Here is a 115,343-nt window from a genome sequence, read left to right as displayed (position 1 = left end):
TCAATATACGTTTTATATATATCCTCAGCATCATCAGTAGTCGTTAATAATATTCCATCGAAATAGCAATGATTCCTAATCTTAATTAGTGGCTGAAGCGTGTTGCTTTTCGTTTTAGCAAGAACCAGTGCACTTGGATATCTAAAACTGCATTCATCTTCCACCACAATGCTATCGCGTGCAAACGCCTGAACACTGCCATTGAATGTTTTCCGGAATTTTATAACAGGAGCTACCAGGATGACATTTTCTAAAATTGCCGTTTCCCCTACTTCAATGATGCTGTCTGAAAAAATCATCACCTTGCCTTTAATACTTTGATCTTGCAGGATAATTTCGCCGGAAAAAATCATTAAAACAGTGGAGTCGGAAAAAGATTGCTTCAACGGATCGGAAGGAAGAGCAGTAATACCATCTTCACCATAAGAAGGTTCCTCAACCCAGTTTAGTTGTTTCAATATATGCTGAATATAAATTGCATTAAGCGAGGGCAACCGGTCATCACTTTTTTTTATCTTACCTTCAATTAAATGATCACGATCATAGCCGCGCTGGGCAATATAAGATGGTTTTATTCCTAAGCCAGAAAGATAAGCATCACCTATTAACTTTGTGTTGCCAACAACAGAAATGCTTCTCTTATGATCTGCTATATATAAACAAGCATTCATGTAATCGGGCAAAGCCGATCCATACATAAAACTTCGTTCGTAAGTAAACTGACTTTGAAATGCATTAACGGTAGCTACGCGGAATAATCCCCAAATCTCCCTGGTGATCAAAACAGAATCCTTGCCACCGTCATATAGATCAAGCGTATCACTTTGATTGGCCTTTACAGTCGTATCTGCCAAAACAATATTGATAGCTGATTGAGCATTGGTTGATAGCTTTTCATAAATCAGCGTTTCAGATTGTAAATTTCTGTTGAAATAAGCAAGAAGGACAAGCGACATACAGATGATGGATAATACCAAAGCAATAATTACCGTTAGTACCAATGTGCTTCCCTCTATTCTTTTCATTACATTAATTGTTGGTTGAATCCTGAGATTTATTCTTGGGTATAGCAGGACTTTCAGGTATTATTTTTCCTTCTTTATACAATATTTTACTGGCGAGCGTATCATTTTGATATTCTAATTGATATCCTGATAACAGATCGCGCTTATAAGTATATTGTTTTACTTTTTTCCCTTGCATATCAAAAAAAGTATAATTCCCTTCTTTTTGGCCCTTACTCCACGTCTGTGTACTTTTTATAGTTCCATTGGGGTACCAGGTTTGCCAAACACCATCTTTCATTCCATGATAAAAATTTCCTTTTTCATTCAAATTTTGGTTAGGATAAAATACTGTATAGCTGCCATGCAAAATCCTTCCGTCAAATCCTCCTTTGCTAATTAAAATATTATCTGATTTAAACCAGTAATATTCCTTTTCAATTTCTAAAGGTTTTCCTCTTAATTTTTTGGGGGGCTTAATTGCATAGAACTCATAAATTGTATCGGCTTTTTGCATATAGACCCTGTTAGTAGCCTCTACCGCCATTCCTTTTTGAGCGTAACCTGATAAGGTTCCGGCGATCAATATGACAAGTCCATATATTTTACATTGATGCATTTTCGGAATTTTAATTTTAAAAGTAGAGAATTTTTAAAGCATATTGGCAACTTTATCTTTATATAGCTATATAGGACAAAAGCCAAAACACATGGTTTAAGTGTCAATCTTTGTCATCACATGTGCAAAAATATCATAATAGCCTTTGTATAAACAGGTTTTCCACCCCCGCAGCAATCCTTCTGCCTTTATAATTGCTCCTTTAGATTATTAAACAGAGGCAGAACCATTGCGCCCGGTAAAGTGATAGGGTAATTCAATCCTGTCGTTCAAATTTTATAGGAGTTTTTTTATTCCGGTGAACGCCTGAAATCAATTACAGGATACTTTAAGGATTAAATTTTTATGTAAACAAGTACTACCTCATTTCTTTTCATGAAATTTACTCCATCTATTGCTGTAAAAGCTCCGTCGTACCTGCAGCAAAGATATTGACCTGCCCCGGTCAGGAAAAGGTCTGCGCCACGATGGCTTTGCTCCTGGCTTCAGCTTGCTTCCTGTTTTCAAAAAAATCTCCACTTCAAATTTTGATATGCTGTTGCACACGGAGTTGTATTTTTTTGAAAAACCTTGTCCTTCCTCTGCAGGTCTAATAATAGTTTGTATCAACCGACAAATTTGGCTAAATCTTTTTTTTGCTGTGAAACTACGATTATACTGGTGGAGGCTTCTTATAGTGGTTGTTCCGGAAGTGAAAAAAAGATGGTGTGTACAACACTTAATCAACGCGGTTCCCCTGATGGCAGTTATATGCAATTTGAGAAGGCAAAAACAAAGTATATTTGTAAGGATATGTTATCAGGAGTAAAGTGAAGTCAGGAAGAAAGGGTAAAAGTAGATCATTCGACTAAAAATTCGACTAAAATGAAAAGGTCACTGATTTTCAGCGACCTAATTCAATTTAAGTGATCCCGCTGGAATTGCGAGAAGAAAATACCCAAACTGAGGGGTTTTCTCAAACTTTGAACAATAAAATAAAAACAATATTTTAGATTGCTTCCAACCCCAATTGAATATAATTACAAATCGTAATTATATCGGCTAAGATGTAAAATCTAAGATCATTTTTTTAATTTTAACATCAGAAATTAAAGTGTTCTTTGATTCAGAGGAACTTGCAGTAAAAATATATACCGGTTGTGTAAAAACTGACACTCTTATACGCCTGCTTATCTATGGCAAATTCGTGGCAGCTTCCCTTTTTCAGACTTGTATATTGTTAATATTCAGCTAATTACGGGAGAAGGGTTCGAATCCCTCACTCTCCGCTGGAACACTGTTCAAAAAGTATTAAATCCTTGCAAACTCAATGGTGGCAAGGGTTTTTTATTTTGGGTACTCCCCAAATTATTCAAAAATCCTCAAAGAAAACGGTCTAAATCGAGACCTTTTCTCCTCACTTTTCAAGGTCTCGCCAAATCGCTGAAATCCTTTACCACTTGATATCTCAGAAGATCGGATTAGGGAATTAGGACAGGAAAAAGAACAAACCTACAGGGACTCTCTGCCCGGCTTCCTGTAAAAATCAACTTTTTCAGGTGTAAGCGGTTGATTTCCTGCAATGATATCGGCAGCCTTTTCTGCGATCATCATAATTGGCGCATACAGGTTTCCGTTAGTTATATACGGCATTACACTTCCATCTACTATCCGTAAGCCGTCAAGTCCATGCACCCGGAACGTTAACGGATCTACCACAGACATGTTATCCGTGCCCATGCGGCAGGTGCAGGACGGATGCAAGGCCGTTTCCGCATCACGTTTCACCCAATCCAGTATTTGCACATCGCTATCAACGGCAGGCCCGGGTGAAAGTTCCCCGCCATTGAATGCAGCCATGGCCGGCTGATTCAGGATCTTCCGGGCACAGCGGATGGCCTCCACCCATTCCTTCCGGTCCTGATCTGTAGAAAGATAATTAAACCGGATGGCTGGTTTTTCCTTTGGATCCGATGACCTGATCAGCACAGATCCACGGGCATCAGAATTCATTGGGCCAACATGCACCTGGTATCCATGACCCCCTGATGGAGAACTACCATCATATCGTATAGCCACAGGCAAAAAATGAAACTGAAGGTTAGGATATGCAACCGTTTCGTTGCTTCGGATAAATCCTCCTCCCTCAAAGTGATTGGTTGACGCAGGCCCTTTGCGAAACAGCATCCACTGCAAACCAACCCGGGGTTTATTATACCATTTCAACGCCGGCCAAACGCTTACGGGTTGTTTGCAGGCATATTGGATATACACTTCAAGATGATCCTGCAAATTCTGCCCTACACCAGGAAGGTCGTGTAGCACCTCAACCCCTGCCGATTTCAACGTTTCAGGATCTCCTATTCCTGACAGCTGGAGCACCTGCGGAGAATTAATGGAGCCTCCACAACAGATCACTTCGCCTGCGGTAACCTTGTGCAAACTATTTCCTTTTTCAAATTCTACTCCCACTGCACGCTTCCCGGAGAAAAGGATTTTGGTGACGAGCGCACCACAGATCACTTCAAGATTTTTTCGTTTTCCCAAAACAGGATGCAGATATGCATCTGAGGCAGACCAGCGCCTGCCATTTTTGATGTTACGGTCAAACATTCCAAAACCTTCCTGTTGAAATCCATTCACATCGTCTGTGAGCGGATAGCCTGCCTGTTTAGCCGCATCAAAAAAGGCGCTGAACAAAGGGTTAGTGGCAGGCCCGGTTTCGAGATGCAGCGGCCCGGCACCACCACGCAAAGCATTTGTTCCGGCGGTTCTGTTTTCAGACTTTTTAAAATACGGAAGGCAATGGGCATAATCCCATGTTTCCATTCCCGGATCCTTTGCCCACTTTTCATAGTCCAACGGATTACCACGAATGAAAATCATTCCGTTAATGGAACTGGAGCCACCTAACACTTTTCCGCGGGCATGGTATACCTGCCGGTTATTCATGAAGGGTTCAGGCTCCGACTGGTATTGCCAGTCATAATATTTACTGCCAATCGGATAGGTAAGTGCAGCCGGCATATGAATGAAAATATCCCACCATGCATCTCTTCTTCCTGCTTCAAGCACCAAAACCCTGTGTTCCGGATTTTCACTGAGCCGGTTTGCCAGCACGCAGCCGGCAGACCCGCCTCCAATAATGATTGTGTCAAAAATTTTTTTCATCTTAAAAAGGGGATTCAACGTTTCCTAATTCTACGTACACCGTTTTCAGCTGGGTATACTGTTGAAGAGCAGCAAGGCTATTCTCGCGGCCCAAACCGGATTGTTTATACCCGCCAAACGGAATTTCAATGGGGGTTATGTTATAATTATTGATCCAGCAGGTACCTGCCTGTAATTGATGGATGACGCGGTGACCGCGTTTGATGTCATTGGTAAATACCCCTGCCGCCAGTCCGTAGGCGGTATTATTAGCCCTTTCAATCACTTCTTCTTCCGAGTCAAAACATAGTATGGAGAGCACCGGACCAAAGATCTCTTCTTTGCAAATTTCCATGGCATCATCGCAATCCGTAAAAATGGCAGGAGCCAAAAAGTTGCCTGAAGTAATATCCCGTCCTTTAAAATCTTTTTCAGGCCTGAACCCACCGGTGAGTAAGGTTGCTCCTGCAGCTTTTCCTGCCTCAATAAACCGCATTACTTTTTCCATGTGTGCCTTACTGATCAATGCGCCCAGCTGGGTTTCCGGATCTGCCGGGTCTCCTACCCTGATCTTTTCCGTTCTTTCCTTTAGCTGCCTTAAAAAGATATCAAAAATTTTGCGATGCACAAATACCCTTGTACCATTTGAACAAACTTCCCCCTGTGTATAAAAATTTGCCAGCAGGGCTGCTGATACGGCATTATGAATATCCGCATCTTCGAAAATGATGAGGGGAGATTTTCCACCCAGTTCCAGCGTAACCCTTTTGAGTTGGGATGCAGCACCTGCAAAGATTTTTTTACCGGTAGACACTGAGCCTGTCAATGAGATTTTTGCTATGCCCGGATGCTCCACCAACTTACTTCCAACCCGGCCGTCGCCCTGCACTACATTAAACAAACCATCCGGGGCTCCGGCTTCCATTATTGCCTTCGCCAATTCAAGTGCCGTTGCCGGGGTGAGCTCGGATGGCTTAAAAATCATTGCGTTTCCACAGGCTAGCGCCGGGGCTGCTTTCCATGCAGCGATCTGGATCGGATAGTTCCATGCGCCAATGCCCGCGCAAACGCCTAAAGGTTCGGGACGCGTATAACCAAAGGCGTTTTTCAAATCAAAATACTCCCCGTGTATGCCCGCGGCCATTCCTCCAAAATATTCCAGGGCATCTGCAGCCGAAGTAATATCCACAGCCAGGGATTCTGAAATGGGTTTTCCCACATCCTGCGTTTCTACCAAAGCAATTTGCTCCACCCTGGATCTTAAGATATCAGCTGCCTTTAATAAAACCCTGCCCCGTTCTGCTCCGGTTTTGGTACGCCAAACCCGGAAGGCCTTTTCTGATGATTGTACAGCTGCTTCAATATCCTCATTGGTGGCCTGGTATACTTCTCCCAATGGCTCATTATTGGCCGGGTTAAGGTTTATCCAGGTTTCCCTGTTTGAACCTGTAGTTAAAATGCCATCTATAAATTGAGTGTACTCCATATTTCTTTTAAGAGATGCTTTCTCTTTTATTTTTATGTAATTTATAATAATGAACGAACACACCCAGGCAAATCAACACCGCTGTATAAAGCCACGCTGCATACTGGTTATACCATCCTAAACCATAGGTTGCAGTGCGGGGCCATGATACATTGATGATCATAAAACTACTCCAGATCAGGGCCAGAATATTCACCGGGAATCCCCATTTGCCCAAACTGAATTTGGCGTCGATATCTACTCCTTTCCGGGCTGATGTAAACCTGTTTTTCAGTTGAACTGCCACCACGATCCAGTAGGCCAGGTTAGCCCAAAGCATACCGATAGAAGTTACGAGCTCAAATACTTTTGGAAATTGAATATTCACCACCAGGATAATGATTGCTGCCAATCCACAAAGCAGGGTAGCTAAAACAGGAACCTGGGTTTTGCGGGAAACTTCAGATAAGGACTTACTGAAAGGCAGGCGCCCGTCACGCCCCATGGCGAACATTAATCTTACTGCCCCGGAATGCACAGCAAAGGTACACACAAGGATGGCAAAAATAACGATACAAAGAAAAAGTTTGCCTGCCGTTTCACCGAGGACTGATTTCACCAGCATCGGTAATCCTCCGCTTATATTTCCCAAATCCGGCATGCCCAAATCCGGCACTGCCATCAGGGCAAAAAGTAAGACCAGTAATCCGGAAAATCCAGCAGCAAGAAGCGCCTGGAGGATAGCACGTGGCGCCTTTTTACGGGGATCATGCGTTTCTTCAGCCAAGGTTCCGGCAGTATCGAATCCATACAGCACATAAGAGGCTGTTAACGCTGTAGCGGCCATTAAAACCGTTAGGTCAGGAAAAGAATTGAACCCGGATCCGCCGGCCTGAATGTTGACGACTGCTTCTACAGGAGACCTTACTCTACTCAAAAAAAGCAGCACGATCAATAGGATAATGCCAACCAGTTCGGCAAAGACACCAATATTATTGACCACCGCCAGTAGCTTAATACCCCGGGCATTGATAATGGTACTTATAACAATTAGAATAGAACCCAGTAAAATGGCATTCACCGCAACCGATTTTGGGTCATTTAAGGTTCCAATGATCTGGAAGGAACTTGAAATTTGGGGCAGACTCACCTGGAGTGCCATGGCCACAGCAGCAAGCGTAACAATAAGACAAGCCAGGTAAATCCAGCCTGTCATCCATCCAAAGAAAGAGTTCCCGGTAAACTTGGCCCATTGATAAACCCCGCCAGACAACGGAAACCTTGAAGCGAGTTCTGCAAAACAGAGCGCCACCAGCAATTGACCCGCCAATACAAATGGCCAGGTCCAGAAAAATGCGGGACCGGCAACCCCATAACCCAAATGAAACATCTGAAAAAGACCCGTGAGAATAGAAATGTAAGAAAAGCCTGCAGCAAAACTCGAGAAACTGCCCATCGAACGCTTTAATTCCTGACGATAACCAAAACTGGCCAGATCGCTGTTATCAGTAACCGGAGAATCCTTCATATTTGAGTTACAGGTTTTGGTCTTACTAAATGAATATAGCTATAAAAAAGGGTGCGCCTGTTTTAGATTTTTACAGGTCCACCCTGATTTTTATGGTCTTTACCCTAAGGGAATATTAAATAACAACTTATATTTATGATATAGTTTAGTTTTTGTATCTGACTCCAAATTACAAAAAAAATCATCATGTCCCTTCCCGGAATTGACACAAATTTCACGCTGCCTGCGCGCTTTTATACGAGCACCGAGATTTTCGAGAAGGAGCTTGAACGGATTTTCTACAGTCGCTGGATTTATGTGGCATGTGAAGCGGACCTTCCGAAACCAGGGGATTATATTACTTTAAAAATCGGAACACGGTCGTTTTTTCTGCAGCGTGGCCAAAACGGGGAAGTACGGGGATTTTACAATGTATGCCGGCACCGGGGTCATGAACTGTTGCAGGGAGAAAGAGGCAACCGCAAAGGCATCTCCTGTCCCTATCACAACTGGACCTACGATCTTAGTGGAAAGCTATTGCGAGCACGTGGTATGGATGCCGATTTTTCCAAAGAAAATTTTGGGCTCAACCCTATAAATGTGGCCGTGATCGGCGGGCTTATTTATGTTTGCCTCAACTCACCAGCGCCCGATGATATTGAAACCGTGAAGAACCTGCTTACACCTTATCTCACACCATACCAGGTGGCTACAACTAAAATAGCCTGCCAGAAAGATATCGTTGAGGCCTGCAACTGGAAACTGGTTATAGAAAATAACAGGGAATGCCTGCATTGCGACACCAATCACCCAGAATTGTTGGTGCCGCTTTACAGCTCAGGTTTTGGCAAGGGGCTTGATAAGGATAATGTTCAGCCCTCGGAACAGCGCTTCCAGGAGACGCTGCAGGACAAGGAAAAGGAATGGGAATATCTCGGGCTTCCTTATGAATTGATAGAGTTCCCTGATGGACTGTGGTTTCGCACGGTACGACTACCACTGGCCAACCAATGTATATCCCACACACTCAAGCCTGAACATGCCTGCAAAAAGCTGCTTGGTAATTTCAAACAGCCGGAGGGAAGCGGTCTTTCTTTGTGGACCCACCCAAATTCCTGGAACCACTTTTTGAGCGATCATATCGTCACCTTCGCGGTCTTCCCGCTTTCGGTGAACCAGACGCTTGTGCGAACCAAATGGCTTGTAGCAGCCGATGCGGTGGAAGGTGTTGACTATAATCTTGATGACCTCACAAAAGTGTGGACCCAAACCAATCTACAGGATCAAAGCCTGGCAGAAGGAACTTACCGCGGCATTTGTTCCGGCGGCTACCTGCCGGGGCCAATCGCTGATGAGGAGTACCTTGTTAAGCAGTTTCTTTCCTGGTATACCCATCAACTCACCATAAACCCCGGGCACTGATGCCAAAAATTGTAATAATAGGAGCCGGTATCGTTGGCTGCTCACTTGCCGACGAACTGACCGAACGCGGATATACCGATGTAGTCGTTATTGAAAAAGGTCCCTTGTGGGCGCCCGGTGGCTCCACGTCGCACGCCCCCGGCGTTGTATTCCAGACCAATGGGTCGCGTACCATGGCGCAGTTCGCCCAACAGACCGTTGAAAAATTATATAGTCTTCGCCATAACGGCGAACCCTGTTTTCTTAAGGTAGGCAGCCTGGAGCTTGCCACAACGCCTGAGCGACTGGCGGACCTACACCGAAGGGCGGGGCTGGCCATATCTGTTGGCATTAACGCAAAAGTGATTTCTCCAGAGGAGGCATTGCGGATGCACCCGATGCTGGCTCAAGACAAATTATTGGGTGCTTTGTATGTGCCTGACGATGGCATTGCCCGCGCAAAACTCGCAGACCAATTAATGGGTGAGCGGGCGATCAGCCGCGGAGCAAAATTCATTCAAAACTGTGAAGTAACTGCTATAGATCAGAGCGATGGTCACGTTACAGGGGTTCAAACTACGCAGGGATCATTCCCGGCAGATATCGTTGTTTCCTGCGCCGGCATATGGGGACCGAAGATTGGAGCGATGGTGGGCATGCAGAAAGCGATACAACCATTGGCGCACCAACTCTGCTACACCGCACCCATGACCGAACTGGCCGCATACAAAACTGAAGCGGAACTGCCCGTGCTCCGTCATCAGGGGGCTGATCTGTATTTCAAACAAAGAGGCCACAGTCTCGCGGTTGGCTGGTACGGACACCGCCCGCTTCCGGTAAGGGCTGAGGACATTCTTCCCAACGACCGCGCCGAAATAATGCCGAGCCAGATGCCTTTTACTCCGGAAGAGTGGAAAGGTGCCATGGAAGGTGCAACTGAAGTTATTCCGGCGCTGAAAGATGCGGAGATTGCCGAGTCCATGAACGGTTTATTTTCCTTCACTGTAGATAACTTCCCGCTGATGGGTGAATGGTCGGGGTTGAAAGGATTCTGGGTTGCCGAAGCAGTATGGATCACCCATGGATGTGGTGTGGCTCGTGCCATGGCAGAATGGATCGTCAACGGGCATCCTACGCTTGCTGTACATGAATGCGATGTCAACAGATTTGAGCCCCACCAGTTGGGACCACAACATATTGAAGAACGCGGTGCGCAGAACTATATTGAAGTGTATGATCTGTTACATCCACTGCAACCTATGGCGTCACCACGTCCTATTCGCACCACCGGATTTTACCAGCGCCAGCAGCAGCTCGGTGGCTTCTTTCTCGAAGCTGCCGGCTATGAACGACCGCAATGGTACGAGACCAACGCCAGCCTGGTTGACCGCTACCCCTCTCCGCCCCGCGATGCGTGGAGCGCATCCTTCTGGTCGCCGGTCATCGGCGCCGAGGCTCGTGCCGTAAGGGAAGGCGTGGGACTGTTTGATATCACAACCCTGAAAAGGATCGAGGTCATAGGCAAGGGCGCCCTGGAATTCCTGGAGCGACTGACAACCGGTAACCTGCGCAAAAAAACCGGCTCTATTACCTATTGCCTCTTGTTGAACGAAAGCGGCGGCATAATGAGCGACATCACCATCATGCGCCGTGGCGAGCAGGACTTTTTCATTGGGGTAAACAGTAATATAGATATCAATTACCTGAAACAACTGGCACCCGACACTGTGTTTGTGCGTGATATTACCGCAGGCACCGTGGCGTTAGGGCTCTTCGGACCTAAGTCGCGGGAACTCGCCCAATCTTTAACCAGGGATGACCTAAGCAACGAGGCGCTCGGTTATTTCCGGCTGAAACATACGTATTTTGGTCATGTACCGGTAATGCTGGCCAGGCTTTCTTACGTTGGGGAGCTGGGATATGAGATCTATACCACTGCCGACCTGGCACTAAAAGTCTGGGACACGCTCTGGCAGGCAGGAAAACAATACGGGCTTATAGCAGCCGGTCGTGGCGCATTCAACTCCATGCGCCTGGAAAAGGGATACCGCAGCTACGGTACCGATATGACGAGTGAGCACAATCCTTACGAAGCAGGACTTGGTTTTGCAGTGCGCAAGGGTGGCGGTTTTACAGGCGCTGAGGCTTTGAGCAAAGTGGATCAAAATACATTAAGCAAACGCCTGGTATGCCTGGTGCTCGATAACCCTCAACATGTAGTGCTGGGCAAAGAGCCCGTGCTGCACGAGGGGAAAGTGGCAGGTTATGTTACCAGCGCCTATTTCGGTCATACCATTGGCAAACCACTGGCGTATGCCTGGGTGCCTGCAGCATTGAGCACGTTGGGTACAGCCCTTTCTATACGATATTTCGACAACGATTACCCGGCCACTGTAGGACAGGATCCGCAGTACGATGCTCAAATGACACGATTAAAATCATGACAAGTACGAACGATACATTAGCTCCCGGCACCATCGGCCGGCGACGGGCGGCCACGCTCCCCGAGCAGCCTCCACAGTTGTGGAAATCGGTCAGGCCAAAGAAAGCATACGATGCGGTCATCGTGGGCGGTGGTGGTCATGGACTTTCCACTGCCTATTACCTGGCAAAAAACCATGGACTCACCAATATTGCGGTACTGGAGAAGGGTTGGCTTGCGGGAGGTAATACGGCCCGCAATACCACCATCATCCGTTCCAACTATCTCTGGGATGAATCGGCAGGGATATATGAGCACTCCTTAAAATTATGGGAGACGCTGGAGGAAGATCTCGGCTATGAAATGTTCTTCAGCCAGCGTGGTGTGCTCACGCTTGCACATTCCATTAGTGATGTGCGATCGAAGCGCCGGAATTTCTATGCTAATGCCCTCAACGGTATAGATAGTGAATGGCTTACTCCTGAAGAGGTGAAGAAGCTGGTTCCCATCATCAATATCAGCCCGGATGTACGCTATCCCGTGCATGGCGCCACCTACCAGCCCCGTGGTGGCATTGCCAAACATGACTGGGTGGCCTGGGGTTATGCAAAGGCAGCGAGCGACCTTGGCGTGGATATTATTCAGGGCGCCGAAGTAACAGGTTTTGACATTCAAAATAATAAAGTGCAGGGTGTACAGACCACGCAGGGCAATATTGCTGCCGGCAAGGTGGGTCTCGTAGGCGCAGGGCATTCGTCAATACTGGCCAATCTTGCCGGGTTCTCCATTCCCATACAGAGCCGGCCATTGCAGGCGCTGGTGAGCCCGTTGCTGGAGCAGGTGCTCAATACGGTGGTGATGAGCGGCGCGGTACATGTGTATGTGAGCCAGGCACACAAAGGTGAACTGGTGATGGGAGCAGGCACTGATGCCTTTAACTCCTATGCACAGCGCGGTGGCTTTCATGTAATAGAACACCAATTAGCAGCTGCGCTGGAACTATTCCCGATATTCTCCCGTGCGCAGGTGCTCAGAACATGGGGAGGTATCGTTGATGTTTCTCCGGACGCTTCACCTATCATTGGTCTAACCCCGGTTGAAAACCTGTTTATTAACTGCGGCTGGGGAACAGGTGGTTTCAAGGCCACGCCCGGTTCAGGTTGGGTGATGGCGCATACCATGGCAAACGGAACCCCGCATGAACTGAACCGCCCCTTCGCACTCGACCGCTTTGTAACGGGGCATCTTATTGATGAACATGGAGCAGCAGGTGTTGCCCACTAAAAAATACTTTATGCTTTTAGGGGTGTTTAAATGTAGTAATGAAGATTTTTGTATAAAACCTGAAGACGCCATTATAACTGAACGATGAAGTGATTGCGATGCAACGAAGATGCCATAAAAAACCGCTGCCGGTATCTAAATGAATTATTTTTTGTTACCGGCAATTGTATTTCATAGCATCGTCCCTTGTGTCACACCCTTGTACTGCAGTACCAATGGCATCATGAATACACTAAAACAGGTGCTGCTAACGCAGTAAGTGAGCGGCAGCCTTATAAAATTTATAGTATGCTTTACATTCCTTGTCCCCATTGCGGGCTGCGCAACGAAACTGAGTTCCATTACGGAGCTGAGGCTGGCGTTGCTTACCCTGATCCTAACACACTGGCCGATAGCGAGTGGGCAAAATACCTGCATATCCGCGCCAATCCCAAGGGGTGGCTTGCCGAGCGTTGGGTGCACTTTGCCGGATGTGGCAAATGGTTCAACCTCTGGCGCAACACCGTTACCCATGAAATCGGGCCGGCATATCTTCCCTTTACCAAACAACCAAAAGCGCCCGGTACAACCGTGCAGGAGGGCTCGGGCAAATGAGCGGAATTACTTTCAGTTTTGATGACAAATTATACAATGGACATCACGGTGAGCCCATGGCGGCTGCATTGCTGCGCTGCGGTCTGCTGTCCATCACCAACAGCACCTATCATGGCCGTGCGCGGGGCGTGATCGGATTGGGCGTTGAAGAACCCAATGCACTCGTGCAACTGGTATCAGGCACAAAAGAATCCATGCGCCCGGCTACCGTGATTGAAGTAGTGGAAGGATTGGCGGCACGCAGTTTGACCGGCATCGGCGCACTGCCTGAAGATCCCGAAGAAGCACGTTATGATAAAACCAACCGCTATGTGGACACGCTGGTGATAGGGGCAGGTATTGCGGGACTTACGGCCGCAGATGAGGAGCTTCGTGCAGGCCGTGAAGTGCTGCTGATTGACGACCAGCCAGGACCTGGCGGTCATCTCCGGCACCTTGGGCTGGAATTACCTTCTGCCTTACAGGGTATGCTCGCGCATAAGAACCTTACTTATCTATCCAGGTGCACGGCAGTTGGATTATACGATCAGAATTATGTTGTTGCCATTGAGCGGCGAAGCGATCACCCTGGTAATGCCGCGCCGGCGAACCGCGCCCGCATCCGGGTATGGCATATCCGTGCCGAACGTGTAGTATTGGCGCCAGGTGCATTTCAGCGCCCGTTGATCTTCGCCAATAACGACAGACCCGGCATTATGCTATCTCATGCTGCAGCTACTTATGTGGCGGTGCATGGCGTAAAAATATTTAAGCAGGTTGTAGTAGCTACGGTTGATAACCAGGGCTACCGCGATGCGCTTAGGCTTCATACTGCCGGCGTATCCGTACAGGGTATTTATGATGTACGATCATCCGCCAGGGGAGTTAGTGTAGATGCCGCGAAGGCTGCAGGTATTCCTATACGTGTTCGTTCCACTGTGCTTGATACGTCTTCTAATGCGGAAGGAGTTTTAAACAGCGTCACCATACAGGATCTTGAGACAAAAGAAATATTTCAAACCGCTGCCGATCTGCTCGCTGTATCCGGTGGCTGGACGCCTATTGTTGATCTTGCAACGCATATCGGCATCAAACCAAAATGGAGTGAGGAACACGCCGCCTTCCTGGTAAACCACGCTACCGACCAGCTTCGCACCGCCGGCATGCTGGCGGGCGACTTCGGGGGCGATGACGATCCGGCAGTATACTTTGGGCCGACGCTCGATGCCGAACAGGCACGGCATGCTTACATAGACTTTCAGCGCGATACCACATTGCACGACCTGCGCCGCGCCGTTGGGGCAGGGTTGTTGAGTATAGAGCACATTAAACGATATACTACCATCGGCACGGCACACGACCAGGGTAAAACGAGCGGCATGCTCACCATTGGTGCACTTTGCCAACTGAACGGAAAGGACGGGCTCTCACCTGCCGAGGTAGGTACGCTTTCTTTTCGTCCACCTTATGTGCCCATACCTTTTGCTGCGCTTGCAGGGCGGGAACGCGGAGCATTGTCTGATCCCATCCGCATTACAGCACTCCATCAATGGCATGTGGAAGCCGGGGCGGTATTCGAGGATGTGGGGCAATGGAAACGACCCTGGTATTTCCCGAAAGCGGGTGAAAGCATGGATGAGGCGGTCCGGCGGGAGTGCGTAGCAGCCAGGCAGGGTGTGGCCGTAATGGACGCCTCTACCCTTGGAAAAATTGATATCCGGGGTGCGGACGCCGGGATTTTCCTCGACCGCATCTATACCAATATGTTCTCTACCTTACCGGAAGGGCAGTGCCGTTATGGACTGATGTGTAAGGCTGACGGGATCGTGTTTGATGACGGCGTTACCACCCGGCTGGGTAAAAACCATTTCCTCATGACCACCACAACAGGAGGTGCCGCCCGCGTGCTGGCATGGCTGGAAGAGTGGTTGCAGACAGAGTGGCCTGAGCTGGAGGTTTATTGCACCTCGGTTACCGAGCATATTTCGACCATTGCATTAGTTGGCCCGAAAAGCAGGCAACTCCTCCACGAACTGGTAAAAGATATTGACCTCTCAAAAGATGCATTTCCTTTTATGCACAACCGGGATGCAACGATTGATGGCATTCCGGTGCGGATAGCACGGATCTCCTTTTCAGGAGAGCTGGCATTCGAGATCAACTCAACCTGGGGAGATGCCCGCCATATATGGGAAAGACTATGGACGCTCGGACGTGCTTACGACCTGACTGCCTATGGCACAGAAACCATGCACGTGCTGCGGGCGGAAAAGGGATATGTTATTATCGGGCAGGATACCGATGGCACGCAAACGCCACCTGACCTCAATATGTCGTGGATTGTTTCCAAAAAGAAGGAGTTCATCGGAAAGCGCTCCTTACAGTTGCCTTACCTGAAAGCAGCGGGAAGACAGCAATTGGTTGGATTGATACAGGAGAAGGATGAAGAAGTGATCCCGGAAGGAGCATATATCACAGTATTGAATGCGCAACCGGATCAGTACAACAAAACTCCTCATACCGGTTTCGTAACGAGCGCTTACTATTCACCGGCACTTGGGCGTTCGTTCGCGCTGGCGCTGGTGGCTGATGGACTGAACCGGATGGGTGAAGTGGTGGCTGTGCCTATAGGAAAAAAACTGTTGCATGCTACTATATGCAACAGCGTATTTATTGACAAGGAAAATATCAGAAGAGATTAATCAAGCACATATGATCGCCAAACAAAGTCCGTTGGAAGGAAAACATACAGGAACCGCCGCTACTGTGGCGATCCGTGAATTGCCGGGATTGCATACCATTGATCTCCGTGTTGCACCCGGAAGCGTAGCCCAGCTTGTCGTTACCGGAGCATTGGGTATAGAACTACCGGCAAAGACAGGCCAGATCCAAACCACGTCAGTACCTGGTGGTGGAGGGGAAGCGCATGTCCTCTGTCTTGCTCCTGACTGGTGGCTTATGGTAGGGTTGGAGGAAGCGGAGCAGCAACTCGCACTATTGAAGAACCAATATCATTTCAGCGCGGTTGATGTGAGCGGTCAACGTACTACTATTGAACTGGAAGGGACTCATGCCCGCGAAGTGCTCGCCCACCTTTGGGAACAGGATCTGCGGGAAAAAAGTTTTCCTGTTGCAAGTGTCTCCCAGGGGCTCATGGCGAAAGCCCCGGTGGTCGTGTGCCATATTGCCCCGTTTTGTTACCGTGTCATGGTCCGAAGCTCTTTCGCTTTGCACTTGTGGAAGGCGCTGGCAGACGCAGCGGAGGAGTGGCTTATAGCACGAAAAATTAATGCTGGTTCTCCCTTTTAAATTCAAGCGGACTGAGTTTCATAATTCTCCTGAACTGGTAATAAAAATTAGACAGGCTGTCGAAACCGCAGGAATAGCCTATTTCCTTTATGGAACGCTGATCATATTTTATCATATTACAGGCTTTACTGATCCTGAATGCTGTAAGAAACTCCAGATATGTTTTATTGGTGCTGGTTTTAAAATACCTGCAGAAAGATTCCCTGGTTAGGTTGGCAATTTTTGCCACATCATCAATCCTGATATGCTCATCGTAATTGGCGTAAGTATAATCCAGGATGCTGGTGATTCTTGGGTCTTCTGCATATTTTGCGTGAACCGGCTCCGTTTTGATCAATGTTCTGCAGGTATTCCTTTCCGTAAGGATCTTCAGGATGTTTAATAATATGATTATCCTGTCGAGCGAAACAGCTTCAAAAATTTTTTCAATCATGGGAATGATCCGGGTCCTGGCATGGTCTTCAACAAATAACCCCTGGCAGGCGGTGGAAAGCAACTGTTGTATTTCCCTGAATTCAGGGCGCAGGAGCGTGTCGCTGCCAAGGAAGTTTTCATGAAACTGCAGCACCATGGCCTCCGGCGGATTGTCCTTGTTCTGCAGGAATCTTTCTTCATGCAGGAATGCGTGGGGAAGGTTCTTGCCAATGAGCAGGAGATCATTGTTTTTGAAATTCTCTACACTGGTACCAATGATTCTTGTTCCTTCTGAATTTTTTATCAGTATCAGTTCGATCTCCGGATGGTAATGCCAGGCATTCGACAGGTTTTCCCCGCAATCAATCTTTGCATTGAAGCAACTGTTACCGCTCCAGCTAACATGTTTAAAAGATGGTTTTGCAGTTTTCAACATAAAAAATCAGTTAATTATGGCCAACATAAAATTATAATGGAAACCGGTTTCCTAAATTACGCTATATATTTAACTATTACTCATAATCGGGATTATTTTTTATGATTTAAAGCAAGTAACCAGATGCGCTTCAGGTTGTTGTCGGCTGGTAAGGACTACAGACGGGCAATTAGCCTTAGGCGCTGTTCTTATTCCCCAAAGCATACATACGACAATTTTTAATTTATTGGCAATCGGTTTCCTGAATTAAAAAATAAAAACTACTTTTGGAACGCCCCGAACGGTTTGCACCAACCGGCTATGAAAAATAACAGTATGAAAGGAAAAAGAATAACGATTTATGATATTGCAAAGGAAGTGGGTATTGCGCCTTCTTCCGTTTCAAAAGCGCTGAACAACCTGCCATCTGTGAGTAACAAAATAAAGGCTTTGGTTAAAGCCAAGGCCAATGAGCTCAACTACAAGTACAATTCAAATGCGGCCAACCTGAGAAGTGGCTTTTCAAGAACCATCGGTGTAATTGTTCCTAAGATCAATGTGGCTTTTTTTTCTAACGCAATTGCCGGCATGGAGGAGGTTTGCTTTGAAAACAATCACGGGCTTATTATTTGCCAGTCAGATGAATCTTATGAAAGGGAAGTACAGTGCATCCAAACGCTCATACACCAGAATGTAGACTGCATCCTTATCTCACTCTCGCAGGAAACCAGGGCAACACAGCATTTGCTGGAAATAAAAAACAATCAGATGGGGTTAGTTCAGTTTGATCGTGTAGATGAAAGTTTTGCAAGCCATCGTGTGGTAAATGATAACAGTCATGCTGCTTATGAAGCCGTGAAACATTTAATAGAGCAGGGGTATAAAAAGATCGCTTTTTTAGGCGGCTCTGATCATCTTACCGTTTACAACGACCGGAAACAGGGTTACCTGCAGGCAATAAAAGAAGCCGATCTTAATATTCCGTATAATTATATCCTGGATAATGAATTTAAAACGGAAACAGCGCTGAAAGCTGCCACCGAGCTGTTGCAGTATAAGGATCCGCCCGATGCTTTTTTTACTGTTACCGATCATGCGGCGCTTGGCGTTCTTAAAGCGGCATGGTCACTGGGGCTGCGTGTTCCTGACGAGGTGGGTATTATCGGCTTTTCTAATGAAACATTCACGGAAGTTACCTTTCCAACCCTTTCCTCTGTTGACCAGCAGAGCAGAAATCTTGGCAAAGCCGCCGCCAACATGTATTTCAATCATATGCTTGCGGCAGCGCCGGTTAATACTGTTGCGCAAAATTTTGAGATGCAGGTCATTGAAAGTTCGCTTATTGTTCGCGAATCATCGGAGAGAGTGCGCGCCATGTAACATGGAGCAATAGCCTGGTGAATGCGTTGTTTATGCCGCTTCTTTATTGATGCCATTTTCAGCGTATTCGTGAAGCGCATCATCTTTTTTAAGCGGGCCCAGTACAAACAATATAATACATACCGCTATTAACGCCATTATTCCATATCCCACAAAAACAGCATGGTAAGCAAAAGTATAATTGTATGCTTTTGAAATATTTTCAATAGTAAAGCCCGATAAGGCCTGGAATATGGCGCCGCCCAACCCGGCGCCTACGCTGGCTACACCCCAAACGGAAGCTGTTGCGCTCAATGGCACTACGTCTGCCGGAAAAGCCATGGTATTGGATGTATAGGCCGCATAACCAAAGCCGGCAATGCTTAGCACCACAAGCGCGGTTGCAGGACTGGTAATAATAAATGGCCCCAGCATAAGGGAAAGCGCCAGCAACGATCCAAAAAGGCCTGTTGCTATCTTCCTTGCTTTACCCACCGGTGTTCCGCGTTTAATAATAAACTGGGTAAAGAGCCCTCCCAGTATGTTGCCGATATCTGCAACAATGAAAGGAAACATGGCAAACCATCCAATTTTATCCAACCCCCAGCCATGAACATCTACCAGGTATCTTCCTATCCAGAAGGTAATAAAATACCAAACCGGGTCCATGAAAATTTTTGAAAAAGTAAACCAATAAACAAATTTTGTTTTTATGAGCTTAAGCGGGGGTATGGTGCGTGCCTTTGACGCTTTTTTTGCGCTTTCAGGTGTATAATAGGTAAACCAGAATGCGGCAAGCCATATATAGCCCAGCGACCCGATGATAACAAAAGTGAGCTGCCAGCCATAACGCATGCCAAGCCATGCTATGAGTGGTGGCGCTACTACTGCTCCTATTGCGGCGCCGCTGTTGAATATACCGGTAGCGGTAGATCGCTCCTCAGGTGTAAACCACTCGCTGGTAAGCTTTATGGCTGCCGGCCAGTTACCCGCTTCCCCTATGCCCAGTAAAAACCGGCAGATGCCGAAATGAAAAGGTAAGCGCGCAACCGCATGAAGCAGGGAAGCGGTTGTCCAGAAAGCCATGCATATCGAATATCCCAGCCTGGTACCGAGCCTGTCAATAATAAATCCGGACACGAGGTTGGAGGCCATATAAGCCACAAAAAAAGCGGTTGCAATATAGCCAAAGGCATCATTAGGGATAAGCGCTCTCAGCTCGCCATTAGCACTTAGGTAATTAAATGCCAGCCGGTCAACATAATTTAATACAGTTGCCGCAAAGGCAAAAAATAACATCAGCCATCTGATCCTGGGCAGTGCAATAGATGAAGGGGTGGCAAGCGGTTTACTTTTCATTTTTGACATATAATGCATACACGTACCTTCATGTGGTTTGAGTTGCTGAATAGCTGATGATGGGGATGTGCTGCACCATCAATGTTTATGAAATGATGTACGGCGAACGGTAATGTCCTTTAAGAAAGGTATTGGCAGCTTTATTATTGGTAAACCTTTCCGTTGTAGCATTAAATTCCAGGTATTGGTTACCCACCCGGTAAGCAATATCGGCAAGGTGTACAAGGGAAGCGCTCAGGTGTCCCTGTGTTACATCGCCATTTGGAGCTTTGCTTAAGCGGATGCTGTCAATAAAGTCCTTCTGATGAAATTTGTCGGGGAAGTACCCCTTATCCATATCAACAATTTTTCCGTCCACTTCCATTACCTGCCATCCAACGCCATGGCGCCCGAGGTACATGATGCGTTCGGTTCCGTAAATTTCAATCCGGGTAGAATTTTGCGGCCAATAGGGCCATTTGCTTCCGTATCTTACCTCCCGTCCTTCTTTGGTCATATACGGTGTGCAGGAACCGCTTTCGCAGGTCATGGAAAAATTGGGGAACTGGTAAGTAATGTTCAAAAACTCCGGCGTTTCTTTTTGAGAGTGAAAGCCAACATTCCCGCCGGTGCAGTAAACCGATGCAGGATGACCCGGATCTCCCATGGCTAACCGTGCCAGGTCCATTACATGGCTGGCATCGTCTGATAACGCGCCTCCTCCGTAAGACCAGAAATCGAGCCAGCCGCCACGGCCTGTCATGCTATGTCTGTTGGGATTATAGGGAACGCTTTTTGCAGGTCCCTGCCACGCGTCCCAGTTCAGTCCTGCAGGCACGGCAGTATCGGGTTCCGGCATCCATTTTGACCCTCCCAGCAGGTTGTAACATTTTACATGAACGATGCTGCCTAATTTTCCCGATTTAATATAATCACGTGCAGAAAATGCATAAGGGGCGCTCCTGTTTTGAAAACCGATCTGCAATACTTTCTTATATTTTTTTGTGGCCGCAATGAGCTGCTGACCTTCCCATATAGATAACGTTGGATTTTTCTCCACATACACATGCTTACCTGCCTGCAATGCCCATACGGATGCCAGCACATGCCAGTGCTCCGGCGTACATATTACTGCTGCATCCACGTCTTTATCGTCAAATGCCCTGCGCATATCTGTAATAAACTTTGGCGCGTACCCCTGCTTTTTTGCATAGGCTTCTATTTCAGCAGGAATGGCAGCGAGGGTTTCGTTTACATCGCACAAATATTTTACTTCTACATTTTCATTTTCCTTTACTATTCCGGATAGTACATCCCGGCCACGGCCTCCGCACCCTATAAGGGCCAGCACAATTTTATCATTGGATCCGCCCTGTTTTTTTGTTATAAAAGAGGAGCCTAAGCTAACCCCCATTGCCCCGAGCGCCACATGGCTAATGAAATTACGTCTTTGCATAGCTGCTTTTTTTGAAAATGGATAATAGTAATATGTGTTTATTGAAGTTCATTGCATCAGCGTTTAAGATGATCATCGAGGAACTCAAATGTGCCCTTGCCATGAATGCTGTGCGGGCCGGCGAAATGTTCTATCCGCACGGATTCTTCAAGTCCGGTGAGATCATAATGCCTTTTTACTTTTCCGTATTCGTAATTCACCCACTCATCTGTGCCAACCCCGTCAAAGTGCCCCCGTTCTACCATAAAAGGGCGGGGAGCGATCAGCGCGGCCATTTCGGCGTAGTTAAAAGTATGTCCAAGATTCCATTCCGGCATATCATACTCTCCCGTATACACATAACCGAAATGATGTTCCGTAGTGGACACTTTTCGTACCCATTCGTTAAAATCCGCAGAGCAAATGGAGAGGGCGTATCCTTTCACGACAGCCGGTACACGCATGGCGGTTTTACCTCCATAAGATAGTCCATAGAATGCAATTTTTTGAGGATCCACAAAAGAAAGTTGCTGCAGCCATTCAACTATTCGTTGGTGCTGGCTGATAATGACCGAAAATAAAGTAAGTCCAAGCGGATTTGCTTTGCGCTGAATGACACGGAAGGAATCTTTACCACGGTAAGGGTTATGCGGCGCAAAGGTAATATATCCTTTTTCTGCCAGCCGCGTGGCATAGCCTTTATAGTAATGAAAGGCCTGTGCGGTTGAATCGGTAGTAACCACATCGGCCGGAAGGCCTTCGAGACCATGCTGGCATACTACTACCGCCCGCTTTTCACCCGGTTTAATACCTTTGGGCACTGTTAAAATGCCCCAGGCATATACATCAGGACTGAAAACATCCAGTGTTACTTCATAGCTGATCCATTTGTCTGACTGCTGGTATATCCTCGCTTTTACATTAAGTGGATCGGAGGGCGTTGGCAGTTTTCCTAATACCTGCCAGAACCGTTCGCGCTCTTCTTCTTTCACCTTTTCCTGCGCAGCAGCATCGCCTTTTAGTTTCTCCCAGAAATCTTTATTCCGGGTACGTTCACACACAGCCAGTACATGCTGTATATGATTGTTCATTTCGCGAACGATACGCTCCTGCCTTTCTTCATCGTTTATCCAGTTAATGGGTATAGCTGCTTCTGGCGCAGGCAACATCTTTTTAGGCAGCTCAACATGAAGCGCCTTCGCAAAAGCCCGGAGTGAAGGGGTAGAAAATGGTTGTAATACGGGTTCTGTACTGTTGTGTACGAAAGTAAGTTGGGCGGTAGCCGGCAGCATTGCTTTTGCCCGCAGGAATTCCGTATGCGCGCTTTTAAACATGGGCGATGTCAGAATACCGGGCGTGGCGCCCCGGTTGGAGTGTATGATTTCAGGAGCTGTGGCATGTTCAATGATCAATGATCGCGGCCATGTCATAACCGCAAGCTCCGCATCGCCAAATGTTTTCAATAAGCCGGAAACATTCCGGTATATAGGCTCCTTCCACAACTCCTCCCGCGCGTTGAAATATCCGCTCACTAAGGTAGCCGCAATACGCTGGTCAATTGCTGCTGCGTATAATGCCAGCAGGCCGCCTTCGCCATGACCTGCAATGCCGGTAGGCAGCGCATCGCCTTCCGCCTGGTTGCGGGTATGGAACCAGTCAATAGCTGAAAAAATTTTCTGCAGCTCATAGCCGATCACGTGCCTGCCTACCGTATAGGCCTGCCTGTATATCCACTCCCGGTGAGGTTGTTGGGTAGAAGTGCCCAGTGAAGGATTGCCTGAATATTTAAAATCGCGGTTTACCAGCGACGGGATCAGGATCTCAAAGCCTGCTTTAACCAGATGCAGCGCTGCTCCAAAACCTGGCGCACCTGCTTGTTGCATGCCTGCCAGCACTTCGGGCGACACGTCGGCATCGGGTATCATCACTATACGCGCAAGGGCTTTTCTTTTGGGTATCAGCAATAATCCTTCCGATGAAAGTCCTTCTATCACTTTCCAGCGCACGGCATAGATCCTGTATCTTTTTGCTTCAACTAAAAATGGTTGTAGTTCGCTATTGCTTTGTACTTCCAGTCCGGGGCTTACGCTTTCCTCTGCAATACCCAGCGACAGCTTCAAAAGCTCATGTTGGGCCGATATGGATATTTTAAATGCCGCTGCTGAGCTGAAATCTGCTTTCCACAAAGCCGAACGCTGTTTTTGCAAACGCTCCGTTTCTTTTAACAGGAAATGATTGATCCCTTCTACCATGGCAGCCGAAAAGTCGCCCTGCCCGGTAAGGGGTAAGCTGGTAAATGGAATGCCCGGTTGGCCCGATGCTTTCGAAAATAATAAGAACAGGAAAAAGAAACCTGCTATAGCTGGAGTGCGCCTGCCTGTATTATTATGAGGCTGTCTCAAAAGGTCCGGTATAGAAGATATGCCACTAAGACACAAGGGCACAAAGTCCTGATCTTCAGGTTTTATTTTCTTCGTGTTTTCGTGACTTCGTGGCAAAATATTACTTTTGAGACAACCTCGTAGGGAATTTTGTAGCATGTTTTTTTTTTATTGCCGTCTATTGTCAGGTTTATTAAAAATTTTATCATAAGCATTGCTACCATTCTGTAATGCTTCCATCGGGATTACGCCACACCGGGTTTTTCCAGCTATGCCCGGTTTTTGCCATTTCTCTTACTTTTTCCTCATTGATTTCCACACCCAGTCCGGGCAAAACGGGCCGGCTGATATAACCGTTTTTTATATCAAATACTTCAGGGTTTAAGAGATAATCAAGCAAATCGGTTCCTTCATTGTAATGAATGCCAATGCTGGACTCCTGTATAAAAGCGTTAATGCAGCTAAAATCTATATGAAGCGCTGCCGCGAAAGAAACAGGACCGAGCGGGCAATGCGGGGCCAGGGCTACATCATAAGCTTCGGCCATAGCCGCTATTTTTTTTACTTCTGTAATGCCTCCGGCATGGCTTACATCGGGTTGAATAATATCTACTGCCCCCTGTTCAAATAAACGTTTAAAATCCCAACGGCTGAACAAACGCTCGCCGGTTGCAATAGGCGCTGCAGTATATTGCGCTAAACCCGAAAATGCCTCAAAATTTTCCGAAAGCACAGGCTCTTCAATAAACATCGGTTTCAGCAAATCGAGCTCGCGCATGAAAGCCTTAGCCATGCCTTTATGTACTCTCCCATGGAAGTCAATTCCCAGTCCTCTGTCGTATCCGATAGCATCTCTCACAGAAGCGATGGCTGTTACGGCTTCTTCAATTTTTTTTGGGGTATCTATCCATTCCATTTCTGAGCAGGCATTCATCTTCACTGCAAGAAAGCCGTCTTCCATTCTTTTCCTTGCACCCGCTACAACCTGTGAAGGTTTGTCGCCGCCTATCCAGCCATAAATTTTCATTTTATCCCTTACGGCGCCTCCCAGTAATTCATATACAGGAACACCGAGCGCTTTACCTTTGATATCCCATAATGCCTGGTCTATGCCGGCAATAGCGCTCATAAGTATAGGACCGCCACGATAGAACCCTCCCCTGTAAAGTGTTTGCCAGATGTCTTCAATATGCCGGGCATCTTTTCCTGTTAAATAAGATGCCATTTCTTCAACAGCCGCTTTTACCGTATCGGCTTTACCTTCAATTACAGGCTCTCCCCATCCTGTGATGCCACTGGCGGTTGTTATTTTAAGAAAAAGCCATCTGGGCGGAACTTTAAACAGCTCAATTTTTTTGATTTTCATATTTTAATGAATATTACCCTGGTTGTGATTATACTTTCGTTTATCCCCAACAGTAAGTAAACCGCTTCGGATTTCTTCCCGGTATTTTTATTTTTTTACAGGCATGATACAGGCAGGTATTATTAAAAACACGTTGCCGCCCCGGCTATACGATGCGCATTGTCATGCCGCCATCTATTACTATATTTTCTCCGGTAATAAACCTGTTTTTAACTAAGGTACAGATAACAGCCGCTACATCTTCCGGCGTACCTTCTCTTTGAAGCGGTATCCTGTTGCTGATATTATTTTTTACCTGCTCCGGCGTAAGAAAATCCTGGAACCGTGTACGTATTACGCCCGGTGATACACAGTTAACTGTTATATTATCCGGCGAAAGCTCTAAGGCCAATGCCCTGCAAAATTGGGGAATAGCTCCTTTTACCACTGCGTATGCCAGCGCGTTTTTTACTCCTCGTATTCCTGCTGCCGAAGAAATAAGCACAATCGCTCCTTTCTTATTGGCTTTCATACAGGGCACAGCGGCCCTGCATAAGTGAAAGATAGCATGCACATGTATATCAAATGCCTGGTACCATATTTCCCTTGCACCGTTTAACAGGCTGCCTGGTGCCGGAGCGCCTGCGCTATGCACTAAAATGTCAATACTTCCATAATGCATCTGTACTTCGTTAATAGCCCGTGTACATTCTTCTTCTTTACTGAGATCCGCAGTAACCGTAATGCACGGTATGCCCATTGCTTCTATTTTTTTTCTTACTGTTCCATCACCGGTGTGCCGGGCAACCAAAGCGATATGCGCACCTTGTGCTGCTAATGCAATCGCCGTTTCTGCACCTATTCCATGTGTTCCTCCTGTAATAAGGGCTACCTTATTATGTAAATCCATAGATTTTTTTTATCGGGTTAACAAAGGTTGTATTCAGGGATAGCTATGCCTGCAAAAGAACCAATTATTTCAACATGGTTAATGCTGGTTATTAACAGAAGGGCTCTTTTATGTTACCATATTAACAGGGGCTGTTGGGGGCCGGGTTACATACCTGGTGCTGAAGGTAAAATTCATGGTTGCAAGGATAATATTTTGTAATTTTTCCCGGATATTTTTCGGTTCCTTGCGCTACGGCGCGCTGCTTCAGGCAGCCGGTGCCGGCAATAGAAATACAGAACATTAAAAATATGGGAAAAGCAAATTTTATTTTTCAACTGTTGTTACCGGCCATTTTATTTTCTAATGTCTTACCGGCTCAGTCTAAAGTTAAAGAGGAAGCGTTTACCGTTTCCCTTCAAAAGCGGCCTCCATCCGGGGAAGAGCAGGGCGCTTTCATTATTTCGCACGAAGTACAGCAATGGCTTCCTTCACAAACAGCGATCATTATATGTGATATGTGGGACAGGCACTGGTGCACGGGCGCTACGCAAAGGGTAGGGGAGATGGCGCCTTATATTAATGAAGTTATTGCTGCCGGCAGGCAAAAGGGGATGCTGATTGTTCATGCCCCGAGCGATTGTATGGATTATTATAAGGATCATCCGGGCAGAAAGCTTGCCCAAAAATATGAGAAGAAGAAATATAACCAGCTGCTTGGCGAAGGATTGCTTGATTCGGAAAAAGGTGCGGAATGGCCCATTGATCAGTCGGATGAAGGTTGTGAAGACGTGGGTGAAACGCCGCATAAGGCCTGGACAAAACAGCATGATGCTATTGAGATCAGTAAGGAAGATGCCATCAGTGATTCCGGTGCCGAGTTGGCCGGTCTTTTTAAGGCAAGAGGGATCAGAAATGTTATTCTTACCGGTGTGCACACCAATATGTGCGTGATCGGCAGGTCTTTTGGGTTAAGAAATATGGTAAGACTGGGGATGAATGTTGCATTGCTCCGCGATCTTACGGATGTAATGTACAATTCAAAAATGTGGCCTTATGTATCACATTTTACCGGCAATAGTCTTATGGCGGAATATATTGAGAAATATGTTTGTCCATCCATTGTTTCAACTGATTTTACCGCACGCAAACAGTTCAGGTTCAGCCATGACCAACGGCCCATCATTGCTTTTTTAACGGCAGAAGGCGAATACCGCGCCAATCAAAAGCTGCCGGAGTTCGGACGCCAGCTGCTGCTCAAAGAAAATATGAACTGTGAATATGCAACAGGTCTTCCGCTAATGGAAGGCCCCGGCAGGCATAACCTGGAAAATATGCAGATACTCGCTGATGCAGATCTTGCTGTTATATTTATCCGTAGAATTGCACTGGAGCCGGAAAAGATGGCTTTGATCAAAGATTTTGTAAATCGCGGAAAGCCGGTATTGGGAATACGAACGGCCAGTCATGCTTTTGATGCAAAAGGAAATGTTCCCAGGGAAGGGGGAGGTATTGCGGCTTCTACGGAAAAGGTTTCCGGCTTCTTAGAACAATGGCCCGAATTCGACAGCCTTGCATTGGGTGGCAATTACCAGGGGCATTATCCGCATCTCGAAGAAAGCACCCTTATTCATATCGTTCCCGGAATGGAAGGTCACCCTATACTTAAAAACATACCGGCGGAAGGATTTGCAAGTAAAAACTGGCTATATAAAAATGCGCCTTTACGTTCACCCCATGCCCAGGTGCTGCTAACGGGAACGATTCCGAATGAAAAACCTGAACCTGTTTTGTGGATTAACAGCAGTGGAAAAAACAGGGTGGTATATACCTCGCTTGGTCACTGGGACGATTGGAAAACCGAAGCGGTACAAAAGATATTTGTGCAGGCTATTCATTATTTACTTAATCCGCAATAGTTTCATACCGTGCCTTTAGCTGTCAGGTATAAGGTATGAGAAAGTTCGAAATCCGATGCGATCCCAACGGTGAGCCAAAAATGATAAACTAAAAAATACGGGAAGAAGATTCATCCCATCATTAGTAGTTACTCACCTGATAACTGTAAATCCAAAGATGAAATTCCGAAATCCGAAGCCAAATGCAACCATAAACTACAAACCATAAACCGTAAACGACAAATAATAAACGATAGGTCCAGACCGAAACGGATATTCACTGAGACCTGCAACCTGAAACCTATTTCACCCCCCTCACCTGCATCTGCAAAGTATAAACAGATTCCGATGCTGTTATGAAGAGGGTCTTCCTGTCTTTTCCGCCAAAACATACATTGCCTACCCAACCCGAAGGAACAGGAATATTACCTATTTTTGTTCCCAACGGATCATAAATGGTTACACCTTTACCCGTTATATACAGGTTGCCTTTACTATCGAGCGTCATACCGTCTGAACCCTGCAGCACAAAAAGCTGCCGGTTCGTTAAACTACCGTCTTCATTTATTTGATATTTGTAGGTTTTATCAGCGCCTATATCGGCCACATAAAGATGTTTACCATCGGGCGTGCCAATAATACCATTCGGCCGCACAAAGTCGGCATCCACTACAGTGGCTTCCTGGGCTCCTTTGGCTAAGTAATAGAGCTTCTGTGCATCCATGTCCGGCTTCTTTCTTTGCCAGTAATCTCTCTGGTAATATGGATCGGTAAAATAAATACCCCCTTTTTTATCAATCCATAAATCATTGGGGCCATTGAACCGAACGCCCTTGAAACCATTCAGCAATACTGTAACCTTTTTTTCAGGACTGATGGACCATAGTTCATTTTTTTCATCGGCGCAGGCCACCAGGTTACCTTCGTTATCGAAATACAGACCATTGGAGCGACCGGATTTATCCATGAATACAGACAGATTCCCGTTTGTATCATATTTCCATATTTTATCATTAGGCTGGTCGGTAAAAAATATATTCCCTTTGTTATCTGCCGCGGGTCCTTCGGTAAAACTAAACTGATCAGATACTTTTTGTAGTGCTGCACCGCGTTTAATGAGCTTTGCCAGGCTAACGCCGGTATCTGCCCGGGCAGTTGTTATTGCCGGAACAATATTCTTTCCGGCCTGCTGTTTTAGCGTTACGGCCACAACGCCCGAAATAAAAACACCTACAACAAGAATAGCTTTCATCATAGCTGAATATTTTATTCAATTCAATATACAATTTAATCCTTTTCAACCATTGCTTTTATTACACCCGCGGACGGATTGAGCCATTCGTTGAACACCTCTTTTACTTCATCAAATTGTACCCGGTGAGTGATATAGGGAAGCGGGCGGATCACCCCGGCTTTTATCGTATGAATAACATGTTCAAAATCCTGCCGGGTGGCATTTCGGCTACTCATTAACGTTGCTTCCCGTTTATGAAATTCAGGATGACTGAAGCAAAATTCCTCGCGCTGTAACCCGATCAGCACATACCTGCCGCCATGCGCCAGGTATTGCAGCCCGTTATTGATCGCTTTACGGTTGCCCGTTGCATCAATAACCACGGTGGGCATATCTCCGTTTGTAATTTCTGCCAGCCGCTTTATTGCATCTTCTGCAGATGGATTGATCGTATATGCAACGTTCATCGTGTTTTTGCAAAATTCAAGTCGCGTTTCATTAAAATCCATTGCAATCACGCGGGCGCCGGCTATCCGTGCAAATTCCATAGTACCTAATCCAATTGGGCCTGCACCAACCACCAGTACAAATTCATCTTTCATAACCTCAGCACGCCGTATCCCATGCGCTCCGATAGCCAGGGGTTCTACCAGCGCCAGTTCATCATAACTCAGTCCTTCACTTTTTACCAGTGTATCTTCCGGCACAGATAGATAGTCTGCCATCCCGCCATCCACATGCACACCGCATACCTGTATGGTAGCACAACAATTGGGTTTACCATTGCGGCAGGCTATGCATTTTCCACAACTGAAATAGGGAATAAAGGTCAATGCTTCTCCGGGTACAAACCCGCTTAACCCATCGGCATCCACCAGGTCGGCGGCCAATTCGTGCCCTAATATTCTTGGATAAGTAAAATAAGGCTGTGTTCCCTGGTAAGCATGCAAATCGGTGCCGCAAATACCAATGCGTTTTATTTTGAGGATGGCATGCCCCGGCTGTAATACAGGCGCCGGCAGGTCTTTATATTCAAAAGCTCCGGGGGTGCTGCATACTAATGCTTTCATTACAGCAAGGTATTTCTATTTTTTAAAACCACCATTCATTCAGCAGAAAGGCACTATGTTAAACAAGCTCTTAAAATTTGAAATAGGTGTTTGCCATAGATCTTTTTTAATAATTAATTGCTTATGAAATAAAACATTTTGCTCACAAAAAAAATAATAATATAAATTATTTTCTTAGTCCCGGAGGGACTTTTGGTGGGTAGGACATCCCGGAGAATACATACAAACGTTCCTACGGAACGAGCTCTTTTCTATTTCAACATTTACTACCCATGAAATGTTCCTATGGAACAGAACGCGTGCTGGCAAAGGCTCAAAGTCTTCGATTTTAAAAATGTAAAAATCACAGCGTGCAAAGTATTAATTAGGATTTGTTCAACAACTATGGAAGCCTTATGAATTTGTGGTGAAAGTAGTATTAATTGCCACTAACCTGTCCGTCGAAGGAGGATGCACGAATATCGCTGCAGGGTTTTACAAGAATTATATAAAAATATTTGCAGGTATCAGGCACAAAAATGCAATTAAACAAATTGATAAACTTATTGAGCAAGCCCTGATCAGCTTCGTTTTTTCAAAATCGATACCAATCCTTATTCTATCCATTCCAAATACAGATCTATATTTTTACCGGTTGGCTTACCCTCTACAATACGGAGTTGTCTGTCTGCATTTTTATAATGATAAGCAGCTTTGATAACTGCAAAATCTTTTTCCGTTTCACCGGGAGATTCATTTCCCGCGCCATCTGTAGCATGGGCGATCACCAGCTTTCTCGGGGCTATACCGGCGGCAAGATCGGGAAGATCATAGGCGGTAAGCGCGTTGGGCACTGTGCTGTGAATGAAAGCCGGGGTATAGAAACGATGCATTACAACAGCACGGTAAGAAGTATAAGGTTCAATAAGCGCTACACTGCTGATTGATGAATCAAAAGCCGCCGCATGCAACAATACAGGAGCCATTTCTTTTTTAGCAAGGCCATAAATGGTCTGCACATTTTCATTTCTCTGTAATAGCCGGGCAAGGCTTACCACATTGCCGGCCCTCACTCCTACAATGCTTCTGCCAATGAGCATGGAAGCAAACCATACATTATAGGAAACGTCTTTGATAAAGGAATCCCCTTCAAAAATTCCGGAACCCATCTCCCCCACGCCTATCAAATCGGGCGCAAGCACCGTAAATCCTTTTTTTACAAACCATTCCATCTCACCGCCTTCCGCGGCTTCGGCTTGTTTCCCCGAAGGATGTAAATACAAAAGCGCTTTATGATTCAACTTGTCCGGCTTCAGTAGCAGGTAAGGAATAATATAATTCCCTTCGCCCTGCAAAAAATATTTTTCTATTACATAACCATCTCTTTGAAACCGCCCGGTAAAAACAGGTTCATAGTTTTGCAGTGGCGGCGCATAGCCCGAAAGTTTACGTGCCGTCTGTACTGCATTTACAAGGTGGCTGCTTAACGCATTGCGGGAAGTTTTCAGTTGTTGTTCTAATTGCTCCGCATGTTTACGGTTCAAGCTAAAAACCGTTTCACTTTTTAACGAGGTGGCTATTTGACCGGTTTCGGTAACCTGTAATTCCTGCGCAGTTAATGTATCCGTTTCGTCATCGTTCGGATTGCCGGGATTGTTTAAATGCTTTTGAAAAAAAGCATACATGGCTTCCCTGTTCTTTTTGGTAGATGCATGCGGCGCATCATCTTCCATCATGTTAAAATTATCTTCCTTATTATAAGCCTTATAAATTCGGGATACTTCTTTTGCTGTTTCCCTCGCGCCTTCAATGCTAAATATATCGCGGGTAGTGGTGATCATTAATGTTGGTTTGGGCGCCCTCGCTAATAAAAGGTCAGCATGGTCTATCTCCCGCACAAGAGCGGCACTCAGATTCTGTTCTGCATCCTGCGGACCTATACTTTGAAATATACGGGTGAGGTTAGTGATATAACATTCCGGGGCAGCGGCTTTTATCCGGTCATCAAATGCGGCAATATATGCGGACTGTGTTCCTCCGCCGGAGCGGCCGGTTATACCTATTTGTTGCGCATCCACCTCTTTCCTGGTAAGTAAATAATCCACTGCTCTTATACCATCCCAAATCATATACTTTGCCTGGGAACTACCTGCAATAATAGCCTGTGCACCGGCGTAGGAATGCTCATCAACCGGCCCGCCAACTGTTGACTTACCAGTTGCAGCATCAAAATATTCCAAACGCTCACCCTGCCCTACGGGATCGAATGCAAATACAATGAACCCTTTTTTTACAAGATTTAAAATTACATGCTGGTATACGGTACTCCTGTAACCTTCACCGGCGTGCCCGCTGCAATAAATGATCGCCGGCAGTTTATTTTTCTTTTCTATGGTTGGTATATATAATGAAGACGTAACAAAAAACCCGGGCTGCGATTCATAAATAACATGCTCTATCCTGTAGCCTTCCTTATTTATTGTTCTTACTGTTTTTGCATTCAAAGCAGTTTTTTGGGGAAAAGGACCTGCCAGATCCTGTAAAGATTTACGGATATACTGCTGCCTGTTGTGCCAAACCTTTAATGAATGTATTCCTTTTATTGCAGCAGCACGTTTGTCCAAAAGCGTATAAGCCTGTTGTGCAAAATGATGATACAGGGCATTGGGCGCATCGCTGAACCGGATCCAGTTGTTCCGTATTACATCGTATTCATTTTGGGCATGCACTTTATTATTCACCAGCACAGTAGCAAATAACAATATGCAAATGATCTTAAACGATACTGCGTAATTGTTAAGTTTGATCACAATCAAAAAATTAATAAGGAACCATGAGCTACCAGGCACAAACCGGCATCTCAACAAATACCTGTTATCAACAGGCAAACCCGCATTACTTTTGAAAGTACAAAATATAATGCAATTATCCTTTCCCATGTGTTTTCACGTCATTGTTAATGATCCGTTTCCTTTCCTTTTGCTGAAGCAGTCCGCCGAATTCCCAGTTCACCGTAAGCTTAACTGCCCTGCTGAAATAGCGGTTATCCGTTCGGGATATAAAGAGCGGACGGTTCAGCATTTCCGATTCCGGAATGAACCGGTTAAAAAGATTTACGGCTGCCAGTGTAATGGTTAGTTTGGTTTTCTTCAGTTCTTTTTTCCCGGCAAAGCTGTAATAATAAACGCCGGTCCGGCTGCCCAGTAAGGTAACTGACCGGGTGCTGTACTCACCAAAAACCTGCACTGCAAAATCACGGGGCAGCTTATAGCTGGTATTGATACTGACATCTGCATTCCACCCTGAACGAAATATTGCCAGCGCCTCACTGCTATAGTTAAGATGATTGATATTTACGTTCCCGTTCAGTCCCCAGCTTGAAGAAAGGTTTACCGTTGAGGAAAGGTTGAGTCCAAACTGCCGGTTGCCCGCAAGGTTCTGCTTGCTGGTATACGATATTCCCTGCGCATCTGTTTCCATGAACTCCACGATCGTATTATTCGTTTGCCTGTAGAAAAATGCAGCGTGCATAAAAAATGCCGGGCCGGTATTAAGCCCGTAAGAAAGCTCCGCCTGGTCGGCGATCTCCGGTGCCAATTCGGGGTTGCCCGCTACGATGTTCTTTGGGTCGCTGGCGTTTACATTCGGATTCAAATCCCATATATAAGGCCGGGTTAACCGCCGGGTATAGCTCAGGTTGAACGTATTGCTTTCATTCACCTTTTTTGTGAGGGTTGCAGTAGGAATAAAATTCACGAACCTGCTATCGAAAGCCGTACCCGAATGTATAAATTTCCCGCTGATGTAAGTTGCTTCAGGGCGTGCGCCTGCTTCAATATACCAGTTATTGGTGAGCTTTAATTTCAGTATGGCATATACCGCGGCTACATCCTGGCTATACCTGAAATCATCCGAGCGCAACGGTTGCGGTTCCATTTTATCTACCTGCTGCGGATCGCTTGCTGCCACATCATAACGGTTACCTACATTGCGTAAAATGATTTTGGTTCCGGCTTCCAGCGTAATACTCCCCTTTGCATTAAACGGATGTATATAATCGGCCTGGAAAGTCCATTCCCTGTTCTTTGTTTTGCTGTTATTCAATTCGCGGTAGAGCAGGTTTTTTGCTTCGCCGGTTTGCACCGCATCATACCAAGACAAATCCCTCGAAGGTGAATTTTGTACCAGCAGGGTGATCTGTTGCCCTGCCTTTTTCAACCGCCGGCTATACCCAATATTCATATCTGCGCCCAGGTAAGCATTCCTTGTATCAATTGCCTGCCGGTATTGCTCTTCAACAGCGCCACCCGGTAAACTTACGGTACCGGACAGGCGACTATCTTCCGGCCAATTACCAAACCAGGCATTTGTACCAAAGCTCAGCTCGCTAAGCGAATCGGGCGCATAATCTATTGCGAGATCAGCCGACCCGTGCGGCGCTGCATTGTCTTTTTCGATGAACTGTCTTAAACCGCCAGCTGGTTCATTATCAAGAAGCGTGGTTCGCTCCAGCAACTGCTCCGATTTCCTGCGAAGCCTGTGCAAATGGCCGGACAGGTTAATGCTCCATTTTTGTCCGGATACAGAAAGCCGGGGGTTCAGCATCTGTTCCAGGTTACTCACACTTGCTTCCAGCGTGCCACTGAAATCGCCTTTACCTTTTTTTGTAATGATATTGATCACGCCGGCAGCGCCTTCCGCGTCATACCTGGCCGATGGCGTCGTAATAATCTCCACAGATCTGATCATGCCGGCAGGCATCATATTCAGCGCATCCGCCACGCTGCGGGCCATTTGCCCGGAATACTTTCCATTGATGAGTATTTTAAGATTGTTGTTTCCGCGCATACTCACGTTGCCCTGGGCATCTACATTAAGCACAGGTGCTTTGCGCAGTACGTCTGCCGCTGTTCCTCCTTTATTGGTTACATCGTTTTCTGCATTATATACCAGCATCCCCGGTCGCTGTTCTACCAGTCTTTTCACCGCAGTGATCTTTACTTCCTGCAAATAATCACTACCCTGTACCAGGAGGATGTCATCCAGCTTCAGCATTAACTGCCCGGCTGCTAATTCAATATACACTTCCTTTGTGCTGTAACCCACAAAGCTTATTTCAAGCCTGTACTTTCCCGGCTCGGGCAATGCTGTTTTAAAAGCGCCGCTTTCCAGCGAATAGGTTGAAGCAATATGCTCGTTCTGCCCGTTCCATACGCCAATAGTAGCATAGGCAACTGCTTTGGAAGTAGCGGAATCTTTGAGTACCCCCGTTAATATATACTGCTTCGCGACTTGCTGAGCTGTGCCGTATGGCGCCAATCCTGCAAATACCATAATCATCCATACCATTCTTTTCATATCCGTTTTTTTATTCTCTGTACAGTGGTCTCTCCTGCTGTGTTAGCAGTACACATCCTGCGGCCGGGCAAAGTTCTTTTATCGTCATTACATTCCCGTAATAATCAGGAAAATGATTTACGAAAAAAGTAAACAATTATTTGAATGACATCGGGATGGTTCCGGAAACAGCAAATCTTCCCTGAAGCTATTCTTCCATACGGTGCTTTATTACCAATAACGACAATTGTTTTCCTGATCCGGCATTTTAAAAAAAAGAAGCCGGTTTAATTTAGAGATAGCTATTTAACTATTACTTAAACAAATACTTATGTGCGCATTCATACAAATCATTCAGGATAAACAGGGATATGTTGCCCAATGTGCTTATTGTGAAGCGCTGGAAGTGGTAACGGGCACCAGCATTATCCATCTCTGGTACGATCAGTGGAAAAGCTTCCTGCATTATATTCAGCAGGTAAAGCAAATGCAGCCCAACGTAAACCCGGATATTAAAATCATTATGCTTGATGTTGCAGGAACAGATTGTTTTCAAATGTACCTCACTATGGCAGAACTGCATGCCTTCTGCCAGTTATTGGAAAAAGCCGACGACGAGCTCAAAGCACAGCAACTGATGAAATGTTTTCAAGGTGGTAAATAGTGAATAGTGAATGAGTAGTTCACCCTTTATTCTCTCACTTTATCACCTATGTTTGTCGCCGACTTCATTATTTCGTCCTGTAAGCGGGGGTAATCTTCCTCCGCCAAATATAGCGCCCCGCTGCAACAAAAAACTTTCATCAATCATACGGTGATAAAAGATGCTGCAGGAATTCTGTTCCTTTTTTTCCGAAAAAAAAGGAACCAAAAAAAACGCAATGACAAATACTCGTACAATTTGTATATTTTGAGGGGTGGATAATAAAGTCGAAAAAAAATCAACCCAAACAATGATTGCGGATAATTATATCATCACACATAGCAGCATTAAAGAACCGCCGGTATCTTTCGGTTCGAAACTCAAATTCCTCGGACCGGGTTTTATTCTTTCAGCATCTATTGTCGGATCCGGCGAGCTGATTGCTACCACTGTACTTGGCGCCAGGGCCGGCTTCATTGCATTCTGGATCATTATTGTAAGTTGCCTGGTAAAAGTAGCCATACAATTAGAGTTTGGCAAACGGGCGGTCGTGTCCGGTGAAACGCCCATGCAATCTTTTTCAAAGCTTCCCGGTCCCAAACTGGGGAAAGTTAACTGGACTGTAAGTGCTGTTTTTTTGCTGACCTTACTTAAAATAATACAGGTAGGCGGTATGCTTGGAGGATCCGCTATTGTTCTAAGCATGCTTTTCCCGGCATTGCCGGTGTTTGCATGGGCTATTGCTATCGCTATACTAGTTGCTGTGCTTATCTATAAAAATTATTACAGGCTCGTTGAAAAATCCTCGCTGATCATGGTGGTGGCTTTCACTGCATTAACCATCGTATCGCTGGTAGCGGTTTCGTTTACACCTTACCGTTTTACAATGACCGACGTTGCAGCCGGGCTGCAATTTGAACTGCCATCTCACCTCGTTATTATTGCCATAGGCGCATTTGGCATTACCGGTGTGGCCAGCGACGAGATCATTGCTTACAATTACTGGTGCATTGAAAAGGGATATGCAGCTTATACCGGACCGGCCGATAATACGGCGGAATGGAAGAAAAGGGCAAGGGGCTGGACGAGTGTGATGTACCTCGATGCCTTAGTGGCCATGATCATATATACAGCCGTTACGGCCGCGTTTTACCTGTTGGGCGCTTCCATACTGTACAACCGGGGAGAAATACCGGAAGGAAATGCTTTGATAGAAACCCTTGCACATATTTATACGCAATCATTGGGCAGTGGCATAAGAACAGCTTATCTCATTGGCGCTTTCTTTGTATTGTTTTCGAGTGTATTTGCAACCCTTGCCTACTGGTCGAGATTGTTCTCCGATATTTTCGGGCAGTTTGGATGGATAGATTTTTACAACCCGGCGAAAAGAAAAAAAACGATAGCTATTTTATCGTGGATATTCCCCGCGGTTTGGGTAGTAGCGTATCTCTTTATCCAGTTGCCGGTTTTTATGATCATATCCGGTGGCGTGGTGGGCTCGGTGCTTTTATTGATCGTTGTTTTTGCCGCACTGTGCTTCCGTTACCACAAAAACTATCCTTCATTAAAATCCTCCATTTTCTATAATATATTATTCTGGCTTAGTGTACTGTCTATTGGAATGATAGCAGTATACGGGTTGGTGAAACTGATAAGTTAAATCTGGCAGCCGAACCAGCATTGTAATCAACCTTTATTTACCTGGTCAACCCCTTTAGTACTGCTACCAACCGGTCAACATCCTCACAGGTATTATAAAATGCCAGTGACGGGCGAACCGTGGTTTCTACTCCCATCCTGCGTAAAATAGGTTGTGCACAATGGTGACCCGTACGCACTGCGATTCCCTCGCGGTTGAGTGCTTTGCCAACATCATCATTTGAATGACCTTTCAGTATAAAAGATAATACACTTGCTTTATGAGCGGCTGTGCCGATAAGCCGTATACCCGGCACCTGCTTTAAATGATGTGTTGCGTATTCCAGCAAAGCATGTTCATAAGCATTGATATTAGCTATGCCCAGTTGGGTTACATAATCTATTGCCGCGCCAAGACCTACCGCATCTGCTATGTTGCCTGTACCTGCTTCAAAGCGGTTGGGCGCTTTGTGATATTGTATTTCTTCGAAAGTCACATCCTGTATCATATTACCTCCACCCTGCCAGGGTTCGGTACTATTTAACAAATCTTCTTTACCATACACTACGCCAATACCTGTTGGTCCAAAAACTTTGTGCCCCGAGAATACAAACCAATCCGCATCGAGCGCCTGTACATTTACAGGCATATGCGAAACAGATTGCGCCCCGTCTACCAAAACTTTCGCGCCGGCAGCATGCGCCATAGCAACCATTTGTTCAGCGGGTGTAACTGTTCCCAATGCATTCGACACCTGGGTGAAGGCAACTAATTTTGTATTAGCGTTTAACAGCCTGGCATATTCGTCCAATAAAATCTGTCCGTCATCATCTACAGGTATTACATTTAATGTCAATCCTTTTTTATCAGCCAATCTTTTCCACGGCACTATATTAGCATGATGTTCAAGATGGCTCACAATAATTTCATCGCCATTTTTCAGATATTGATCGCCCCAGCTTTGTGCAACAAGATTGATCGCCTCTGTAGCACCGCGAACAAAAATGATTTCATTAGGTGATCTGGCGCCGAGGAATTGCTGTACTTTTTTTCTTGCTTCCTCGTAAGCATCTGTTGCTCTTGCAGCCAATTCGTGAGCAGCACGGTGTATGTTGGAGTTTTCGTGCCGGTAAAAATAGCTCAGCCTGTCTATTACAGATTGCGGCTTTTGTGTAGTAGCCGCATTGTCTAACCAAACAAGCGATTTGCCATTCACCTTTTCGTTGAGAATGGGAAAATCTTTTTTTATTTTATAAGCATCAAAACCATGTGTAAAACCGCCTAACTCACCGTTGTTAACAGGTAATCGCTCCTGCTGTAAAAAATAGAAAGAAGGTGTGTTTGTATCTGTAATGATTGGTAATGGTGAATGATGTGAACCAGTTGTTGGATCGCTGATGTTTACAAATTTCAGGATTGATTCAATATCCTGCCAGTAAGGTTGTTCATCTATGAAAGGTAATGCAAATGGATCCTGCTTATTGCCTGCTGTTTGTTTATCAATATTTGCATCCGGAAAGCTGGTTACCGGTTCCTTAATATTGAAATTTTCCGGCTGATGTACATACGATGGAGATGCGCCGCTGCCAGCTACTGAAGCCGGAACGCCGCCACTAAGCGTAGATTTATCGGAACTTGTTTGTTCAAATCCGGGAGTTAAACCGGGCTGGAGCGCTGCGAATGCTGAATAATTTTCCCGGGGCGCTGAAGCCCCGCTACCTGCTACCGAAGATGATACACCTAATCCTGTTGCAGAAGGTGGCGCAGAGAACCCGCTAACCGGCACCGGTGATGCTAATGCAGGTTGCACGATGCCATGCGTCATAAGCTCATCTGCAGGAAGGTTTACGCCGGGAACAATACCCTCTCCCGTGATTGATTTCGCGAAAGCAGTTGCCCGCGGGTGCTCATATGGATCTAATGAAATTTCCTTTGGCGCATCTTCCGGTAAAGCTTTAAAGAGCTGGTTGGCCAATTCCTGCAAGACTTCCACGTCCGGAAGATTATTTGTATTTGTACTCATGATAGTTACCAATTTCAACATCATACAATACGGCAATAGCATCATCCACCAATACTGCTAACGAGCAGTATAAGGAAACAAGATAGGATGCAATGGCTTTTTCATTGATGCCCATAAAACGAACGGAAAGCCCAGGGGTTTGCTCGCCCTGTAAACCAGGTTGGAATAAACCTACCACCCCCTGCCGGGTTTCGCCTGTGCGCAATAATATGATTTTTGATTTACCTTTTACAATGGGTAGTTTATCGGATGGGATTAATGGAATGCCTCTCCATGTTAAGAACTGTGAACCAAATAAAGAAATAGTGGGAGGAGGAACACCGCGACGGGTACATTCCCTGCCGAATGCTGCAATGGCCAGTGGATGTAATAAAAAGAACCCGGGTTCCTTCCACACTTTGGCAATGAGTTCATCCAGATCGTCGGGAGTTGGAGCGCCGGTACGCGTTTTAATACGCTGGCTGCCGGCTACACTATGTAATAATCCGTATCCGGTGTTATTAATCAGTTCGCTTTCCTGCCTTTCTTTTATCGTTTCAATGGCAAGCCTTAACTGCTCAGAAATCTGGTTATAAGGTTTGCTGTACAAGTCGGAAACCCGGGTGTGTACATCTACAATGGTTTGTACTGCGGCCAGGTTATATTCTCTTGGGTTTTCAATATAATCCACAAAGGTTTGTGGCAATGTTTTTTCATCTCTTGAAGAGCAGTCTACTTCAATTCGCGTGGCATCTTTTACTTTGTTAAGCCGGTACACTCCCGATTCTACAGGTACCCAGTTTAATAACCGGGTAAGCCAGCGTGGAGTAATAGTAACCATTTGAGGAACTGTGCGTGTAGCAATAGCGAGTTGCCGTGCCGCTATGTCGCCGAGGGCGGTTTGTTGTTGATTTTTAGTGTCAGCCATTGTATCAATTTTAATCTAAAGTTTAACCTTTTTTTTTAATTCTTACAAATATATAAGAAAAGAAAGTTAATAGTCTATAAATTTTATAGACTATATAAATGTTTGTTTTTTAAAACTTAAACTATTAGCTATGAGAGCATATAGCATTTGTTGATCCAATGTTTCTTCTTTATCAATACACATGATCAGATTTTGCACTGTATTTAATGTTGCTGGTAGAATTCTCCACCCACACTGTTTCCACTAATATATCCACGATTGCGCTCCAAAGGTTTACTCACTTTAATTTAACCGGCAGAAAGGATTAAATATGATAACCCTCCACATTCATATATGGCGGTATATTTCTGATATGGCAGGATGCCGTTTGATGTATGCCTGTATTTTTTGAAACATTCAATGCACCAAGGGTTACACCCTGGTATATTTTTACGTTGTTACCAATCACACAGGTTTCGCCTATCACAACACCTGTACCATGATCTATGAAAAAAACTGATCCTATTTCGGCGCCAGGGTTAATATCAATACCGGTTATAACTATGTGCATATTCCGAAATCCATCTTGGTAATACCGGAATTTTAAGTGAGCGCTGCAAACCGAACAGGTTTAACCGCAGGTTGGGCAGCATACAAAAGGCACTTCTGTAAGCGGTGAGGTGCGTAAGATGCGGTAATTGCCCAACTCATCTCCCAATGCCCGGCTGCTTCTGTTTCTGCGATCCAGCAGCATGGCTGCTATATCCTTTGTTGACCTTTGCGAAGATAAAGCTGCCAGCCTTTCATCCGGCAATGGTAAAAAATGATCGAATACGTTGGTAATATTGCCAAACACTTCCACCACAAGTACACTCAACGGAGCATCTTCAGGTAGACCTAATTGTTTTAACAGCACAGCGATCTCTTTATTCGTCCACATAGCAGTGGCCGCTTTGGGCTGGTCTTTGTATATCGCTTTAACAGCGCCTGCCAGCAGGCTTGCTTCCGTAAATTTCGCAGCTTTGGGCGCCGGTGCTGCTTTGCCCGCATCTTTCAGATTTTCAAAAGCATGCAGGATGTTTGTGGCCATTGCCCTGTCTATCTTTACGGTTTTACCTGCTTTATAATCGCGCATGGCTTTGTTTAATCTTGCTTCATACACTTTATCTATTTCCAAACGGCTCACTTCATTCATCAGTGTAAGGTTACTCAAAACAACATTTGCCCGCGCGGCCTCATCTGTCTTGTCCACCATCCATATAGCGGATGTATGCACTATTTCAGAAAGAACAGCATTATTAAACAATCCTGTACCGGCAGGCGCCTGCACTTCCGGTTGCTGAGGCTTTACCAGTGTCATCAGCTTTTCATCCAAAAGAATATTGCGGTATGTTACACCATCGGCCTGCTTTACCTGCGCATACAATACACAATGCAGTTGCGTACGCGGCGGATCATTGGTTACATTCTTTCCTTTCCATACCGCTTTCCCATAGGGCGCGTTTACATATACTTTATCAATATCCCGGTTTACGTTACACAACAGCGTTGGTGCAGGATGCTGCATACCGGCAATCACCAATGGCCTTCCAAACCTTCCCTGGGCAGTGCTCCACAGGTTTTCTTTTCCTGCTTCACCATTGCTCCAATGCCCGTGACCAATACGGAATTCATATGTAAAAAAGCCAAACAGCTCAGGGCTCTCGGGATGTAACCCCGGGGGAAGCGGCAGTAAATAATGGATATCATCGTCATCGCCGGCTTTTTCCATTGCCTGCATGGCGCCCAACCCGGCCATATCGTCTGTTTGACCCGGCGTGATCATCCGTATATATTCCGGATCAATGGGCAAAGGCGGATCTTCGGTTGTGGCCTGCACCAGTTCACCGAACTGCTTATTGTTCCCGATCAACTGATCGGGCGCATAATGCAATACACGGCAAAATAGAGTATCGGCAGGATCTTGAACAGGTTCTTCCAGCTCTACCCACAAATACTTTTGCCTTGCTTCCGTAGCACTGTATTTTTCATTTTTACGATAAGGAGAAAATGCCAAACCAACGCTGGCAATTTTGGGCACCTGGGCAGGAATAACCGTAGCCGGTAATGTTAATTGATCCGGCTGCTGGGTTTGATCTTCGCCGTGACCTGCTTTAAACTTTGCCGTAATGGTATACTGCACTTCTATTTTGTCGGGAAAACGAAGCTGCCCGTTGGGACGAAGTAAAGCAGCTTTGGGTTCAATGGCATCAATAAAAATAATAGTGGTGCTGCTCCTGTTGATATTACCGAATGGATCCGGCTGCAGGGATTCGAATGATGCGGAATGCTTCAATTCAATATCACCGATATTGCTGAGTGTTTCCATTTCACCTGCATCATCGCGGCTGAATTTTTTTTGCCGCCCAATGATAAATGCCGTATCCTGCAGGGCATCCCAGCTCCAGTCGCGGTTGAGGCGATATACCAGGCAGCCGATCCAGTGATTACAGAGGTCGGCTTTGGTAGAAAAGGTAATGCTGCTGCCATCCGGCGCCAGGTGATGCCGTATTTTATTATTGCATCCAAAAACGATCCTTTCCCCTTTTTCTGCAACCAGGGTAAGTCCGTTTACCTTTACGCCCAGTTGCTGCGCAAGGCGTTGCATAATATCGGGACGGTTGCTGGTTTCGGCATTAAAGAAAAAGAATTGATTAACTATGCCCTTACGAATAAATTCAGGGTCCGGCTGCAGGTATAGCCCCTGTAACGCGGGAACATTGGCTTTAGGCAGCAATAACGACGCATCTTCATTGATCAGTTCCTTATAAAACCAGAGCTGTGTTTTTTTGCCATACCGGCTGTCGCGATCCGGGTTCCCTTCATTAATAAAACCATAATAACCGCTGTCATCGCCTTCGCAAACGGCACGAATGGTCATCCTGATCTTTCTTGCGGTGGGTAATGGAATACCTGCCATGGCATTGATCGCCGCTTTATTCAGTTCGGGTGTATTAAAAGGATCATCGCTGCTGCCCAGGTTGAGTGTGGGCGCATCATGAAATATAACGTTAAGTGACAGGGTTTCTTCCATATCTGCCGCTGCATTTACGGCAGGAAAATTTCTTGAAGTGGTATACAGGGTAATATAATTTTCATTACCACTTTCGCTAGCCAGGTTGTCGAGCCGCAGCGTTTCCACTTCTACTTTTATTTCCACCTCAGCCACATCCGGGTCGGCTATGGCAGGAACAATATTTTTGGGATTCGCTACCGTACCACCCTGCTTCTGATCCTGTGCCGACTGTATCAATAGCTGTACAGGATCTGCACCCAGCGCTTGGTATTTGCCTGTAAAAACAACCGCGGGATAAGTGAGCAGCGGCCTTTGGATAGAAAGCACGGGATTGCCGTTAAAGGAAGAAGTTTGATCATCGGCTATGATCTCGTTAAAAAAATCGGCTTTGGCTTCTTTGAGGTCTTTAGATTTTTCAATACGGCATAATGATGGCGCCACATACCGCTTAAAGCTCCATTCTGATGTTGGCGCAGCGGCATTATTGTATACTTCTTCAGCAATCACAGGGCCGCCTCCACTAATATCCATCATGCGAACACGGAACTGGTAACGGTTGCCATAACGCAATAGCGTAGCCGCCGGCACTTCATCGAACATATTACTGGGGTCAACGGCCTTGGTGGGTGTGGGATCCAAAGGATTTAACCGCGCTTCATCACTCTGATGAATGTTCACTGCGTCACTGTCTTTCAACACCACACTTTTGCCGATCCAACTGGTAAAATACATCGGTAGCCAGTAGGGTGCTTTTGTATCATTGTCTAACTGGGTGGGAAAAACCTGGAAGGGCAATTCCAGCGCTTCATTGGGGCCATTGCCGAGGCTGGCAGCTCCCAGGGAATAGGTTTGTTTACATCTTACTAAATTCAAACTGCTCCAGTCTGCACCCAAAGCATCTTCTTTTACATCAATGCGGTAACCAAATACGCCCAGCGGTGCGTCAACCCTCGGCCCGGTTTTGGTGGGATATCCTTCCAACTGCCGCATATACCATATTAAGATCTGCTCATCGTCCCAGGCCAGGCGTATTCCTTCATCTTTTACGGGATGGCTTCCGTCCTGCCTTTCACTGAGGAGTATGCTGCTTACCGGCTGAGCAGCATGTACAATTTTAGCGAAGCCGTCGTTGTATTCATTCAGTTCGGCAAAAATTTTGTCCCACGGCGCTGCCGGTGGTTCCGGGTCTACCACTTCGCCGGTTTTTACAAATAAAACAGGAAAGAGCAGAGGTGCAAAAACCGGGCGTTTATTTGCAGCGCCGGTTTTTAATTTGGGAATGCGGGCTGCATAAGGTTTTATAAATGGTCCGTCTGCCTCCACCATCAATTTCTCCTGTATGCTTTTGTAATCTTCATTAACGATGTCGGCATAGATATAACAGCCTTTTTCGAATAAAGCCGCATTGTCGCCCTCAACAGCAATTTCAGTTTTATATACCATACCGCAGGCCCGGGCAAGCAAAGGTTGCCGCAATATATAAGCGAATACCTGGCCCCAGCTCAAGTCGTCGTTGTTCTTCCAGGTGGAAACGAGCGGCGTATCCTTTTTTATGGCACAATGATAGCTGTCATCTGTTTTGGCATTCGGTACCCGCGGGGAGGTGAAATTAAAAGCACCCCGGTAACTTTCGGGCAGGTACTTATTTACTGTTGGCGAGTCCGCTAATATATCCGGCGTTTTATCGGAAGCAGTAATATTTATTTTAGCACCTAATTCAGCCGCGATGGCCTGTAGCAAGGCATTTTTGTTGGTGGCCTCATCCACATTCACAGGCACATCCACAGGTTTACGTGTTAATGCCAGCGCATTGCCAATGGGCCATTCATCCAACCCCTTTACCACTTTTAATTCAAACTGGGGAACTAAGTCTGCAAAAGGAATTGCGGTATTATCAGGCGCCGGCAACCCGGTTGGGTAGTTCGCAAACGGATCCTGGTTGCGTGGTATAACAACGATATTGAGATGTAAAGTTGTTCCGTCATAACCTTGCGGAAAAACCATCGTAGTATATCTTCTTTTCGCTTCCATAATGTTGTATTAATCAATTATAGAGAGTTGCAAGTTTCAGGTTACAGGTTACAAGTTGCAGGTTCCAGGGTTACAGGGTTACAGGGTTACAAGTTGCAGGGTTCAAGGTTACAGGGTTACAGGGTTCAAGGTTTCACTTCTCACCATTGCCCATTCACTATTCACATTTCATATGGCCTTCCCGCTAACGGCTGATAGCTGACCACTGATAGCCGCCAGCTCACAGCCCTACGCTACCTGCCTGTCCTCACCCCATGTTTTAGAGAAGCTGATATCAATGACCAGGAAAATGCTGATGTCAATAGCGAACGTTACCTGGGCACTGCAGTCTGTTTTACCACCCTGCCGCACTACAATTCCTTTTGCTTCGATGGTAATGCAAACACATACCAGCCCGCCCAAAAGATTGGCCTGCCCGCGGAACAGCATCAATGCGGCAAGCACCACTTTATCTTTATCGGCATACATTTCTACGCCTACCATAAAAGTTACACTGGCGTTACCTACTACAGGTAAACTAACAACTATGGATACCCCAAATCCGAATTTTAAAGTGAGACTCGGACCTACCTTTGTATCTGCCGCAATTTTTACATCTACCGCGCCAATAGCATATATGGAACCAACGCCAACGGAGTAGCACATTATCTGCAAACCACCATGAAACTGCAGGAAAGCGCCTGCTGTTGGGAGTAACTGAGACGGGTCGCTTGTTACTTTAAGCGCAGCGTTAAAATATACGCCAACGGAGAGTGAGGCTTCCAGCTTGAGCGGTGTTTGTGCGCTGTTGTATAACTCATCGGTTGGCGGAAAACGGATAAGGGCGATCTCTTTGGTAGCTTCAAATTTATATTCCCATATTTCACCGCTGTTGCTCATGGCTAACTTTAAGCCCTTTTTTAGCGCCTCTCCGTAATCGCCCGAACTTAAGGAAGCAAGCATCTGCAAAATATCAATTACAGGCTGCAGCGCATCGCTGAATTCAATTTCAGGCGTGGGTATGCCTTCTGTTGGACTGCTGCCACCTTCATAACTGCTCTCTTTTCCTTTCTGCGCATCAAAATTGCCTTTAATGGTCATCAGCCGTTTCATGTCGCCCAGGTCTACCACCATTGCCAGGTTATTCATCCGGCTCTTCCACTGGTCGGCCATATCGCCTGCAAAGGAATCTACATCGAAATTTAACTTGCTGTCTACATAATTCGCAGGCGCATCGGTTTTTTTACCGGTTTTGTATTCGATGTAAATCCGCAATGCTTCTGTGTCTACAAGCGGAATTTCAAAAGACGGTACATCAAACTTTAATGCTTTATCCAATACGCCGTTGGCGCCGTTCTTTAACATGCTCATACCCTGCTTAATGACTGCTTCGCCGGCTTTTTCCGCTTCCACTTTCATGAGCTCCAGCACTTTTTCACCTCCGTCTTCCAAAGCGTTTTCCACAAAAGCCTGGAAGGTATTTCCATTGGCGTCTTTGCTGTTGAGCAAAGGGATCGTTTTGCCAAAATCTGTAATGGCGTTACCAATATTGGGAAATATGCCGTTACCCGTCATCAGCCGGTAGGCATCTGCAAAAATGGGCGGCGTTTTACTGAGCATTTTATCAACGTTCAGTCCATACGCCGGCGTAAGAAACAATGCTTTTTGCGTGGCCGTTGTTTGCAGGTAGCCGAAGTTGATGGTATCGGCGGAAGGATCACGAAGAATTTCCAAAGGATGAGCAATGCGAACGAGCTTTTGCTGTAATGTGGCGGCATCCACTACATTTCCTTTTTTCCATGCAGCAGTGCGTATAAGCGGAACCGTTACATCCTGCGGAAGCGGTATCACTTCGCCTGTACCCGCATTGTGCTGCACCATAGCCCAACTGCCGTCTTTGGGTAAAAAAACATTTCCTCTTGCCGCTACTACAAAAACGGGTATGGTACCTGCCTTATTAATAGAGGCGCTTAGATCAAACCGGTTAACGCGGACCTGCTGGTTACTTTTGTTGATGTCTAACACACAATCCACTTCACCGCCTATACTGCCGTTCTGCAGTTGCAGCAGCGCTTTCAGTTGCTCTGCCGTTAAAGGTTTCCCCGCGGGCGCCACCTGCACATATCCCAGCACCCTTTTGGATACCACTCTTTTATTTATATGACCCTGCACTACATTTTCTATTTCCACGTCGGCATCAAAATATACGCCACCGCATTTAACCGGCTCATTACGCTGTGTGGCGCCATTGGTATACATCTGGCCTTTTACCCCATTTACATAGTCTGCATTGGGTGCTATAATATTTTCTGATGTATACTCCGTTACAGAAGGTGCGTCTTTGATATTACGCACATTAAACAGTCCCCTGATGATACCGGGATGGAACTCGTAGGGCGCTTCAATGTTTTCAAAATCGGCCAGGGTTAATTTTGCAAAAGGATCTTTTCCCTTTTTAAGATAGCTGTAGGAAAAATCAAAAAGCCCGTCGCTTTCTGCTTTCCATCCGCTATCTGTTCTGAATACATAGCCGGAGCCTGTGCGGAAAACGGTAATGGTTCTTACCACCCGGATACCCCAGGGATAAATAATACTTTTTACCTGGATCACTTCATGCCCTGTTCGCCCGAGCATTACGTCGAACCTGGCCTGGCTGGTTTGCGCCATAGCAGCGCCCGGACTTAACCAGTTGCTGAACATGCTGGCGCCGTAACCGGTAATATCCATACGCGATACCGGCACGCCACGCGAATCTTTCAGCAACGAGGAAAGGCTGAGCGGACCAAATAGAAATTCATTGTTGAAAATCTCCGTTACACGATGACCCAAATTACTGGCATAAGATGCCATTCCAAACCAGTTCAGCAGGTTATTGGCCTGCACCGTATAGCCGGGAAACATATCACTATCATATTCTGTTGGATTGGCAGGATTGGGCTTGCCAAATCTTCCGGCCTGCAGGCTTATCTGAATGCCGCCTTCAAGCTTATAGGTATTATCTTCTTCATTCTTCCTGAACTTCGGACGTATATTTTCAATCGCCGGTTTCTGCGGCTCAACAAAATGTTTTGAAATATAGCTGATAGCTTTCATTCCGAAAGGCAGTGTAAAAGTAGCAAGCGTATAATTACCGGGCTGCGATTTAAAATCTTCAACCAGTCCGTTGGTTACCGGTATGGGCGCCAGTGGAACCGGAGCCTGGTTATTGTTCCACATACGGGCCGGGCCGCCATCATCGGCATAATATAAAAAACCCGCTTCGGGATCCATTAAGAGCTTGGGGGAATTGGGATCAAGGGGATTGTCCCTGTCGGGCGGCGTTAAATTTATTTCGGGTTCCCACGCCATCAGCGGCAATGTAAATGCCCGTACCCTGTTTGCCGGTAATTTCACCTGCATGCCTTCCACCAAAAACGGGAATGCATTATTCCAGGTGTTTGCATTATAATCTACACTGTGCACTTCACCATCTGCCCCCCTTACACTGCCGGTTCTTATAAGCTGCCAGTCTGCACCAAAGCTCACGCCCAGTTGGTTAGCATTACTACTCACATCTAATAGCGAAAAGAATTCCCGCTGCAACTGTAAACCACTGTCCCATACATCTTCAACATCTTTCTTCATTTTAAATAACTCTTCCGGACTGTAAACAGCGCCATTGGCATTTTTAAACCCGGCCAGCAGGTCTGTATTCATTGAAGGCTCTTCCTTCAGGATGACGCCGGGAAATCTTTCGGCAACAATCTCCGGCGCAAAGCTTTCAGCCGTTAACCTTACCGCGGTAGCGATACTGCCAAATAACGGCTTTTTTACGGCAGTGGCTACCACTCCGGAGGGCTTGCGGGAAAGGGCTGTTGCTGATCTTACGGCAGCGGTAGTTTTTTTTGCTGTTTTGGCGGCAGTCTTCTTTTCCGGTAATGTGAGCAGATCGGGAAGCTCATTTCCGCCAAAATAAAAATCAACGCTTACCTCATCGGTTTGGTCTTCCGCTTCTATAAAACTTACCACACAAATCAGCAGGCTGTTTATCCCGTTTGCACCGGCAATACGGTTGTATCTTTCGGAATAAACACCCCTTCGCCATAGTCCCAGGTTAGCAATATAAGGATCAGGCAGCGTAGGCAAATAACTATACAATGAGAAGATGAATATGCAATTTCCCCGGATCACATTTTCCATAGCGTCATCGCACTCACCAATAAGGATAAACGATTTTACCGGTGAAACGGTGAATAACGCGTTTTCCAGCGCAATGGAGAAAAGATTTAATTCCTGTGCGGGAGCAGCACCCGGAATGTTTACGGCATTAGCGGAAGCAGCCTGGTCTGCCTGCATATCTTCTTCCATCAGCATTATCCTTCTGCCGGTTTTTCCTGCGCTCAGCATCATATGACAGGAAGACGACTGAACAGGAAAAGGTTCTCCGTTTACCTTAACCGGGCGGTCGGTATAAATAGTAGCGGCACAGCCTGTAATTAACAGTTCCTGCGCGTTTTTACTATTTATAATAAAAATCAAAGGCGCCTTTTCTAACAACACTATATCCGCGGTGGTACCGTGCGGATTCAGGTCATCTTTCCATAGCTCCAGGTGATGTGAAGCGCCGAGCGCATCGGCTTCCATATCGGTGATAACAATCTCACCGGGCTTACCTGATATTACAGGTTGCTTCAATCTTACGTCTTCATTTTGCAATCCGTTCCATGTCATGCGCCAGCCTTCACCACATTGTAACAATGCAACACCGTTGCCCGTTGCCTGCACAGGATTGTTAATATTTAATGTTGCGGCAGGGAAAGCCCACCATGATTTTTGTATGAGCGCCTTGCCTGAGATACCGGTCCACGGACTTTTATATTTAAAGATAGAAAATTCATTTACATCCGTTTTCCATGGTATCAACACCTGGTTGTTATTATATGCAGGCGTTACACTGGAAGCCGGTGTGAAGCCGAATGCCACAGCCTGTCCGTATATTTCACCTGTTGCCGGACCAACTTGAGTAATAGTGCATTTATTGTTCTGCCACGAAAATTCCCATATTTCCGGTAACTGATAAGTGGCTTCTCTTGCATCCCTTCCGTAAGGCGAGGTTTCTGCCGCACCTTCATCTGTATGCTGTGCCAGTTTGAGCGACACCTGTATATTAACTGCTGGGTTTAATGTGATCTGGTTATTCTGAATAGTGGGTGCAAGGCTTAATTGTATACTGCCTCCTTTTACTGCCACGCCAACAAACCGGTCTCCGGGGGCTGCAGCAGAAAGGAATTTCGCACTTATCCAGCAACTGCCTGCTACTATTGTATAGGTTGTAGCAAGCTCTGCCGGCAAACCACCCGGAAACAGTATCCTTCCCTGCCGGAAAGAAGCCTTAAATAACAATGCCGGCTGTGTGCCGATATACAGGGTAATTAATTTTTCATAGCGGTAAATGTCTATCCATATTTCGCGTCCTTCATTATTTAAAAAGGGACCAAAGGTTTCGGCGGGTTTGGCTCCTGCGGCCCAGTCGGGTACACTGCCGGCCACTGCGGCATTTAATATGGGTACACTGCGTACAAAAATGCTTTCGCCCTGCATTGCTTCCACAGGCGCAGTAGTACGTGCAACCCTTGTGCTTATATCGGCAATACTGCTGAGTGCGGAAACTTTAATATTGTCGCGGCTATACAGGTTGGAATTGGCGAAAAGGTGTTCAGTTCCCGTATCTTCCATTTTCTGACTGACCAGCGAAGCCGCAATCCTTTCCCTCGCCTGCTGTAATTGTCTTTCCTGGTCCTGACCCGTAACGGTAAGATGGCCCGTTATGCTTTCCAGCATAGTGGCTAATTGCGCTTGTGTCATCTAAAAAGATTTATTCAATAAAAGAATGCGCTCAGACAAATGGCTGCGCCATACGCCAAAAGCCGGCAGTATTTGTCTTTACTAAAATTTTAACGGAAGTTGAATTTTAAAGAAGGAACGGAGGAGGCGGTACATAGGATCTTACTCAGGGAGGAACAGTAATATTAAAAAATAGAAATGAGTAATCAAAGCAATGTTGATAAATTATTGCATGGTTAACAAATTGTTTCCCAACTTCCGGTTCATAGAAACGAATCAGGGCGGTTGCAATGTGGTTGAACTGGTGGAGAAGCTAAGGCTGCTGACGGCTGTAAAAAAACATTGATATATTTTATTAATACCTCAGCCCTGGTTCGTGTCTCACGAACCAGCTTCATTCATTTCTTAAAATATAGCTGTGATATCATTCAAAAACCCAAAATCATCAATGCCCGTTTCATAATATTTCGCTGATGAATAGTGGTATTTAACCGGGTCGTCTGTTAATTGCCAGTGTTCTGCCAAAGGATTATCGTGAATGTATTGCAGTTTTTGCATAACAGTTTTCTTTTGTGTGAGTTCAAACGCCAATGGATTCCGCTGCCAGAATTCATAATTTTTGTTAGCTGCCTTTACTGAAAAGGAGGGCAGAAACAATGGATCATTATGGATAAGATGATTTTTAAACGCATGAGCGGTAAATTTTAAAAAAGATCCCTGGGCGGTTTCTTTTCCATTCAATCCATTCATTTGCCAGATAAGGTGGATATGGTTGGGCATGATCACAAATGCATATACTGTAATTTTTCCTCTTGCTGATAAGGTGGAGAGCGAACCGGTGATTATTTGCTTTGGTACATCACCGGATAATAGCTTATGCCAGTTATTAATGGTAGCTGTCCAGAAATATATCTTTCCTATTTCCATATAGGACTTACGGTGTTCTTCAAAATAATACATTAACGAATGTATTACATTTCAGATTATGAATATACGAACGAAGAAGAATCCCAATTTCCGGTTCGTGAGACACGAACCGGGGCGGTTGAAGTTTCCAACTTCCGGTTCTCTAATTAAAGCAATCATGCCTGAGGGGAGACAGGTAAAGCTGCACAGGAAAAAGAAACATAAAAAACAGTGCCCCCACCCTTGCGGTTCTCAAACCACAATTTGCCTTCGTGCGCATCCATAATTTGCCTGCATATAGCAAGTCCCAATCCATACGAAGGTTCCCCAGAAGTGCCCTGCCTTTTAGAATCGGCTGTCATCTGAAATATTTTTTCTTTCAGGTTTTCCGGGATGCCAATACCCCTGTCTTTTACCGCCACGGTTACAACAGCATTATTAATGGTGAAATCAATATCAATACCGGCATTTTCGGGGCCAAACTTTATCGCATTCCCGATCAGGTTACTAAAAACGCGCCAGAGCTTCTCCCGGTCCGCCTGTACAACGCAGGGCACGGTTTGTAATTTCATGATTTGATTTTTCTCCGCTGCTTTGGATGCAAGCATCTCCACACAATAAGAAACCAGTACGGCCAAATCCACGGGCATTTTATTAACATCGTTCCGCCGCTGACCGGTATGCAAAAGCTCCTCTATAAGTTGAACAGCATGGTGACCTGCTTTGCTGATCATTTCCAGCATTTTGCGCTGACCGGGCAGGTAATTATCATCTTTCAGCAAAAAATCACTCATGCCTGCTATACCACCAACGGGATTGCGCAAATCGTGGGCCACCACCTTCATCATCCTGCTGTTTTCGGCATGGCTGTTTTCCAATGCAGAAAATGCTTTTTCCAAATGAGCATTCTTGTTGGATATCTTCGTGTTGAGCTTAGCAAGCACTGCGATATGTTTTTTCGACTGGCGATTATTCCGCCAGATGAGCAGCATTACCAGCACAGCCATGGCTGCGCCTATTGCCGTAACAATAAGATATATGGTTTTGAGATCATCTTCTTTTTGCAAAGCATCCAGCTCATACTCGTTTTTTAAATAGTTCAATTCTTTATTGATATCCGGAGACAGCACGCCTCTTTCCGCGATTTCTATAGAATCGCTGATTTTCATATAGCGGGTGAGATAGCTGTTTGCTTTACGGAAATCATTATTTTCTTCAGATACCCGCGATTGCATCAGGTTCCATTTTCCCATGATTTCAGGGTTGGGAAAACTATCCAGCCCCCTTTTCAGGGCAAGCAATGCGGCTTCGGCCTCATGCAGCCGCTTTTGCCGGATATACAGGTCGGCCAGCTTGGCAAGCGACCAGGGCACATCTTCAACCGCGCGGCGGGGCAAGCTATTGATGCGAATGCTCTCTTTCAGTAAGCGTTCGGCAGCGGAATCGTTCCCCGTTTCCATTAAATCCTTTGCAAGGTTGCCATAAATAACTGCTGTGGCCGCCTCAATAAGAACAGTATCAAGGATCTTTTGATTTTGAGCATTATACCGGAATGCCTTGTGTGCGTTATATTGGATATAGCGCAGCGCGCTGTCGAAATAATATATGGCGCTGTCGTGCATATTCAGCCTGCTGTAGCATATGCCAACATTGTCGAGGTCTGCCTGCTGGTTGGCAAAAAGTGTGTGTTCTTTGTTGGGATCGCTGTTACGGTTACAATCAGATCGTTGTATATAAGCCTCTTTAAAGAACATGGCTGCCTCATCATAACGTTTACGCTTGTATGCAATTTTGCCCAGGCTGGTAGTGGAATTGGTACGCTGGCATATATCGCCTGTTTTTAAAATGGCTTCCCGTGCCAGGAAATAAAAACCAAACGCCTCATCGTAGCGCTTAAGGGCGTGCAGGTCATCGGCCTTATACGATAACGCCGTGGAATACCAGTGCAGGTACCCTTTTTCACGTTTGAGCTGCTTAACAATCATAAGCATGCTGTCTGAATACATTAAAGCCCTGGCATAATCCCTTTTTTGCGTATAGTAGTACCCTCTTTTTACACTATAGGTTTCATACATCCGTTCCGGATAAGGCAGGTCGGCATATATGGAATCAACCGCTCTGAAATAAAGCACGCTGTCTTCAATATACTGCTGGATCTTCCTGAATTTAAAATTTTCGAATACCTCCCGGTTTCCTGCTTCCTGATGATCGCGGCAGGCCGCAGAGAAAAGAATAACCGCCGCAAATACCGATAATACAGTAAGCCGCATTTTTTTCTCACGCTTCATGATAATCATTTTTCAACCTGCGTTTTATGTTTGACGTTATACCTGCAAACGTTTTTTGCTTTCCTAACGTATGTAACACGCGGCATAGTACGCTAAAATACCACTTCTTCGCACGATAATATTTTTAAGAATGAAACAACTGTTTATAATATCCCTTCTGCATGTAATTTGTTCCGGGATGCCGGTTGCGCAGCAAAAACATAGCATTATTGATAACGCAGTTTTTCCTTCCTGAAAGATATCACGAAAGGGATAACAGACAACTCACGGATATACTCCGAACAGGCTGTACCAGTATTGGGAGCCAATAAAACCGGCGGAATACTCATCCGGCCCGGCGGAAGAAACACAAAAAAATAAAGGAAAAACGAACGCCTCCGGCCGTTTTTCCGGCCACCGCCTCCCCCTGTGTAACATGCCTTTAAATTTTTAGTTCATCTAATAAACCCCGATCCAAAGATCAATAAGGATTCCTGTTCGTGAGATACCATAGCCGTCAACTTAAAATGCTTTAGAGGAGGAAAGCGCAGTCCAGTCTCACCTTTCCGGCACGTGGAGACACGTGCCGGGGCGATCGCCTTGGTAAGTGTCCCCACTTACCAGCTTCAAACTTCCGGTTCGCGAGACACGAACCGGGGCGGTTGCATTCCACTCTACAACTTATAATACTGCTCCCAGCCTTTGCGCGGAGGTGTTCCCGTTAGCATGGCATCGGCAAACCGGTTGTTCGTGATACGTTTGGTTTCCCTGTTAAATAATATTTGCGTATTAAGCCGCTGCGCCATTACGCCTAATGAAAACACCTGGCTGAGCGGTCCCGCAATTTCAAAGGGGGAACGCGTTTTTTCTGACCCGCTGCAGGCAAGCAAAAAGTTGGCAAAATGGTTTGAAGAACTTTTAGGCACTTCGGGTAGTTTGGATGACATTGCCTTTGCTTTGTCTTCGGGAATAATGGATAAGGTGCTGCCATGTGTACCGCCTTTAAAGGTCAGTTCTTTACTGTATATAATTTTACCCGGATTGAGCTTGACCGGCTGAATTTTACCATTGCCTGCCGGTGGGATATCGGGATCCAGTTCAGATACGCCATATCCTTCGGGTACAGGAGGAATATTATTTATACCATCATACCAGGTAATATCAACCGCCGGCATTTTTTTGCGCTGCGGAAATCTAAACAGCAATGTGGTAGACATAGGATAGAAAAATTCATTGTGCCCTTCCGCTTTGAGCGCCGTAATTTCATAGGGCAGACCCAATTCTAAAAACTCATGCGCGGTGTCTAAAATATGCGCGCCCCAGTCGCCGAGGGCGCCCATCCCAAAATCGTACCAGCAACGCCATTGCCCCAGGTGATAATCATGATTATAATCGTGGTACTGTGCTGCAGCCAGCCAGTTGTTCCAGTCTAATGTGGCGGGAACAGCTTCCGCAGCAGGAAATTTTTTGATTGAAGTATCCCATCCGTGCCAGCGGCGCGATGCATTCATATGTGCAGTAATCGCTGTAACATCTTTTATGATGCCGGCATCCTTCCAGGCTTTAAACTGAAAATAATTGGCTTCCGAATGTCCCTGGTTTCCCATCTGCGTTACCACTTTATTGTATTTTTTCGCGGCCGCCATCATCAGCTCTATTTCATAAAAAGTGCGGGCCATAGGTTTTTCAACATACACGTGCTTGCCCAGCCCCATGGCCATCATGGTGATCGGGAAATGGGAGAAGTCGGGCACGCCAACAGAAACAGCTTCTATCTCATTACCCATTTTATCCAGCATTTCACGGAAGTCCTGGAACCTTTTGGCGCCAGGAAATTTATCAATACTCTTTTGTGTATGCGGCGCGCCCATATCAATATCGCAAAGCGCTACAATATTGGCCAAACCAGTACCATGCAGGGCATTAAGGATCTCGCCGCCCCGGTTACCAATACCAATGCAGGCAAGATTAACTTTTTTATTGGCGCCAATGATCCGGCTATAGCTCTTTGCTGTAGCGCTGAAACTTCCAACAGCCATACCGGCGGAAGCCAGTGCAGCCGACTGTATAAATTTCCTGCGTGATGACATAGCTATTTACAGTTTATAGTTTATAGTTTATAGTTTGTAGTTTGTAGTTATGAAGATGTAAATGATCCTCAATATACAAAGCATCAGCTTAAATTTCCTGATAAATCATTGACAGATGTGAAGCAAGCGAAGAGGGCTTCCAAATCTTTATATTTTATAGGCAGAAAAATTTTTGATCCGTGGCCCGGCAGATGCCGCGGTTATACTTATCCGGATTTTATCTGTTACTACCTCATCGAACTGCTGAATGCGCTTATTTCCTACTGAACTGCCTTCCGCTATTTGCACCCATTGATTATCTTTCCATGCCTCAATGCTGTATTTTCTGATACGTTCTCCTTTTTCGATGTCTTCGGCAATAACAACATGGTTGATGGCTACAGGTATTTTGCCAAGCGACAATTCGAGCGTTTCACCATTTCCTTTTGCGGAAGCAAGCGGCTCCGAAAAACGTTTTTTGATTTCGTTGCCAAACGCTGTTAACCGCTGCATATCTTCTTCGGGCACCAGTCCGCTGGTGTCTACCACAATACCGATCAGCATGTTCGAATTGCGCCCCACGCTGGTAGTATAGTTTTTCACCAGCTGATCAACCGATAATATTTCCTGACCTTCCGCTTTCCAGAACCAGCCGCCCTGCCAGCCGGTGCGCAAAGGAAAATCGGCTTCACCCGGACACCATATTGCACCTTCAGGGTTACCCTGCATGTCATCGCTTTTAACGGTTCCTGTGGCTGAAGTTGTAGTATCGGTTCTGCTCCAGTTAGGATAGGGAGCCAACCCTTCCTCATTGCCGATCCAGCGAATAAGATTTTTAGCATCTGCAGGACCCTGGAAAACAACGGCATCGGGTTGTAACTGCTTTAACAAAGGAGCCAGGTTGGGTCCACCATCCTTAACCGGTAAGACACCCCCATCGAACCATATTTCAAATAATTTTCCATAGTTGCTCCACAACTCGGTGAGTTGCTGCACTACCACGTTATTATAGGTTTGCTGGTCCACCGGGCTTCCGGGTTGAACCAGGCCGGGATTATCAACATAACAGTATCCATTTGCAGCCGCACTGGCGTAAATGCCGGGTTTTATATCATACTTTTCGCACGATTTTATAAAATCAGCCACAATATCTCCTTTGCCATCTCTCCAGGGCGTATGTTTAACGCTGTATTCATGTGCTGCTGTTGGCCACAAGCTAAATCCCGAACAATGCTTTGCAACCAGTACCGCGTATTTTGCACCTGCTGCTTTAGCGGCGCGCAACCACTGATCGGTATCTAACTTAGAAGGATTGAAAACAGAAGCCGGCGGATGTGTGCCCCATTTCCGCCAGTTATAATCCGGCACATAGTTCACTACATCAAAATGAAACATAGCGCCAATCTCCGCCTCTGCCCATTGCACGTGTGGCGCTGAAGGTAATACGGCATCCGGCTGTTCATTTTTTTGCGTGCAGGCACCTATGGCCAATAAGAGGAAAAGAAAAAAAGGTTTTATTTTATTCATCATTGTTATTTTTAATTCAGATTCGAATGGCCTGGTTTGTATCCTTACGAACCAGTCAACTTCCGAACGAAACAGTTTTTTTAATGGCATTTCTTTTTATGGCATAAATACAAACCATTGCTGGCTTTTGGCAGGTATGGTTACCCGTAAGTTCAGCTTTGTGCCGTTTAACATTATTTTTTTAGCCGCCCCGTCATTTTCACTCATGGTAGCCCGGTTTTTTAATCCTGTATAGTACAGGTCTGCTTGTATTTCCCGGGTAATGGGCTCATTCAACGGGTTATATACCATTAGTAAGCCCTTTTCTTTGCCGTGCGGATCGGCATGGAGTATGGCATCATAATCCCTTCCGTCGGGACGGCGCAGGTGAATAATATCAGCGTCTAATATCCGCCGGTGCTTCTTATAAAAATCAACCCATTTTTTCACCAGGGTTTTGGTTTGAGGCGCATCATACAATTGCGGGCCGCGGTAACAGGCCTGCACACCCGCTCCAAACAAATTGGCCAAACGCTGCTCATAATGCGGCAGGTGTTCTTTGAGTGGTTCTATAGTAGCCGCAGCGCCACCACCGTGATATTGCACCAGCGGCACAAACATCCAGCCCATAGAAGGCGCTTTTTCCCATGTGCCATCATATATGTTCTGACGTTCAATAATTTCCTGCAGTTCGCGTGGCAACGACCAGTTCGTTTCGCGATAGCCCATGGCTATTTTAGTGCTGCCGTTTAAAAAATACCAGTCGGGCACGTTCAGGTAAATGCCTTTGCCCCTGCACCAGCGGTAAAATTCCTGTATCTCCCTGAACTGTTTCCAGCGCGAATCTTCCAGACCTCTGTGACCCGGATGATCTGTGGAAGCGCAAACATCACCGGGATAAGAGCCGTCATGTTCCAGCAGGTCCTGTTCCGTAGTTTCATAAAACCGGTATAGCTTTTTGAAATAATCCTGACCCCATTTACTTTCTAAGCAGGGTGAGCTGCCAAATGCAGGCTTCATGCCTCCGGGCATTACCACATCGTTTGCTGCATTAATGGAACGGCTGGCCAGCAACGAATAACCACCAAGCGCCACGCCTTTTGATTTCGCGTAATCCTTCAGCGCTTTCATACGCTGCAGGTTCTGTTGCGAAGTATCTTCAATATTAAACCCGCTACCAAAAGTCATGATCACCATCTCAAAACCCACTTCCGCACATTGATCAATTGCTTTTTTTACCGGCTCATCCACTGCGCTGCTTACATGCATGATGATGGGATTTTCGGTTACCCACGGTGCGATGGTGCGGTAAAGCTTTCTTTCGCTTAGCCCTCTCCGTTCCCTGTCGTAGCTGTCGTACACCAGCTCCCATAACCGCATGCTTTCAAAAGATGCACCGGGCGCCAGCTCCTGCCCCATCCCGGTTTTGGGCATACATACCAGCAGTGAAGGGGTTTGCAACGCATAGTTTACCTGCGTGGTGTAAGACGGATCGGTTTGCCATTCTACACAGGCGTTTTGTGCTGCATTGGGCGACATGGAACCGAAGGCGAAATCACTTTCTGTAAATATAGGAGGCAGTTCCCAGCGTTGCTTGTGCTCTACGGCGCTTTCTGCCTCTGTTACCGCCAGGTGCTCGCTTTTAATATTATTTACTATAATTTCCTGCCCGCTCTTATTTCCCACACTTACCCATTTGCTTAGCAGGGGTAATCCATCATATAATTCGTAATGCACTTTTACGGTTAGTCCGCTCAGGAAATCAAAATCCTCCTGCGTTTCCTTCGGCGCACCCAACAACACTACCTGCTCTATTTTACTGCGCCCTGTTGCCCCCGCTTCACCGCGCACCATTTTGCCACCACGGGGATCGGTCTTACCCACACGGATATGCGCAGGAGTAGATTGAACAGGTAATTCAGCAAGGGAGGTATAGCTTTTGCCATCTTCCGATATACTGTATATCATTTTGCCGGTGGCCAGCAGGACCTTCAAATAATAAGATTTGCCCGGGTCAAAGCCTTCGAAACTCTGGCTTTTGCCATCATGAAATATTCCAAAACTTTTATTGCGGGGTGAAAGATAGAATTTAGATGAATGCTCTCCTTCAAACTGCAGCGCAATACCAGGGCCATACCCGCTGCTTTGGTCCGTGCCGGCATTCAGCCTGCATATGATCACTTTGGTACCGGCAGGCAATGCCCGTTCGCCAAATACAACGGCATTTGCCGGAGCCATTATTTCTCCGGCCTTACCCTCATTATTAAATGCATTGGCCGCTGCATTTACGGTAACAATATTCCACTGAGGCGACAATGTAATAAAATCATCTTTCAGTAATACTGCTCTTTGGGCATCGCCCGCATTCAGGTTCTGGAAATTGCGGATGATGGCTTCATCGGCTTTGTAGGTAAAGGCAACTTCTATTCCTTTGGGCGGCCAGGGCAGTTGCTGCGACGACCATTCCGTGCGGCGGTTCCATTCAAAACGCGCTTTGATGGGAGATGTAGCGTATGATACCAGCTTTAAACTGTACGGATCGGCTTTCATTGCGGGTATCCATTCGGGTAAGAGGTAGTTGCCAATAGGCTGACCCGTTAATCCTCCCGCTTTTATTTCATGACCGTTTATCCAGAGTACGGCTTCGGGCGATACCGCCCGGACAAGGGCTTCATTGGTAACCAGGTTATCCAATCCAATGGTTGCCCCGTTGGGCGCAAGTGTAAAAGTTCTTGTTATCAGCCCGTTGCTCAGCGCCATATGACCTTCGGGTGTTTTGTATACTGCAGCGGATTGTGCGGCGCCGGAAACCAGCCAGTCGGTTTTGCTGCGCAATTGTGTTTTATTATAGGGCGGAAGCGCGTCAACACGAACGTTTTGCGCAGTAACGGCAATGCATTGGTACGTTGTAACAAATGCTAACACCATTTTAAAAATGTTTCTTTTCACGCTATGCTTATTTTAGTTACAAGATTAGTGGATTTTATAATAAAAAGAAGAAGGGGTAAAACACAGGCATTTGTAACCTCCTATCACTTGAGAGCTAAATCTATTTTTTAAATGATTTAGCTAACATTTTGTTTGTATGTTACTTTTTTTGCGGAAAAAAAGTAACCAAAAAAGCCGCCGGAAAACGAATACCCCCCGTTTTCCGGTCGGTTCCCTGATGTGTCCTTTGTGCTACTGTATATTCAACTTTAGTCCGCTGCTGCTTTTTCATTTCTGTAAACATAATTCTGTCGCAGATATTATTTAAGATAGAACAAAACATACAACGGATTAATAGGCTATTTATTAACTGGTGGTTGATGCAAAAATGCAATGTATTTTTCCAAATATTCCTTAGGTGGGGTATGCCATTCCGCCGTTCTGCTTACCTTAGTGCGTGCACAGTGATACGCAAACTCATATAGTATGTTTACTATTTTTGGATTGGGGATCAAATTGCCATCTTCCCCCGTAACAAATGCTCCCCTGTTCCCGGTTTTAACTTCTTTTGCTATCTCAAGCATCGCATAATACACCGGTAAACGTGCAGATTTTACTCTTACAAAATAGTCGGGATGCTTTTGCACTTTCTTTTCGGCCCTGTCAAAGATCCGGTTGTATTCCGCAATTAATTTTTCCGATAAAAAACTTTCTTTTTCCTGTACCGGCGAGCCGAATATAGACATCTTCACGCCTTTTCCGGATTGGTTATTATCGTGCAGCAGCCTTATATATTCTTTTATACCGGCAGCAGCGGGACCGTAATAAGCATCAATAAATTCATTTTTTTCTTTTTCAATATCAAGGTCAGGGTTCCACAGCATTTTAGCGATCATATAGGCCCTTAACGGCGCAAAATCGCCACCAGACTGGATATTACCCTGTTCAAATAATGCCGATACATTATTGTTCCTGAGAAATTGAATATTGGGCTGTAATACCCGCAGGTTGGGAAACGGAGCGAACAGGTGTGAAAAACGAATTACATAATCCCATACCAGGATGTTATCCGTAAGCTTTCCCCAGCCTATTAAATCTTCGCTAAAAGCCTTATCACCTGTTTCCATAGGATCGTTGCGGGAGCTCTCAATACTGCACAGCATAATATTTACATTCTTCCGCGGCACGATACCTTTTGGGGGTACACGGGAGTATTGATATGCCAGGGTGGAAATAATTTTATCCGGGAACCTCTCTGCTACTTTATTTACAAAAGTTAACAATGACCCCATACCCAGGGCAGGATATTTTTCTCCACCATGGGTAGAAAGTAATTTCTCTTCGGGCGCAAAAGCAGCATGTTTTTTATCCAGCGCAGCACAGTTATCGCAACGGCAATAATTCACGTTGTCGTTTTGGCTAACAGACCAGTAAAGCGCCTGCGGGTTTTTATCAATGGCTTTTTGCAGGTTTTTACATACAATTTCTAATACGTCCGGATTGGTTAAACACAATTGCGACTGAGGCTGAGTGCTGCTCCCATCCCAGGATGGAACAGAAGCGCCATGCCTTTTTCCATTATAAAAGCTAAAATATTCGGGATGGCTTTCCCCGTATTCCCTGGGGTCAAGCAGGCTGTTAAATGTGTGTACCCAATAACCCCACTGCGTTTTATCGCCGCCTCTGCCTTCAAAGGAGTGCAGCTTATGCCAGTCCATAAACTCCGGATCGTACACATCATTATAGTAGGTTTCCCTGAAACGAAAAGCCGGTAATTGTATATCATTTATGGGCTGAAGTACTATCTTTTTTCGCTGAGGGACATACGTAAAATCCGATGTATATTTTCTGCAGCCCAAATATTTGTCCAGGAAGGTATACACACTGTATATCACTCCTTTTTTATCGCCTCCTGTTAAGATTAATTTATTTCCGCTTGTTTTAATGAGTAATCCGTCCTGCTTCAACTGACTGTAATCTATCTGATCCTGCTCAGGTCTGTTTACCCTGCCAATCAAAATTTCGGAAGCAGTGCTTTTTTCGTTATCGGCAACTACCGGTAAACTTACTCCCGTGATCCTGAACAAATAATCCTGCAGCACTTTAGCTGCCTGGATCTCTACCAGAGTAGCCTTCGCAGGCATCACAATGCTGTAGGGTGACTTGCCTTTTTTTATTAAAGTAACTTTTTGGGCAACCATTGTATTGCACAACAGCAATAAAAAGGTAAGTTGAAATAGCTGTTTCATATTGAGTGTAACTAATGACTTCTAAAATATATTCGGAACCAAAGATGCAAATTATATTCTTTCGTTTCATTTGCGGGTTACGGTATCACTTCCGGCTTTAACGACGTTGCTCCTAAAAGCGGATCCCACTTATTTCTCATCCCAGGTATATATTATCACATCTCCCGGATCAACCGCTAACGTATTAGTATAAACGTTGGCAGGAACCATCGTTCCGTCTTTTAATACCTTTTTTACAATATCGCCGGCAACAACTGTTAGCTTCATCGGATTTTGAAAATCGCGGTTAACGATGACCAGGAACCGGCGGTCTTTTTTTTGCAACACAGATACCACCGCGCCGTTATCGCCCGTTTCCAGCACTGTAAAGGGGGCTGGAAGCTTATCCATTCTTCTTGTTCCGGGAGGGATGTGTGTGCCGGTATGCGCTACCGAAACCAGCCTGGCATTGAGGAACACCCCGGCAAGGTTTTGTATTTCATTGTTGATCAGTTTTATGCGATCATATACATCGGTACGTTTGCCGTCAAGCCCAATGGGTGCATGATGGAAGTCCCAACTGGAATTAATACCGGGCGTCCAATAGGTAAAATACTGCAACGCCTGTGCGCCATAGGCCAGGTTGCTGTACATCTGCAGTTTGATCTCTCCTACCGTGGCTACAGGATAGGAACCATGCGCTACAGATAAAGCAAACGCCCAGAACGGGAGCCCGCTCTTCTTTGCAGCGGCAGCAATGATTTCAAGGTTTTTGTACCAATCAGAACGAAGTGTTCTGACCCCATTTTTTTCTGATATGGGATAATGATCGAAGGAAATAAAAGGTACGGGCACTTCTTTTAAAAACACATCCACATGTTCTTCGTACATATCTTTTCCGGGTTCTAATTCATAGTCTTCAGCAAACAACTGGGAAAGAGCGGCATAGTTGGGGAAGAGATTGATATAGCAGGGATGCTGCTTATCCACCGCCTGTATCCTTTTCATCCATATCGCCAGTTCCGGAAAATCCACAGCATTCGGTTCGTCTCTGAGATGATAACCGAAAAGCGCCGGGTGTTTCATCAGCCGCTTCACCGTTTTCTCAGGCTCTGATTTTAGTTCCGGGCAGTACGGCATCAGTTTCACACCCGTTTGCCGTGCAATATCCAGCGCTTTTTCTACAGCCTCTATGCCGGAATACGATGAAAAGTTGATATTAATGCCTGATGCTTTAAGTTCCCGGAAACGTTCGACGGTCGTTTCCCGCTCAGGAACACCCACCCAGGCTAAAACAGGGAATTCACCATCCGCCTTCAGCTTTTCCTGCGCAAAAGCACTAACCCCGGATGTTACAGCTAATATTGCTGCCAATAAATTTGTATATAATGTGTTCATCAGAATAATTTAGGATGGAAACTTATTCCTGAAAGTTATTAAGATTTGACCAGTGTTTTTGAAACGGCTTTCCGGTATCCTTTTATTGCTGTATTCAGATTTTTCCAGATCTCCACAATAGCATAGCTGTTGTTCTGAGCCCCGTCGCCTTCTATTACAGCCTTCAAGGTATAATAAGGTATGCCGTTAATTACATTATACCCTCCCTCGTGATAATGACCCTGGAAAACAGCAAGCACTTTACCCGATCGTTCAAGGATCGCTCTCACCCGGTCTGCATTATCCGGACAATACCTGGCATGATCGCCATCAAAAGCCGGGCCGTCCAGTTGCTGATGAATAAATACAACAGCAGGTTGGTGATGCTTCCTTAAATCTTCTTCTAACCATTTTAATTGCTCTTCAGGAACATGACAATCTTTCCAGTCGAAGTTCCCGCGGTCATAGCCGATACCTTCCCGGGTATAATTGGGATCCAGCACTATAAAATGGTGACGTTTCGCATTAAAGGAATAATAGCTCCTGGCTTTTGAAAAACCGCTGTTATGGATCTTACTTAAAAACTGGTCTTTTGAAATAGAGTCCATATCGTGGTTACCCAAAACATGGTATACCGGTCCTTTAAATTGCCTGAACTTTAACTCAATGGTTTCAAGGAACCGGAGGGTTTCCTCTTCATTGGGATGAATATTCTGATCTTTAAAGTCGCCCAGCTCAATAAGAAAATCCACACCCTGCTCATTCATCAGCTCAATACATTCGGATAATTTGGTTAAGGACTGCTTATAATACCTGCTGTTATTAGGAAGCCGGTCGGCATAATGCAGGTCTGTAACTATACCAAATCTTATTGCGGGAGCCGCAACTGCTTTTTCACTTCCTGCAAGCAACAGTTTAGTGCCTGCGATCAGTGTCACCCACGATAAAAGAAACTTTTTCCTGTTCATCTAAGTTTTTGTTTTTGAATACGAAGAAAGAAGTTGAAAGATAAAAAAATAAGGCGTAAGTAGAAACAAACGCCTGTTTAACCTTTGTGGACATTTTCCTAAACTAACTGCTCGTTTATATTAATAACTTCCGATGCTTCCGTTAAATGGATCAGTTTTGATTTTATATAGTGCTACAAGCCAATAGTATTCTCCCGCTTACTTTGCCGATACGACCTCCGCCGCACCTACACATTTAAAATCAAATTTTAATACAGGGGCCTGCCCGCCTGAAAAATCACTCTTTATCACAATTTCATTTTCTCCTTCCGACCATTTCGGCAAAACGCCGGCTTTGATTTCTTTTAATTTGTTCCATGTGGCGTCGCAGAGGTACACAGACTTGCCGTCAATGATCAGTTTGTCTCCTGCTTTCAGCGGTTCATTTATTTCGAGTGTTTGATAATTGTTGATTTCCAGCCGAAGCTGAGATACCGTTGCGGTTCTATTTCCTTCAGCGGCAGTAGCTGTAATATAAAGCTGAACAGATTGCGCGGTAAATGGATTATTTATTTTAACACGCGTAGCAACAGGCTCACCGGTTTGTACGCTTCTGTATTTGTGTTCATATTCCATTTGCAGGCTCACCGGGTATAAAGCCCATGAGCTTTCCCCTGTTTTTTCAAGATGGAACTCGTTTTTGGGGTCTTTAAATTTTTCAATCTGGGCTGCGGTAAACGCTTTGGCTTTTCTTGCTTTCTGCCATTCCCGTATGGCTTCAAAGAATTCTTCTTTAAATCCGCTTTTTTCAATGCTTTCGTCTACACGCAACAGGTAGCCCGCATTAAATGCGGCACTTCTTGCCTGTATCCATTCCATTTCTTCGGGGCGATATGTTCCTTCCAGCTTAAACCACCCCAGCATGCCGGGCATATAATTGCGTTCAAAATAACGTTGATTCTCTATCCGGTAGTTGATCTGGCTTTGCCGTAGTCCGCTATACCAGGGCTCACCCCAGTTCATGTAAGCATAAATATGCCAGTAATAATGCGCGGTTGTAGAACCGCAAACCAATCTGTCTCTGTCAAGATTTTTATACCACAGGTCTATAAATTTATTTTCCCCATAAGCTCCATGCCCGGTTGCCTCCAGTCCTTCAAAACCATCAAAATCCATGAGGTCTATACCCGTTTCATTGCATACTTCCGCCATACGCCTGGCATACTCATCCTGTAAATAAATATCGGGCAAAAAACCTTTGTAACTGTTATTGGCAAGCTTATCAACAACAGCACCGGCTTTATGGCTTGCCTTTGCAGTTTTAAACTGCCCTCTCACACAATCCAGCAATCGCCAGGGCGCGTCTTCAGAAACCGTTCTGTATGATATTAATTCCTTCCCTATTTTAACAGTATGCGTTGATCCGGTATTTTTAAACCAGGTGGGGTCTTTCACATAAATTACATCATCATGCTCACCAATATCTTTTACCAGCACCGAGCTGCCTGTTTTGCAAAGGCTGTCGTTTGGTACAGGCCACACATAAGGGTCATTAGTGCCTGTAAACGTGGTAAGGGTATGCACACCCAGTGAAATACCTTCGGCTTTGGCCTTAGCGGTAAGTTTGCGTATATCTTCAGCACAGTTCGGGAAACGCGCGGTTTTTAGCCCGAAATGCCCCCAGCTTTCAAAAATATCTCCAATATGTACCAGCCTGAAATTGGCTTTCTTCGCATACTCAATACAGTTGTCCATGTTCTTTCCTTCGTACATCATGTAGGCCTCGCCCGTTCTTGACGAACGCTTTATCCATTCACCATCCAGCATTGGATGCGGCAGGCCTTCGCCCAATTCAATTTCTTCAATCACATTCAATACTTCAGGTTCGGGGCAGCCAAAAAAAGCAATGGCGCTCCCGGCGAAATCACTGTTGATGGATGCTACGTATTGTATTTTATTTCCCGTTCCTATTGTTTGAGGAATCCTACGGTCGCGCGCAAATAAACGCAGCTCACTGCCGTAAGGCTTTTTTACAGCCAGGCTACCCCTGTACATTCTCACATATTCAGGCATATCCCCGTCGCCGTTTACATCGGTTGCAATAGGTTGCCCGATTTTATCTTTCAATGAGTCAGGTAAATGTTGCCCCGGCAGCGGATCAATAAAAGAGCCCCCACCTGCATTGTCTCCGTCATCGGGTATACCTTCAATAGTATTAATGTTGAGTGACTGAATGCCTATAGCAAACGCAGTATCCCTTACCACGCCTACTGTTTCACCTATCAGCTTACCAATAGTAGTTGCATAGGGTCCCCACACTACTGCCTGTGTACCATTACGTGGTTCCAGCGAAAGCAATTCAAAGCGCAGGTATGCTGCTTTGTTTTTTATACCAACAACAGCTTTTATCCCTCCGGGATATTGCAGCGTGATCAATTGTTCCTGAGCATTGTAATTTGCCTGTTCCGGCAAAGTATATGCGGAATCTTTGTATAAACTGAGCAACGGGGCTATTTGTCCTGCCGGAAAATAGTCTTTACCGGAAGCTTTTTCCTTCATGCTCAGGATATTACCCTGTGCATCGAATCCAAGCGTCACATAATCTGTTTCAAGACTAAAATCAACCTTTTTACCGCAGGATATAAAGAGTAAAACAACCAGCAAAGGCATGAATAAATCCCATAGTCTTTTTTTAATTATCTGCATTTTATATACATTTTTGACGTACAAAACTTATTAGCTATTCATATTCATTTGGGTGCATTTCAAATTGTCGCATCTTCGGCCTGCCGTGGGCGGTGTCCGCACCATAGCCGTCAACTTAAATAAAAAGAAGCCCTGGTGGTGGTACGTGAGACACGTACCACGGCGATTGCCCCGGCACGTGTCTCCACGTGCCGGAAGGTGAGATGCAGTTTCCTCCTCTAAAAAAACTTAAGTTGACGGACATAGTGTCCGCACCAACTGGCGACAATTTGAAATGCACCCTATTCATTTTACCCTCAACAATTACCGGGATATATCTTATTTTGTTTTATTTATTTTTTGAGCCCTGCTATCCAATGATATGATAGGTTTTACTGCCTCGCCGGGTAAAGCCGGCCTGTTAGAAACAGCGCCCGAAAAGCCATACCAGAAAACAACTGCTGAATACCCGAAAAAATTCCATGGAAAGCCTGAGATACTTCATATTCGTTTAGTTATTTTCTTTAACAACAATCATATATCCTTTTTTACCGGGAATATTTACGGAACTCAATGATTGCAGCGGCTGTTCCTCCTGGAAGTCCTTTACAAAAGGAATACTGATTGTGCATTTAGATGGATCATACCCAAGCGCCTGCCAATCAATAATCACAGAACTCACCTGGTCTTCCTTGCTCCAGTTGGCTATGGCAATAATACTTTCTTTTTTTCCTTTGAACACAGACGCTTTGATGTGTTCATTATTGGTAGTAACCGCGCAGGCTTTATCCCAATAGCCGGTCAGCTCCTTTTCTTTAAAGCTGTGCTGATCCCAGAATTTCCACAATTCATCGGGGGTATTACCTGTCCATCCCGCACGGTTAGTGATGCCATATACCATTCCCCGCCATGGGTTTCCTCCGCCTTCCAGCATTTGCCCGGGCAAGCCAAACGGAATACCCGACACTTCAACCAGCCAATGATCGGGCAGGCGGTTATAATCTCTTCCTTCGCCTATCCATACCAGGTCGAAATACGGCAGCAGGTCCATATACAGGTTCAAGCAGCTGGCATACCCGGCCCAGTTATTAAAATGATTCCAGCTATGCAAATCCATCCTGCCTTCCGGGCGGTACTGGTCAATCAGTTTCCTTGCGCGGCGCAATGTAAACCTGTCGAGCGCTGCATCATCAATGTACACACCGTCAATCTTCAAATTCCGCAACATCCAGTCAAGCCCGCCTATATAAAAGTTATTCAGCCTGCTGTTGGGTGTGGTAATAACGGAAAGATCCATCTCTCCTTTAAATTCCCCTTCTTTCACAATATTGTACCATGCGGGAATATATTTCTCCCTCAGGTTTTTAATCAACCATTCATTGGGTCCTTTTGGATGCAATGCTTCCGTGCGGCTGGCATTGCCCGGGCCAGGAAACAGCACCTCCCCGTTCAAACTGTAAAAAGCCTGAAACTCGGGAATATTTTTAGTGAGCTCACGGGTGGTATAATACAGTTTCAGTCGCTGCTTTTCTTCATGTGCTTTATCCACCAGGGTTTTTAATTCCCCAGTATTTTCATCTAAGTAAGGATAATTAATAAAAGGATAGATATTCTCTGCGTGATGGATGTTGATGATATTGGCGCCAGCTTTTTTTGCTTTTTCAATTTTGCTGAACGCATCGGTTCCTCCGCCGTGAAAATACCTGTCGCCATATTTTACTTCATTGCTGATCGTTCTGAAAGGAGTGATCAACAGTTCAAAATCATAATTTAACACGCTCCCTTTTGCCATTTCACGGTTTCCGGAATAAGCCTTAACCCATACCGTATTTGTTTTTTCACTTAGCTCTACCCCTCCCCTGTTATCGTTTCCCCATGAAGGAGGGAGATGCAAAGGACTAAAGGCATAATAAATATTAACCAACGGCAAGGTATAATTCTCTGCTTTTAGCTTAAGCCTCAAACCGCCATTAACCGCGCCCATCCATAAAGCGTCCTGGTTTTTAGCGGTATCCCATTGCCACTGCCAGGAAGCCGGCCGCAAGCCGCCTTCACGGTTCAGTCCCATCATATATTCGGCTTTTTCTTTATTTACCGGCACTTCGAGGCGAATATCCCTGATCTTTAAAGGTTGCAAAGCTTTTAACGCCAGCTTGTAATCTACAAAGCCATCAAACTCAAGCCTGCCTGAACAAATAAGCTCACATTCGGCCGAACTGTTTTTTACCTGCCATGCTATAAAACCGGGAGCCTGTGCTGTAAATTGTAATGAGCCGGGTTGCAAAGCAATAATATCACCATTTTCCTTTTCAATTACAAAGCGTAATGCTTCGCTAAGTATGGGTTCGCCCTTTTGTGCTATACTTTGATTGGAAGCGGTAAAATAACTGGCGATTGCCTGAGGCAGGCCGTTGGCGGCAATAGTCACGGACCGTCCTAAAATATGCAGCGTATTGCCGTTACGGGTTACAGGCGCATACCCTTTGGTAACTTCATCATTAATGCCAAGCGTACTGTTCAGCCAGTACATGCGCGATAAGCGTTTACCCTCGTTGAAACCATGATCCCGTACTTCTTCGCCATCAACCTCTAATTGTATTTTTATCGTTTGCGCTTTATTGTTAGCCGATACCGTTGCGGTACCATAATAGGTTCCTTTTGTTATGCCCGAAAGATCCATGCCAATCCACAAAGGCTGTACCTTACCATTTTGAATGTCTATTTTTTTTGTAAACGGATTTCCCAGGTAATCAATGCCGCCCCTGTTAAAACAGCTCACCTGCCGGGAAGAAATTATTTTCCCATTTTTGGTTTTCAGATCAGAAAAACTGAGTTGTATATTCTTCAGATCAGTTTTTATAGCCCATACCCCCACCTGGTAAACAAAATATTCACCCGGCTGCGCCTGCAACACAAAATTATTTTTTGAATAATCGTTGTGTAACCACGATACCTGCAAGGAGTCATTCCACTTAACAGGATGATCTCTTGTTTCGGGAAAAATGTAAAACGATTGCTTTGACAGCACCGTATATTGTTTTGCAGCCACTTCCGGTGAAATGTAATTTCCCGTTCCGGTTTGACTATAAACGCTAACGCTAAGGAATAGCAGAATACATAAAAAAACATTTTTTATTTTCACCATATTATTTGTTTTTTCTATCAACAGTAATACTATCATTTATATTAATAGCCGCCCATAATGCGTTAAGCAAATGACTCCGGAGGCCTGAAAGTTTTCATTCTTTATTCTCTAAGCTCATCCACAAATCCTTTTAAAAGGTTTCAACGGAAAAAAATAGTATTATCCTTCTTCCACCACCAGCCAGGTAAACCCGCCGGCAGGGACTTCAACCGGCACCTCCGCTTCATAATTATGATTCAGTGTATAGATCTTCGGGATGCCTTCCTGTTCTCTAATTTTTGCTACAGTTTTTAATCCGGTATAATATAAGGGTAACCGGAAAAAATTTTTGATGGGCTGATCCGTAGGATTAAATATAATCGCCATCCCTCTGGTATCCAATTCCGGGTTCACATGGAACATCCCATCCAGGCTCCTGCCCGTTGGCCGTCCAATATGAATGATATCCGAAGTAAGGATACTCCTGTACTTTTTGAACCAGCCTGTCCACTTTTTTACCATCGCTTTTGTTTCCGGGGTATCATATAAGCGGTTACCCCTTACCGTAAACTGGCAACCACTGGCAAGATGCTGAAAAAGCCCCACTTCGTAGCGATCCATATTCTCCGAAAGTGGCTCCAGTCCGATACGGGGATCATTGGAGTAAAACCCCACCAACTGAAGCGTCATCCAGCCCATTGTTGGCGCCTTATGCCAGGTGCCGTCATAAATATATTGCCTCCCCAGCAACAACTGCTGTTGCGGTGTAAGATTAGCGCTGGCTTCACGGTAACCCATACCAGTGGCAGCCTGCCCGTTTAAAAAATACCAGTCAGGCATAGGCGTATACATATTCCGGCGTTGCAGCTCATGTATTACACTGGTTTGAAATTTCCATTGTTCCCATTGGGAATCATAATAATTGCGATGATGGGAATGATCAACCGCTGCACACGCGTCACCATGATAAGGGCCATCCACATTTAACGACATTAATCCTGTGGTGTCAAAAAATTTCCACATTTTAGGGTAGTATATATCCTGCCATTTACTGGCGATGCATACACTTTGCCCGAAAAAGCTGCCAGGCTTACCGGTAGCCGGGGCAATACAATCATATGCAGCGCCCCTTCCACGCGAAGCTACCTGCAGTTCGTAACCACCTGTTATAATGCCTTTGGTTTTTGCGTAATCCGCTACCTCTTTCCACAAAGACAGGTATGCCGGGGCAAGGTTATCATGACTGATTCCCGGCCACGCCATCACATCCAGCCTTTCAAACCCCAGCTCACTCATCTGGTCAATAAATTGTTTCAGTTTCACGGGATCTTGCGAAGTAATGCCGCCTGTGAGTAAGCTTTCGGATACCTGTGGCGCCAGCTTACGATATAACCTGCGGTTGGCTAAGGTTTGCCGCTCCTGGTCATCATTATCATGCAATAATTCAAATGTGCTGAAAGAATGAAACAGGGAATCGTTAGCCACATGAGCCGAAGGCCCAAAATGGAGTGTGCTCAGTAACAAGTTGAAATGCGGATTCTTCAGAAAAAGATCTTCTGCGGGATTATGGGTGGCCCAGGTATTATAATCCGGGTCTACTACCCAATGCGTGGTACCGTATCCGAAACGGGCAGTGTTATTTTTATCATCAGAAGGATAAAGTGTGGAACCACTTGCTTCGGGCGTATTGTTAACCGCGGCGAAAGCATAATCGCTTTCCACATGCAGACGGCTTTCCTGGTCTTGTGATACTGCCAGTACCTCACATTCCATTTTATTCACCACAATTTCCCTTCCTTTATTATTTTTTACCGTTAGCCATTTACGGATAACCGGCATTCCTTCATACATTTCGTAGTGTACATCAATGGTTACCCCACTCATAGCGGCAGGTGGCTGGTAATGCATGATAATATATAATCCTTTTGGCGGCCACTCAGTATTTACCGCATTATATTTAACCTGCCAGGGATAACGGGGTTCAGGATCTCTGATCTCCATTCCTGAAAAATAAAAAGCATTGGGTTCAGCAACGAGGGCTGTACACCATTGTTCAAGGAAATATGATTTTTCAGGTTGACCAATCAAACCACCTATATTATGCCAAACGCTGTCGAGCATCACCCGCGCTTCCGGCTTAACGGCACGAATATACTCTGCTTCATTAGATAAGTTTTTATAACTGATACAAGCAATATTACCCCCAATATAAAACGTTCTGCTCACCAGTCCATTGGTAAGCATAAGCTTTGCCGTTTCACCGTTACCGGCTTTTTGCAGTAATAATTTTACTTGTTGCTTAACCGGAGTAACCAGCCAATCTTCTTTTACCACCTCCGCATGCAATGCATTCACCATTGTTACCTGCGGGAGCGCCGCTAATGATGCGATCAGCGATTTTTGCTTTTCAGTGGCCTGCTTTTGTTCTTTATGCAGTTCTTCCACATTAAGCAATAAGTATTTTTTAGCATCAAATTTTGAAGCATATGTGCTTAACCTTGCGGCATAAATCAACCCATTAAAATTGGCATTATTACCTGCATTAGCCAAAGAAAAATTATCAGCTATTTGTTTTGATAATCGAAACTTACCTTTCCTCTTCCCGTTGACATATAGGTTTCCGTTGCCATTTTCATTTACCAATGCCAGGTGTATCCATACTTCCGGCGTAACCGGCGCCATTACATAAGATGCTTTGCCATCAACAACAGCCACCCAGTTAGATCCCTGCTGCGCGATGACGTACCCCTTTGAAAGGTTTCCGAAAGCCGCCACGCCAAAATTTGTTCCCTGATGCCCATCATTGTTATTAAGCGTAATTGCTTTTACCCAGGTTTCTAAAATAAATTTCCCCGAGGCCTCGCCTATCTTTTTTTTAATGGCGTAAGCTGCATTCCCTTTGAATAAAACGGCCCCTTCCCCATTCAGTTTTTTATCGGCAGGCGCATCAGCGAAAAACAAAGGTGCACCCGAGCTTTTTAAGTCATTGCCATTGCCGCTCATATCTTTCAATATCTCCGGCGCAGCCGCAAAAGTAACAGTACCCGAGCGTCCCATATTGTAATATGCATTTGTAACCAATTGCCCATAGCTTTGCGCATAAAACACTACAGTAATTAATATAAAGCCCAAAAATATTTTTCTCATTTCCAAAGAAAGTTTGCCGTTCGGTTATATTTTATCCCCCTTTTATAAAAATAGAATTTGTTATTATAATGCGGAGAATACCCCGTATATGCTCAAGCGTTTGTTTTTATAATTTTTAGAAGATTATTTATTCCCTTTCAGCCGGCGGGAAATACCTTTCAGTGATTCAAGATGCGATGTTTCTATACTACCGTCTCTAAACAAGCATATATCAATGCTCACCACACCACCATTGGCATTGCATTTACGGATGTAATCGGCCATAAAATCAGGGGTATACCGCAAGCCAGGTGCGGCCCACTCATTTCCGAGGTAAGACAAGACATGCCACTGCACACCATCACGCCAGCGAGACAAGGGTACTTCACCAAACTTGTTCTGCTCACCTGTGGTATAGTCATCTTCAGTCGTTGATGAATTGGAGCTTGTCATTTTAGGGTTGTTCAAAGCAATGATCCTTTTTGCATTGCCTGCCCGGAGTCCTTTTGCGAGGATAGCCCACTTTTCTTTGTTGTACCCAATATATTCATAACATCCGTCTGTCCACCATCCCGCCACTTTATCTTTATATCGTTCCCCATATTCTGCAGCTACATCTGCCCATTTCTGTACATAAGCTTCTGTTACTTTTTCAGTATAGCCCATGGCCTTAGCGGCTTTTTCATCATCACGCGGCCCATCACCCGTCCAGTATAACATTAGTTTAATACCTCTTTTATGAAGCGATGCATACAAATCTTCCACCAGGTCGCGTTTAGCACAGGCTTCGCCCGGTTTATACCCGGTTATTTTGTCGAAGGTTTTATTCGGCGCTATAAGGTGACGGGTTCTCTGCATCATGGTAAAGACTACATACGAGGCCCCTGTTGATTGTATTTGCATTGCAAATTTTTCCGTATCAAATTCATTCACGCAGGCATCCCAATCGGTTGTGCCATCCATGGTGTTAATACGGTTGCCCGCACACTGTACGCTATACAAATAATGCACAAAAACACCCCATCCAGCCGCTTTAAACCAATCCGTATTCCCCGCTCTTTCAGCAGGAATTCTACTACTGGTTTCAGGCACAGTATCTTTTAATGGCACAGGATGTTGTACATACCCGTTATTAGCAACCATGGGCTGCATAACTATGGTTGCTACATCGGTTGTTACATCCCGTTTTCCATCTAAAAAAAGAAAAAGAGATAAGAATGGTATATAAAAAACAAGCAAATAAATTTTCATTATTATTTGTATTATACTAACCGGCAATTCTTTTGCTTTTTGCATAGCTTACATTAAGCCATGCAAAAGATCAAAAAGTATAGTATGCGTAAGCCCTCCGTTTATTAACCAGGGGCTTACGCATAAACAATACATATCGCTGCAACTTTTATAGCAGGAGTGGATATATTTTAATTACTGCAAAGGATCAAAGTTTCCTCCCCAGGTATTATTTTGCTCAATCTTGCTGTTGCGCTCTAAAACTGATTTTGGTATGCCAAAGAAGGAATACTTGTCTTCATCCAGCATCACTATTTGACGGTAATCCTCGTTTTCTGTTACTGTAAATTGATCCCAGATTGTATTAATATCGGTTAAACCTGTTGGCCGGTTTGCAGCCGTACCGTTCCATTCAAACCTTAATCCATGAAAGTATTTGTCTTTAAAACTATTAAAAGTGGAAGCGTACATACGCCACCTGCGCAGATCCCAAAATCGCTGCCCTTCAAAAGCGAATTCAACCAAACGTTCGTCCATTATAGCCTTTCTAATGTCAGGAATTGCTGCAGCAGTAATTCCATACTTCCCACCAGCTCCCGGTTCAATTCCGGCTCTCTGGCGAATTTGGTAAAGTACCGTCAATGCTTCGTCAGTTTTGTCTATTTCATTTGCAGCTTCTGCCATGTTCATCAACACTTCGGCATATCTGATTTCAATCCAGTCAACCTGTCCATCCTCTACGGTCGTTCTTGTTATGTTGCGGTCCAACATTTTAGCAGGATAAAATCCTGAATGGGAAAATAAATTTTCACTGTTATCGGCCCTGGCTTCTTTACCGTTTATACCAGTAGCTGCATTCCCGTCCGCATCATAAAAATATGTCCACATATTTTCCTTCCCAAACATTTCGGCCAGAAAAGGTTCAGCGCCGTTATATGCAATAGAAGCGTAAAAACGTTCATCACGGTTTTGAAATAATTTCCTGTAGTCCATTGTTGCCGGATCATATTTTGACCCATCCTTCATTGGGTATGCATTCACTAATTCAAGTGAAGGAATATTTCCTCCTACACAACCACGTGCATACAGCAAAGGGCGCATACAAGCCTGAGAATAGCCATTGGCAAATCCCGGATATTGGAATCTTTTTACCATAATCACCTCTTTGTTCATTTCGTCGGTCCACAATTCTTTATAATTGTTGTACAACCCTTTGCCGTGCTCACCTAAAAATGTAAGGGCATCCTTATTCGCATTATATGCATCAGTCCAGCGTGAAAGATCATTAGCCCGGTTAAACTGAGGACTGGCCCAATACAGCAATACCCTGCCTTTAAAAGACATAGCAACACACTTATCAATACGGCCAATTGCACTAACAGGTTCTACCAATGTAATAGCTTCATCAATGTCTTTTAAAATCTGGGTAAAGCATTCTGAAGTTTTACTCCTGGGAACAAAAACAGCTTGTTCATTATCCGGCGATTCGGGTGCTAAAATCAATTCAACGCCCCCATAAGCTTTAACCATCCTGAAATAGGCCCATGCACGCCAGAAGAGCGCCTGTCCTTTTAATGAACCTTTGATACTGTTATCAAACGTCGCGTCATCTATTTGCGCCAGGAAGAGGTTGATCTTCCTTATATTATCATAAGGAAAATCATTATAAGTATCGGAAGTTAAAGTACCATTCAGGTATGCGCTTAGTGCTTCTGCATATTCGCCGTTCACCACCATTGTTTCATCTGTTCTTCTGCCAACAGTAAATGGTGCGGGCATAAAGTTGGCGTAAATATCATTTACATACGCTTCTGCAACTGCGGGATTTGTCAGGATATCTTTACTTCCCAATGCCTCAAGATTCGATTTATCTAAAGGGCTACACCCATTGAACAAACAATGGCATAAAAAAGCACTTAATAATATTTTAATTAGTTTCATATTGCTGCTTTTATACTTTACTAAACAAGAATAAAATTGATCAGAATAAAACATTTGCACCAAATGTAAATGTCTTCATCGTTGGATAAGCATTCATACTTCCAACATTGGGATCATGATAATCATATTTCGAGAATGTCAGCAGGTTTGTTCCTGACACGAAAAACGATATACCTGACACTGTGATTTTCTGGCATAAGCTTTTTGGAAGCGCGTAGGAAAGATTTACATATTGTAAACGAAGGAAGCTTCCATTCTTTAACCAGAACGTTGAAGGCAGATGATCCATAGTATAATCCCATGTAACAGGCCGCGGATACCGGGCATCAATATTATCAGGCGACCAGGAGTCTAACCAGAAGGTAGGCGGTCTTGCGCCGTCAAAGAATCTTCTGCCATATCCATCATCATACAATTTCGATCCGCCTGTAACACCCTGGAAGAATACATCAATTCTCAGTCCTTTCCAGCCTGCATTCAGATTTAATCCAAAAGTATACGGATTAAGCGCATGCTTTCCTTTCAGCACCTGCCTGTCATAATCATCAATTTTGCCGTCGGGAATGCCATCCTGGCCATTTACATCTTCAAAATTAAGCGCACCCAGTTCCGGTGCACGGCCATAGATCGTATAAGCGGAAGGCAGGTCGTCTATATCTTTTTGAGTGCGGATAATGTCGGTAGCAACCAGCATCCTGATATAATCCGTAGGACGTCCGTTCGGATTATCAACATCCTGAACATTCTGAGCCACATCCCTCAGCTTCACTTTATTTGCCGCATAGGAAAAGTTGCCCTTAATTCCGTACTCCACCTGTCCTGCACTGCCTATGTAACCCAATTCAAGCTCATATCCATGTGCGTCTACAATTCCATAATTTTCCGGAGGCATACTTCCCCCAAAAGAAACAGGTAAAGAAGCTATCCTTGTATCAAGAATGTCATAATTGTGCCTGTTGAAATATTCAGCAGTAAACAAAAAGCGATTAAATAAACGTGCGTCGATGCCTAAATTCAGTTCCCTGGTTTTTTCCCATGTCAGCTTTTCATTTACAATTCCATTGTAAGTAACACGTGGCTGCGGAGCCGTACCCAATAAATAATCGCCGCTTACACCATAAGACTCACTCCATTTCCAGCCACCCACTGCATCATTTCCCGCCAATCCCCAGGAACCGCGCAGTTTCAGAAAGTCTATATCTTTTGCTTTAAAAAACGTTTCTTTCGATATTACCCAACCTGCCGATACAGAAGGGAAGGTTCCCCAGCGGTAATCAGGGCCAAAAAGCATAGAACCGTCACGGCGGGCAGTAGCATTAACAAAATATTTTTCATCATAGTTATATACAATCCTGCCGATATAGGAAGCACGTCCAAATTCTCTTTCCGTACCACTTACATAGGAATCATTTCTAGAAGCAGAAGTTGCCCAGAACTGGTCATTTTGTACCAGTGGGAAGTTTTCCCGCACGCCATAAAAGTAGTCGTATGCACCTTCACTCTGCTCGTAAATAAAAACAGCATCAATATTGTGCCTCCCAAATTGTTTGGTATAATCTGCAGCGAAGTTCAATTGGTAATTATCGGTTGCTTCCTGTATTTTGGCTAACCGCTCTTTATTCGGATATGCTGATTTAATAGTGCCAATCACTTCATCAGTATAAATGGCACCATTGGTACCTTCTCTTACCACATCGTATAAGGTGGTTTTGAGCTCATGCAACTTCATTGTGGTAGCTACATAATTCGGACTGTACTTTCCGGAAACGGATAAGCCTTCAACAAATGGAACTTTGTATGTTAAACCAAGCAATAAAGCAACATTCCGTTCAACCCTTGTATTCGTACCTCCTTCTTCAACGAATGCCAGGGGATTTCCTATCCAGCCGGGGTTAATGAATTTTCCGTCAGATGTTTTTGGTGGTACATTAGGAAGGTAATAAAGCAAACGTCCCCATAAATTACCAAACTGAGGATTAACATCAAATCCTACCAGGTCCTCCTGCATTGCGAACCTTTTTTTGGTTCCCTGGTTATAAGCAACATTAAAAGTACCGGTAAGATTCTTTGTGAAATTTACATCTATATTGGAACGGAAATTATATTTCTTGAAATCTGCATTTTTTATAAAAGCTGTCTGATCAAAATAGGAGCCCCCCAGGAAATATTTTACCTTATCGGATCCCCCGGTTGCAGAAATGGAATGGCGTTGCAATGTAGGATCACGGTAAGCCAAAGTATACCATGCTTTGGCTGGATCATTTTCATTAAAAAAAGCTACCTCCTCATCATCATACATTGGAGGTAATCCCCTGTAAGTACGTGCTTCATTATTCAGCCTTACCATATCTTTAGCCCCTACATATTGCGGTATTTTAGAAGGATTGTCAAAGCTGTATGAGTAGCTGTAATTAAGCTGAAATTTTCCTGATGCTCCTTTTTTAGTAGTTACCAGAATTACCCCGTTTGCCGCACGGGCACCGTAAATAGCACCGGAAGCCGCATCTTTAAGAACAGTGATATTCTCCACTTCATTATAATCCATTGCATCGAACAGACGCTTATCTGATATTATACCGTCAATGACATATAATGGATCATTACCTGTACTTTTCCAGGTATTTACAGAGCGTACCCGAATTGCGGGAGCGTAACCGGGTGCACCGGAACTCTGATTCACATATACACCGCTCAACCGCCCTGCAAGGGCGCTGGAGAGATTGGGAACAGGGATGTCTTTAACCTCATCGGCTTTCATGGTAGCAATGGCTCCTGTAACTGACGCTTTCTTCTGCGTGCCATACCCCACTACTATCACCTCATCCAACCCTGAAGCGGCTATTTTCAGCACAATATTGTCTAACTGATTTCTTCCATTTACCGGTATTTCTATGGTTTCGTATCCTACCATACTTATTTCCAGCACAGCTTTCGCATCTACGGCAATAGAGAAAGAGCCATCAGCCTCAGTAGTTACACCAACACTCTGACCTTTTACTTTTACAGATGTTCCCTGCAGTGGCTCGCCGGCTTCGTCTGTTACCCTGCCACGCACATCTATCTGGCTAACAAGGTCTGCCTGGCTGGGGGAGATTACCACCATGTAATTATTCAAAATCTTATAGGCCAGGGTATTGCCCAGCACTTTCTGCATGATCTCCGGTATGGTAGCATCCGTAACATGGATATTTATTTTACCAATTTTTTTGATATCGTTCTGCAGATAGAAAAAGCGGTAAGCGCTTGTTTTCTGGATATTCGCAAAAACCTTTGCAGCTTCAACCTGATCTAAATTCAGTGAAAATCTCTCCTGGCTATACCCTTCGGCAGTGGCGTGGAGAAAAGGAATGACCAACAACAAAACAGTTATTTTCATACACAGTAAATACTTAAATACCGGACTGCATATATCATGCAGCCTGTACCTGCTTTTTTTCATATATTTGAATTGAAAAGTTAATAAAGGGGAATAAGCTGTCCCTACAGTCTGGCTGATTCCACGGTTTAGTACATTAGCTTTTTCGGGGAAGAGTTCCAACCTCTTCCCTTTTTTATGGATTGTTTATGGCGGATCGTAATAAATCATAAGCAAGTTTTTGGGTTTATAATATGTATGTATAAGCATTACCTGATAAAAACATCGTTGCCATTTATATCGTACGCAAACCCTACCATGATCTGTAATACATGCATCGCCTCATTAAGGCTTACATTATCAAAATCACCGGTCATGAGTAAGTGTTTCATTTTTTCATCTTTAAAATGAATATGCACATTATACCAGCGCTCCATTTTCAGCGCTACTATCTCAAGTGGTTCCTGGGTAAAAACCACTTTTTCTTTCACCCATACCGCTTCTTCCGGTATGGTCGTTTCCTTTTTATCGGGCTTTACGGTCTGCACTTCATAGCTAAGCGGGGTAGAAAGCGTATGCGCATGCCCCTCCTCTTTTGCTATGCTGCTGTTCCTGAGGGAAATTTTTTCATTGGGTAATAAAATCACTTTTTTCTCGGCATCTTCTTTCAGGCTAACCTCTACTTTACCTTCTACTACTGTTGTTTCTATATCTTCTTTTGTGTTATACGCCTTTACATTAAAAACCGTACCCAGCACCTTCACCATCATCCGGCTGGTATTCACTAAAAAAGGGTGAGCCGCATCTTTGGTTACCTCAAAAAAAGCTTCCCCGCTTAACCACACTTCACGATTATTACCACCAAAGTCTTTATTGTATACCAGGCGGCTGCCACTATTCAGATGAACTTCCGTACTGTCGGGCAATATTATTTTTTTTCTTTCCCCGTTCCTGGCCACGGTTACAGAATCCTTCGTACCGGCTCCAGTTCCGGCTACAAGTGTTTGTTTTTGTGAAGGCTGAAATAACCATATGCTTAATAACACAAGCGCTGCCAAACCTGCGGCTACACCCATAGCCCGGCGAAACAACACTTTTTTTGCCTGCCGCTGAAACCCGGGAAAAACAGTAGTATCTTCTGTTTCCGCCGGGAAACGTGAAGCAGTACGCTCCCATTTTTCATCCAGCTCCGTTTCATTTACCCTGGCTTTCTTTTGCCAGATCTCCTGTAGCAGCTCTGCCAGGTAAGGCTCAACCTGCTTCTCCTGCAACAGTTGCTCCAATTCACTCAGCTCATCTTTCGTTGCTTCATTACTTAACTTTTTTCCAAATAAAATATAAATCCTGGCTTCCTTCATTATATGCGTTGTATATGTAGGACACAATAACAAGCCTTAGCCCCTAGCGGGTAATAAAATATTTTTAATTGATAGAAGGATGTAAAGCGGGAAGCGGGAAATTTGAAGTAAATTTTAAATCCGAAGCCGGAATTTCGAAGTCCGAAGGGAATACAAAGCACCAAATAGCAAATAACAAGAACCAAATAAAGTTCAAATATTAAATTTTAAATCCGAAGCGAATCCCAGCGGTAAACTAAAAACGATAAATTGAGAAATCCGAAGCCGGAATTTCGAAATCCGAAGGGAATACAAAGCGCCAAATAGCAAATAACAAGAACCAAATAAAGTTCAAATATTAAATTTTAAATCCGAAGCGAATCCTAGCGGTAAACTAAAAACGATAAATTGAGAAATCCGTAGTTGTAAACTCGAAATTCGAAAGGGAATCCAGCTAACAGCAAAGTGTGAGTTAAAAAAGGAGTATTCAGCGTATCGTTAGTAGCTCATACCTCATACCTTATACCTTATACCTTATACCTTATACCAACTGATAGCTGACCGCTGACCGCTGACCGCTGACAGCCGATAGCTGACCGCCGATAGCTTTAACGCAGAACCTTACACCTGATCACCAGTACTGGCTGATCTTCTTTCTTAAAAAGGCCACGCTTCTTTCCAACTGTGCCATGCCATCCACACCATCCTCAATGCTGATCCAGCTATCGAAACCAACCCTTTTCAATTCGGTAAAAATAGCATCGTAATCGTTCAGCCCTTTGCCTATTTCACCATGACTCAGCCTTTTGGCATATCCCTGTGCTCCACCTTCCTCTTTCCTAAGGTCTTCAATCGTACCTTCTTTCAGGTAGCGGTCGCTGGCATGCATGGTTACCACCCGGTTAGATACGCGCTTCAGCAGCTCAATGGGATCTTCACCGGCCAGGTACGTATTGCTGGGATCGTAATTAACACCAAAATGGGAGTGATGAATGCTATCTACCAGCTTACAGAATACATCCACTTTTTGCGCGAATTCGGGATACTCCCAAAAATCGTCTTTGTAATGATTTTCCAGGATCAGCGTAATGCCGCGTTCCGCTGCATAGGGCAGGCAGGCATATATACAGTCTGCCGCAAGCTTAACGCCTTCGTCAACAGATAATTCGGGCCGGCGCTGGCCCGACAGTACCCGGCAATAAGATCCGCCCAGGGTATGCGTCATATCAATCCATCCCTTTTGTTTGGCGATTTCCTTTTCGCGGAATTTTGCATCGGGATGCGTAAAGTCGGGAGAACAGCACATCATTGGAATTACTTTTCCATGATCTTCTACTTCTTTCCTGAACCGCAGCCAGTTTTTCTGATCTGCCATTTCTAAAAAGCCGGCATACCATTCCAAACCGTCAATATCTAAAGCTGTGGCAAGTGATATCCATTCGGAAACAGTCATCGTTCCATCTTTACAAAGCGCCTGCATAAAGGCTTTGGGAAAAGCGGCTAACCGGGGCATGATTTAATTTGAAATTTGAGATTTAAAATTTGAGATTTAAGCAAATTACAAAGTATGGTATGTATAGGAGGAAAATATTGCTTTTTAATACCTGCTACAGGTTAATAAATTCATTATTCCTGCGTTTGGCGGGTATTGTCTTGCAAAATAAACCGGGTACTAAAAAAGGCAAAGGTCCAACATTGTGTGGACCTTCAACCATAATAAACCTGCCCGCCATTTTTATTTCACCAATACCATTTTCTTTTTTTGGCTGATACCTTTACTGCCCCTGGCATGCACAAAATACAAGCCACTGCTTAAGTTATGCAGGCTTTTGGTAATTTTCAGGTTACCGCTGCCGGCGCTGCCGTTGTATAATTCAGCTACCCGCTGCCCGGATGCGGAATATACGCTGATAAGGAGCTGCTGTGTTTCTGCTATATTTAGTTCAAGGGTTACCGTACCATTGGAAGGAACAGGGTAGAGGGTCAGTTGGTCACCATTATTGACAGGTTCTTCGGATTTCATATGCACCGTTGCTTCAGCAGAAGCCGATTTATTTTCAAGGTTGCCAACTTTATCTATTGAAATGCTGTAAAAGCCATAGGTGCTTCCCGGATTGACCTTAAATAAGGAAGAATCTCTCATTTTACCGGCGTATCTGTAAGGTTCATTATTTTCGGAATAATACAAGTTATATACCCTGATACCACTTTCTGCATCATTGCCATTGATCTTTACTATGATTGTGCTATCGGTGACCTTTCTGGCCTCTGTTACAATGGAGGATGGAAGATTACGGTCAATGGTGTTGCTCCATATATCGGTTATAATAGGTTCATTTGCATCAAAAACAATAGAAGCCCTGTTTGCAATTACGGTTCCATTTGGCAGATTATCCTTTATGTCAACAGAAAAGCTGATATATCCTTCTCCCTCCGGAGCAGTTATATTCGGCGGTAAAAATCCCGCCAGCGGATCTTCCGTTACCACCCCTGTGGCTTTGTCAATGGTTTTAAACGTAGCTTTTACAATACCCGTTTCTTCATCTAATTTGATATAAAACCTTACTGATAAATCCTGCGTGTAACTAATATCTTCTACATATTCCGTTGCTCCGGCAGGTATAAGGTATGATTGTGATCCAAACCCGAACTGCCTGGGTCTGAACGTAGATAAATCGTATACATTCTTATCGAGCGTATCCAGGATGATCACCTCCTGGGCCGGGAGCGTAGCGATATTCATATTTTCAAATAATACGGTATAGCTCATTCGTTTATCATTACCACTTATAAACCTCGCTTCCCCGAAGCCGGAGGGCCCTGACTTGGTATTGGGGTCGAGAGAAGCCCTGGAATCTATCTCTTTTTCTTTTTCATCTTCAGGATCATCTTTGCATTTCTCCTTGATATTTATAATATTATCTCCAAGGTTTAATCCGAGCAATACAGCATCCGAATAAAAATCAACCAGTTCCACAAACGGGGCTGCTTCAGCGCCGACAACAGATATCAAAGCAGCTTCACCTGCACAGTTTTTAGCCGCACTCGCCAGGGCTTTGGAAAGCGAAGCGGCGGTTTTTGCCCCACCGGAACTACCTCCCGTGAACTTGTTCCACAAATAGCTTCCTGCCGTATATAAAGACGTAACACCCAGCTTAACAGCATTTGCAACACAGTCTAATCCAGGTATAACACTGATTCCATCCATAGAAAGATCGCCGGCTGTTTTTAGAATTGATTTAATACAGTCGTCAAAAATGGAACTATATTCCGAACCTGAATAAGGTCCTTTTACCCAAAGGTGTATTTTTTCTTTTCCTATAGTAGCAGTATTCAGGTTAAAGCTTATATCCTGGTATTCTCCGGCGGGTATGCCGGCAATATAGTATGCCCATAACTTTCCATCATACGGATATCCCCTTTCTTTGGTAACAAGCGTGTACTCCTTAATGGTATCTAGCGCGATGTCGTTATATGAGCCCAGCAGCAGGCTGTCCAGTCTTGTCACTTCCATGTCCATCGGAGTGAGAAGATAGACTTCGGTATGACCGGCCATCGTATTACCTTCATTATGTACTCTCATGATGTACACATTATCTGTATTAAACCGTATGATATCTCTACCTGCTATCTCCCCTCTCAGCTTCCTTACGAGATCTTCCGTAACGTACCCTCCGGGTATATTGTAAGTGGTATCATTCGTTGAAATGATCACGTCATATACACCAAGCGGTGCATCGTGCATATCTACAACAGCAGTAAAGACACTGCCCCTCTCATTTACCCAATTGACAGAATCAACTGAGCTCCTGGTGAATCCACCCTGTTTTAGCTGAACAGTCATACCTCCGTGAAAACCACCGCCATAAGCAGTAAACATTATATTACCCGGCCCTCCCGATTCAGGCGTGTACCTGTCCAGTCCGTTCACCACCAAACCCACTACGGTAGTGTCTCTCAGGCGGCACAATTCATTTTCAACAATTAACCGCACATCATACCCTCCCGGTTTATAGGTGATCAATGGCGGTGCTACAGTGCTATACTGCTCTCCGTTGCCCATGCTCCAGGTGTATTTCGTAGCAAGGGTTGATTCGTTGGTAAACTCATAGGTGCCCCCAGCCCTGGTATAACCAATTTTTGCTTCGGGTTGCTGTGCGTCAAATGCGAACTGAAAATTATAGGCAAATGACCTGCCGGACGATGGCTGGTAAACCAGCACGTATACCGAATCGGATGTTATACAGTTAACAGTTAGTGTGTCTTTCAGCATATCTCCCGGATCAACGGCTGTTAAAGATTTAACTCCAACCTGCCGGCGGTTTTTATCATATACATATATAGCAAATCCTGCCCTCCCCGCACCGGTATTCTGAGCATCTATAAATATTTTGAGATTTCCATATGCAGGGATGGCGGTTTTGTAGTAATCATTGACATCGTTTACGGCATTGGCCACATACCCAATCAACCCTTTAACCGTATCTGCAAGATTGACTGTTACTGCCTGGTCAAAAGTATTGTTGGGCTCAGGGTCACCCTGCAGCGCATCGGGCATGGTATAGCGCAGCTTATAGCTGAAAGACTGGCTGCTGTTTTGATAAAGCAGGAGGTATATGCTGTCGGCAGCACGGGAAGCTATTTCTATGGTATCACGGAAGGCTTCGCCAGATGGAATGTTCTTTCCACCCAGGGTACCTTTTACATGAATCTGCCTGCGGCTTTTATCGTATGCGTAAAAATCAATGGAGCCGTTGCCGCCACCTGTATGAGTACCTTCTATATAAACCGTTACCGTACCATCCACCGGCAACAGGGTTTTAAAATAATCGTAGCGGTCGGTAACATTATCTGCCACATACCCTATATGACCTTCAATGCTTTCTCCATGCGCTATGGGTTTAGCCTCTGAAAAGTCATTATTAGGTTCAGGATCATTGGCGCTCTGGTTCAATACCGTGTAGCTGAGCGTATAGGCAAAGCTCTGGCTGCTGTTTTGGTAAACCGCAAAATAGACCGTATCAGCTGCACGGGAAAATACCTGAACGGTATCGCTGAATCGCTCGCCCAGCCCAATATTTTTGCCACCCAGTGTTCCTTTTACACCAATCTGCCGGCGGCTTCTATCATATATATACAGATCAATGGACCCGTTGCCGCCGCCTGTATGTACGCCTTCTGCATAAATGGTTACCGTACCGTCTGCCGGCAGTACTGCGCGGTAATAATCGTAGCGGTCGGTAATATTATTGGCTATATAGCCAATATGCCCGGCTACAACCTCCTGGTAAGGGAGTGGTAATGCCTGTGGAAAATCATTGTTGGGTTCGGTGTCGTTGGTGCTTTGATCAAGCACTTCGTAGCTCACCGCATAATCGAAAGACTGGCTGCTGTTCTGGTATACTGCGAAATAGACCGTATCGGCAGTCCGCGAATAAACGCGAAGGGTATCTGAGAACTGCTGACCTAATGTGATATTTTTTCCACCCAGTGTTGCTTTTACGGCTATCTGCCGCTGGCTTTTGTCGTACACATACAGATCTACAGAGCCCGAACCGCCACCGGTATGGGTACCTCTTATATAAATGGTAAAGGTTCCGTTGGCCGGTAATACTGCCCGGTAATAATCGTAGCGGTCGGTAACATTACTGGCAACATATCCAATGCGTCCATACATGGTATCATTGAGCGCTATGGGTACGGCTTCAGCAATTACATCATTAGGTTCCGCATCATCAATGCTTATATTAACCATTTCGTATCGTATGCTGTAATCAAATGACTGGCTGCTGTTTTGATAAAGCAAGAGGTAAAGACTGTCTGCAGCACGGGAATGTATTTCAATCGTATCGCTGAAATGTTCTCCCAATGCTATGTTCCTGCCACCCAGTGTTCCTTTTACATGTACCTGGCGCTTTTCCTTATCATAGGCATAGAAGTCTATGGAGCCGGAACCGCCGCCGGTATGGGTTCCTTCTATATAAACCTTTACGGTTCCCGTTACCGGCAACAATGTTTTGTAATAATCATGCCGGTCGGTAACGTTATTCGTAACATACCCTATCCTTCCGTACATTGTTTCCTGGTGCACAATAGCACCAGCCTGCGAAAATTCGTCGTTGGGTTCTGCATCATTAATGTTCTGATCTGCCACCTCGTATTGCAAAGCATAGCTGAACGACTGGCTGCTGTTCTGGTACACCAGTAAATAAATGCTGTCTGCTTCGCGTGAATAGATACGGACAGTATCTTTAAATCTTTGCCCCAGGGATATATTTTTACCCCCCAGTGTTCTCTTTACCTGTATCTGGCGGCGCGATTTATCATAAGCGTACAGGTCTATAGAACCCGAACCGCCGCCGGTATGGATGCCTTCTATATAAATGGTTACTGTGCCGCTCGTTGGCAACAATGTTTTATAGTAATCAAGGCGGTCGGTAACATTATTGGCTATATAACCAATCTGTCCTTCTTCCTTTTGCCGGTGGTTAAGCGGTTTAGCCTGTAAAAAATCATCATTCGGTTCAGGGTCAGTGGCGCTTTGATCCAGCACCTCATATTGCAAAGTAAAATCAAAGGTCTGGCTGCTGTTTTGATACAGCACCAGGTATATGCTGTCGGCAGCCTGCGAGTAAAGGCGAACGGTATCTGTGAACTTATCACCCTGGGATATATTCTTGCCGCCCAGCGTTCCTTTTACACCAATCTGCCTGTGGCTTTTATCGTATGCATAAAAATCTATGGAGCCGGTACCCCCCTGTTTGTGTTCTCCTTTTATATACACGGTTACCGTACCATTGGCAGGCAACAGGGTTTTATAATATACGTAGCGGTTAGCAGGGCCAATGGTACCGGACTTACTGTTTCCGGTAGCTAACGATTCCGCTGTTGCAAAATCAGATTGTGCCGCCAGGCCATTCCATGATAGCAAAGCCACCAAAAAGAGTAAAGTTAATCTCATACAGTAAATTTTTTAAGGAAGAAACTATTGATATAAGCGAATAGATTTAATAAGCATTATTGCTCCAGTTAAGCAGCAATGAAAAACGCAGTGTATTGGAAAGCGGATGCTGGGTTATACCGTTCCCCGATGGTATGAGGTATGAAAAATTAAATCCCAATATATTATAACGTACACCAATACCTGCTGTAAGGTATTGCCTGTCTCCTCTCTCCTTTGCTTCAAAATAATAACCGCCACGCAGTGCAAACAGCTTATCGTACCAGTATTCCAGCCCGGCAGCAATACCCACCTGCCCGGGAAAATCGCCGAAGGAATTTCCCCAGCTTTCCGCCACGCCTTTTTGCCTGTACCTGCTCACTGCATCGGGGGAATCTCCTTCCGGTACCGGCACCAGCAATTTATTTACATCAAGCCCTATTGAAACAGCATGTATTTCATTGAATACTTTATTCCATGATGCCCCGATACCGAGGTTGGCAGGTATGAAATCTTTTTCCGCAGTATTTTTTATATAGGATATCTTACTGCCGAGGTTCGTAAAGGCAGCGCCAAAAGTAAAGCCATCTCCTTCTGAACGGCTATCGTAATACAGCCCTATATCGGCGGCAACAGCCGTGCCGTTTTGGTAAACCACACCCGGATCGGCAACATTATTTACCAGCCCCGAATGAACATACCTGGCAGCAATACCCAGTCCCAGCCCGTCTGTTAGTTTCCTGGAATAGCCCAGATCAACGCTGAATTCTCTCGGGTTGCTTCCACCCAGGTTATTTCTGCCATCAGAAGTGAATTGAATATTACCGAGGCTGAAATACCTCAGACCAATGCTTATTGCCTGGTTTTCATCCAGTTTATAAAAGCCGCCTGCCGATGCAAAATACACATCATCGCTTATCTTTTTCAGCCAGGGAATATAGGAAACGGAAGCGCCTCCGTCTTCTTCATTAAACACTACTTTGCCCATATTCCAAAAGCCGGCGCCTGCATCGGGCAGGGTGGCAATACCTGCATCCCCCATTCCGCCGGAACGGGCATCGGGCGCGATGCGTAAAAAAGGAACGGGTGTAGTAGCAATGTTGAGGGGTTTTTGCGCTGTGGCAACCGATAGCACCAGGCAGCCACAAATAAGCAGTGCCATTCTTCTCAAAAGCAATAATGGTTTCATGTGCAATGGAATAATTGTATCTCTATATCAATTATTCTCCAACACGGTAAACAGCAAAACCGGTTTTTTTTAAAAAATTCGTCGAAAACTTATTTTTTCCTGAAACCAGGGCGAAAGAACAGGAAGCCGAGCATAGCTGCCAGAATGAGTGCACCACCTGTAAACCAAAGCCACGCATACGATGTATAGAGCGGGCTGCTGTCGCCCACCAGCGTCATACCTGCCCAAAAGTAGGGGTGCGATAATGCCGGATGAGAGGCTTCGATATGATGCAGCTTGGCAGATCGGAGCGCTTCACTTTTGGAAAGGCCTTTGGCAAGGTATTTATAAAAGCGGGTAATAATATCCGCGCTGGCTTTTTCATCAATCTTCCACAAGCTCATTACTACGGAAGGGCAGCCCGCATACATAAAACTGTGCGCCAGCGACATCACCCCTTCTCCCTGGCTCCAGTTGCCGCTTCCTGTTTCGCAGGCTGTTAATACCGCCAGTTCGGCCTGCAAAGGCGTGGCATATATTTCATAAGCATGGAGGTAACCGTCATCCATACCCGTTGAATCTGCCGGTACCGGCTTAGCCATGAAAAAGCGGGACTGTAATGGCGCAGTATGGTTTACTTCGGCATGGGTACCCAGGTGTAAAATATGATAACCTGCTGCCAGTTGCTTAAAAACACTTTCAATGGCGCTTTGCCCGGTAAACAGGTCGTTTTTTACATGCCTGCTGATCTGCTGCGCTGCAAGAAGCGTAAAAGGCTGCCGCAATAAATTATAATACTGCGGGTCGGTCATGGCGGTGTCGCCTACAGATGTGCGGTAAGCATCTTTCATTTCATCTGTAAATACCGGCACCAGCAACATAGCCCTATCGCCTGCCGCAGGCCTGGCCGATTGCAGAAGCACGGCATTGGTTGCCGAAAGCTGGTAGGCAATATTATACCGGCGAACCAGGTAATTCATCTTGTTAAACTGAACCGCATTATTATCAGATACCAGCAGCTCAAAATTAAGATAATACAGTTCTGCGTCCGGTACCACAATCAACTGACCGGAAATAAAATGCTGCTCCACCGGTTGAATAAGCTGCTGGTACAGGCGGTAAGCAGGTTCCCTGAAAGCTGTTGCAGACAAGCTGTACAAATCTTTTAAAGCCGTAACATCATCCAATACCCGTTTCTGTAAACGGTGCATATAAAAGCCTTTGTTGTTCAGTACAAAAATAAAAACAGCGGTATCCGTAACGGCGTATTGCAATAAAGTTTGTCCTTCACGCAGCATTTGCCTGCGTATTTCATTTATACTTAAAGGTTGTAAGTTATATTTCAGTTTTGCAATACCATTACCCGATTGCAGCATGCTGTCCTGGAAACGATAATAACCTTCCATAGCAGCCGTAAGCAATGTAAGCAGGGAGTCGTTCCTGCTGCCGGCATCTATGTATTGGGTATTTAAGGAGCTGATCCGTTTACGCCAGTACAAATCTTTCTCATCCGCCGCATTTTTGGTACTGCGGCTGGCATCTACCATAATATTATTGGCAGCCAGCCGTAACAGTAAAGCCTTGCTTCTTTCTGAAAATTCAAATGCTTTTTCAGCAAAATTTTTAGCGGGTTCTTTTTGATGCAGTTCCCAGCAAGCTTCCATAGCGGCATTATAAATGGCTTTATGCTGTGTTGCCAGTTGCAAAAGCGATGCCTGCGTTCTTAAAGCCGGTAAGCTTTTTTGCAGGTATATGCCATAGCCGTTGGCTAATTGGAGCAGCTTGTGCAACTGCTGCGTTTTTCCGTTTTTTTTATATAACCGGGATTCTATCGCTGCCCGGTTTTGGAGGTACCGGATAATATGGTGATTAAAAGGCAGCTTTTCTATCCAACCGCCATCGGGCAGCACGGGAATCTGCAGCAGCTCTAAGAAGGTACTGTCGGAATAAAGCAGGGCCTGCGCCGGCTGATCGTTCAATAAATACGCATTGCTTATTTTGTTGTACTGCCCGGCAATAACAATATTACCCGGCGGGTAAACGCTGCGATATTTTTCAAGCACCTTTCGCAATATAGCTATAGCCTCACCTGATCGCCCTGTATGCGCATACACTTCAGCAAGCGTGGTACGTGTTTGCTCAACGATACTGGTGCTGGTAATACCTGCTTTTTTATTATTGTTCAATGCCTTCAGGTAAAAATCTTCGGCCTCAGCGTATTGTTCCCTGTTAAAAAAAAGGTCGCCATATTGCGACTCAACATAAGCGAGGTTGAGCCAATCGCCACCGGCATAAACTTTCTGCAGCGCATAAGCCCTGGCATAGAGGCTATCCGCTTCATCGTAATTGCCAACAGCACTTTTAAGGTTGGCCAAATGTGTAAGCGGACGAACAATACCGGCGCTCTCTGCCCCGTAATTAATTTCATGCAACTGTTTGGCTTTATCATAATATTCCAGTGCAAGCTGCAGCTCTCCAATTGTATGATAAAAGCTCCCCATATTATTGTAGGCGATGGCCAGCAGCTGCGGGTTTTTATGTTTGGCATAATCCTGCTGAATAATATGCACCATTTGTTGCTTGTGAAAAAGGGCTTCATCAAGGCGGTACATGCTTTCATATAAAATACCAAGATCATTATGCATCAGCCCTTTATTGGGGTGGTTGGCCGGCAGGTTCAGGTTGGCAAGCCTGTAAAATTCCAGACCGTACTGCTCTGCCTGGTTATACCAGCCCGCGTCGTGCGCGATCAGCATTAATGACTGGTATACACCCAGTAACTGCCGCGCATCTTTCCCGTATAAATTTTCATTTATTTTTTTTGCTTCTTCCGCATAGGCCAATGCCGGGGTAAAATCCTGCAGCTCCAGAAACAACCATGATAAATTGGTGTATAAGGCGGAATAGATACCGTTAGGCGCCGCATTTTTATCTACGTGATCCAGTGCCTGCAGCAAATATTTTTTTCCTTTCTCCGCTTCCTTATTATGTACGTGGATCTGTCCCTTCTTATTAAAGGCAGCTACATGCAAAGGATTTTTAAAGGGCAACTGTTTTGCTATTATAATGGCAGAATCAATTACAGCCAGTGCAAGAGGCGTGCTCTTTTGGCTCCATACCATATCCGCTTTTTGTATGTATGCCAGCACCAGGCTATCGGTTACCCTAAGGGTGCGGTAATGATTAAGGGCAGTTTCAATATACAAAAAAGCACTGTCGTATTTCAGCGCCCGGTAAGCATCTACCGATTTTTGGTAGTAACCCTGCGCCGACAGATTACCGGTAAGCAAACCAAAGCATAAAACAATCAGCCAGCGCATTGTTCAGGAAGATAATTTTTGAAGTGCTTTAATGAGTAATTGTGCCTGGCTGTCGTCCTCTAATTGTTGCAACCATTTCATTGCCTCTGTTATATTGTTGGTTTTTACATAGGCTAAAGCCAGGTACCAGGCGGCTTTTTGCTGCCATTCACCCGCTTTATTTTCCGCTACAGGCAGGAGATGCTGCACGGCCCCTTCGAAATCATTTTTATTAAGACTAGCAACACCTATATAATATTGCAGCGTGTCTGTGAGCAATCCCTTTTCTTTTAACCCGGTCCATATTTCGATCGCTTTGTTGTAATCGCCTTCTTTGTAACTCACCATCCCATCATAAAAACCATACTCGCTTGTGCTGCTCATCGCCACCGGCAACCCGGGGTCGGCATGAAAATAGCCGGTAAATAGTTTACCGGGAGTAACGGATATGCTTTGATAATACCATGTGGCGGAAGCAACCAGCAACACTGCAGCCGCGGCATACCACCATTTTAATGAAATCTTCCTTATAGGAACTGTGTTTTCTGCCGCCGGTATATGCTGAACTGTTTTATCATCAAAAATTGCCGTTTGTACGGCAGCAACCAGCTTTCGCTGCAGGTCAACTTCATTCCTAAGCTGCTCATCTCCCACCATAGCCGCTTCAAACTGAAATCTTTCCGAAGCGTTCATTGTATCAAGCAGATATGCTTCTATCCGTTCAAACAGTTGCTGATCTATATGCTCCCTATACTCCTCCATGCTTTTTATTTTGCTCCAAAAAAAGTTTTCTTAGCTGCATCATGCAACGGTATTTAATGGTCTTTATGCTTTCTTCCGTATTACCCATGCCCGCCGCAATTTCACCGAGCGATTCCCGCTTGTAATAAAACAACCGCAGCACCTGCTTACACTTGGCGCCCAACTGCATAAAGCACTCCTGCAGCAAACCGCTTTGCTGCAACTGGTCCTTTAGCACCTCATGACCGTTATTTGCCACTTCATGGTCCAGTAATGCATCGTTGTAAATTATTTTACTTCTCGCGGCAGATCTTATTTGATTGATCCATTTAAACCTGCAAATCTGGCGGAGGTAAGCATTAAACTGTGCCTTATCTCCTTTAAACCGTCCTTGCTGCAGGCTCATCCATGCCGCAGCAATACTTTCCTGAAAAACATCTTTTGCGTCTGAATCATTGCCGGAGTTTTGCCGGACATAATTTTCCAGCCAGGGATAATTGTCTGCATACACTTGCTTTAATAAGTCTTCAGGGTTGCTGGATGACCAGTTGGTAAGGGTTTCCAAAACGAATAATATCTTTTGAAGGGAAGATACGATTTTTGGATAAATCCCCTTATAAAAAGAACATAAATCCCCTTATAAAAAAGACGTTCCACATTGCCCGCCCATACTTCTTTTACGGCGATGTTATCATTCTGATTATATATCAAGCTGATGGCAGCAAGGTGAACACCATTTATCCTGGTTAATGAAAAAAGCTAAAAGGTTCGGGGTAATATTTGCTTAGCGGAATATAGCAAGTGTTGCGAATGCGCGGGGCCTCCAGGTTTGGTTCAATCCTCTATTTTACCCAGTCCTAATTTATCTACGGCAATCTGGGAAGCGATCTGGCTGGCATCTTTTTTATTATAGGCTTTCCCTTCCGCCAGTAATTCCCCATCCACCACTGCTCCTACCGTAAATAAACGTCTTCCGTTTTCAAACCGTTCTTCTAAGGTTTCAAACTCCAGGTTCTTTCCATTTTTATTGGCCCAGCCGTAGAGCTTATTTTTATGATTGATCTCTAATGTTTCCAGGTCTTCTATAAACATATGGGGAATAATGATGCGTTTTAACACCCATTGCTTGGTTTGATTAAATCCTTTATCGGTATAAATAGCGCCAACCAGCGCCTCTAAGGTGTTGCCAAAGATCTGGCTCACCTTTAATGATCCGTCGCTTTTATTATAAATAGTAATTTTTTTTAGCCCCATTTTCACGGCAATTTCATTAAGGGTTTGGCGGTTTACCATTTTGCTGCGCATTTCCGTTAAAAAGCCTTCTCCTTTGTAGGGGTATCTTCTAAAAAGATAATCTGCCACGATACCGCTGAGGATGGCATCGCCCAGATATTCGAGGCGTTCATTGTTTTCGTCTGCGCTTTCCTTTACAGAACGGTGGCTTAAGGCTGTTTTATAGAGAGAAAGGGTGCCAGGGGCAAAACCGAGAACGTTGCATAGTTGTTTATAAAAGGACCGGTTGGTTTTGTCAATTCCAAGATACTGAATAAAATACCGCACTAATGCCAAGTGAATGAATTTAGGAGTAATGTACCACAAATGTAAAGCAACTCTTTAAGAAGTTAGCCGCCTTCACCGGGTTAAACGCCAAAATCAGGCAGAATATTTCTTAATTATAACGGAAGCATTATGCCCGCCAAAGCCAAAAGTATTGCTCAGCGCTGCACGAACTGTGCGTTTCTGGGCTTTCCAGAATGTAAAATTAAGTTTTGGATCAAGCCCTTCATCATCTGTAAAATGATTAATGGTGGGAGGAACAATGTCATTTTTTACGGCCAGCACACAGGCAATAGCTTCAATAACGCCTGCAGCGCCTAACAAATGACCTGTCATGGATTTGGTGGAGCTGATATTGAGGTTATAAGCGTGTTCACCAAAAACAGCCTGGATGGCCTTTACCTCGGAAATATCGCCTAATGGCGTTGATGTGCCATGAACATTAATATAATCAATGTCTTCCGGCTTCATACCGGCGTCATCAAGGGTAGCGAACATCACATTTTTTGCCCCCAGTCCTTCCGGATGCGGAGCGGTAATGTGGTGGGCATCGGCAGTTGCTCCTGCGCCTGCAATTTCACAAACAATATTGGCGCCACGGGCTATAGCATGCTCCAGACTTTCCATTACCAGCATACCTGCACCTTCGCCAATTACAAAACCGTCGCGGTCTTTATCAAAAGGCCGGGATGCGGTTTGCGGTTCGTTGTTCCTTTCACTGAGGGCTTTCATGGCATTAAACCCACCTACCCCGGCTTCTTTGATCACACTTTCGCTTCCGCCTGCCAGTATGATGTCGGCCTTACCCAAACGAATAAGGTTAAAAGCATCCATAATGGCATGTGTGGAAGAAGCGCATGCCGATACCACGGCATAATTAGGGCCGCGGAAGCCATGTCGCATAGATATTTGCCCTGCGGCAATATCCAGGATCATTTTGGGAATGAAGAATGGATTAAACCGCGGCGTACCATCGCCTTTTGCAAACTCGGTTACTTCCTGCTGGAAAGTAATTAAACCGCCGATACCACTTGAAAAAATAACCCCTACCCTGTCCGGATTAACAGTGTTCTTACTGATGCCCGCGCTTTTCACCGCCTCATCGCTGCATACCAGTGCGGTTTGCGTGAAACGGTCTATTTTACGGGCCTCTTTTTTGTCTAAGAAATCGGTGGGTTCAAAGTTCTTTAATTCGCAGGCAAACCTTGTTTTGAATTTTGAGGCATCAAATAAGGTAATAGGATTGGCCCCCGAAACGCCATTGATAAGTCCATGCCAGTAGTCGGGCACAGAATTTCCCAAAGGGGTTAAGGCGCCAATGCCGGTTACAACAACTCTTTTTAAATCCATAAGCAAGTTTGCCTGCGATCAGTGGAAATGGGGAGAAAATTACTTTGCGTGCTCTTCGAGATAAGCAATGGACTGACCTACCGTAGTAATAGTTTCAGCCTGCTCATCGGGAATAGAAATATTGAATTCTTTTTCGAATTCCATGATCAGTTCTACGGTGTCTAATGAATCAGCACCCAGATCATTGGTGAAAGATGCTTCAGGGGTTACCTCAGCTTCATCAACACCGAGTTTGTCAACAATAATCTTCTTAACTCTTGTTGCAATGTCAGACATGGTTGTAAAATTTGGTTAATACTGGGTGCAAAAATATAGTTTTTGAGGTAAAAACAATATCTATTTGAGTTTGTGTGTAAAAGATAATTATTTACCCGCTCCGGCAGGAGCGCTTAATTTCCATAGCAAGCTTGATACCAGCCGCTTTTCCGGGCAAAATGCGGGGCGGTATTTCTACCGCTTTTTTTGTATTTTTAAATAATACACCTGTAAATCAGCAGTATGCCGTTAAAAATTATTGATCACGACTCAAAAGAATACCACCAGATGATTGAACTGCGTGATGAAATATTGCGCAAGCCGCTGGGGCTTTATTTTGATCCTGAAGAACTCAGTCGCGAAAAAGATGATGTGCTGATCGGCGCTTTTGAAGACGATAAGCTCATTGGCTGCTGTTTGCTTACCCGTACCGGCGCCGGTACCTGCAGGCTGCGCCAGATGGCCGTAAGCAGCAATCTCCAAAAAAAGGGCATCGGCGCTACGCTCATGAATTTCGCGGAAAATGTAGCCAGGGATAAAGGTTACCAAACCCTGGTAATGCATGCCCGCAAGTCGGCTGTAGGGTTTTACCAGAAATTCGGCTATACTATTTCAGGCAATGAATTTTATGAAGTTACGGTTGCGCATTATGTAATGGAAAAGAGGCTGAGATAGGAGCTATCAGCTACTAAGATGAATGCTCCTTCTTTTGTACTGCTCATAGCGGACAGCCTTCCCCTAAATTCGGCTTCGGATTTAATTTGTGGTCTATTCTTGCAATTACCCTCGGATTTCCGGCTTCCAATTTGGCATTTGAATTTTATTTGTGATTTGGTTTTTGATGCTTTGTATTCCCTTCGGATTTTCCGATTTGTGATTTGGTTTTTATAATATTGTATTTATGAAAATATTCAATATCACCTTCTGCATCTTATTCCTTATTTCCGCGGCACTGCAATACAATGATCCTGATCCCTGGCTATGGATACCCATATACCTGTACGGTGCAGCACTGTGCTGGCTTGCATTCCGGCGCAGGCATTACCCCCTGGCCTCCCTGCTGGGAATGGCTGCATATGCAGTATATGCCATCTATCTTTTTTTTGAAAGAAATGGTGTATGGGACTGGCTCACTAAACATCATGCAGAAAATATTGCGGCCAGCATGAAGGCTGAAACACCCTGGATAGAAGATACCAGGGAGTTTTTTGGACTGGCTATACTGATAGCCGTACTGCTTATTAATTATATATATGTAAAGAGAAAAGCAAAAAACAAAACGTAAACATCGCTGTCACTCCATGCTTTTGAGATATTGGTATCTATTTGATGGTGCCGGTTACCCCATAATCCTTAATTTTCCTGTTTACCTGAAAGCCTCATGTTTGGGGTCGCCACCGGATCGCAGGTAAGCGATCAGACTGCTCAACTCATCTGCATTGAGTGAATTGATTAGTCCGGGTGGCATTTGCGAAACAGGTACCGGTTCGATAGATGCTACCTCAGAAGAGGAAACAATATCCGGCGCCCGGTTAGGCTCCCTGCTGTATACCCTGATAAAAGCTTCATCTTTTACCACCAGTCCTTCCAGGCTACGACCACTGTTAAGCGTAACGCGCGAACTTCCATACAGATCAGAAATGGTTTCACTGGGATGAATGATATCTTCCAGTATTTTTTGAACCGAAAAACGATTCCCTACAGCGCCCAGGTCAGGTCCGATGTTACCTCCCATGCCATCGAAACGATGGCATGACGCACAACCTGTGGCAAAGAAGGCATTACGTCCCTGCTCGAAACTTTTTGCTCCGGAAGGTTTATTCACCGCCTGCAAGGCATTGTCCACTGTCCAGTTTTTCCCGGGGCCTTTCACCGGTTTTATTTCAAAGGGAGGCGCTTTTGCAATAGGCTTTGAAATAAGCTCACCGAGCGCAACACGGTGTTCATCCGGAACGCCAAGCAATGCTTCATTCCGCATGCGTTCCAGGAATCCCCAATAGCTTTCACCACCCATGGCACCCGCTGCTTCATTGATCATGCTGAAATAGTTTTTTCGCTGATCAATCGTCCACCCTTCTCCCAAATCTCTCAGCATAAACAGGTATTCCAGTTTATTCACCGGTGGCGGATCATCCAGCATACGTTGAATAGTACCGCCATAGCTGTTATTCCGCTTAATGACCGTTCCCCAATCGGGAGCAGGCGGGGTTTTGCTGCTGCGTATCAAATCCAGCGCTATTGAAATTACACGGGCCTCTTTCAGATAGATTAATGACCGTACTAATTCTACATTCACCCGTTCATCTTTATCGGGTAAAAACTTCATCAACCGGTCAGCGATCTTCTGACCTGCTGCCTGGTCCGGTTTTCCCAGTCGCATAAAACTAAGTGATAATGCACGCAGATAGCCCAGCTTTTTCAAATTATCCAGGGTAACGAAGTCTAATTTTTCCAGGAGGGTTAAAGCATCATTCAGGTAGGTTGAATCTCCTGCGCGTGCCAGTGCAACTGTGCTGGTAATAACAGCCTGGGGACGTGTTTCTGCTTTTGCACGTGCTATCCAGCCCGATATGGGTTGAAATTCAATGGCTACACGTGCGGCACTCCTGATAAACTGGTCTTCATCTGCAAGATATGGCCAGGCTGCAGCAACCGCCCCGGCATCACGGCGTCCGTGAAAAGCTTCCAGGCGATGCCTGATTTTCCGGGACGCAAGTCCTTCCGTATCTTCCCGGTATTGTACCGGGTCCGTAGACGCTTCACCGGTATAGGTTACACGGTATAATTTAGTGTCGTTACTCCACCCGCCTGTGATGAAATACATCGCTCCATCTTTTCCGATCACGGCATCAGCAACAGCTAAAGGGTGACCCGATAAAAATTCTTCTGCGGTAGCAGTATAACTTGCTCCTTTCGGTTTCAGATGAAAAGCATAAATAGTGCCGTAGGTCCAGTCTAAAGCAAACAATGCTTTCTGATATTTTTCCGGGAACCGGGCCCCCGTTCCAAACAATACCCCGGTGGGGGAGGCTGGTCCTACATCCAGTACCGGAGGATGGCTGTCTTCATAGAAATCCTTCCATTTTCCGCTTCCGCTGCGCCAGCCGTAATCACTGCCACTCACCACATGCAAGATTCTGGTAGGACGGTACCAGGGCATTCCTATATCCCATTCCATATCCGAGTCAAAAGTAAATAGCTCTCCATTAGGATGAATAGCTACATCGTACTGGTTACGATATCCTACGCTCAGGATATCCCAGTTACGTGCATCGCCGTCTATTCGGGCAATATATCCACCGGGAGCTAAAATGCCCCTGGCATGACCTCTGGCATCCCATTGACGGGTAAGCAAAATGTCTTCTCTCCAGTTGAGCACACGACTGGTATATTTTTCCGGCAGCGGCGTATGATTCCCATTGACTACATAAAGACCGCTTCCATCAGGTATTGGCACCAAAGCATGATTGCCGTGGTCGCTGGAAACCTGAGGCCCTCCCAGAAATTTCATTTCATCTAAGATGCCATCTTTTTGGCTGGCCGACATACGAAACAATCCACTTCCATATACATTAGCGTATAAATTTTTTTTAAACCAGGTCAGTCCCTGCGCGCCTGTAGCAGGCAGCACCATTTTGGTAACCTGCACTTTGGGTTTCCCATCATCATTTGTCTGTACATCAATCCGGTACATTCCCTGGTGGTATTCATCAGAGGCAACCATACTGCCCTGCTCATCTATGGCCAGGCTAACCCAGGTCCCCTGCGACTTCCGGGGAACTTCATATAATAATTCTGCATTAAAACCCGGAAGTGTACGGAGCTCACCGGATGGTACCTCTTTGGACTTATCCAAAGCAGGCTCCCGGGTTGAATTATCGTTCTGCGCCTGTTCCTTATTTTGACTGCAGCTAAAAAGAAAGACCAGAAGAAGTATTGTTAGTGTTACAGCATACCATTCGTTTTTTCTAAGGACAGAAAAAAAAGTTTTTGCACTTGCGTATATCATATCACCTATTGATTATTTGTTTATGCTAATGTTGTTGAATGTTGAACCTGCCTGTAAATATAATATTGCGTTAATCAATGTGCTTTGTCTTCGAACAAAGGATTTAAATCTCTAAACCAGGCATCCCTGAATTCCACTTTCATGGGCGGACCCTGATGCAATTGAAATCCAAACAATCCTTTTTTAACCCGGTTTTTTGCATTGTCTTCCACCATTGATACCATTTGTCCGTTTAATTTTTGAACAATCAGTGTACCTTTTACGATCAATTCATATGCATTCCATGTATTGTCTTTTATATAATCTTTAATCGTTTGATCACCGGTGAAAATGGGGAAAGAATGCAAACTGTCCATTTCTGAAATGCGAACCATCCGTCCCCGTTCGGCCAAAATCTTACGATGTCTGTTTATAAAATTTTCATACACTATCCCGGTATAGGTATGTTGTCCGTCAATATCCGCCTGGTAACCCAGCAGATCATCATAACCTTCGGGGCCCTGTTCACAGCGGTAATAAATACCACTGTTTCCATTGAAAGAAATACGAAAGGAGATGTTCAGGATGAAATCTTCTACTTCCCGGTTCCAGATCAGAAAAGCGCTTCGTTTGATCGGATTGGTTTCGGTAGTTTCGCCTGTCAGTATACCATTTTCCCAGCGCCAGTGGTCTGGCGATCCCTTCCACTGGTTTTGATATGCTTCGCTGAAAATGTATTCGGCGCCAATAGCTGACGAATCACTATCCTTCTGCTTACAGGCACCGGTTAAGACAAGAAAAACGATAGATACAAGTAAAGAATATTTCATTTTAACCTGCTTTTTCATTTCATTTTTTCTGCTTTGCGTATTACATCTTTGATATAAACAGGAGTGCCTCCTTTTACTTTGCTTTCATCGGCTGCTTCAATAAAAGCACAGATCTCCAATGTTTCAGCAGGGGAAACGGGGGGAATACCTGTAGTGAAAAATTTTGCAATCTGCACCAGCAAATTATTATATCCATCGAAAGGTCCTACAGTAGCAATTCCTTCATCACCAAATACGGTTCCTCCAAACCCTCTCCCTTTTCCTGAATTGCGTAAACCACGGAATGTACCGATCCTTTGATCTTCCCATTCACCTACCACCATATCTGTATCAGGGGTATAAACACGGCTTACACTTCTGCAGCCGGTTCCCATCACGGTATAAAGTATCTCTATGCCATGAATGCCATACCAAAACAGGTCAGGATGTGTTTTTTCTATCGTAGCCGGACTATAGGTATCGGCACCATTTACTTTTCCTATTTTTCCTTTAGCCACTTCCTGCGCATTTGCCATGAACCGCAGCGCTGATGAAGAAAAAACAGGCGTTTTATAGCGGGATGCCATTTCATAAATAGCAAGCGCGTCAGAAAGAGAAGCGGCAACAGGCTTATCAATAAAAAGGGGTTTCTTTGCCTTTAAAACCGGGATAGCCTGTTCCAGGTGCACCCGCCCATCGTTGGTTTCAAGCATTACCGCATCTACTTTTGAAAGTAATGCTTCTATTGTATCTACAATCGGGATATTAAGATTGCGCATATCTTCTGTAACAGCAGGTACATTCTCCAGCGCTGAGGCTATATCCCTGCTTCCCCTGGAGCAGGCTGCCACCACTTTAAAACCTTCCAGCCCAGGATCTGCATCCTGTGCATTAAAGGCTTTTGAAAAAATGGCAGTATGGGAAGTATCAAGACCTATAATGCCTATCCGTTTCCCCTTTGGCGGGTATTGTTTTTCCCAAGTTATATCAACACCAGGAACCAATGCAGCACCCAGGGTAGCGTTTGCAGATATCTTTAGAAAATTCCTGCGATTGAAAGTCTGTCGCATAATCATTTATTTATTTAAAAAATATACCCAATCAAGATTAAAAAGATTCTTTTTCCCTGCCTTAGGATTGCTGAACACAAAATATAAATCATGTGTTCCTTCAACAGAACTTACCTCTGTTACCAGCTCTATCCAGTCTTTGGCCCTGTCCTGCACTTTTCCCGGGGATATAGTAAGCGTGCTTACCAGTTTTCCATCAGGGCGGTCAAGCCGTAATTCAAGTGTGCCGCCTTCTCCATCTAATTGTACACGGTATTTCAGCTTTTTAATACCTGAAAGATCAAGTTGTTTAAACTTTACAAATCCATTGTGCTGTAAACGGCTTATGTAATTTAAGAAAGAAAGGCTGGTAAGAGAAACGACACTTGCCGTTCCCTCATCAAACTGCTCCATCTTTAATAGCGGAGACCGCAGCACAATATATTTCCTGGCAGATAATGGCTCTATTCCATTAGCACCGTTATCTGTATATGCGGCTAACAACAGGTACGCTCCTTCATCATTTTTATGCGCTTTGAACTGCAGATCCCCTTTGGCAGGCAAACCAATTTCTGATGTATCAGCCAATGATAAAATGTATTGTACTATTTGTTTTGCCTCCGCTTCACCCAGATCCGGATGGGGGCTCATTTGACGGTCGCCCCAGTTACCACCACCTCCCTGTATGATTTTTTTGGATAGTTGTTCCACAGCCCCGTCTACATTGAAATATCTGTGTGCAACAGCCCGGTAAGAAGGTCCAGCCGAGGAATCTTTCATACTATGACAGGCTTTACAATCCAGCGTAAGGGTAAGCTGCCTTCCTTGTATGAACCTTGTATCTCCGTCATTTTGATCATCCGCAAGTACTACCTCGATATCTTTTCCCTGAGGAAAATATTTAAATGAAATCCTGAGCCGTTCCGGATCTATCTTAATGTCTTCCGGATCGGTAACCTGCACATCATAAAACATTTTGCTATCCGGCCAGTAAAAGCTGCGGTTGCTCTTTGTATGGATCATCACTTCGGGGGGCGTATTGCCCACGCTGATGCTGGTTTCTGCCTCCGATCGTCCTCCGTGGCGGTCTTCTACCGTTAGCCTTACTTTGTATACGCCGGGTGCAGCAAAGCGATATTGCACCTGTTCGCCGGTCAGTACATCGTTCCCTATCTTCCATGTGCTGGCGGATATGCCATCGTCCGGATCATAATCAACAGAGCCGGCGCCCGAAAAATTCACTGTTAAAGGTGCCGCCCCGTATAATTTATCGGCACTGATAACGGCATGGGGGTTCCTGTTGCCTTCGGCGTATTCTATACGGGTTAACCGGGCATCGGCATTTTTAGCAAACCAGTTGGTTCCGTATTCGAGGAAATAGATCGCACCATCGGGCCCGATCTTCATGTCTATAGGCGCCGTAAGGTGAAGATGTTCGAGGAAGGGTTCCATGCTTTTGTAGTTGCCCTGTTCATCAAGGGTTACCGCCATGATCCACCGCCGCATCCAATCGTAAATGAAGAGCTTTCCATTATAGTAACCGGGCAATTTGTACCTGGCATCCTTATATAAATCACTATAATAAACCGGGCCTGCTATTGCAGTGGCTGTTCCCTTGCCCAGCAACGGGAACTGAGCGGAGCTGTCTATCCCGTACCAGATCAAAGCCGGCCGGGCAGGCGGCAGTTGTTGAATACCTGTATTGTTGGGAGAAGTATTTACAGGATGCTCCGGGTCAAACCGGGGTCCCGCTATTTTGGTCGCATAATCATAATCGGGGTAGGCATCATTATTACCTATAAAGTAAGGCCAGCCAAAGAAGCCCGCAGACCGGGCCTGGTTGATCTCGTCATAATTGGCTATGGTGCTGTCTTTTCCTCGCACGATCGTATTGGGTCCTACTTCGCCCCAATATACATAACCATTTTTGGGATCCACCGATACACGGTAAGGGTTACGGCAGCCCATCACATAAATTTCAGGACGTCCTTCTGACCCGTCTTTCGGAAAAAGATTACCGTCGGGGATTGAGTAGCCGCCTTCGGGTTCGGGTTTGATGCGGAGGATTTTTCCCCGCAGGTCGTTGCTGTTGGCCGCGGTAGCCTGTGCATCAGCCAATTCTTGTCCTGGTCTTTCGTCTATAGGCGGATAGCCCTCTTTTGAAGCGGCAGATGCGGCAGTATTGTCGCCGGTGGAAAGGTAGAGCAGGCCTTCCGGATCAAAAGTGATGCAACCTGCAGAATGGCAGCAGTACACGCGCTGGGTAGGAATTTCGAGCAATCGCTTTTCCGATCCAGGTACCAGTTGGTTATCTTTTAGTTCAAACCTCGAAAGCCTGTTTCTCCACTTGTCACCTGCTACTGAATAATAAAAATATACCCAGTTGTTCTTTATGTAATCCGGATCGGCGGCCATCCCGAGCAACCCGTCTTCAATACCGCTGAATACATTAAAATTAGCAATGGTGAGCACTTTTTTTTCATCAGCCTTATATATTTTCACCGATCCTTTTCTTTCTATGAACAGGACGTCGTTATTACTCAGCACTTCCATTTGAAGCGGCTCATCCAGCCCGGCAGCCAGCACTATTTGTGTAAACCTGCCGGGGTCGGGCTTTGATACGTTTGCAGCACTTCCATTAAAATCACAGGAAATAAAACACACTAAAAAAACGATCGTTATGCACCTTATGTTTTTCAATAAAGAATGTTGTATAAGCATAGAATTATCATCCTCCTGTTGTACCGTGCTGTCTTCCATAAAACAACCCATCTATAGCCTTTGTATAAAAATATAAATATTTTCTGTCCGCAATCATCATGGGGGCATCCCAAATTTTCGCTTTGCATATTTTCCTGCACGTGAGATACGTGCCGGGGCGGCCGCCGCGGTACGTGTCTCACGTGCCACCAGATAGTGATGTCTGCCTGCTAAAATTTGGGATGCACCCATCATCATCGTTCATTTGTTTTAACCAGTTAGGTAATTACGGGTAATTTATTTACTAAGCGCTTCTAATATCTGTTTCCTTCTGTCTCTTAAAGCCAGTATGCTCAGGTCGTACTTATTAAAATCAAATACTGTTTCCCGGCAAATTTCCATTGCCCTGCCGGGGTATTTCCGGTCAAGCATTTGCAGCAAGGCATAATCGTTGATCCCTTCACGCATGGCTTCCAGCCGGATAGAGCCGTACAGCTTTCCATAGCCGGGATATACAATATAGGAATCTCCTCCGGGCAGCACCGACCCTCCTTCGCTGTTCCGGTCTGTTGTTTCTTCGAAAGGACGAAGACCATGATGCCATTGATTGAATCCCCAATGCAGATAGCCGGTAATGCCATAGCGGAAATTGATCCAGTGCAGGAGGCGGGTCTTGATCAGCGGCTGCTCAATGAAGCGGTTCGCGTACTCACCCTGCGGCCACATGCAGGTGTAAAACCACAGCTCGCTGCCTGCCTGTTGCTGCTGACAGTAAAAGCGATATTCATCACGCAGGAAATTCAACTGCGGGACCCATATATCCATCTTTAACTTATGTGTATGGCAGGCGTCCATAATGGGAACACCCGGGGCCAGTTTTTTAATAAATGCCGCTATCTGCGCATACGTCTCGGCATTGGAATCGGTGGGTTCATCTGCAATATGCTGCATATAGCTGCCGATCCAGCCTTTTTCCTTTAAATGTGCCACCAGGGCAGGAATGAACTGCTCATAAAAATCCTGCGCCTGCCGGTCGGCAAAGGGCCGTTTTTCAAGAACAACAGTATCGGTCGTGATACGGGGAACAAGCACCCCGATATCACTGTTCCAGCCGCCCATGCGTGCTGCAATGTGTCCTCCCTCTATTCTTTTTAGTGCACCTGCAGTTTTTAATATTGCCGCTGTGCGATCAAACCGGCTGAAATCAAAATAATATTTCCCGTTCTCCAGCCGGTATTGCGTAAGCTGCAATGGTGATATCAGGCTCACATTCTGCCCGTAGTCTGCCATCTTACGTGCCAGCACGGCCAGCAGCTCCCAGTAGCGTGGGCTGTACAAAGGAACATCCTTCCCGTTGTTCATCATTCCAAAAGTCAGTGGGGAAGCCTGGTACCATTGGGTCACCCAAAGTGATGACGAGTCAATGGTTACCGGGTAAACATGAATCGTAAATCCCACCTGCCGGGAAAAGCTTTTATTCATTGTTTTTCCCGTTACCACCAGGCTGCCATGGTACTGACCTGCCTCTATGTTTTTAGGTATCTTCACGCTTACCCAGATCGGTTGCGTGCAGCCGGGAGGCAATTCCGACTGCATCGTATCAATAATAGGATCAGGGAAAAGGCCTGAAGCGGAAATCAATCTGTCTGTTGGCGGGTCGGCCAGGGGCCGTCCAACACCTACATAGCCAACATATCCTACCGAACCCTTACTGATAAAAGCAGATGCGGCCGTGTTGCCCCAGAGGGAGGCCTGCAACCCCTGTACAGGTGCATTGCTGCGGAAGGCAAACTGGAAGCTGGCATATTCTCCTCTCGCAACATCGGCCAGGGCCGGCTGGTCAGGGAAAAAAGCCGCTTCTTTAAATACCTTTTTCAGCGGATCCACATACTTTAAGCTAATATAGGCCGGCTGTGCTTTAACCAAAGCCGAGATAACCAATGCGGTCAATACCAGTATGATCTCTTTTATTCGTGGTTTCATGTATTCCTGTTTTACCAAACAGCATCAAGTCGGTTAACTTCAGAACAGCTCAGCAGGGTATACCCGGCCCTATCCCTGCTGAAGCTATCCCTGCTTTTTGTTCTTATTAAATGAGCCAGGCTTCTGCTACCATCCCGGGTTCTGACCCAGCGCCGGGTTAAGTGTGAGCTGATCAACCGGCAGGGGCAACAGGTAATCCCTGTTCACATCGAACTGGAAGCCGTTTGCAAGCAACTGATCCTGCTGGAAAGGCTCAATGTTTCCTTCGGCATCCAGAAATATATTTACGCCGGGAACAAGCGTAGGAAATTCTCCGTCCCATTGTGCCCATTTGGCTCCCTTGTATTTGTATCCTTTGATAAGTTCGTCTGCTGCTGCCCAGCGCATGATATCGTCAAAACGGAATCCTTCACAGGAAAGCTCTACGCGACGCTCTCTTCTTACCTCGTTGATCACCGGCGACAGGTCGGTAAAAGCCCAATCGGGGTCGGTGGTAATGGCAGCAATGACCATAGGAGGCATGCCCACCCGCTCGCGAAGGAGGTTGATGCTTTTGTCTGCATCCGCCTGTGTAAGCGTTCCCAGCTCTGCCTTCGCTTCCGCGAAATTGAGCAGCACTTCTCCAAAACGGATATATATAAGTCCCCTGGTGGTATAGTCTATCTGTGCAGCATCTGTATTGTTGCCCTTTTGTAACTGGTATCCTGTTGTATTGCGCTGGTCAATTGCCAAAGTAAAACCGGGCGTTGTGAAAAATATATCTATCCTGTCTGAAGTGTTGGTCGTTACCAGGTCGCCGGGCGTATATAATATCTGTTTCAATCTCGGGTCGCGGTTCTTCACTACATCCGCTAAGGTAGCATCGCCTTCATAAAGCGGGCTCACCGATACAGGCTTACCATCGGTGCACAGGAAACTTTCAACCAGGTCTTTCGACATGCCGGTTCCTCCGCCGCTATTGGAGTACCTGTTCCAGTAAGTAGTTAATACGCCTATCTGGTATTTGCGCCAGAAAAGCACTTCTTTACTGCTGCTATAATCCACCTGGTTAAACAGTTCACCATATCCGTCTTCCGCTCCAACATTATCCAGCCCCACCGATTCAGATTGCATCAGCGCTTCTGCTTCCTCCGCTGCTTTTTGAAGGAATGCGCTTCCATCCCGGCCCTCAACGCCAAAAGCTGTTCCGTTGTGATATTTTTCCCAGGTGCCTTCATAAAGACATACACGGGTTTTGAATGCCTGCGCGATCTCCTTATTGATGCGCATAGCGGCTGCAGAAGCTTTCGGCTTCAGCAAACTGATGGCCCGATCCAGGTCGGCCACTATCGAATCGGCTACTACATTCCTGGGCAGGCGGCCGGCCAGCAACGCATCTTTATCGGCAGGATCGAGCGGCGTATTTACCCAGGGAAGCGCCCCGTAATTTTTCAGCTTATCAAAATAGAACCAGGCCCTGAAGAAGTAGGCTTCCCCGATGTATGTTGCAATCTCGGCCGGCGCTGCATTTACTTTCTGGTAATTGGCAAAAAAGTAATTCACATTCCTGATCTGCTGCCAGTCTGAATAGGCCCATCCGCCCCCTGAAGCAGGAACCACATTTTCTCCGTTAAGCCTCATATTCCGGGTGGTAGGGCAAAGGTTATCGCTGTTATTGTCTATATAATAGTTGGCATTGTTGCCATAGGCGCCGGGGTTTGGCAACAACTGGTAGAAGTTATTGCAGTATAGTTTTAAATCATTGCTATTGTTCCAGAATGTAGCATCGCTGATCCTGTTGAGCGGATTTTGGTTAAGCATGTCCTTTTTACAGGCCCCGGCAAAGATCATTATTGAAAACAACAGGATGTATATGGATGAGCTTTTCTTGATTTTCATCTTCAGTAGATTTTTATATTACTATTGAATGTCTAAGTTGATACCCACGGAAAAGGTGCGCTGTATCGGGTAAATGTTCCCATCGCTGAGCAGCAGCTCCGGATCAATCTGGTATCTTTTGTGCAGGCCCGGCGCAATGGTGAACAGGTTTTCGGCGCTGCCGTATATACGCAATCTTCCGATATGTGCCCTTCTTGTGAGGGTTTGCGGTAATGTATAGCCAATCTGGAGATTTTTTCCACGGAGGTAAGCACCTTTTAACAGGTAGCGGGTTTGTGCCTGCTGGTTCTTGGCATTCAATCCGCTCAGATAATACCGCGGAAAATAACCGTTGGGCGTAGCTGTTGTCCACCTGTCGAGGTTGGTAGTAAGCACCTGTGAGCCCCATTCGCTGCCACTGCCCGGTATACCCCAGAAGAAGGTGCTGTTGCCCGGCCAAAATTCCCGTTTCCCAACGCCCTGTATAAACATCATAAAATCAAATCCTTTATAATCCAGCGAAAGGGTAAAGCCATAATTGTATCGCGGCGTAGTGTTTCCGATTACGGTTTTGTCGCCGGGGTTAGCTAATGTATTATTACCGAAATCAACTTTCCCGTCGCCGTTCAGATCGGCGTATTGCACATCGCCCGGGTACCAGTTGGCAGAGATCAGCGACTGAGAAGGCGCCTTGTTAACGTCATCCTCAGTTTGGAAGAGCCCTACTGTGTTATAGCCCCATATTTCACCCATTTGCATACCGTTATACCAATTCGTAATAGAGCCTGTGGGGTTGGGATAGTTCAATACTTTCCCCTTATAATTGCTGAAGATGAGCCGGGCATTGTATCTCAGCTTTCCTATATTGTCGCTCCAGGAAGCCGTAAGGTCAAAGCCTTTCGTTTCTATAGACGCATTGTTCCGCTGGGGAGGATTGATCCCCAGTATGCCGGGATACTGTTCTGTTGGACCGTAAAGATCCTTTGTTCTGCGCCGGTACCAGTCAAAAGTGATCTGAAGGCGGTCGTCTAATGCACCGGCATCTATACCAAAGTCGAGCATGCTGGGTTTTGCCCAGGTAACATCAGCGCTTACCAGCGAACCCGCGGTTACATAGGGTTGTCTTACCGTATTGAATAACCAGTTCGTTGAGGTTGGGGCTACATTCGATAAGGTAGATTGGGAGAGATAGTAGCTGCCCGCATTTATGAGGGAGGAAATATCGCCCAACTGCCCGTAAGACCCTCTTAACTTTAAGCTGCTTACCACTTTTTTCAAGGGATCCCAGAATGCTTCTTTTGATATATTATAGCCGGCAGAAACGGAAGGAAAGAACTGGTACCTGCGGTTTTCCGGGAAGAGGGATGTTCCGTCGTAGCGCCCGTTAAATTCCAGCAGGTATTTTTCATCGTAATTGTAGTTAAAGCGTACAAAAGTTCCCGAAGTGGCCCAGTTATACAATGCATCATTAACCGTATAGTTGGTGCCGTATGTGAGGCTTAATGCAGGAAGGGAAGACGTATACAAATAATCATTTCCTGCAGTTAAAGATTCAAAATGCTTGAATTCTCTCTGTACACCCGCCATTAATTTAAAATAGTGACCACCAAGCTTCCTGTCGTAGCTCGCGTACGCATTATAGTTGTAATAGTTGCTGGTTTGCGAGTATTTGTTCAGCGTGGGGATAAGCCCGATCCATATATAGCTCCCATCGGTAGTCTGGTACTGGAAGTCTGTTGCAGCGGAAACGCGGGTAAAAAGGTTATAGTTGTAATTAAAGCTGCCTTTTATTTCAAGTCCGGGCAGAGGCGTAACCGTTACGTCGCCCATGAGCCATCCGTCTTTATTGGACCCCAGTGTGGCACCGCCATCCTTGATATACGTTACACCGTCTCTCCAGTAGCCGCCGGTGGGAACCGTTACAGGAGAAGTTACCATCTTTGAATATAACCCCGCCCAGTTGCCGCGTGAATTGGTTGCGGCGCGCTGGCTGTCTATGGCAAGGGAAGTGCGGATCCCGAACTGCAGCCAGTCGTTCACCTTCGAAGTAATGTTGGTCCTGAAATTGTAGCGGTCATAGCTGTCATCAAAGTGCCTGTTCACAGATCCTTTGCCATTGTAGCCGACGCTTACATAATACTGGAGCTTTTCGGTTCCCCCGTTAACACCAATATTGTGTTGCTGGTTGGTCGCCCATGGCGTTGTGAATTCTTTGAACCAGTCTGTGTTGGCGTAGGAGCCGAAATAACCCAACCAAAGGTGGCCCCGCCCGGCGCCGGGATCCTGTTCTGTGGCGGGTGCGGAAGGATCGGCCAAATGTTCTTTTATTTTTTGAATGGTATAGTCAGAAAAAAGATTCCCTCTTCCTGCATTGATGGCAGCTTCGTTTATAACAGTAGCAAAATCAAGGGAACTGGCGGGTGTGGGGCGGTTGATCGTTTGCGAAAAAGAGATATTGTTGGTGTAACTTACCTTGAATGCCTGCCCCTTTTTTCCCTGCTTGGTAGTAATGAGTATTACGCCGTAAGGTGCCCGGGAACCATAAATGGCCGATGATGCCGCATCCTTTAAAACCGAAATGGATTCAATATCATTCGGGTTTACTGTATTGATATCTGCCGGAACACCGTCTACCAGTATTAAAGGCTCGCCCGTTGTTCCCAAACCGGTATACCCGCGGATATTGATGCTTTTGGTAGTTCCGGGTTTGCCACCGCCGGTGGTGGTCGTTACATTCAGGTTGGCCATAAGCCCCTGTAATCCTTCGGATACATTCGTTATCGGACGGCTTTCAAGCCGGTCGCCGCTCACCTGGTCTACCGCTCCTGTTAAATTCAGTTTTTTCTGTGTGCCATATCCCACTACCACTACTTCATTGAGCCCCGACTGTTCGGGCTGCATAACGATATTGATCACACTCCGTCCCTGTACCCTCACTTCCTGGTCTCCGAAGCCTATATACGAAACAACCAGTACTGCATCATTTGGAACACTATTAAGGGAGTAGCTTCCCCTGTCATCCGTGGAAACGCCCCTGTTCGTGTTCTTTATTTTTATACTGGCTCCCCCAAGCGGGGTGCCCTGCGGGTCGGTAACGGTTCCGCTCACGTTTACAGTTGGTGCGTCTTCACCGGAAGCTACCGGTTCATGCACCCCGCGGCCATTGGCCTTTTGCGTGATGACGATCGTTTTATTGATGATTTTATACTGCAAAGGCTGATCTTTTAAAACCAGGTCCATAGCATCTTTAAGCGGCACATTCTGGAGGTGCACGTCTATGTTCCCGAACCGGGCAGCCAGTGAAACCCGGTAAAAGAAATGAAACCCTGTTTGTTTTTCTATTTCCCTGAAAACAACCTTTAACGGAACGTTTTCCGACGACAGCGTTACATGCTGGGAATACGTTCGGGCGGAAACCTGCAAACAGCCAATAAAGATCAGGATAACCGACAGTTTCATAATCAGTAGCAGTTGGATTAATTTTTTCCGCTCGGGGAGCGGATTGCTGAAAAGAACCTTAAATTTCATACATTTGGTTTTGGTTTGGTTAAACAATACCAGCGCTATACCGTTTCGCGGATAGTGCAGTCTTAGCGGATGGAAAGGATTGGATGACCGGCCATGCCGCCGGGAAGTGTTGCGATCACTTTCCGGTTTTTTTACCGGTTTCCATACCAGAAAATTTTACTCCAGGATTAATTCACCGATTTTATTTTTATTGTTTTGTTTTCAATTGAATACTTCACCTTATTCAACTCCAGCACTTCCAGTAATTCAGACAGCCGGGTGTCCATAGATATTTTACCCTGGAAACGGTCGACCGACATCTTTCCTTCGTAAATCACTTCAAGGTCGTACCACCTGGCTACTATCCGCATGATCGTACGGATATCTGCGTTGTCGAATATGAAAAGCCCGTTCTTCCATGCCATCACTTCTTCAAGATTGGCATTGTCAATCACCTGCAGGTTGTGGTCTATCCTGGCCTGCTGGCCGGGCTTCAGCAAACGTTCTGCACCGGGTATATCCACTTTCACACTGCCTTCAAGCAAGGTTACTTTTATATCTTTTTCATCATCATACGTATTCACATTAAAGCGGGTACCCAGCACCGTTATATTCGTTTCGCCTTTGTTCACAATAAAAGGCATAGTGCCATGATGCGCTACTTCAAAATAGACTTCCCCCGTAACCGATACTTTCCGTTCGCTTCCAGTAAACATTACCGGGTAAGTAACAGAAGAGCCGGCGTTAAGCCATATCCCGGAGCCGTCCGACAGGGTCATCCGGATCACCCTGCTCCCCCTGGGGTTGGATAATGTGTTGTATGCCACACTGCCGGCTTTTGTACCGGGTGAAGGCTGGTAGGCAATTTCCCCGTTCGCGAGCTTAATTACCTGCACATTCCCCTGCTCGGCCAACGTGCCCTCATCTGCATTTTGCAGGGCTATTTTTTGCCCGTTGGCAAGCGTGATCATGGCCTGGCTCAACTGCGGCGGTTCAATATCTGCCGACCTGACCACCGGACGAACAGCAGGCGAGTGTGGCTTCAGCTCATTTACATGCATATAGTATATTCCTGCGACTAAGAGCACTACAGCCGCGGCAGCCCAATGCCATTTTGCCTTTAACAGGCGCCTTACCGGTGTGGAATGCTTAGCATCATCGTTCACCCGCTCATCCTGCACTTTGATATCCCGTAAAAGCCGTTCATGCATTCGCTTACTCACGG

Annotated in this window: 64 protein-coding genes (2 of these 64 cut by a window edge); 12 read left to right on the top strand and 52 right to left on the bottom strand. The window is 45.4% G+C overall.

What is annotated here, in order from left to right:
• From PLE34_RS03100 to PLE34_RS03080, 5 genes are all read right to left on the bottom strand, one after another.
• Positions 1-1,025 carry the 5' portion of a hypothetical protein gene (locus tag PLE34_RS03100; RefSeq protein ID WP_324554118.1) on the bottom strand. The gene continues 238 nt to the left of window position 1, outside the view, so only the first 1,025 of its 1,263 coding nucleotides appear in the window; the start codon lies at positions 1,023-1,025; the stop codon falls past the left edge of the window.
• Positions 1,026-1,029: 4 nt separating this feature from the next.
• On the bottom strand, positions 1,030-1,623 hold the full coding sequence (locus tag PLE34_RS03095; protein ID WP_324554116.1) for a toxin-antitoxin system YwqK family antitoxin: 594 nt from the start codon (positions 1,621-1,623) through the stop codon (positions 1,030-1,032).
• 1,491 nt (positions 1,624-3,114) lie between these two features.
• A complete protein-coding gene (betA, locus tag PLE34_RS03090) occupies positions 3,115-4,773 on the bottom strand; it encodes a choline dehydrogenase (RefSeq protein ID WP_324554114.1) in 1,659 nt (552 codons plus the stop codon).
• A gap of 1 nt (position 4,774) precedes the next feature.
• Positions 4,775-6,238, bottom strand: coding sequence for a betaine-aldehyde dehydrogenase (gene betB, locus PLE34_RS03085; RefSeq protein ID WP_324554112.1), 1,464 nt, complete (start codon positions 6,236-6,238; stop codon positions 4,775-4,777).
• 7 nt (positions 6,239-6,245) lie between these two features.
• Entirely contained in the window at positions 6,246-7,745 is a 1,500-nt protein-coding gene (locus PLE34_RS03080; RefSeq protein WP_324554110.1) for an amino acid permease, read from the bottom strand.
• A gap of 186 nt (positions 7,746-7,931) precedes the next feature.
• Here PLE34_RS03080 and PLE34_RS03075 point away from each other — a divergent pair, with 186 nt between their 5' ends.
• From PLE34_RS03075 to PLE34_RS03050, 6 genes are all read left to right on the top strand, one after another.
• Positions 7,932-9,146 carry an aromatic ring-hydroxylating oxygenase subunit alpha gene (locus PLE34_RS03075; RefSeq protein ID WP_324554107.1) on the top strand — a complete coding sequence of 405 codons (1,215 nt, stop codon included), beginning with the start codon at positions 7,932-7,934 and terminating at the stop codon, positions 9,144-9,146.
• A complete protein-coding gene (locus PLE34_RS03070) occupies positions 9,146-11,569 on the top strand; it encodes a GcvT family protein (protein ID WP_324554105.1) in 2,424 nt (807 codons plus the stop codon). Before PLE34_RS03075 ends, PLE34_RS03070 begins: the two co-directional genes overlap by 1 nt.
• Positions 11,566-12,831, top strand: coding sequence for a sarcosine oxidase subunit beta family protein (locus PLE34_RS03065; protein WP_324554104.1), 1,266 nt, complete (start codon positions 11,566-11,568; stop codon positions 12,829-12,831). The genes PLE34_RS03070 and PLE34_RS03065 overlap by 4 nt, the downstream gene beginning before the upstream one ends.
• Positions 12,832-13,017: 186 nt before the next feature.
• On the top strand, positions 13,018-13,425 hold the full coding sequence (locus PLE34_RS03060) for a sarcosine oxidase subunit delta (RefSeq protein WP_324554102.1): 408 nt from the start codon (positions 13,018-13,020) through the stop codon (positions 13,423-13,425).
• Positions 13,422-16,106, top strand: coding sequence for a glycine cleavage T C-terminal barrel domain-containing protein (locus PLE34_RS03055; RefSeq protein ID WP_324554100.1), 2,685 nt, complete (start codon positions 13,422-13,424; stop codon positions 16,104-16,106). The genes PLE34_RS03060 and PLE34_RS03055 overlap by 4 nt, the downstream gene beginning before the upstream one ends.
• 10 nt (positions 16,107-16,116) lie before the next feature.
• The gene (locus tag PLE34_RS03050) at positions 16,117-16,713 is read left to right on the top strand and encodes a sarcosine oxidase subunit gamma (protein ID WP_324554098.1); all 597 of its coding nucleotides are present in this window, start codon (positions 16,117-16,119) and stop codon (positions 16,711-16,713) included.
• Here PLE34_RS03050 and PLE34_RS03045 read toward each other — a convergent pair.
• Positions 16,691-17,563 (bottom strand): AraC family transcriptional regulator, encoded by an 873-nt coding sequence (locus tag PLE34_RS03045; protein ID WP_324554096.1) that lies wholly within the window; start codon positions 17,561-17,563, stop codon positions 16,691-16,693. The two genes, PLE34_RS03050 and PLE34_RS03045, sit on opposite strands and share 23 nt — an antisense overlap.
• 315 nt (positions 17,564-17,878) lie before the next feature.
• Between PLE34_RS03045 and PLE34_RS03040 the strand changes: the two genes are divergently transcribed.
• Entirely contained in the window at positions 17,879-18,922 is a 1,044-nt protein-coding gene (locus PLE34_RS03040) for a LacI family DNA-binding transcriptional regulator (RefSeq protein ID WP_324554094.1), read from the top strand.
• Between the two features lie 30 nt (positions 18,923-18,952).
• Here PLE34_RS03040 and PLE34_RS03035 read toward each other — a convergent pair whose 3' ends face one another.
• From PLE34_RS03035 to PLE34_RS03015, 5 genes are all read right to left on the bottom strand, one after another.
• Positions 18,953-20,260 (bottom strand): MFS transporter, encoded by a 1,308-nt coding sequence (locus PLE34_RS03035; RefSeq protein WP_324554092.1) that lies wholly within the window; start codon positions 20,258-20,260, stop codon positions 18,953-18,955.
• 85 nt (positions 20,261-20,345) lie between these two features.
• Positions 20,346-21,695 carry a Gfo/Idh/MocA family protein gene (locus PLE34_RS03030; RefSeq protein WP_324554090.1) on the bottom strand — a complete coding sequence of 450 codons (1,350 nt, stop codon included), beginning with the start codon at positions 21,693-21,695 and terminating at the stop codon, positions 20,346-20,348.
• 56 nt (positions 21,696-21,751) lie between these two features.
• A complete protein-coding gene (locus PLE34_RS03025) occupies positions 21,752-24,076 on the bottom strand; it encodes an alpha/beta hydrolase (protein ID WP_324554088.1) in 2,325 nt (774 codons plus the stop codon).
• Between the two features lie 196 nt (positions 24,077-24,272).
• The gene (dgoD, locus tag PLE34_RS03020; protein WP_324554087.1) at positions 24,273-25,421 is read right to left on the bottom strand and encodes a galactonate dehydratase; all 1,149 of its coding nucleotides are present in this window, start codon (positions 25,419-25,421) and stop codon (positions 24,273-24,275) included.
• 145 nt (positions 25,422-25,566) lie between these two features.
• Entirely contained in the window at positions 25,567-26,310 is a 744-nt protein-coding gene (locus tag PLE34_RS03015) for an SDR family NAD(P)-dependent oxidoreductase (protein WP_324554085.1), read from the bottom strand.
• Between the two features lie 290 nt (positions 26,311-26,600).
• On the opposite strand from PLE34_RS03015, the gene PLE34_RS03010 reads away from it, so the two are divergent.
• Positions 26,601-28,208, top strand: a complete 1,608-nt coding sequence (locus PLE34_RS03010; protein ID WP_324554083.1) for an isochorismatase family protein — start codon at positions 26,601-26,603, stop codon at positions 28,206-28,208.
• A 280-nt stretch (positions 28,209-28,488) separates the two neighbouring features.
• On the opposite strand, the gene PLE34_RS03005 is transcribed toward PLE34_RS03010, so the two are convergent.
• The 4 genes from PLE34_RS03005 to PLE34_RS02990 all read right to left on the bottom strand — a co-directional run bounded on the left by PLE34_RS03005 (position 28,489) and on the right by PLE34_RS02990 (position 35,828).
• Positions 28,489-29,442, bottom strand: coding sequence for an SMP-30/gluconolactonase/LRE family protein (locus PLE34_RS03005; protein ID WP_324554081.1), 954 nt, complete (start codon positions 29,440-29,442; stop codon positions 28,489-28,491).
• A 32-nt stretch (positions 29,443-29,474) separates the two neighbouring features.
• The gene (locus PLE34_RS03000; protein WP_324554079.1) at positions 29,475-30,491 is read right to left on the bottom strand and encodes a zinc-binding alcohol dehydrogenase family protein; all 1,017 of its coding nucleotides are present in this window, start codon (positions 30,489-30,491) and stop codon (positions 29,475-29,477) included.
• Between the two features lie 593 nt (positions 30,492-31,084).
• Positions 31,085-33,280, bottom strand: coding sequence for an alpha/beta hydrolase (locus PLE34_RS02995; RefSeq protein ID WP_324554077.1), 2,196 nt, complete (start codon positions 33,278-33,280; stop codon positions 31,085-31,087).
• A gap of 115 nt (positions 33,281-33,395) precedes the next feature.
• Complete coding sequence (locus PLE34_RS02990) at positions 33,396-35,828, bottom strand: TonB-dependent receptor (protein WP_324554075.1); 2,433 nt, start codon at positions 35,826-35,828, stop codon at positions 33,396-33,398.
• A 310-nt stretch (positions 35,829-36,138) separates the two neighbouring features.
• Between PLE34_RS02990 and PLE34_RS02985 the strand changes: the two genes are divergently transcribed.
• Together PLE34_RS02985 and PLE34_RS02980 are read left to right on the top strand one after the other, a co-directional pair.
• Entirely contained in the window at positions 36,139-36,471 is a 333-nt protein-coding gene (locus PLE34_RS02985) for a hypothetical protein (protein WP_324554073.1), read from the top strand.
• 289 nt (positions 36,472-36,760) lie between these two features.
• Positions 36,761-38,113 carry an Nramp family divalent metal transporter gene (locus tag PLE34_RS02980; RefSeq protein WP_324554071.1) on the top strand — a complete coding sequence of 451 codons (1,353 nt, stop codon included), beginning with the start codon at positions 36,761-36,763 and terminating at the stop codon, positions 38,111-38,113.
• A gap of 37 nt (positions 38,114-38,150) precedes the next feature.
• On the opposite strand, the gene PLE34_RS02975 is transcribed toward PLE34_RS02980, so the two are convergent.
• From PLE34_RS02975 to PLE34_RS02835, 29 genes are all read right to left on the bottom strand, one after another.
• Positions 38,151-40,115, bottom strand: coding sequence for a family 2A encapsulin nanocompartment cargo protein cysteine desulfurase (locus tag PLE34_RS02975; protein WP_324554069.1), 1,965 nt, complete (start codon positions 40,113-40,115; stop codon positions 38,151-38,153).
• A complete protein-coding gene (locus tag PLE34_RS02970; RefSeq protein ID WP_324554067.1) occupies positions 40,096-41,022 on the bottom strand; it encodes a family 2A encapsulin nanocompartment shell protein in 927 nt (308 codons plus the stop codon). The genes PLE34_RS02975 and PLE34_RS02970 overlap by 20 nt, the downstream gene beginning before the upstream one ends.
• A 304-nt stretch (positions 41,023-41,326) precedes the next feature.
• Positions 41,327-41,572 carry a serine O-acetyltransferase gene (locus PLE34_RS21830; protein WP_502875857.1) on the bottom strand — a complete coding sequence of 82 codons (246 nt, stop codon included), beginning with the start codon at positions 41,570-41,572 and terminating at the stop codon, positions 41,327-41,329.
• A gap of 60 nt (positions 41,573-41,632) precedes the next feature.
• Positions 41,633-46,087 (bottom strand): hypothetical protein, encoded by a 4,455-nt coding sequence (locus PLE34_RS02960; protein ID WP_324554065.1) that lies wholly within the window; start codon positions 46,085-46,087, stop codon positions 41,633-41,635.
• Positions 46,088-46,315: 228 nt separating this feature from the next.
• Positions 46,316-51,910: a hypothetical protein gene (locus PLE34_RS02955; RefSeq protein WP_324554062.1), complete on the bottom strand. Its 5,595-nt coding sequence runs from the start codon at positions 51,908-51,910 to the stop codon at positions 46,316-46,318.
• 384 nt (positions 51,911-52,294) lie between these two features.
• Positions 52,295-52,849 (bottom strand): transposase, encoded by a 555-nt coding sequence (locus PLE34_RS02950; protein ID WP_324554060.1) that lies wholly within the window; start codon positions 52,847-52,849, stop codon positions 52,295-52,297.
• Positions 52,850-52,971: 122 nt separating this feature from the next.
• Positions 52,972-55,083 carry an ATP-binding protein gene (locus PLE34_RS02945; protein ID WP_324554058.1) on the bottom strand — a complete coding sequence of 704 codons (2,112 nt, stop codon included), beginning with the start codon at positions 55,081-55,083 and terminating at the stop codon, positions 52,972-52,974.
• Between the two features lie 653 nt (positions 55,084-55,736).
• Complete coding sequence (locus PLE34_RS02940; protein ID WP_324554056.1) at positions 55,737-57,152, bottom strand: Gfo/Idh/MocA family protein; 1,416 nt, start codon at positions 57,150-57,152, stop codon at positions 55,737-55,739.
• Positions 57,153-57,299: 147 nt separating this feature from the next.
• The gene (locus tag PLE34_RS02935; protein ID WP_324554054.1) at positions 57,300-58,748 is read right to left on the bottom strand and encodes an alpha-L-fucosidase; all 1,449 of its coding nucleotides are present in this window, start codon (positions 58,746-58,748) and stop codon (positions 57,300-57,302) included.
• A gap of 6 nt (positions 58,749-58,754) precedes the next feature.
• The gene (locus PLE34_RS02930) at positions 58,755-61,586 is read right to left on the bottom strand and encodes a hypothetical protein (protein WP_324554051.1); all 2,832 of its coding nucleotides are present in this window, start codon (positions 61,584-61,586) and stop codon (positions 58,755-58,757) included.
• A gap of 338 nt (positions 61,587-61,924) precedes the next feature.
• Positions 61,925-63,814, bottom strand: a complete 1,890-nt coding sequence (locus tag PLE34_RS02925; protein ID WP_324554048.1) for a glycoside hydrolase family 20 protein — start codon at positions 63,812-63,814, stop codon at positions 61,925-61,927.
• Between the two features lie 129 nt (positions 63,815-63,943).
• A complete protein-coding gene (locus PLE34_RS02920) occupies positions 63,944-65,191 on the bottom strand; it encodes a beta-galactosidase (RefSeq protein WP_324554046.1) in 1,248 nt (415 codons plus the stop codon).
• A gap of 38 nt (positions 65,192-65,229) precedes the next feature.
• Complete coding sequence (locus PLE34_RS02915; protein ID WP_324554044.1) at positions 65,230-66,138, bottom strand: metallophosphoesterase; 909 nt, start codon at positions 66,136-66,138, stop codon at positions 65,230-65,232.
• Positions 66,139-66,336: 198 nt separating this feature from the next.
• Positions 66,337-68,823: a hypothetical protein gene (locus tag PLE34_RS02910; protein ID WP_324554042.1), complete on the bottom strand. Its 2,487-nt coding sequence runs from the start codon at positions 68,821-68,823 to the stop codon at positions 66,337-66,339.
• Between the two features lie 490 nt (positions 68,824-69,313).
• Positions 69,314-71,947 (bottom strand): glycoside hydrolase domain-containing protein, encoded by a 2,634-nt coding sequence (locus PLE34_RS02905; protein WP_324554040.1) that lies wholly within the window; start codon positions 71,945-71,947, stop codon positions 69,314-69,316.
• 159 nt (positions 71,948-72,106) lie between these two features.
• Complete coding sequence (locus PLE34_RS02900; protein WP_324554038.1) at positions 72,107-75,073, bottom strand: LamG-like jellyroll fold domain-containing protein; 2,967 nt, start codon at positions 75,071-75,073, stop codon at positions 72,107-72,109.
• A gap of 123 nt (positions 75,074-75,196) precedes the next feature.
• Positions 75,197-76,303 carry an alpha-L-fucosidase gene (locus PLE34_RS02895; RefSeq protein ID WP_324554036.1) on the bottom strand — a complete coding sequence of 369 codons (1,107 nt, stop codon included), beginning with the start codon at positions 76,301-76,303 and terminating at the stop codon, positions 75,197-75,199.
• A gap of 174 nt (positions 76,304-76,477) precedes the next feature.
• Entirely contained in the window at positions 76,478-78,223 is a 1,746-nt protein-coding gene (locus PLE34_RS02890) for a RagB/SusD family nutrient uptake outer membrane protein (RefSeq protein WP_324554034.1), read from the bottom strand.
• 40 nt (positions 78,224-78,263) lie between these two features.
• Positions 78,264-81,599: a SusC/RagA family TonB-linked outer membrane protein gene (locus PLE34_RS02885; protein WP_324554032.1), complete on the bottom strand. Its 3,336-nt coding sequence runs from the start codon at positions 81,597-81,599 to the stop codon at positions 78,264-78,266.
• A 248-nt stretch (positions 81,600-81,847) separates the two neighbouring features.
• Positions 81,848-82,936: a FecR family protein gene (locus PLE34_RS02880; protein WP_324554030.1), complete on the bottom strand. Its 1,089-nt coding sequence runs from the start codon at positions 82,934-82,936 to the stop codon at positions 81,848-81,850.
• A gap of 610 nt (positions 82,937-83,546) precedes the next feature.
• The gene (locus PLE34_RS02875) at positions 83,547-84,428 is read right to left on the bottom strand and encodes a sugar phosphate isomerase/epimerase family protein (RefSeq protein ID WP_324554029.1); all 882 of its coding nucleotides are present in this window, start codon (positions 84,426-84,428) and stop codon (positions 83,547-83,549) included.
• Between the two features lie 222 nt (positions 84,429-84,650).
• Positions 84,651-89,876 carry a T9SS type A sorting domain-containing protein gene (locus tag PLE34_RS02870; RefSeq protein WP_324554027.1) on the bottom strand — a complete coding sequence of 1,742 codons (5,226 nt, stop codon included), beginning with the start codon at positions 89,874-89,876 and terminating at the stop codon, positions 84,651-84,653.
• Positions 89,877-89,922: 46 nt separating this feature from the next.
• Entirely contained in the window at positions 89,923-91,044 is a 1,122-nt protein-coding gene (porV, locus tag PLE34_RS02865) for a type IX secretion system outer membrane channel protein PorV (RefSeq protein ID WP_324554025.1), read from the bottom strand.
• An 89-nt stretch (positions 91,045-91,133) separates the two neighbouring features.
• Positions 91,134-94,343: a CHAT domain-containing protein gene (locus PLE34_RS02860; protein WP_324554024.1), complete on the bottom strand. Its 3,210-nt coding sequence runs from the start codon at positions 94,341-94,343 to the stop codon at positions 91,134-91,136.
• Between the two features lie 3 nt (positions 94,344-94,346).
• Entirely contained in the window at positions 94,347-95,084 is a 738-nt protein-coding gene (locus tag PLE34_RS02855) for a hypothetical protein (RefSeq protein WP_324554022.1), read from the bottom strand.
• Positions 95,071-95,628, bottom strand: a complete 558-nt coding sequence (locus PLE34_RS02850) for an RNA polymerase sigma factor (RefSeq protein WP_324554020.1) — start codon at positions 95,626-95,628, stop codon at positions 95,071-95,073. The genes PLE34_RS02855 and PLE34_RS02850 overlap by 14 nt, the downstream gene beginning before the upstream one ends.
• 269 nt (positions 95,629-95,897) lie before the next feature.
• Positions 95,898-96,623, bottom strand: a complete 726-nt coding sequence (rnc, locus tag PLE34_RS02845) for a ribonuclease III (protein ID WP_324554126.1) — start codon at positions 96,621-96,623, stop codon at positions 95,898-95,900.
• A 93-nt stretch (positions 96,624-96,716) separates the two neighbouring features.
• Complete coding sequence (fabF, locus tag PLE34_RS02840) at positions 96,717-97,970, bottom strand: beta-ketoacyl-ACP synthase II (protein WP_324554018.1); 1,254 nt, start codon at positions 97,968-97,970, stop codon at positions 96,717-96,719.
• Between the two features lie 39 nt (positions 97,971-98,009).
• Complete coding sequence (locus PLE34_RS02835; RefSeq protein ID WP_116873112.1) at positions 98,010-98,246, bottom strand: acyl carrier protein; 237 nt, start codon at positions 98,244-98,246, stop codon at positions 98,010-98,012.
• Between the two features lie 222 nt (positions 98,247-98,468).
• Here PLE34_RS02835 and PLE34_RS02830 point away from each other — a divergent pair, with 222 nt between their 5' ends.
• Positions 98,469-98,900 (top strand): GNAT family N-acetyltransferase, encoded by a 432-nt coding sequence (locus tag PLE34_RS02830; RefSeq protein WP_324554011.1) that lies wholly within the window; start codon positions 98,469-98,471, stop codon positions 98,898-98,900.
• 226 nt (positions 98,901-99,126) lie between these two features.
• Positions 99,127-99,510 (top strand): transmembrane 220 family protein, encoded by a 384-nt coding sequence (locus tag PLE34_RS02825; protein WP_324554009.1) that lies wholly within the window; start codon positions 99,127-99,129, stop codon positions 99,508-99,510.
• 81 nt (positions 99,511-99,591) lie between these two features.
• Here PLE34_RS02825 and PLE34_RS02820 read toward each other — a convergent pair whose 3' ends face one another.
• The 8 genes from PLE34_RS02820 to PLE34_RS02785 form a co-directional block, all read right to left on the bottom strand.
• On the bottom strand, positions 99,592-102,234 hold the full coding sequence (locus PLE34_RS02820; RefSeq protein WP_324554007.1) for a c-type cytochrome: 2,643 nt from the start codon (positions 102,232-102,234) through the stop codon (positions 99,592-99,594).
• Between the two features lie 74 nt (positions 102,235-102,308).
• Positions 102,309-103,043: a 3-keto-disaccharide hydrolase gene (locus PLE34_RS02815; RefSeq protein ID WP_324554005.1), complete on the bottom strand. Its 735-nt coding sequence runs from the start codon at positions 103,041-103,043 to the stop codon at positions 102,309-102,311.
• A gap of 14 nt (positions 103,044-103,057) precedes the next feature.
• Complete coding sequence (locus PLE34_RS02810) at positions 103,058-104,092, bottom strand: Gfo/Idh/MocA family protein (RefSeq protein ID WP_324554003.1); 1,035 nt, start codon at positions 104,090-104,092, stop codon at positions 103,058-103,060.
• Between the two features lie 6 nt (positions 104,093-104,098).
• Positions 104,099-106,843: a PQQ-dependent sugar dehydrogenase gene (locus PLE34_RS02805; RefSeq protein WP_324554001.1), complete on the bottom strand. Its 2,745-nt coding sequence runs from the start codon at positions 106,841-106,843 to the stop codon at positions 104,099-104,101.
• Between the two features lie 225 nt (positions 106,844-107,068).
• Positions 107,069-108,754 (bottom strand): DUF4091 domain-containing protein, encoded by a 1,686-nt coding sequence (locus PLE34_RS02800; RefSeq protein ID WP_324553999.1) that lies wholly within the window; start codon positions 108,752-108,754, stop codon positions 107,069-107,071.
• Between the two features lie 126 nt (positions 108,755-108,880).
• Positions 108,881-110,632, bottom strand: a complete 1,752-nt coding sequence (locus PLE34_RS02795; protein ID WP_324553997.1) for a RagB/SusD family nutrient uptake outer membrane protein — start codon at positions 110,630-110,632, stop codon at positions 108,881-108,883.
• A gap of 21 nt (positions 110,633-110,653) precedes the next feature.
• Positions 110,654-114,139, bottom strand: coding sequence for a TonB-dependent receptor (locus tag PLE34_RS02790; protein WP_324553995.1), 3,486 nt, complete (start codon positions 114,137-114,139; stop codon positions 110,654-110,656).
• Positions 114,140-114,306: 167 nt separating this feature from the next.
• A protein-coding gene (locus PLE34_RS02785) for a FecR family protein (protein ID WP_324553993.1) crosses the window boundary here: on the bottom strand, positions 114,307-115,343 show its 3' portion. It continues 190 nt past the right edge of the window; 1,037 of the gene's 1,227 nt are visible here — the last part of the coding sequence; its start codon lies off the right edge, out of view; its stop codon occupies positions 114,307-114,309.

It is taken from the genome of Agriterribacter sp. (genome assembly GCF_035445465.1).
Lineage (GTDB): Bacteria > Bacteroidota > Bacteroidia > Chitinophagales > Chitinophagaceae > Agriterribacter.
The sequence above is the reverse complement of the archived record's forward strand: the minus strand, read 5'-3'. Positions and strand labels throughout refer to the sequence as shown.

Bases quoted from the DNA above. Each gene is read 5' to 3' on its own strand.
- PLE34_RS03095 (WP_324554116.1), bottom strand. From the start codon at position 1,623: ATGCATCAATGTAAAATATATGGACTTGTCATATTGATCGCCGGAACC.
- betA (WP_324554114.1), bottom strand. From the start codon at position 4,773: ATGAAAAAAATTTTTGACACAATCATTATTGGAGGCGGGTCTGCCGGC.
- betB (WP_324554112.1), bottom strand. From the start codon at position 6,238: ATGGAGTACACTCAATTTATAGATGGCATTTTAACTACAGGTTCAAAC.
- PLE34_RS03080 (WP_324554110.1), bottom strand. From the start codon at position 7,745: ATGAAGGATTCTCCGGTTACTGATAACAGCGATCTGGCCAGTTTTGGT.
- PLE34_RS03075 (WP_324554107.1), top strand. From the start codon at position 7,932: ATGTCCCTTCCCGGAATTGACACAAATTTCACGCTGCCTGCGCGCTTT.
- PLE34_RS03070 (WP_324554105.1), top strand. From the start codon at position 9,146: ATGCCAAAAATTGTAATAATAGGAGCCGGTATCGTTGGCTGCTCACTT.
- PLE34_RS03065 (WP_324554104.1), top strand. From the start codon at position 11,566: ATGACAAGTACGAACGATACATTAGCTCCCGGCACCATCGGCCGGCGA.
- PLE34_RS03055 (WP_324554100.1), top strand. From the start codon at position 13,422: ATGAGCGGAATTACTTTCAGTTTTGATGACAAATTATACAATGGACAT.
- PLE34_RS03050 (WP_324554098.1), top strand. From the start codon at position 16,117: ATGATCGCCAAACAAAGTCCGTTGGAAGGAAAACATACAGGAACCGCC.
- PLE34_RS03045 (WP_324554096.1), bottom strand. From the start codon at position 17,563: ATGTTGAAAACTGCAAAACCATCTTTTAAACATGTTAGCTGGAGCGGT.
- PLE34_RS03040 (WP_324554094.1), top strand. From the start codon at position 17,879: ATGAAAGGAAAAAGAATAACGATTTATGATATTGCAAAGGAAGTGGGT.
- PLE34_RS03035 (WP_324554092.1), bottom strand. From the start codon at position 20,260: ATGAAAAGTAAACCGCTTGCCACCCCTTCATCTATTGCACTGCCCAGG.
- PLE34_RS03030 (WP_324554090.1), bottom strand. From the start codon at position 21,695: ATGCAAAGACGTAATTTCATTAGCCATGTGGCGCTCGGGGCAATGGGG.
- dgoD (WP_324554087.1), bottom strand. From the start codon at position 25,421: ATGAAAATCAAAAAAATTGAGCTGTTTAAAGTTCCGCCCAGATGGCTT.
- PLE34_RS03015 (WP_324554085.1), bottom strand. From the start codon at position 26,310: ATGGATTTACATAATAAGGTAGCCCTTATTACAGGAGGAACACATGGA.
- PLE34_RS03010 (WP_324554083.1), top strand. From the start codon at position 26,601: ATGGGAAAAGCAAATTTTATTTTTCAACTGTTGTTACCGGCCATTTTA.
- PLE34_RS03005 (WP_324554081.1), bottom strand. From the start codon at position 29,442: ATGATGAAAGCTATTCTTGTTGTAGGTGTTTTTATTTCGGGCGTTGTG.
- PLE34_RS03000 (WP_324554079.1), bottom strand. From the start codon at position 30,491: ATGAAAGCATTAGTATGCAGCACCCCCGGAGCTTTTGAATATAAAGAC.
- PLE34_RS02990 (WP_324554075.1), bottom strand. From the start codon at position 35,828: ATGAAAAGAATGGTATGGATGATTATGGTATTTGCAGGATTGGCGCCA.
- PLE34_RS02985 (WP_324554073.1), top strand. From the start codon at position 36,139: ATGTGCGCATTCATACAAATCATTCAGGATAAACAGGGATATGTTGCC.
- PLE34_RS02980 (WP_324554071.1), top strand. From the start codon at position 36,761: ATGATTGCGGATAATTATATCATCACACATAGCAGCATTAAAGAACCG.
- PLE34_RS02975 (WP_324554069.1), bottom strand. From the start codon at position 40,115: ATGAGTACAAATACAAATAATCTTCCGGACGTGGAAGTCTTGCAGGAA.
- PLE34_RS02970 (WP_324554067.1), bottom strand. From the start codon at position 41,022: ATGGCTGACACTAAAAATCAACAACAAACCGCCCTCGGCGACATAGCG.
- PLE34_RS21830 (WP_502875857.1), bottom strand. From the start codon at position 41,572: ATGCACATAGTTATAACCGGTATTGATATTAACCCTGGCGCCGAAATA.
- PLE34_RS02960 (WP_324554065.1), bottom strand. From the start codon at position 46,087: ATGGAAGCGAAAAGAAGATATACTACGATGGTTTTTCCGCAAGGTTAT.
- PLE34_RS02955 (WP_324554062.1), bottom strand. From the start codon at position 51,910: ATGACACAAGCGCAATTAGCCACTATGCTGGAAAGCATAACGGGCCAT.
- PLE34_RS02950 (WP_324554060.1), bottom strand. From the start codon at position 52,849: ATGTATTATTTTGAAGAACACCGTAAGTCCTATATGGAAATAGGAAAG.
- PLE34_RS02945 (WP_324554058.1), bottom strand. From the start codon at position 55,083: ATGAAGCGTGAGAAAAAAATGCGGCTTACTGTATTATCGGTATTTGCG.
- PLE34_RS02940 (WP_324554056.1), bottom strand. From the start codon at position 57,152: ATGTCATCACGCAGGAAATTTATACAGTCGGCTGCACTGGCTTCCGCC.
- PLE34_RS02935 (WP_324554054.1), bottom strand. From the start codon at position 58,748: ATGCCATTAAAAAAACTGTTTCGTTCGGAAGTTGACTGGTTCGTAAGG.
- PLE34_RS02925 (WP_324554048.1), bottom strand. From the start codon at position 63,814: ATGAAACAGCTATTTCAACTTACCTTTTTATTGCTGTTGTGCAATACA.
- PLE34_RS02920 (WP_324554046.1), bottom strand. From the start codon at position 65,191: ATGAACACATTATATACAAATTTATTGGCAGCAATATTAGCTGTAACA.
- PLE34_RS02915 (WP_324554044.1), bottom strand. From the start codon at position 66,138: ATGAACAGGAAAAAGTTTCTTTTATCGTGGGTGACACTGATCGCAGGC.
- PLE34_RS02910 (WP_324554042.1), bottom strand. From the start codon at position 68,823: ATGCAGATAATTAAAAAAAGACTATGGGATTTATTCATGCCTTTGCTG.
- PLE34_RS02905 (WP_324554040.1), bottom strand. From the start codon at position 71,947: ATGGTGAAAATAAAAAATGTTTTTTTATGTATTCTGCTATTCCTTAGC.
- PLE34_RS02900 (WP_324554038.1), bottom strand. From the start codon at position 75,073: ATGAGAAAAATATTTTTGGGCTTTATATTAATTACTGTAGTGTTTTAT.
- PLE34_RS02895 (WP_324554036.1), bottom strand. From the start codon at position 76,303: ATGAAAATTTATTTGCTTGTTTTTTATATACCATTCTTATCTCTTTTT.
- PLE34_RS02890 (WP_324554034.1), bottom strand. From the start codon at position 78,223: ATGAAACTAATTAAAATATTATTAAGTGCTTTTTTATGCCATTGTTTG.
- PLE34_RS02885 (WP_324554032.1), bottom strand. From the start codon at position 81,599: ATGAAAATAACTGTTTTGTTGTTGGTCATTCCTTTTCTCCACGCCACT.
- PLE34_RS02880 (WP_324554030.1), bottom strand. From the start codon at position 82,936: ATGAAGGAAGCCAGGATTTATATTTTATTTGGAAAAAAGTTAAGTAAT.
- PLE34_RS02875 (WP_324554029.1), bottom strand. From the start codon at position 84,428: ATGCCCCGGTTAGCCGCTTTTCCCAAAGCCTTTATGCAGGCGCTTTGT.
- PLE34_RS02870 (WP_324554027.1), bottom strand. From the start codon at position 89,876: ATGAGATTAACTTTACTCTTTTTGGTGGCTTTGCTATCATGGAATGGC.
- porV (WP_324554025.1), bottom strand. From the start codon at position 91,044: ATGAAACCATTATTGCTTTTGAGAAGAATGGCACTGCTTATTTGTGGC.
- PLE34_RS02860 (WP_324554024.1), bottom strand. From the start codon at position 94,343: ATGCGCTGGCTGATTGTTTTATGCTTTGGTTTGCTTACCGGTAATCTG.
- PLE34_RS02855 (WP_324554022.1), bottom strand. From the start codon at position 95,084: ATGGAGGAGTATAGGGAGCATATAGATCAGCAACTGTTTGAACGGATA.
- fabF (WP_324554018.1), bottom strand. From the start codon at position 97,970: ATGGATTTAAAAAGAGTTGTTGTAACCGGCATTGGCGCCTTAACCCCT.
- PLE34_RS02835 (WP_116873112.1), bottom strand. From the start codon at position 98,246: ATGTCTGACATTGCAACAAGAGTTAAGAAGATTATTGTTGACAAACTC.
- PLE34_RS02830 (WP_324554011.1), top strand. From the start codon at position 98,469: ATGCCGTTAAAAATTATTGATCACGACTCAAAAGAATACCACCAGATG.
- PLE34_RS02825 (WP_324554009.1), top strand. From the start codon at position 99,127: ATGAAAATATTCAATATCACCTTCTGCATCTTATTCCTTATTTCCGCG.
- PLE34_RS02820 (WP_324554007.1), bottom strand. From the start codon at position 102,234: ATGATATACGCAAGTGCAAAAACTTTTTTTTCTGTCCTTAGAAAAAAC.
- PLE34_RS02815 (WP_324554005.1), bottom strand. From the start codon at position 103,043: ATGAAATATTCTTTACTTGTATCTATCGTTTTTCTTGTCTTAACCGGT.
- PLE34_RS02810 (WP_324554003.1), bottom strand. From the start codon at position 104,092: ATGCGACAGACTTTCAATCGCAGGAATTTTCTAAAGATATCTGCAAAC.
- PLE34_RS02805 (WP_324554001.1), bottom strand. From the start codon at position 106,843: ATGGGTTGTTTTATGGAAGACAGCACGGTACAACAGGAGGATGATAAT.
- PLE34_RS02800 (WP_324553999.1), bottom strand. From the start codon at position 108,754: ATGAAACCACGAATAAAAGAGATCATACTGGTATTGACCGCATTGGTT.
- PLE34_RS02795 (WP_324553997.1), bottom strand. From the start codon at position 110,632: ATGAAAATCAAGAAAAGCTCATCCATATACATCCTGTTGTTTTCAATA.
- PLE34_RS02790 (WP_324553995.1), bottom strand. From the start codon at position 114,139: ATGAAATTTAAGGTTCTTTTCAGCAATCCGCTCCCCGAGCGGAAAAAA.